The 114409-nt window shown below is 62.6% G+C and carries 100 protein-coding genes (1 of these 100 cut by a window edge); 66 read left to right on the forward strand and 34 right to left on the reverse strand.

Annotated elements, in window-relative coordinates:
- Window positions 1-298: 298 nt before the first annotated feature.
- The gene (locus AC1RBA_RS19350) at window positions 299-871 is read right to left on the reverse strand and encodes an acyloxyacyl hydrolase (protein ID WP_227742064.1); all 573 of its coding nucleotides are present in this window, start codon (window positions 869-871) and stop codon (window positions 299-301) included.
- A gap of 88 nt (window positions 872-959) precedes the next feature.
- On the opposite strand from AC1RBA_RS19350, the gene AC1RBA_RS19355 reads away from it, so the two are divergent.
- Window positions 960-1862 (forward strand): NAD(P)-dependent oxidoreductase, encoded by a 903-nt coding sequence (locus AC1RBA_RS19355; RefSeq protein ID WP_492419752.1) that lies wholly within the window; start codon window positions 960-962, stop codon window positions 1860-1862.
- Between the two features lies 1 nt (window position 1863).
- Here the strand turns inward: AC1RBA_RS19355 and AC1RBA_RS19360 are convergent, their stop codons facing one another.
- Window positions 1864-3057: a M20 aminoacylase family protein gene (locus AC1RBA_RS19360; RefSeq protein WP_492419615.1), complete on the reverse strand. Its 1194-nt coding sequence runs from the start codon at window positions 3055-3057 to the stop codon at window positions 1864-1866.
- A gap of 206 nt (window positions 3058-3263) precedes the next feature.
- Between AC1RBA_RS19360 and AC1RBA_RS19365 the strand changes: the two genes are divergently transcribed.
- The 4 genes from AC1RBA_RS19365 (at window position 3264) to AC1RBA_RS19380 (ending at window position 10086) form a co-directional block, all read left to right on the forward strand.
- The gene (locus AC1RBA_RS19365; protein WP_230506879.1) at window positions 3264-5339 is read left to right on the forward strand and encodes a molybdopterin-containing oxidoreductase family protein; all 2076 of its coding nucleotides are present in this window, start codon (window positions 3264-3266) and stop codon (window positions 5337-5339) included.
- Window position 5340: 1 nt separating this feature from the next.
- A complete protein-coding gene (locus AC1RBA_RS19370) occupies window positions 5341-6390 on the forward strand; it encodes an aminopeptidase (protein WP_492419616.1) in 1050 nt (349 codons plus the stop codon).
- A 276-nt stretch (window positions 6391-6666) separates the two neighbouring features.
- Complete coding sequence (locus AC1RBA_RS19375; RefSeq protein ID WP_070220716.1) at window positions 6667-8349, forward strand: long-chain fatty acid--CoA ligase; 1683 nt, start codon at window positions 6667-6669, stop codon at window positions 8347-8349.
- Window positions 8350-8403: 54 nt separating this feature from the next.
- Window positions 8404-10086, forward strand: coding sequence for a long-chain fatty acid--CoA ligase (locus AC1RBA_RS19380; RefSeq protein WP_121670647.1), 1683 nt, complete (start codon window positions 8404-8406; stop codon window positions 10084-10086).
- On the opposite strand, the gene AC1RBA_RS19385 is transcribed toward AC1RBA_RS19380, so the two are convergent.
- Window positions 10083-11255: an acyltransferase family protein gene (locus tag AC1RBA_RS19385; protein WP_492419617.1), complete on the reverse strand. Its 1173-nt coding sequence runs from the start codon at window positions 11253-11255 to the stop codon at window positions 10083-10085. The genes AC1RBA_RS19380 and AC1RBA_RS19385 overlap by 4 nt on opposite strands.
- A 155-nt stretch (window positions 11256-11410) precedes the next feature.
- Here AC1RBA_RS19385 and AC1RBA_RS19390 point away from each other — a divergent pair, with 155 nt between their 5' ends.
- The gene (locus AC1RBA_RS19390) at window positions 11411-12277 is read left to right on the forward strand and encodes a LytTR family DNA-binding domain-containing protein (RefSeq protein WP_492419618.1); all 867 of its coding nucleotides are present in this window, start codon (window positions 11411-11413) and stop codon (window positions 12275-12277) included.
- Here AC1RBA_RS19390 and AC1RBA_RS19395 read toward each other — a convergent pair.
- On the reverse strand, window positions 12274-13866 hold the full coding sequence (locus AC1RBA_RS19395; protein ID WP_492419619.1) for an alkaline phosphatase D family protein: 1593 nt from the start codon (window positions 13864-13866) through the stop codon (window positions 12274-12276). The genes AC1RBA_RS19390 and AC1RBA_RS19395 overlap by 4 nt on opposite strands.
- Before the next feature lie 21 nt (window positions 13867-13887).
- Entirely contained in the window at window positions 13888-14253 is a 366-nt protein-coding gene (locus tag AC1RBA_RS19400) for an acyl-CoA thioesterase (protein ID WP_226939493.1), read from the reverse strand.
- 136 nt (window positions 14254-14389) lie between these two features.
- Between AC1RBA_RS19400 and AC1RBA_RS19405 the strand changes: the two genes are divergently transcribed.
- The 12 genes from AC1RBA_RS19405 (at window position 14390) to AC1RBA_RS19460 (ending at window position 26266) form a co-directional block, all read left to right on the forward strand.
- Window positions 14390-16240, forward strand: a complete 1851-nt coding sequence (locus AC1RBA_RS19405) for an ABCB family ABC transporter ATP-binding protein/permease (RefSeq protein WP_230501655.1) — start codon at window positions 14390-14392, stop codon at window positions 16238-16240.
- Between the two features lie 195 nt (window positions 16241-16435).
- Entirely contained in the window at window positions 16436-17392 is a 957-nt protein-coding gene (locus AC1RBA_RS19410; RefSeq protein ID WP_070220709.1) for an amino acid ABC transporter substrate-binding protein, read from the forward strand.
- 98 nt (window positions 17393-17490) lie between these two features.
- Window positions 17491-18240, forward strand: a complete 750-nt coding sequence (locus tag AC1RBA_RS19415; protein WP_070220783.1) for an amino acid ABC transporter permease — start codon at window positions 17491-17493, stop codon at window positions 18238-18240.
- Between the two features lies 1 nt (window position 18241).
- Window positions 18242-18934, forward strand: a complete 693-nt coding sequence (locus tag AC1RBA_RS19420) for an amino acid ABC transporter permease (RefSeq protein WP_070220707.1) — start codon at window positions 18242-18244, stop codon at window positions 18932-18934.
- A gap of 19 nt (window positions 18935-18953) precedes the next feature.
- Complete coding sequence (locus AC1RBA_RS19425; protein WP_070220705.1) at window positions 18954-19679, forward strand: amino acid ABC transporter ATP-binding protein; 726 nt, start codon at window positions 18954-18956, stop codon at window positions 19677-19679.
- A gap of 28 nt (window positions 19680-19707) precedes the next feature.
- Window positions 19708-21165 (forward strand): amidohydrolase family protein, encoded by a 1458-nt coding sequence (locus AC1RBA_RS19430; RefSeq protein ID WP_070220703.1) that lies wholly within the window; start codon window positions 19708-19710, stop codon window positions 21163-21165.
- 149 nt (window positions 21166-21314) lie between these two features.
- Complete coding sequence (gene pyrC, locus AC1RBA_RS19435) at window positions 21315-22367, forward strand: dihydroorotase (protein WP_070290804.1); 1053 nt, start codon at window positions 21315-21317, stop codon at window positions 22365-22367.
- Between the two features lie 6 nt (window positions 22368-22373).
- The gene (locus AC1RBA_RS19440; RefSeq protein ID WP_492419620.1) at window positions 22374-23189 is read left to right on the forward strand and encodes a DUF3025 domain-containing protein; all 816 of its coding nucleotides are present in this window, start codon (window positions 22374-22376) and stop codon (window positions 23187-23189) included.
- A gap of 3 nt (window positions 23190-23192) precedes the next feature.
- Window positions 23193-24197, forward strand: a complete 1005-nt coding sequence (locus tag AC1RBA_RS19445) for a Gfo/Idh/MocA family protein (RefSeq protein ID WP_492419621.1) — start codon at window positions 23193-23195, stop codon at window positions 24195-24197.
- Window positions 24194-25408 (forward strand): MFS transporter, encoded by a 1215-nt coding sequence (locus AC1RBA_RS19450; protein ID WP_070220695.1) that lies wholly within the window; start codon window positions 24194-24196, stop codon window positions 25406-25408. The genes AC1RBA_RS19445 and AC1RBA_RS19450 overlap by 4 nt, the downstream gene beginning before the upstream one ends.
- Entirely contained in the window at window positions 25408-25533 is a 126-nt protein-coding gene (locus AC1RBA_RS19455; protein ID WP_255206293.1) for a hypothetical protein, read from the forward strand. Before AC1RBA_RS19450 ends, AC1RBA_RS19455 begins: the two co-directional genes overlap by 1 nt.
- A 241-nt stretch (window positions 25534-25774) precedes the next feature.
- Entirely contained in the window at window positions 25775-26266 is a 492-nt protein-coding gene (locus AC1RBA_RS19460; protein ID WP_121671238.1) for an REP-associated tyrosine transposase, read from the forward strand.
- A 109-nt stretch (window positions 26267-26375) separates the two neighbouring features.
- Here AC1RBA_RS19460 and recG read toward each other — a convergent pair whose 3' ends face one another.
- The gene (recG, locus tag AC1RBA_RS19465) at window positions 26376-28478 is read right to left on the reverse strand and encodes an ATP-dependent DNA helicase RecG (protein ID WP_492419622.1); all 2103 of its coding nucleotides are present in this window, start codon (window positions 28476-28478) and stop codon (window positions 26376-26378) included.
- A gap of 177 nt (window positions 28479-28655) precedes the next feature.
- On the opposite strand from recG, the gene queA reads away from it, so the two are divergent.
- The 9 genes from queA (at window position 28656) to AC1RBA_RS19510 (ending at window position 37040) form a co-directional block, all read left to right on the forward strand.
- Window positions 28656-29711: a tRNA preQ1(34) S-adenosylmethionine ribosyltransferase-isomerase QueA gene (queA, locus tag AC1RBA_RS19470; RefSeq protein WP_070220691.1), complete on the forward strand. Its 1056-nt coding sequence runs from the start codon at window positions 28656-28658 to the stop codon at window positions 29709-29711.
- A gap of 2 nt (window positions 29712-29713) precedes the next feature.
- Window positions 29714-30853, forward strand: a complete 1140-nt coding sequence (gene tgt, locus AC1RBA_RS19475; protein ID WP_034745502.1) for a tRNA guanosine(34) transglycosylase Tgt — start codon at window positions 29714-29716, stop codon at window positions 30851-30853.
- A 196-nt stretch (window positions 30854-31049) separates the two neighbouring features.
- Complete coding sequence (yajC, locus tag AC1RBA_RS19480) at window positions 31050-31382, forward strand: preprotein translocase subunit YajC (protein ID WP_034745505.1); 333 nt, start codon at window positions 31050-31052, stop codon at window positions 31380-31382.
- Window positions 31383-31478: 96 nt separating this feature from the next.
- Window positions 31479-33344, forward strand: a complete 1866-nt coding sequence (gene secD / locus AC1RBA_RS19485) for a protein translocase subunit SecD (RefSeq protein WP_070220688.1) — start codon at window positions 31479-31481, stop codon at window positions 33342-33344.
- Window positions 33345-33434: 90 nt separating this feature from the next.
- Complete coding sequence (gene secF, locus AC1RBA_RS19490; protein WP_070220687.1) at window positions 33435-34457, forward strand: protein translocase subunit SecF; 1023 nt, start codon at window positions 33435-33437, stop codon at window positions 34455-34457.
- 73 nt (window positions 34458-34530) lie between these two features.
- Complete coding sequence (locus AC1RBA_RS19495; RefSeq protein WP_492419623.1) at window positions 34531-35280, forward strand: hypothetical protein; 750 nt, start codon at window positions 34531-34533, stop codon at window positions 35278-35280.
- On the forward strand, window positions 35277-35987 hold the full coding sequence (locus AC1RBA_RS19500; protein WP_070220685.1) for a helix-turn-helix transcriptional regulator: 711 nt from the start codon (window positions 35277-35279) through the stop codon (window positions 35985-35987). Before AC1RBA_RS19495 ends, AC1RBA_RS19500 begins: the two co-directional genes overlap by 4 nt.
- A gap of 74 nt (window positions 35988-36061) precedes the next feature.
- Window positions 36062-36688: a glutathione S-transferase family protein gene (locus AC1RBA_RS19505; RefSeq protein ID WP_070220683.1), complete on the forward strand. Its 627-nt coding sequence runs from the start codon at window positions 36062-36064 to the stop codon at window positions 36686-36688.
- A 187-nt stretch (window positions 36689-36875) separates the two neighbouring features.
- Complete coding sequence (locus AC1RBA_RS19510) at window positions 36876-37040, forward strand: hypothetical protein (protein WP_176741184.1); 165 nt, start codon at window positions 36876-36878, stop codon at window positions 37038-37040.
- Here the strand turns inward: AC1RBA_RS19510 and AC1RBA_RS19515 are convergent.
- From AC1RBA_RS19515 to AC1RBA_RS19525, 3 genes are all read right to left on the reverse strand, one after another.
- On the reverse strand, window positions 37037-37885 hold the full coding sequence (locus AC1RBA_RS19515) for an HDOD domain-containing protein (protein WP_070311523.1): 849 nt from the start codon (window positions 37883-37885) through the stop codon (window positions 37037-37039). The genes AC1RBA_RS19510 and AC1RBA_RS19515 overlap by 4 nt on opposite strands.
- Before the next feature lie 285 nt (window positions 37886-38170).
- Window positions 38171-38455, reverse strand: coding sequence for a hypothetical protein (locus AC1RBA_RS19520; protein ID WP_070290811.1), 285 nt, complete (start codon window positions 38453-38455; stop codon window positions 38171-38173).
- Window positions 38456-38500: 45 nt separating this feature from the next.
- Window positions 38501-38935 carry a MarR family winged helix-turn-helix transcriptional regulator gene (locus AC1RBA_RS19525; RefSeq protein WP_070311522.1) on the reverse strand — a complete coding sequence of 145 codons (435 nt, stop codon included), beginning with the start codon at window positions 38933-38935 and terminating at the stop codon, window positions 38501-38503.
- A 129-nt stretch (window positions 38936-39064) separates the two neighbouring features.
- On the opposite strand from AC1RBA_RS19525, the gene AC1RBA_RS19530 reads away from it, so the two are divergent.
- From AC1RBA_RS19530 to AC1RBA_RS19575, 10 genes are all read left to right on the forward strand, one after another.
- The gene (locus AC1RBA_RS19530; RefSeq protein WP_070311521.1) at window positions 39065-40009 is read left to right on the forward strand and encodes a GlxA family transcriptional regulator; all 945 of its coding nucleotides are present in this window, start codon (window positions 39065-39067) and stop codon (window positions 40007-40009) included.
- A 140-nt stretch (window positions 40010-40149) separates the two neighbouring features.
- Window positions 40150-41391, forward strand: a complete 1242-nt coding sequence (gene astC, locus AC1RBA_RS19535) for an acetylornithine/succinylornithine family transaminase (RefSeq protein ID WP_070220673.1) — start codon at window positions 40150-40152, stop codon at window positions 41389-41391.
- 95 nt (window positions 41392-41486) lie between these two features.
- The gene (locus AC1RBA_RS19540) at window positions 41487-42518 is read left to right on the forward strand and encodes an arginine N-succinyltransferase (protein WP_070290813.1); all 1032 of its coding nucleotides are present in this window, start codon (window positions 41487-41489) and stop codon (window positions 42516-42518) included.
- Between the two features lie 13 nt (window positions 42519-42531).
- Window positions 42532-43584 carry an arginine N-succinyltransferase gene (astA, locus tag AC1RBA_RS19545; RefSeq protein WP_230501678.1) on the forward strand — a complete coding sequence of 351 codons (1053 nt, stop codon included), beginning with the start codon at window positions 42532-42534 and terminating at the stop codon, window positions 43582-43584.
- The gene (gene astD / locus AC1RBA_RS19550) at window positions 43577-45058 is read left to right on the forward strand and encodes a succinylglutamate-semialdehyde dehydrogenase (RefSeq protein ID WP_492419624.1); all 1482 of its coding nucleotides are present in this window, start codon (window positions 43577-43579) and stop codon (window positions 45056-45058) included. The genes astA and astD overlap by 8 nt, the downstream gene beginning before the upstream one ends.
- 9 nt (window positions 45059-45067) lie before the next feature.
- Window positions 45068-46408, forward strand: a complete 1341-nt coding sequence (astB, locus tag AC1RBA_RS19555) for an N-succinylarginine dihydrolase (protein ID WP_492419625.1) — start codon at window positions 45068-45070, stop codon at window positions 46406-46408.
- Window positions 46409-46562: 154 nt separating this feature from the next.
- Window positions 46563-51290 (forward strand): NAD-glutamate dehydrogenase domain-containing protein, encoded by a 4728-nt coding sequence (locus AC1RBA_RS19560; protein WP_492419626.1) that lies wholly within the window; start codon window positions 46563-46565, stop codon window positions 51288-51290.
- Window positions 51290-52309, forward strand: coding sequence for a succinylglutamate desuccinylase (locus AC1RBA_RS19565; protein ID WP_492419627.1), 1020 nt, complete (start codon window positions 51290-51292; stop codon window positions 52307-52309). Before AC1RBA_RS19560 ends, AC1RBA_RS19565 begins: the two co-directional genes overlap by 1 nt.
- Before the next feature lie 145 nt (window positions 52310-52454).
- Window positions 52455-53429 (forward strand): DUF2167 domain-containing protein, encoded by a 975-nt coding sequence (locus AC1RBA_RS19570; protein ID WP_492419628.1) that lies wholly within the window; start codon window positions 52455-52457, stop codon window positions 53427-53429.
- Between the two features lie 109 nt (window positions 53430-53538).
- Window positions 53539-54048: a DUF1993 domain-containing protein gene (locus AC1RBA_RS19575; protein WP_046684523.1), complete on the forward strand. Its 510-nt coding sequence runs from the start codon at window positions 53539-53541 to the stop codon at window positions 54046-54048.
- A gap of 6 nt (window positions 54049-54054) precedes the next feature.
- Here the strand turns inward: AC1RBA_RS19575 and AC1RBA_RS19580 are convergent, their stop codons facing one another.
- Window positions 54055-54588 carry a glycine zipper 2TM domain-containing protein gene (locus AC1RBA_RS19580; RefSeq protein WP_070290819.1) on the reverse strand — a complete coding sequence of 178 codons (534 nt, stop codon included), beginning with the start codon at window positions 54586-54588 and terminating at the stop codon, window positions 54055-54057.
- Window positions 54589-54750: 162 nt separating this feature from the next.
- On the opposite strand from AC1RBA_RS19580, the gene AC1RBA_RS19585 reads away from it, so the two are divergent.
- The 6 genes from AC1RBA_RS19585 to AC1RBA_RS19610 all read left to right on the forward strand — a co-directional run bounded on the left by AC1RBA_RS19585 (window position 54751) and on the right by AC1RBA_RS19610 (window position 63652).
- Window positions 54751-55863, forward strand: a complete 1113-nt coding sequence (locus tag AC1RBA_RS19585) for an NADH:flavin oxidoreductase/NADH oxidase (RefSeq protein WP_070290820.1) — start codon at window positions 54751-54753, stop codon at window positions 55861-55863.
- Window positions 55864-56016: 153 nt separating this feature from the next.
- Window positions 56017-57600 (forward strand): ATP-binding cassette domain-containing protein, encoded by a 1584-nt coding sequence (locus AC1RBA_RS19590; RefSeq protein WP_492419629.1) that lies wholly within the window; start codon window positions 56017-56019, stop codon window positions 57598-57600.
- Window positions 57601-57854: 254 nt separating this feature from the next.
- Window positions 57855-58313: a RidA family protein gene (locus AC1RBA_RS19595; RefSeq protein WP_230539212.1), complete on the forward strand. Its 459-nt coding sequence runs from the start codon at window positions 57855-57857 to the stop codon at window positions 58311-58313.
- 129 nt (window positions 58314-58442) lie between these two features.
- The gene (locus AC1RBA_RS19600; RefSeq protein ID WP_070220650.1) at window positions 58443-59873 is read left to right on the forward strand and encodes an amino acid permease; all 1431 of its coding nucleotides are present in this window, start codon (window positions 58443-58445) and stop codon (window positions 59871-59873) included.
- Between the two features lie 289 nt (window positions 59874-60162).
- Entirely contained in the window at window positions 60163-61635 is a 1473-nt protein-coding gene (locus AC1RBA_RS19605) for an amino acid permease (RefSeq protein ID WP_083287796.1), read from the forward strand.
- A 67-nt stretch (window positions 61636-61702) separates the two neighbouring features.
- Entirely contained in the window at window positions 61703-63652 is a 1950-nt protein-coding gene (locus tag AC1RBA_RS19610; protein ID WP_492419630.1) for a S9 family peptidase, read from the forward strand.
- A gap of 11 nt (window positions 63653-63663) precedes the next feature.
- On the opposite strand, the gene AC1RBA_RS19615 is transcribed toward AC1RBA_RS19610, so the two are convergent.
- Complete coding sequence (locus tag AC1RBA_RS19615; protein ID WP_121670630.1) at window positions 63664-65814, reverse strand: FUSC family protein; 2151 nt, start codon at window positions 65812-65814, stop codon at window positions 63664-63666.
- Window positions 65815-65904: 90 nt separating this feature from the next.
- Complete coding sequence (locus tag AC1RBA_RS19620; RefSeq protein ID WP_070290824.1) at window positions 65905-67593, reverse strand: M14 family zinc carboxypeptidase; 1689 nt, start codon at window positions 67591-67593, stop codon at window positions 65905-65907.
- 149 nt (window positions 67594-67742) lie between these two features.
- Between AC1RBA_RS19620 and AC1RBA_RS19625 the strand changes: the two genes are divergently transcribed.
- Window positions 67743-68312, forward strand: coding sequence for a hypothetical protein (locus tag AC1RBA_RS19625; RefSeq protein WP_070290825.1), 570 nt, complete (start codon window positions 67743-67745; stop codon window positions 68310-68312).
- 83 nt (window positions 68313-68395) lie between these two features.
- Here the strand turns inward: AC1RBA_RS19625 and AC1RBA_RS19630 are convergent, their stop codons facing one another.
- The 6 genes from AC1RBA_RS19630 to purB form a co-directional block, all read right to left on the reverse strand.
- Entirely contained in the window at window positions 68396-70549 is a 2154-nt protein-coding gene (locus AC1RBA_RS19630) for a S46 family peptidase (protein WP_070220636.1), read from the reverse strand.
- Window positions 70550-70854: 305 nt separating this feature from the next.
- The gene (locus AC1RBA_RS19635; protein ID WP_034778894.1) at window positions 70855-71124 is read right to left on the reverse strand and encodes a GlsB/YeaQ/YmgE family stress response membrane protein; all 270 of its coding nucleotides are present in this window, start codon (window positions 71122-71124) and stop codon (window positions 70855-70857) included.
- Between the two features lie 164 nt (window positions 71125-71288).
- Window positions 71289-71864 carry a YceI family protein gene (locus tag AC1RBA_RS19640; RefSeq protein WP_070220635.1) on the reverse strand — a complete coding sequence of 192 codons (576 nt, stop codon included), beginning with the start codon at window positions 71862-71864 and terminating at the stop codon, window positions 71289-71291.
- Between the two features lie 139 nt (window positions 71865-72003).
- A complete protein-coding gene (locus AC1RBA_RS19645; protein WP_070290826.1) occupies window positions 72004-72558 on the reverse strand; it encodes a YceI family protein in 555 nt (184 codons plus the stop codon).
- A 44-nt stretch (window positions 72559-72602) separates the two neighbouring features.
- Complete coding sequence (locus AC1RBA_RS19650; protein ID WP_070290827.1) at window positions 72603-73127, reverse strand: cytochrome b; 525 nt, start codon at window positions 73125-73127, stop codon at window positions 72603-72605.
- 185 nt (window positions 73128-73312) lie between these two features.
- Window positions 73313-74692: an adenylosuccinate lyase gene (gene purB / locus AC1RBA_RS19655; protein WP_070220631.1), complete on the reverse strand. Its 1380-nt coding sequence runs from the start codon at window positions 74690-74692 to the stop codon at window positions 73313-73315.
- 277 nt (window positions 74693-74969) lie between these two features.
- On the opposite strand from purB, the gene AC1RBA_RS19660 reads away from it, so the two are divergent.
- Window positions 74970-75584 carry a glutathione S-transferase N-terminal domain-containing protein gene (locus AC1RBA_RS19660; protein ID WP_070290828.1) on the forward strand — a complete coding sequence of 205 codons (615 nt, stop codon included), beginning with the start codon at window positions 74970-74972 and terminating at the stop codon, window positions 75582-75584.
- A 56-nt stretch (window positions 75585-75640) separates the two neighbouring features.
- Here the strand turns inward: AC1RBA_RS19660 and bfr are convergent, their stop codons facing one another.
- Window positions 75641-76117, reverse strand: coding sequence for a bacterioferritin (bfr, locus tag AC1RBA_RS19665; RefSeq protein WP_070290829.1), 477 nt, complete (start codon window positions 76115-76117; stop codon window positions 75641-75643).
- A 423-nt stretch (window positions 76118-76540) separates the two neighbouring features.
- Here bfr and AC1RBA_RS19670 point away from each other — a divergent pair, with 423 nt between their 5' ends.
- Window positions 76541-77221 (forward strand): Fe2+-dependent dioxygenase, encoded by a 681-nt coding sequence (locus AC1RBA_RS19670; protein ID WP_035822772.1) that lies wholly within the window; start codon window positions 76541-76543, stop codon window positions 77219-77221.
- Between the two features lie 216 nt (window positions 77222-77437).
- On the opposite strand, the gene AC1RBA_RS19675 is transcribed toward AC1RBA_RS19670, so the two are convergent.
- Window positions 77438-78139 carry an energy transducer TonB gene (locus tag AC1RBA_RS19675; protein WP_070220769.1) on the reverse strand — a complete coding sequence of 234 codons (702 nt, stop codon included), beginning with the start codon at window positions 78137-78139 and terminating at the stop codon, window positions 77438-77440.
- 17 nt (window positions 78140-78156) lie between these two features.
- On the reverse strand, window positions 78157-78372 hold the full coding sequence (locus tag AC1RBA_RS19680; RefSeq protein WP_034745611.1) for a (2Fe-2S)-binding protein: 216 nt from the start codon (window positions 78370-78372) through the stop codon (window positions 78157-78159).
- A gap of 405 nt (window positions 78373-78777) precedes the next feature.
- Between AC1RBA_RS19680 and AC1RBA_RS19685 the strand changes: the two genes are divergently transcribed.
- From AC1RBA_RS19685 to AC1RBA_RS19695, 3 genes are read left to right on the forward strand one after another with little or no spacing between them, the layout of a single operon-like run.
- Complete coding sequence (locus tag AC1RBA_RS19685) at window positions 78778-79062, forward strand: FeoA family protein (RefSeq protein ID WP_070220616.1); 285 nt, start codon at window positions 78778-78780, stop codon at window positions 79060-79062.
- A 2-nt stretch (window positions 79063-79064) separates the two neighbouring features.
- The gene (gene feoB / locus AC1RBA_RS19690) at window positions 79065-80966 is read left to right on the forward strand and encodes a ferrous iron transporter B (protein WP_492419631.1); all 1902 of its coding nucleotides are present in this window, start codon (window positions 79065-79067) and stop codon (window positions 80964-80966) included.
- Between the two features lie 8 nt (window positions 80967-80974).
- A complete protein-coding gene (locus AC1RBA_RS19695; protein ID WP_070220612.1) occupies window positions 80975-81256 on the forward strand; it encodes a hypothetical protein in 282 nt (93 codons plus the stop codon).
- A gap of 119 nt (window positions 81257-81375) precedes the next feature.
- Here the strand turns inward: AC1RBA_RS19695 and nagZ are convergent, their stop codons facing one another.
- The 4 genes from nagZ to AC1RBA_RS19715 all read right to left on the reverse strand — a co-directional run bounded on the left by nagZ (window position 81376) and on the right by AC1RBA_RS19715 (window position 86881).
- Window positions 81376-82917 carry a beta-N-acetylhexosaminidase gene (gene nagZ / locus AC1RBA_RS19700; RefSeq protein ID WP_492419632.1) on the reverse strand — a complete coding sequence of 514 codons (1542 nt, stop codon included), beginning with the start codon at window positions 82915-82917 and terminating at the stop codon, window positions 81376-81378.
- 181 nt (window positions 82918-83098) lie between these two features.
- On the reverse strand, window positions 83099-84709 hold the full coding sequence (locus AC1RBA_RS19705; protein WP_492419633.1) for an FMN-binding glutamate synthase family protein: 1611 nt from the start codon (window positions 84707-84709) through the stop codon (window positions 83099-83101).
- A gap of 104 nt (window positions 84710-84813) precedes the next feature.
- Window positions 84814-85827, reverse strand: coding sequence for a M48 family metallopeptidase (locus AC1RBA_RS19710; protein ID WP_492419634.1), 1014 nt, complete (start codon window positions 85825-85827; stop codon window positions 84814-84816).
- Between the two features lies 1 nt (window position 85828).
- Complete coding sequence (locus AC1RBA_RS19715; RefSeq protein WP_070311500.1) at window positions 85829-86881, reverse strand: YjgN family protein; 1053 nt, start codon at window positions 86879-86881, stop codon at window positions 85829-85831.
- A 166-nt stretch (window positions 86882-87047) separates the two neighbouring features.
- On the opposite strand from AC1RBA_RS19715, the gene AC1RBA_RS19720 reads away from it, so the two are divergent.
- The 3 genes from AC1RBA_RS19720 (at window position 87048) to AC1RBA_RS19730 (ending at window position 89121) form a co-directional block, all read left to right on the forward strand.
- Window positions 87048-87719, forward strand: a complete 672-nt coding sequence (locus AC1RBA_RS19720) for a glutathione S-transferase (protein WP_492419635.1) — start codon at window positions 87048-87050, stop codon at window positions 87717-87719.
- A gap of 71 nt (window positions 87720-87790) precedes the next feature.
- Window positions 87791-88564, forward strand: coding sequence for a 5'-3' exonuclease (locus AC1RBA_RS19725; protein WP_070220600.1), 774 nt, complete (start codon window positions 87791-87793; stop codon window positions 88562-88564).
- A gap of 146 nt (window positions 88565-88710) precedes the next feature.
- Window positions 88711-89121 carry a response regulator gene (locus AC1RBA_RS19730; protein WP_070220767.1) on the forward strand — a complete coding sequence of 137 codons (411 nt, stop codon included), beginning with the start codon at window positions 88711-88713 and terminating at the stop codon, window positions 89119-89121.
- Here AC1RBA_RS19730 and mnmA read toward each other — a convergent pair.
- Together mnmA and AC1RBA_RS19740 are read right to left on the reverse strand one after the other, a co-directional pair.
- Window positions 89118-90239 carry a tRNA 2-thiouridine(34) synthase MnmA gene (gene mnmA, locus AC1RBA_RS19735; RefSeq protein WP_492419636.1) on the reverse strand — a complete coding sequence of 374 codons (1122 nt, stop codon included), beginning with the start codon at window positions 90237-90239 and terminating at the stop codon, window positions 89118-89120. The two genes, AC1RBA_RS19730 and mnmA, sit on opposite strands and share 4 nt — an antisense overlap.
- A 42-nt stretch (window positions 90240-90281) precedes the next feature.
- The gene (locus AC1RBA_RS19740; RefSeq protein ID WP_010401817.1) at window positions 90282-90761 is read right to left on the reverse strand and encodes an NUDIX hydrolase; all 480 of its coding nucleotides are present in this window, start codon (window positions 90759-90761) and stop codon (window positions 90282-90284) included.
- A 411-nt stretch (window positions 90762-91172) separates the two neighbouring features.
- Here AC1RBA_RS19740 and AC1RBA_RS19745 point away from each other — a divergent pair, with 411 nt between their 5' ends.
- The 3 genes from AC1RBA_RS19745 to AC1RBA_RS19755 are packed head-to-tail and all read left to right on the forward strand — an operon-like array spanning window position 91173 to window position 94087.
- A complete protein-coding gene (locus AC1RBA_RS19745; RefSeq protein ID WP_492419637.1) occupies window positions 91173-92285 on the forward strand; it encodes a Re/Si-specific NAD(P)(+) transhydrogenase subunit alpha in 1113 nt (370 codons plus the stop codon).
- A gap of 24 nt (window positions 92286-92309) precedes the next feature.
- A complete protein-coding gene (locus AC1RBA_RS19750; RefSeq protein WP_034745644.1) occupies window positions 92310-92624 on the forward strand; it encodes an NAD(P) transhydrogenase subunit alpha part 2 in 315 nt (104 codons plus the stop codon).
- A gap of 8 nt (window positions 92625-92632) precedes the next feature.
- On the forward strand, window positions 92633-94087 hold the full coding sequence (locus tag AC1RBA_RS19755) for an NAD(P)(+) transhydrogenase (Re/Si-specific) subunit beta (RefSeq protein ID WP_492419753.1): 1455 nt from the start codon (window positions 92633-92635) through the stop codon (window positions 94085-94087).
- Between the two features lie 131 nt (window positions 94088-94218).
- On the opposite strand, the gene AC1RBA_RS19760 is transcribed toward AC1RBA_RS19755, so the two are convergent.
- The 5 genes from AC1RBA_RS19760 to AC1RBA_RS19780 all read right to left on the reverse strand — a co-directional run bounded on the left by AC1RBA_RS19760 (window position 94219) and on the right by AC1RBA_RS19780 (window position 99599).
- Window positions 94219-95160: a GGDEF domain-containing protein gene (locus AC1RBA_RS19760; protein WP_071650188.1), complete on the reverse strand. Its 942-nt coding sequence runs from the start codon at window positions 95158-95160 to the stop codon at window positions 94219-94221.
- Window positions 95161-95275: 115 nt separating this feature from the next.
- A complete protein-coding gene (locus AC1RBA_RS19765) occupies window positions 95276-96418 on the reverse strand; it encodes a UbiH/UbiF/VisC/COQ6 family ubiquinone biosynthesis hydroxylase (RefSeq protein WP_492419638.1) in 1143 nt (380 codons plus the stop codon).
- Between the two features lie 9 nt (window positions 96419-96427).
- Complete coding sequence (locus AC1RBA_RS19770; RefSeq protein WP_492419754.1) at window positions 96428-97750, reverse strand: aminopeptidase P N-terminal domain-containing protein; 1323 nt, start codon at window positions 97748-97750, stop codon at window positions 96428-96430.
- On the reverse strand, window positions 97750-98469 hold the full coding sequence (gene murU / locus AC1RBA_RS19775) for an N-acetylmuramate alpha-1-phosphate uridylyltransferase MurU (protein WP_492419639.1): 720 nt from the start codon (window positions 98467-98469) through the stop codon (window positions 97750-97752). The genes AC1RBA_RS19770 and murU overlap by 1 nt, the downstream gene beginning before the upstream one ends.
- Window positions 98470-98531: 62 nt before the next feature.
- Complete coding sequence (locus AC1RBA_RS19780; protein ID WP_492419640.1) at window positions 98532-99599, reverse strand: aminoglycoside phosphotransferase family protein; 1068 nt, start codon at window positions 99597-99599, stop codon at window positions 98532-98534.
- A 99-nt stretch (window positions 99600-99698) separates the two neighbouring features.
- On the opposite strand from AC1RBA_RS19780, the gene AC1RBA_RS19785 reads away from it, so the two are divergent.
- The 4 genes from AC1RBA_RS19785 to rsmA all read left to right on the forward strand — a co-directional run bounded on the left by AC1RBA_RS19785 (window position 99699) and on the right by rsmA (window position 105380).
- Window positions 99699-101936 (forward strand): LPS-assembly protein LptD, encoded by a 2238-nt coding sequence (locus AC1RBA_RS19785; RefSeq protein ID WP_070290837.1) that lies wholly within the window; start codon window positions 99699-99701, stop codon window positions 101934-101936.
- Window positions 101937-102039: 103 nt separating this feature from the next.
- Window positions 102040-103434 (forward strand): peptidylprolyl isomerase, encoded by a 1395-nt coding sequence (locus tag AC1RBA_RS19790; RefSeq protein WP_227742060.1) that lies wholly within the window; start codon window positions 102040-102042, stop codon window positions 103432-103434.
- A gap of 19 nt (window positions 103435-103453) precedes the next feature.
- The gene (gene pdxA, locus AC1RBA_RS19795) at window positions 103454-104509 is read left to right on the forward strand and encodes a 4-hydroxythreonine-4-phosphate dehydrogenase PdxA (protein ID WP_121670618.1); all 1056 of its coding nucleotides are present in this window, start codon (window positions 103454-103456) and stop codon (window positions 104507-104509) included.
- 91 nt (window positions 104510-104600) lie between these two features.
- Complete coding sequence (gene rsmA / locus AC1RBA_RS19800; RefSeq protein WP_070220568.1) at window positions 104601-105380, forward strand: 16S rRNA (adenine(1518)-N(6)/adenine(1519)-N(6))-dimethyltransferase RsmA; 780 nt, start codon at window positions 104601-104603, stop codon at window positions 105378-105380.
- Between the two features lie 8 nt (window positions 105381-105388).
- Here the strand turns inward: rsmA and AC1RBA_RS19805 are convergent, their stop codons facing one another.
- The gene (locus AC1RBA_RS19805; RefSeq protein WP_070220566.1) at window positions 105389-106306 is read right to left on the reverse strand and encodes a LysR family transcriptional regulator; all 918 of its coding nucleotides are present in this window, start codon (window positions 106304-106306) and stop codon (window positions 105389-105391) included.
- A gap of 227 nt (window positions 106307-106533) precedes the next feature.
- Between AC1RBA_RS19805 and AC1RBA_RS19810 the strand changes: the two genes are divergently transcribed.
- From AC1RBA_RS19810 to AC1RBA_RS19840, 7 genes are read left to right on the forward strand one after another with little or no spacing between them, the layout of a single operon-like run.
- Complete coding sequence (locus tag AC1RBA_RS19810; RefSeq protein ID WP_227742059.1) at window positions 106534-107649, forward strand: porin; 1116 nt, start codon at window positions 106534-106536, stop codon at window positions 107647-107649.
- A 57-nt stretch (window positions 107650-107706) separates the two neighbouring features.
- Window positions 107707-108729: an ABC transporter substrate-binding protein gene (locus tag AC1RBA_RS19815; protein WP_230501729.1), complete on the forward strand. Its 1023-nt coding sequence runs from the start codon at window positions 107707-107709 to the stop codon at window positions 108727-108729.
- Between the two features lie 21 nt (window positions 108730-108750).
- A complete protein-coding gene (locus AC1RBA_RS19820) occupies window positions 108751-109590 on the forward strand; it encodes an ABC transporter permease (RefSeq protein ID WP_230501731.1) in 840 nt (279 codons plus the stop codon).
- Window positions 109587-110366, forward strand: coding sequence for an ABC transporter permease (locus tag AC1RBA_RS19825; protein ID WP_070290842.1), 780 nt, complete (start codon window positions 109587-109589; stop codon window positions 110364-110366). Before AC1RBA_RS19820 ends, AC1RBA_RS19825 begins: the two co-directional genes overlap by 4 nt.
- Before the next feature lie 13 nt (window positions 110367-110379).
- A complete protein-coding gene (locus AC1RBA_RS19830; protein ID WP_492419641.1) occupies window positions 110380-111411 on the forward strand; it encodes an ABC transporter ATP-binding protein in 1032 nt (343 codons plus the stop codon).
- A gap of 19 nt (window positions 111412-111430) precedes the next feature.
- Complete coding sequence (locus AC1RBA_RS19835; protein WP_492419642.1) at window positions 111431-112375, forward strand: nucleoside hydrolase; 945 nt, start codon at window positions 111431-111433, stop codon at window positions 112373-112375.
- 25 nt (window positions 112376-112400) lie between these two features.
- The gene (locus AC1RBA_RS19840) at window positions 112401-113456 is read left to right on the forward strand and encodes an adenosine deaminase family protein (RefSeq protein ID WP_492419643.1); all 1056 of its coding nucleotides are present in this window, start codon (window positions 112401-112403) and stop codon (window positions 113454-113456) included.
- Window position 113457: 1 nt separating this feature from the next.
- On the opposite strand, the gene AC1RBA_RS19845 is transcribed toward AC1RBA_RS19840, so the two are convergent.
- Window positions 113458-114409: the 3' portion of a short-chain fatty acyl-CoA regulator family protein gene (locus AC1RBA_RS19845; protein WP_070220554.1), read on the reverse strand. 431 nt of this gene lie beyond the right edge of the window; only the last 952 of its 1383 coding nucleotides appear in the window; the start codon falls outside the window, past its right edge; its stop codon occupies window positions 113458-113460.

Genomic DNA, 114409 nt, shown 5'->3' on the forward strand with positions numbered 1-114409 from the left:
GGACCGTGAAACAACTTTGCGCCGATGATAGTGCTGCAACCAGTGTGAAAGTAGGTTATCGTCAGGCTTGTTATTCGCAGTAAGAGAAAAACCCCGCCGGATTCCGGTGGGGTTTTTTTTCGTCTGGTGGTTTTAGCGTTAGCCCCAAGCGAAGGCTGGGGTCAGACCCCCATCGGCGATAGTACAAGCCCCTGAGTTTGCGGCATGGAGGGTCTGACCCCGGCTGTTCATCAGCTGCCAATGCAACAGACGAAAAAAAGGCAGCGCTGCGCGCTGCCTTTGTCATTTATCAAACCAATTAAAAGTGATAAGCGACTTTGACGTTCATGTAATTGACGCCGCTGTTCGGTTTCTTGTAGCCGCCGTTCGAGAAATGCTGGATTTTCGCAGCGACTTCCCATTTGTTATTGAAGACATACCCGATGCCGATATGGTCGCCGAACTGGAAGTGGGTCGACAGGCGGTTATCGTCGTTATCGTACAGCTTGGACAGCATGTGCACGCCAATGCCGCCTTCCGCGTAGAAGCCCAGCTTATTCGTGTTTTCAAAGCGGAAGACAGGGGTAAAGCCCAGGTCCCACAGTTTTTGATGCTGGCCAGGGACGTTGCGATAGCTCTTGCCATCCCAGCCGCCGATGCTGGCATCCCAGTAACCGCTCAGCTGCGTGCCATTCGATACAAACCAGGCTTTATCCCAGTTCGAGGTCACACCAGCACGCAACATCTGCACTTTGACGCCCTTGGCATATTCGCCGTAGACGGAGTCGATCAGTTTGTCGTCGGCGGCAAAGCCGGCGTTGGCCGCCATCAGCGCGGTAACGGCGGCGATGGATTTGAGGAGATTCTTCTTGAAGAACATAGAGGCTTTCATCGTAAAATTGGCCGTTAGGCTTGTCTTGTTTGTACAGGCACCTTGCTTTGCATGCCGCTCTCGCCACTTGTTGATCTCAGGGGTTCAATTGACATTCTCTACAAAAATCGCATTTCTTGGTATCGGTCTGATGGGGGATCCGATGGTCCGGTGCCTGCTACGCGCTGGATATTCTGTCACAATTTGGAATCGCACGCACAGCAAGGCCGAAGTCCTGCGTGCGGCAGGGGCGCAGCCGGCCGTTTCCGTGGCTGAGGCGGTCAATGGTGCGGACGTGGTCATCTCGATGCTGGAAGCCGGCCCCATCGTGGCGCAGGTGTTGCAAGAAGCGCTGCCGGCCCTGGCAACTGGCGCGATCTGGATCGACATGAGCTCCACCAGACAATCAGAAGCCCAGCAATTTCATGCCACTCTGCACGCCGCTGGCCATGGCTTTATCGATGCGCCCGTGTCGGGCGGCGTCGGCGGAGCGCAGGCGGGTACCCTGGCCATCATGGCCGGCGCCAGCACCGGCGATTACGCCCGTGTGGAAACTATCCTGGCGGCCATGGGGCGCCCGACTCTGGTGGGCCCGGCCGGCAGCGGCCAGGTTGCCAAGCTGTGCAATCAGCTGATCGTCGGCGCGACATTGACTATCGTGGCGGAAGCCTTGCTGCTGGCCCAGGCGGCCGGCGCCGATGCGAGCGCCGTACGCGCCGCTATTCGCGGCGGTTTTGCCGAGAGCAAGATTTTGGAGGTGCATGGCCAGCGCATGCTGGAGCGCAACTTTGTTGCCGGTGGCCAGGTGAAGAGCCAGATCAAGGATATGCACAACATCCTCGCGGCGGCCGAGGCGGCCCACGTCACCTTGCCGGTGACGCAACTGGTGACGCAGCGCTATGAAACCCTCGCCACCAGCCACCCGACGGCCGACCATGCGGCGGCCTTGCTGGCCCTGGAAGCGTTGAATCCGGGCCAGCGCCTGGGCGGCGGCCCGGATAAGCTGAGTTGAATCAAACGATGGGCAGGCTCGCTTCGGCCAGCTTGACCCAGAAACTGGCGCCGATCGGCAGCAGATTGTCGTTGAAGTCGTAGCTGCCGTTGTGCAAGACGCACGGACCCAGGCCGTGGCCGCCATCGCGGTGCTCGCCATCGCCATTGCCGATGAAGATGTAGCAGCCAGCCTTTTCCTGCAGGAAAAAGGCGAAATCTTCCGCGCCCATCGTTGGTTCGACATTCGCGTTGACCTTGTCCGCGCCCACCACGCTTTTCATCACGTCGACGGCAAACGCCGTTTCCTTCGCATGGTTGACCAGCGGCGGATAGTTGCGCTTGAAGTGGAAATCGACTTCCGCGCCAAATGCGGCGGCCGTGTGCACGGCGATGTCGCGCATGCGCTCTTCGATCAGGTCCAGCACGGGCGTGGTGAAGGTGCGCACGGTGCCGACCAGGCTCGCGTCATCGGGAATCACGTTGGTGGCGCTGCCCGCATGGATTTGCGTGATCGACAGCACGGCCGTGTCTAGCGGACTCTTGTTGCGCGTGATGACGGTTTGCCAGCTTTGCGCGATCTGCACGGCCACCATGACGGGGTCGATGCCCTTGTGGGGCTGGGCCGCATGCGCGCCCTTGCCTTTGACGGTGACGTGGAATTCATTGCTCGACGCCATCATCGGGCCTTCCACCACGCTCAGGGTGCCCGTTTCCGCGCCTGGCCAGTTGTGCATGCCGTAGATGGCATCCATGGGAAAGCGGGTAAACAAGCCGTCTGCTATCATTTCGCGCGCGCCGGCACCGCCTTCTTCCGCCGGCTGGAAGACGAGGTAGACGGTGCCGTCGAAGTTGCGGTGTTGCGCCAGGTAATGGGCCGCCCCCAGCAGCATGGCCGTGTGGCCGTCGTGGCCGCAGGCGTGCATCTTGCCCGGGTGGCGCGAGGCATGCTCGAAGGTATTCATTTCCTGCATGGGCAAGGCATCCATATCGGCGCGCAGGCCGATGGCGCGTGTCGAGGTACCATTTTTGATGATGCCGACCACGCCAGTGCGGCCCAGGCCGCGCACCACGGGAATGCCCCATTCCGTCAGTTTGGCGGCGACCACGTCCGAGGTGCGCTGTTCTTCGTAGCACAGCTCGGGGTGCGCATGCAGGTCGCGGCGGATACCTTGCAGTTCGGATTGAAACGCCAAGATCGGATCAACTAGTTTCATGGGACTCTCCTGTGGATGCTGGCACGCAGCAATGTATGGCGCGCCGGACCGCGCTTGTTTGATCAAAAACAGACGCGGCTAATAGTGCATTGTAGCCCTTGTTTGCGGGGTAAATCCAGCGCACGGACCAGCTTGCCCTGACGCCAACAGCAAGCGCGCGGAATGGTTTACAGTATCGCCTTCCCCCAACGTTTTTGGATTACCCGATGACCACCACCCAAGTGCGCGCCGCCTGCCCGCTCGATTGCCCCGATACCTGCGCCTTGCTGGTCACCGTGACCGATGGGGTGGCCACCGCCGTCAAGGGCGATCCCGACCACCCGACCACGGCTGGCGTGCTGTGCACCAAGGTATCGCGCTTCACGGAACGCACCTACCATGCGGACCGGCTGCTGCATCCGCTGCGCCGCGTGGGCAAGAAGGGGGAAGGCAAGTTCGAGCGCATCAGCTGGGAAGAGGCACTGCAGACCATCGCCGCCCGATTGAAACCGATCGCCGCGCGCGATCCGCAGGCGATCTTGCCGTACAGCTACTGCGGCACCATGGGCCTGGTGCAGGGCGAATCGATGTCTTCGCGCTTCTTCAACCAGCTCGGCGCTTCCCTGCTGGACCGCACCATCTGCGCGTCGGCCGGCGCCACGGGCTACCGCTACACGGTGGGCGCCAGCATCGGCACGGACCTGGAGCAGTTCCAGAACGCCAAATTGATCATCATCTGGGGCGGCAATCCCATCGCCTCGAACCTGCACTTCTGGATGCGCGCGCAAGAGGCCAAGCGCAACGGCGCCACCCTGATCGCCATCGACCCTTACCGTTCGCTGACGGCAGAAAAATGCCATCAGCATATCGCTTTGCTGCCGGGCACCGATGCGGCCCTGGCGCTAGGTTTGATGCATGTCTTGATCACCGAAGATCTGGTCGACCATGACTACATCGAACGCTACACGCTCGGCTACGATGCCTTGAAACAGCGCGCTTTGGCGTGGCCGCCCGAGCGCGCGGCCGAGGTGTGCGGCATCACGGCCACGGAAGTGGTGGAACTGGCGCGCCTGTATGGCCAGGCTTGCCGTTCCGGCGAGGGCGCCGCCATCCGTGCCAACTATGGCGTGCAGCGCGTGCATGGTGGCGGCATGGCCGTGCGCAATATCGCCTGCCTGCCGGCCCTGACGGGTGCCTGGCGCCATCCGGCCGGCGGCATGCAGCTGTCGAGCTCGGGTTCCTTCCCCGTCAACCGCAAGGCCTTGCAGCGCCCCGACTTATTGAAAGGCACGCCGCGCACCATCAACATGAGCACTATCGGCGACGATTTATTGAAAGAAAGTTCCGCCGAGTTCGGCCCGCAAGTCGAGGCCGTGATCGTCTACAACTCGAATCCGCTGGCCGTGGCGCCCGATTCGTCGAAAGTGGCGCAGGGTTTTGCCCGCGAAGATTTGTTTACGGTCGTGCTCGAGCACTTCCAGACCGATACCGTCGATTACGCCGACATCGTGCTGCCCGCCACCACGCAGCTGGAACATGTCGATGCGCATTCCACCTACGGCCATTTGTACATGATGGCGAACAATGCGGCCGTGGCGCCGCTGGGCGAAGCGAAGGCGAATACGGAAATCTTCCGCCTGCTGGCCCAATACATGGGCTTTGATGACCCGTGCTTCCAGGAAAGCGACGATGCGCTGGCGGCCAAGGCCTTCGATGCGACGGATGCCCGTGCCGTGCATTTCGACTGGGAATCGCTGAAACGCACGGGCTGGCAAAAGCTGGCCATGCCCGAGGCGCCCTTTGCCGAAGGTGGTTTCCCCACGCCATCGGGCAAGTGCGAGTTGTATTCCAGCGCCATGGCGCAGGCGGGACTCGATCCCTTGCCGACCTATATCGCGCCGCATGAATCGCCAGCGAGCAATCCCGCGCTGGCGGCCCGCTTCCCGCTGGCCATGATTTCGCCGCCGGCGCGCAACTTCCTCAATTCCACTTTTGTGAACGTGAAAAGCCTGCGCGCGGCCGAGGGCGAGCCGCACCTCGATATCCACCCGGACGATTGTGCCGCGCGCGGCATCGCGGCCGGCGACATGGTGCGCATCTTCAATGACCGCGGCAGCTTTGTCGCCAAGGCCAGGGTCACGGACAAGGCGAGACGTGGCCTGGTGGTGGGCCTGTCCGTGTGGTGGAAAAAGCTCGCCAGCGATGGCAAGAACGCCAATGAAGTGACGAGCCAGCGCCTGACGGACATGGGCCGCGCGCCCACCTTTTATGACACGCTGGTCGAAGTGGAAAAGGTTGCCTGACATGGCGCGCTGGCCGGCCCGGCTGCTTGTCGGCATGCTGTGCCTGCCGCTGGGCGGCTGCACGCAGCTGCGCTACTACACGCAGGCGGCGCAGGGGCAATATGCGCTGTGGTCCGGTGCGCGCCCCATCGGTGACTGGCTCGATGATCCGGCCACCGAACCGCGCCTGAAAGTGCGCCTGGCCAAGGCGCAGCAGATCCGCCGCTTTGCCGTCAGCGAACTGGATTTGCCGGACAATGGCAGCTACAAGAATTACGCGGCCCTGCGGCGCCCGTTCGTGCTGTGGAACGTGGTGGCCACGCCGGAACTGTCGCTGCAGCCGCTGCAATGGTGTTTTCCCATCGCCGGGTGCGTCAGTTACCGCGGCTATTACAGCAAGGATGAGGCGCTCGCGTATGCCGACGAGCTGCGCGCCCAGCATTACGACGTGCAGGTGGGCGGCGTGCCAGCGTATTCCACCCTGGGCTGGTTCGACGACCCGCTGCTGTCGACCTTTATCAACTACAACGATGCGGAACTGGCGCGCCTGATTTTCCATGAGCTGGCGCACCAGGTGGTGTATGTGCCCGGCGATTCGGCCTTCAACGAATCGTTTGCCAGCGCCGTGGAAGAGGCGGGCGTGCAGCGCTGGCTGGCGCGCGAGGGCAATGACGCGATGCGCGCGTCGTACGCCCAGTATGCGGCGCGGCGCCAGGATTTTCTGGCCCTGCTGCTGAAGTATCGGGGGGAACTGGACGCCGTGTATGCGAGCGACGCCAGCGATGCGGACAAGCGCGCGCGCAAGGCGCAGGTGTTTGCAGCATTGAAAGACGCGTATCAGGTGCTCAAGCAAAACTGGGGCGGTTTTGCCGGTTACGACCGCTGGTTCGAGCAGCCATTGAGCAATGCGCACCTGGCTTCCGTGTCTACCTACAATGAATTTTTGCCTGCCTTCAAAAAATTGCTGGAAGAAAAAAAGAACTTTCGTGCTTTTTATGCTGCAGTGCACACAATGGCCCAGCTCAAGAAGCCCGAGCGCAGGCATGCGCTGGAACAATTGTCCAGCCCCTGACCCGTAAAGATTGTCCAGTACGCCGAGGCAAGCGATTCGGTAACAGCGTATTTATCGTGCTGCAATGCAGCATAAAAAGGCCTTAGAGTTGCTGCTCGAATACTGTTGAAAGCGCTTGCATGGAAGCGCGGCGCCCGATAGCATCGCATTAGTAGCATAGAGCAATTGCTCGTCAGAATGCTCAAACTGACTGCAGGACGACAGAATCCGCAGCGATGATCCGCGTCGGCAAGATGCGCCGGCTCCCCCACGATTATTCGAGACAAGAGGCACAGGATGGAAAAAATTTGGCTGAAGTCGTATCCTCCCGGCGTCCCCGCCGACATCGATCCTGATCAATATCGTTCGCTGGTGCATTTGCTGGAAGAAGCGTTTCAAAAATATGCGGATCGCAATGCCTATGTCTGCATGGACAAATTTCTCACCTATGCCGAACTCGATACCTATTCCCGCCAGCTGGGGGCCTTTCTGCAAAGCCGTGGGCTGAAGAAGGGGGCCAGGGTGGCCCTGATGATGCCGAACGTGCTCCAGTATCCGGTCGCGATCGCGGCCGTGCTGCGCGCCGGCTACACGGTAGTCAACGTCAACCCTTTATATACGCCGCGCGAACTTGAGCACCAGCTCAACGATTCGGGCAGCGAAGCGATCATCGTGCTGGAAAATTTTGCCCATACGGTCGAGCAAGTATTGAGCAAGACGGCCGTCAAGCACATCGTCGTCGCCAGCATGGGCGAAATGCTCGGTGGCTTGAAGGGCATGATCGTCAATTTTGTCGTGCGCAACGTCAAGAAAATGGTGCCCGCGTATTCCTTGCCGAACGCCATGCGTTTCAAGCAAGCGCTGGCGCTGGGCAGCCGCATGAAGCTCACGCCCGTCGAGCTGAGCATCAACGATCCCGCTTTTCTGCAATATACGGGCGGCACGACGGGCGTGTCGAAAGGCGCGACCTTGAGCCACCGCAATGTGATCGCCAATGTGCTGCAAAGCGAAGCGTGGTCGGGCGCGGCGCTCGACCAGAACAGCAAGGAACAGATGATCGTCGTCTGCGCCTTGCCGCTGTACCACATCTTTGCCCTGACGGCCTGCGCCATGTGGGGCACGCGCGTGGGCGCCCTGAATATCCTGATCCCGAATCCGCGCGATATCCCGGGCCTGATCAAGGAACTGGGCAAGTACAAGTTCAACCTGCTGCCTGCGGTCAATACGCTGTATAACGCGCTGGTCAATCACCCCGATTTCGCCAAGCTCGATTTCTCGGGCTTGAAGATCGCCAATGGCGGCGGCATGGCGGTGCAGCAAGCCGTCAACGACAAGTGGCTGCAGGTGACGGGCGTGTCCATCATCGAAGGCTATGGCTTGTCGGAAACGTCGCCCGTCGCCACCTGTAACCGTGCCGACAGCACGGCGTTTTCCGGCACCATCGGCTTGCCCGTGCCATCGACCGATATCGCCATCCTCGACGATGACGGAAAGGAAGTGCCGCTGGGCCAGACGGGCGAGATCGCCATCCGTGGCCCGCAAGTGATGAGCGGCTACTGGAACCGTCCCGATGAGACGGCCAAGGTCATGACACCGGACGGCTATTTTAAATCGGGCGACGTGGGCATCATGGACGAGCGCGGCTACGTGAAGATCGTGGACCGTAAGAAAGATATGATTCTCGTCTCCGGCTTCAATGTGTATCCGAATGAAGTCGAAGCCGTCATCGCGGCCCATCCGGGCGTGCTCGAATGCGCGTGCGTGGGCGTGCCCGATGAACACTCGGGCGAAGCCGTGAAAGTATTTGTCGTGCGCAAGGACCCGAACCTGACCCAGGCCGTGCTGGCCGCGTATTGCAAGGAGCAGTTCACGGGCTACAAGCGGCCGAAATACATCGAATTCCGCGATGAACTGCCGAAGACCAACGTCGGCAAGATTTTGCGTCGCGCCTTGCGCGATGAAACGAAGATAGCAGCATAAACAGTGTGGATGCGCCAGGAGGCGCATCCCTTTTACAGATAAAGATGAGGCGAGATGGACAAGATTTGGTTGAAGTCGTACCCGGACAGCGTGCCCGCAGAGATTGATTGCACGCAATACCGTTCCGTCACGCATTTGCTGGAAGAGTCGTTCCAGAAATATGCAGACCGCAATGCTTTCGTGTGCATGGATAAATTCCTGACCTACCGCGAGCTCGACCAGTTGTCGCTGCAGATGGGCGCCTGGCTGCAAAGCAAGGGGCTGCAACGGGGCGCGCGCGTGGCGATCATGTTGCCGAACGTGCTGCAATATCCGGTGGCCATGGCGGCGATCCTGCGCGCCGGCTACACGGTGGTGAACGTCAATCCGCTGTACACGCCGCGCGAACTGCAGCACCAGCTGGTCGATTCGGGCAGCGAAGCGATCATCGTGCTGGAAAACTTTGCCACGACGGTCGAACAGGTGTTGCCGCATACCCAAGTCAAGCATGTGATCGTCGCCACCATGGGCGACTTGCTGGGCGGCTTGAAGGGCACCATCGTCAACTTCGTCGTGCGCAAGATCAAGAAAATGGTGCCTGCGTTCTCCCTGCCGAACGCCATCAGTTTCAACAAGATGCTGGCCGAGGGTGCACGCTTGAGCCTGACGCCGGTGCAGCAGGGGCATGACGATATCGTCTTCCTGCAATACACGGGCGGCACGACGGGCGTTTCAAAAGGCGCGATGCTGTTGCACCGTAATGTGATTGCCAACGTATTGCAAAACGAGGCGTGGATGGCGCCCGTGATGACCAAGGAAATGCGCGCCACCTCGATGGGATTCATGTGCGCCTTGCCCCTGTATCACATCTATTCGCTGACGGTCAGCGCTTTGATGGGCATGCGCGTGGGCGGCTTGAACGTGCTGATTCCCAACCCGCGCGACATCCCTGGTTTCGTCAAGGAATTGAGCAAGCACAAGATCGTCGTCTTCCCGGCCGTCAATACCTTGTACAACGCGCTGCTGAACAATGCGGACTTCGCCAAGCTCGATTTCTCCAGCTACAAAGTGTGCAATGGCGGCGGCATGGCCCTGCAACGCAACGTGGCCGAACGCTGGCTGAAACTGACGGGCTGCCCGCTGATCGAAGGCTATGGCATGTCGGAAACATCACCCGTGGTGACGGGCAACCGCGTCGATATCACGGAATTCACGGGCACCATCGGCTTGCCTTTCCCGTCGACGGAAGTGGCGATTCTGAATGATGACGGCGTGGAAGTGCCGCTGGGCGAGCCGGGCGAAATCGCCGTGCGCGGCCCGCAAGTGATGGCGGGATATTGGCAGCGTCCGGACGAGACGGCCAAGTCGATGACGGCCGACGGCTACTTCAAGACGGGCGACGTGGGCGTCATGGACGAGCGTGGCTATGTGAAGATTGTCGACCGCAAGAAAGACATGATCATCGTCTCTGGCTTCAATGTGTATCCGAACGAGGTGGAAGACGTGGTCGCGTCCTGCCCTGGTGTGCTCGAATGCGCCTGCATCGGCGTGCCGGACGCCAACGCGGGCGAAGCCGTGAAAGTGTTTGTTGTGCGCAAGGACCCGAACCTGACGGTGGAGCAGATCCGCGAGCATTGCAAACATGAATTGACGGCTTACAAGAAACCGAAATACATCGAGTTCCGCGATGAATTGCCGAAGACGAATGTCGGCAAGATATTGCGCCGTCAATTGCGCGACGAAAAGAAAGTAGCTTAATTCGCCGCCAAGGCCGTGTCCGCCGCCAGGTTTCGTCCTGGCTTGGCGGGCAGGCCGAAACAGGGGCGCAGCCAGTGCACCTTGCTGATCAGCAGCGACGTCCCCAGCCAGCAAGTCGCCACCGTGCCAGACAGTATCAGCAGCGGTTCCAGCACGGGACCCAGCTTCAGCGGCACCAGCCAGTAAGCCAGCAGGATAATCGCGCTCTGGTGCAGTAGGTACCAGGGAAACACGGCCTGGCGCGCCCATGGCAGCCAGGCAAAAGGTTGATTCAGCAAGGTGTGCGACCAGCCCAGGATGGCGCAGATGGCCAGCCACATGTATAGATTGCGCATGGGCCAGGAGCCGAACGCGGCCCAGGTCAGCAGGTTCTCCGAATATATCTGGTCGAAAAACATATACACGGCAAACGCGCCCAGGCCCAGCCACAGCGTATGCCAGCGCAAGCGCGCCAGTTCCGCCCACAATCCCTTGTCATTGCCCAGCCACCAGCCATACAGGAACAGCGTGAAATACATGGCGTGCGCATACCAGTCGCGCACCAGCGCATGGGTTTCCGGATAGCGCATTTTGAGGAAGACCATGGCCGCCAAGGGTGGCAGGGCAGGCAGGACGAGCAGATGCCAGCCGCGCAAGCGCTGGAACCGGGGGCGCAGCGCCGTCAGCAGCGGTTGCAGCGCCACCAGTACGATGATGTACAGCAGCAAGTACACGAGATACCACAGGTGGTTCCAGGTAAAGCCATATTGCCAGCCATCGAAGGCGCCTGCCGGCCAGGCATGGCCGCCAAAGTAATGCAGCAGGAACTGCCCATATCCAGGCTCGACCAGGCCCTTGCTGACCCCTTCGCAATACGGCTGGATGGGAATGATGACGGCCATGCCGAACAGCAGCGGCGGCAGCAGCCGCTTGGTCCTGCGCCATAGGAAGGCGCCGCGCGAAGCCTGCGTCATCATGGCGCACGAGACGCCGGAGATGAGGAAGACGATTTCCATGCGCCAGCGGTTGAGGAAGATCAGCGGCATGTTCAAGGCATCGGTGGCGTAGCTGCTGTGCATGTGAAAGTGCCATCCATCCATGTACAGCAGGGCAGTGTGATAGACAATCAGCAGGCTGAAGACGAGAAAGCGCAAGGCGTCGATATCGTGACGGCGGGAGGCTATGGTCATGATCGTGGGCGAGTGGTGAAGGAAACCACAGCATAGGCAGCGACGGGGCAGCGTGCCAGCGAAATGGGACCAGCGGACGGCTGGCTGGGACGAATGGATCGCCTGGGACGGGTGTGGGACCTTACAATCATGTAACTCATTCAAGCCCCCAAACCATGCACATCGCTTCCACTGACCTGTTGCAACGTTATCAACGCTGGCGCCGCGTGGCCGAGCCGGGATTCTGGATCGTGCTGTATCCGCTGCAGGCCAGCGTCAACAGCTGGCTGGTCTGGCTGGACCTGCAGCGCGCTGGCGTCAATACGCCATTCTGGGAAGTGGCCGTGTGGGAGTGGAGCAGCAATCTGGTGCTGCTGGCGCTGGTGCCCGTGGTCGTGCTGGCGGGACAGTACCGGCCGCTGCACCTGGTGTTCCAGCGCCAGAACCTGCGCTGGCACCTGGCCGCGTCGGTCGCCTACAGCCTGGCGCACGTGGCGGCCATGGTGGCCTTGCGCAAGCTGGCGTACTGGAGCGCCGGCAGCGCTTACGATTTCGGTCATTGGTGGCGCGAGTTGCCGTATGAATACCTGAAAGATGTGCGTGCTTACTTCCTCGTCCTGCTGGCGGTGGGCTTTTACCAGTTGCTGCTGATGCGCTGGCAAGGCGAGGCGACCTTGCTGGGCGAGCCCGATGAAGGACCCGCCGTGGAACCGGTGCAGCAGCCGGAACGTTTCCTGGTGCGCAAGCTGGGCAAGGATTTTCTGTTGCCTGCTCTTGAGATCGAATGGATACAAGCTTGGGGCAACTATGTGAACCTGCATGTGCGCGGGCACGATTATCCGCTGCGTTCGACCATGGCCGCCATCGAGCGCCGCCTCGACGGCAAGCGCTTTGTGCGCGTGCACCGCAGCTATATCGTCAACCTCGATTTCGTGCAGGCCATCATGCCGCTGGAATCGGGCGACGCGCGCGCCGTGCTGTCCACGGGCGGCGAAGTGCCCGTCAGCCGGCGTTACCGCGACGCCTTGAAAAGCGTAGCTTAGCTGCGTTGCAGGCCCGCCTTGCCGTCCTGCACGGTGAAGCTGGCCAGTGTCGCGATGCCGGATGTGCTGTCGCGTACATTTTCCAGGCCCTGGAACAGAGCCGTGCTTTTTTCTGGCGTGATCTCCAGCAACATATAGCCGCGCTTGTCGCTGCGTCCGTAGCGGATGTGCGGGTTCATCGCCACGTACTGGTCGGTGCGCGCCTGCGGGCGGGAACTCGACGTGATCGAAGTGCCGCAAAACTCGGTCGCCAGCACGGGATTATCCTTGCCGGCGGGCCGCATGGCGTTGCGGCTCAGTTCCGTCGCATAAAAAGTGTGCACGTCGCCCGACAACACCAGCGGGTTGCTGGCCTTGCTGCTGCGCAAGGCGTCGAGCAGATGCTGGCGCGCCATGGGATAGCCGTCCCAGCCATCAGTCCAGACGCGCTCGTCGCCGGGCCGCACGATGGGTACCTGACTCGATTGCGCCATCAGGGTTTGCTGGGCGAGGATATTCCAGCGCGCCGGGGAATCATCGAGACCGGCTTGCAGCCAGCGCTGCTGTTCCTCGCCTAGCATCGTGCGGTCGGGCTTGAGCAAGTCGGGACAGTTGCGCGTGGTGACGGAATTGGAGCCGCCACGGCCCGGTCTGGCGCAGGCGTGGTAGGCGCGGTATTGCCGGTCATCGAGCACGTGGAAGCGCGCCAACCGGCCCCAGTCGTAGCGCTGGTAGATGCGCATGTCGACAAAGCCGCGCCGCCCCAGCGGCAGCAGGCGCAGCGGCATGTGCTCATAAAACGCCTGGTAGGCGGCCGCGCGGCGCTGCAGGAAGGTGGGCGTGAGCAACTCGTCGCGGTCGTTGCCGTAGTCGTTGGCCACTTCATGGTCGTCCCAGGTGACGATCCACGGCGCGGCCAGGTGCGCGCCCTGCAAGTCGCGGTCGCTCTTGTATTGCGCGTAGCGGGCGCGGTACTCGTCCAAGGTAAAACTTTCATGCGTGCGCACGGCCCGGTCCGGGTGCTGCAGCTGGTACGGCCCCCACTCATAAATGTAATCGCCGAGGAAGGCCACGAGGTCGGGCGCCGCCGCCGCGATGTGCCGGTGCGCCCCATACGCGCCGAATTCCCAGTGCTGGCACGAGGCGACGGCCAGTTTCAGCGAGGCAGGCATGGAGGCGGGTTCGGGCGCCGTGCGCGTGCGGCCCACGGGGCTGACGGCGTCGCCCAGCATGAAGCGGTACCAGTACCAGCGTCCGGGCGCCAGGCCGCCCGCGTCGACGTGCACGCTGTGCGCGAGGGCGGGCATGGCCGTCGCTTGCCCCTTGGCGGCGATGCGCCGGAAAGCCTCGTCTTCGGCCACTTCCCAGCGCACGTTCAGGGCGATGGCGGGCGTGGCGGCTGCGTGCAGCGGGTCGTAGCAGATGCGCGTCCACAGCACGACGGCGTCGGGCAAGGGCGAGCCGGAAGCGACGCCGAGCGCAAACGGATAAGCCGTGCCGTTCAGGCGCGTGGCGGCGCCGGCGCTGGAACCGGACAGCACAGTGCCGGCCGCGGCCAGCGCCGTGATGCGCGCAGCGCTCAGCAAGAAGATGCGGCGCTGGTTATCCATGGTGTGGAATGATTACGACAATCAAGACGCCAATAAGGTCTCGATCGGCGGCACCTTGCGCGGCTTGCGGTCGGAGTCCGTCGCCACGTAGATCAGGGTCGCCTCCGTGACTTTTACGATGCAGGCCTGCAGGCGGTTACGCTCGGCATACACCTCGACATTGACGGTGATCGACGTATTGCCCACCTTGACGATGTCGGCGTAGAAGGACAGAAGATCGCCGACGAAGACGGGATTTTTGAAGACGAAGGAATTGACGGCGATGGTGGCGACACGGCCGTTGGCGCGCCGCGTGGCCGGCAGGGAGCCGGCGATATCGACTTGCGCCATGATCCAGCCGCCGAAGACGTCGCCGTACACATTGGCGTCGGACGGCGCGGGCATCATGCGCAGTTCGGGCATTTTTCCGGCGGGCAGGCCGGAGGCGAGGCAGTTGTCGGGACGGTCTGGGGAGGTGCTCATCTTTTATTCTCATGAAAGGCTACAATTGCTGCGATTGAACCATAAAAAGCCGACCTTCGCCATGCGCCGTTCCCAGACTCCCCCTCCGCCCCGCTCGCCAGCTTCCGCCAGCCACAGCGATTTCGCCACCATCAAGACCTTGCTGCCCTACCTGTGGGTTTACAAATGGCGAGTATTGCTGGCGCTGCTATGCCTGGTCGGCGCCAAGCTCGCCAACGTGGGCGTGCCCCTGATCCTGAAAAAACTCGTCGACGCCATGACGATCACGGCCGCGCATCCGCAAGCGCTGCTGGTGCTGCCCGTGGGCTTGCTGGTGGCGTACGGCTTGCTGCGCCTGTCGACGACCTTGTTTACGGAATTGCGCGAATTCCTGTTCGCCCGCGTCACGCAGCGCGCCGTGCGCACCATCGCCCTGCAAGTGTTCCGCCACCTGCATGCGCTGTCCCTGCGGTTCCATTTGAACCGCCAGACGGGCGGCATGACGCGCGATATCGAACGGGGTACGCGCAGCGTCGGCTCGCTCATTTCCTACACCCTGTTCAACATCCTGCCGACCCTGGTGGAAATCACCCTCGTGCTCGGCTATCTGGTCTTGCATTACGACATCTGGTTCACCGTGATCACGGCGGTGGCGCTCGTGTCGTACATCGCGTTTACCGTGCTGGTGACGAACTGGCGCACGCATTTCCGCCGCACCATGAACGACCTCGACTCGAAGGCGAATACCAAGGCCATCGATTCGCTGATCAACTATGAAACCGTAAAATATTTCGGCAACGAGGATTACGAAGCGAAGCGCTACGACGAAGGCTTGCAGCGCTACGAATCGGCCGCCGTGAAATCGCAGACCTCGCTATCCCTGCTCAATACGGGCCAGTCCTTGATCATCGCCACGGCCGTCACCTTGATTTTGTGGCGCGCCACCGTGGGCGTGATTGCCGGCACGATGACCCTGGGTGACCTGGTGCTGGTCAACGCCTTCATGATCCAGCTGTATATCCCCCTCAATTTCCTCGGCGTCATTTACCGCGAAATCAAGCAAAGCCTGGCCGACATGGAGCGATTGTTTTCCCTGCTGAACGAGAACCGCGAAATCGCCGATACGCCGGACGCCAAGCCGCTCGTCACGCGGGGTGCGGCCGTGCGTTTCGAGCACGTGAATTTCAGCTATGAAGCCAAGCGGCAAATCCTGTTCGACGTGGATTTCCAGATCCCCGCCGGCACGACGACAGCCGTGGTGGGCCACAGCGGCTCGGGCAAGTCGACCTTGTCGCGTTTGCTGTTCCGCTTCTATGAAGTCGATGGCGGCGGCATCACCATCGATGGCCAGGACCTGCGCAATATCACGCAGGATTCCCTGCGCGCGGCCATCGGCATCGTGCCGCAGGATACGGTGCTGTTCAACGACACCATCGAATACAACATCGCCTACGGCAAGCCGGGCGCCAGCAAGGAAGCCATCGTGGCGGCAGCCAAAGCCGCATCGATCCATGATTTTATTGAAAGCTTGCCAGATGGTTACAGTTCCATGGTGGGCGAACGGGGTTTAAAACTGTCGGGCGGCGAAAAGCAGCGCGTGGCGATTGCCCGCACCTTGCTGAAAGACCCGGCCATCCTGATCTTCGATGAAGCCACTTCGGCACTCGACTCCAAGGCCGAACAGGCGATCCAGTCGCAGCTGAAGGAGATTGCCAAAAACCGCACCACTTTGGTCATTGCGCACCGTCTGTCGACGGTGGCCGACGCCCAGCAAATCCTCGTGCTCGACCATGGCCGCATCGTCGAGCGGGGCACGCATCCGCAATTGCTGGCGGCGGATGGCCTGTATGCGCAGATGTGGCAACGCCAGCAGGCGAATAGGGACGATGAGGCGGAAGAGGACGAGTTGGCGGGGTTGGCGCCGGCAAAATAAATCAGGAATGGGAAATCAGTAGGAAAAATGCTACAGCCGCGCCGATTCAGGCGCGCGTATAGCGCCTATTTGAGGGCAATCGCAGAAAACGGCTGGTCCGGCGCTGAAAATGAAATAAAATTAATTCCATTGGTGGCGTCTGCACCACAGTTGTTTCGTTCGGAATCGATTCCGTTTGTCCGCCCAGGAGAATTTATGAAATTGACCAAAATCATCGCCACGCTGCTCAGCGTCGGTGTCATCAGCAGCATGTCGCCAGTCCAGGCTCAGGAATTGACCGGCACCTTGGCCAAGATCAAGAAAGCCGGTTCCGTCACCCTCGGCGTGCGCGACGGCTCCGTGCCCTTCTCCTATCTCGATGACAAGCAGCAATACCAGGGTTATTCGATCGACCTGTGCATGAAAGTCGTCACGGCCCTGCAGAAACACCTGGGCATGAGCGAACTGAAAGTGGTGATGAGCCCCGTCACTTCGGCCAACCGCATCCCGCTGATGGCCAACGGCACCATCGACCTCGAATGCGGCTCGACGACGAACAATCTGGAGCGCCAGCAGCAGGTGGCGTTCGCCCCGACCATGTTCGTCATCGGCAACCGCGTGCTGTCGAAAAAATCCTCGAACATCAAGACCCTGGAAGACTTGCGCGGCAAGACCCTGGTCGCCACGGCCGGCACGTCGACCATCAAGCAGATGACGATTTTGAACAAGGAAAAGAACCTGGGCATGACGATTGCCGTCGGCAAGGATCATCCCGAGTCGTTCCTGATGCTGGAAACGGGTCGCGCGGTGGCCGAAGCCAACGACGACATCTTGCTGGCGTCGCAGGTGGCCAACTCGAAGAACCCGAACGACTACGAAATCACCAAGGAAGCGCTGTCTGTCGAACCGTACGGCATCATGCTGCGCAAGGGCGATCCGGCCTTCAAGAAAGTGGTCGACGATGCGCTGATCCGCCTGTACAAGAGCGACGACATCAACCGCATTTATGCGAAATGGTTTACCTCGCCGATCCCGCCGAAAAACATCAACCTGAAATTCCCGATGCCGCCGCAACTGAAGGCCGTGTTTGCCAATCCGACCGACTCCGGTGACCCGGCCGCATATGCGGCCGTACCGGAAGCGCAGAAGACTTCGGACAAACGGAAAAAGTAAAGATTGCGTAACAAACCGGGAGGCGCAAGCCTCCCGATTTATTTGCGGGACGGGTGGCCGGCTGGCCGCTGTCCTCGGGCTGCATGCGAAGGATGATCATGAATTACAACTGGAATTGGCGCATCTTCTGGGAGATTTCTCCCGATGGCGTGGGCACGTATATGGACACCTTGTGGTCCGGCCTGGTCTGGACCCTGGCCACGGCCGGTGCGGCATGGATCATGGCATTGATATTGGGCCTGGTGGTCGGCACCATCCGCACCCTGCCGAATAAATGGCTGGTGGGCATAGCCAATGCCTACGTTGAATTGTTCCGCAACGTGCCGCTGCTGGTGCAAATGTTCCTCTGGTATTTCGTCATGCCGGAATTGCTGCCGCCGGACCTGGGCGCCTGGGTCAAGTCGCTGCCGAATGCACCATTCGTCACGGCCGTGCTGTGCCTGGGATTCTTTACCTCCTCGCGCGTGGCCGTGCAGGTGACGACGGGCATCGAGGCGCTGCCGCGCGGGCAGAAACTGGCCGGCACGGCGCTGGGCCTGACCCTGCCGCAAACCTACCGTTTCATTTTGCTGCCGATGGCCGCGCGCGTCATCCTGCCGCCGCTGACCAGCGAATTTTTGAACATCATCAAGAACAGTTCCGTGGCGCTGACCATCGGCCTGATCGAGCTGACGGCCAGCGCGCGCGCCATCCAGGAGTTTTCCTTCCAGGTGTTCGAGGCGTTTTCGGCCGCCACCATCATCTACGTCGTCGTCAACCTGCTGGTCGTGGTGCTGATGCACCTGATCGAGAAAAAGGTCGCCATCCCCGGCTTCATCGTCGCCGGCGCCAAGACGGGAGGACACTGATATGTTCGGCAATTTCGACTTCGATGTCATTTCCCGCTCGTGGGTCTATCTGTTCCAGACCGGCATGGTGTTTACCCTGAAACTGACGGCGCTGGCCATGGTGGGCGGCATCGTGCTGGGCACCTTGCTGGCGCTGATGCGCTTGTCCAGCAACCGCATCATCTCCGGCGTGGCGTCGAGCTACGTCAACCTGATACGCTCGATCCCGCTGGTGCTGGTGATCTTCTGGTTCTACTTCCTGGTGCCGTATATCGCCGCCTGGATCATCGGCGCCAACGAGCCCGTGAAAGTGGGCGCGTTTTCTTCCGCGCTGATCACCTTCATCATGTTCGAGGCAGCCTACTATTGCGAGATCATGCGCAGCGGCATACAGTCGATTCCCCGCGGCCAGGTGTGGGCGGGACAGGCGCTGGGCATGAACTACCGGCAAACCATGGGCAGCATCGTGCTGCCGCAAGCGTTCCGCAACATGATCCCCGTGCTGCTGACGCAAACCATCGTGCTGTTCCAGGACGTGTCGCTCGTGTACGTGCTGTCGATTCCCGATTTCGTCGGCGCCGCCTCGAAAATCGCGCAGCGCGACGGCCGCCTGGTGGAGATGTACGTGTTTGTCGCCGTCGTGTATTTCGTGCTGTGCTATGCCTTGTCGTTCCTGGTAAAACGCCTGCAGAAACGCGTCGCCATCATTCGCTAACCGTAAAAGAAAGAACAAGATGATTGAACTCAATAACGTCAGCAAATGGTATGGCCAGTTCCAGGTACTGACCGACTGCACCACCAACGTCGCCAAGGGTGACGTGATGGTCATTTGCGGCCCGTCCGGCTCCGGCAAGTCGACCCTGATCAAGACCGTCAACGGCCTGGAACCGATCCAGCAGGGGCGGATCATCGTCGACGGCATCACCGTCAACGATCCGAAAACGAATCTGTCGAAACTGCGCGCGCGCATCGGCATGGTGTTTCAGAATTTCGAGCTGTTCCCGCATCTGTCGATCCGCGAAAACCTCACCATCGGCCAGATCAAGGTGCTGGGCCGCAGCGCCGACGAAGCCAATGCCAAGGGCTTGAAATACCTGGACCGCGTGGGCCTGCTGTCGCAGCAGGACAAGTTCCCCGGCCAGCTGTCGGGCGGCCAGCAGCAGCGCGTGGCCATCGCCCGCGCACTGTCGATGGACCCGATCGCCATGCTGTTTGACGAGCCGACATCGGCGCTCGATCCGGAGATGATCAACGAAGTGCTCGACGTGATGGTGGGCCTGGCGCAGGAAGGCATGACGATGATGGTCGTCACGCACGAAATGGGTTTTGCCCGGCGCGTGGCGAACCGCATCGTCTTCATGGACCAGGGCAAGATCATCGAGGATTGCAGCAAGGATGACTTCTTCAACACGACGCGCTCGGACCGCGCGCGCGATTTCCTCGCCAAGATCATCCATTAATTTTCCATCACCTTGAAGTTGAGTACGCATGCCTGACATGAAACACATCGCCGGCGCCATGCTGGCGCTGGGCTTGCTGGCCCATGCCCACGCGGCCGACAAGATCGCCGTCGACATCGCCCTGCGCGACGCCACCCTGATCGACGTTGCCGCCGGTAGCAGCGTCAACGGCAAGACCGTGCTGCTCAAGGGCGACCGCATCGTCGCCGTCGTCGATGACGCGCAGCTGCGCAGCTACGCGCCGAAGCGGACCATCCGCCTGCCCGGCAAATATCTGATGCCGGGTCTGTGGGACACGCACGTGCATTTCGGCGGCGGCCCGGAACTGATCGACGAGAACAAGCAGCTGCTGCCTTTGTACCTGGCACACGGCATCACCACGGTGCGCGACTGTTCGGGCGACTTGCCCGACACGGTGCTGGCATGGCGCCGGCAGATCAACGCGGGCCAGCTGGAAGGTCCGACGATCTTTACCTCTGGCGCCAAGCTCGAAGGCCTCAAGCCGCTGTGGAAGGGCACCATTGAAGTGGGCACGCCGCAGGAAGTGACGCGCGCGCTGGACGGCCTGCAGGCGCAGCAAGTGGACTTCGTGAAGATCACGGAAAACACCCTGAAGCCGGAGCTGTACCTGGAAGCGCTGCGCCAGGCGCGCGAACGGGGCATGCGCACTTCGGGTCATATCCCCGTGCAGCTCACGTTGGAGCAGATGGCCGATGCGGGCCTGGGCACGATCGAACATCAATCCTACCTGCTGCGTGCCACCACGCCGCGCGAACAGGAGCTGACGGACAAGGTGGCCGCCGGCGCGATGACGGGCAAGGAAGCCATGCGCGAAAGCCTGCAAAGCTACGACGAGCCGACGGCGCGCAAGGCCTTCAGCTACCTGGCCGCGCGCGGCACGGCCATCGTGCCGACCCTGTGGGGTTCGCGCGTAACGGCGTATCTGGACCGCGAAGACCACACGCACGATCCTGCCCTGCAGTACATCGGCAAGGGCTTGCGCGCCACCTACGACTGGCGCGTGCAGCGCGCCGCCAAGGATGGCCCGGATGCGATCGCCCAGCGCCACGCGCAGTTCGAGCAATCGGCCAAGCTGCTGCCCATTTTGCAGCAGCAGGGCGTGAGCATCATCGCCGGCACCGATGCGGGCTTCTTGAATTCCTTCGACTATCCGGGCCAGGCCCTGCACGATGAAATCGGCCTGTATGTGCAGTACGGCCTGACGCCGCAGCAAGCCTTGCAGTCGGCCGTCATCAACGGTCCCCGCTTCCTGGGCAAGCTGGAGCGCTACGGCAGCGTGGCGGCAGGCAAGGCGGCCGACCTGCTGGTGCTCGACGCGAACCCGCTGCAGGACATCGGCGCCACGCGCCGGATTCGCCTGGTGGTCAGCCGTGGCCAGGTATACGACCGCGCCAAGCTGGACCAGATGCTGGCCGAGATCCGCGCCTGGGGGGCGAAGCAGGAGACTGCGCCGGCCAAGTCCTGATGCTCTTCATTCTTTTAGTTAAAACGGCCGGGTGATACCGGCCGTTCTGCCGTTTCCCCGCCAGCATGCGCGGGCTCTCCCGGCCGGCGGGACGGTCCTGCGGCTGGTAAAATGGCGCTATCCGCAATGACCGCCTGAGAGCAGCCGCCATGTCCACACTCGATCACACCCCAGATTCCATCACTATCACCCGTCCAGACGACTGGCATTTGCACCTGCGCGACGGCGCCGTCATGGCCAGCGTGCTGCCGCACAGCGCGCGCCAGTTCGGCCGCGCCATCGTCATGCCGAACCTCAAACCCCCGGTCACCACCACGGCCGATGCCAGCGCCTACCGCGAGCGCATCCTGGCCGCCGTGCCGGAAGGCGTGAACTTCGATCCGCTGATGGTGCTGTACCTGACGAACAACACCTCGCCCGACGAAATCCGCCGCGCGCAGGACAGCGGCATCGTGCAGGCCGTGAAACTGTATCCGGCCGGCGCCACCACGAATTCCGACCTGGGCGTGACGGATTTGAAGAATTGCTACAAGGTGCTCGAAGTGATGCAGGAAGTGGGCATGCCCTTTCTCGTGCACGGCGAAGTGACGGATCCGGAAATCGACATTTTCGACCGCGAAGCCGTCTTCATCGAGCGCGTGATGCGCCCGCTGCGCAGCGCCTTCCCGGCACTGTCCGTCGTGTTCGAACACATCACCACCAAGGATGCGGCGCAGTACGTGGCCGAAGCGGAAGGCCCGATCGCCGCCACCATCACCGCGCACCATCTGCTGTACAACCGCAACGAGATTTTCAAGGGCGGCATCCGCCCCCATTACTACTGCCTGCCCATCCTCAAGCGCGAAGAGCACCGCCTGGCGCTGATGACGGCGGCCGCCAGCGGCGACGAGCGCTTCTTCCTCGGCACAGATTCGGCGCCGCACGCGCAAGGCGCCAAGGAAATGGCTTGCGGCTGCGCCGGTTGCTACACGGCCCTGCACGCGATGGAAATGTATGCCGAAGCGTTCGAACGGGCCGGCGCGCTCGACAAGCTGGAAGCGTTCGCCAGCTTCCACGGCCCGGCCTTCTACGGCGTGCCGCGCAACACGGACACCATCACCCTGCGTCGCGAAAGCTGGACCTTGCCGGCCTCGCTGCCGCTGGGCGACAGCCATGTGATTCCGCTCAACGCGGGCGAACAGATCAACTGGAAAATGGTCTAAGCGTTCATGCTGCCATCGATAGACTGGACCCGCCCCTGGTTTGCCACGGTGCTGCCGGCGCGACGGCAGCTGGACCTGCAGCGCGACACGGTGATCGCGGCGCTGAACGGACGGGCGCGGGCGCTGGACTTGCGCAATCCCACCGGCTTGCCGCTGGCCTTCGTGCCGCAAGCGGACCTGCCCGAAGGCGTGGCCTACGAGGAGTTCATCGGCGCCACGGGCGGCGTGCCCACGCGTGACAATCTGCACGACTTTTTCAATGCGCTCGTGTGGCTCACTTTCCCGCGCATCAAGCGGCAGTTGAATGCGCTGCAGGCGGCGCAGATCGCCCTGTCCGGCGTGGGAAAATCGCGCGGTCCCGCGCGCGACGGCGCGACGATTTTCGATGAAAATTCCGCCTTGCTGGTGCTGCGCGACAGCGATGCGGGGCGCGCGCTCGAAACGGCACTGCGCGGACATGACTGGCGCAGCGCATTTATCGCGCAGCGCGCGAAGTTTGGCGCGGGCGGCGACGCCGAAGTCTGGCTGTTCGGCCACGCGCTGATGGAAAAACTGGTGGCGCCGCGCAAGGCCATTACGGCGCACACGCGCGTGATCTTTGCCGGCGACGCCTATTTCACGCTGGACGATGTCGCACGCCGCGCCTGGCTCGACGAGCGGGTGGCGCAAGACCTGGCGCAGCAAGGCCTCACGACGGCCGACTTCACGCCGCTGCCGGTGCTTGGTTTGCCCGGCTGGTGCGAAGGCCAGGACGACGATTTTTACAATGACGCGGCGGTGTTCCGCCCGAAGCGCAAGGCAGCAGGCGCAGAAAGAGAGTAGAGCATGGAGCATACCGTCCGCTGGGGCATCCTCGGCACCGGCAAGATCGCCCGCGCGATGGCCAATGGCTTGCGCGACGCGCCTGGTGCGCAGCTGGTGGCGGTCGCCTCGCGCAGCGGCGCCGGCGCGCAAGCATTCGGCGCCGAATTCGGCATCGAGCGCTGCCACGGCTCCTACCAGGCGCTGGCGGACGATCCTGGCGTGGACGTGATCTACATCGCTACGCCGCACACCCTGCATGCGGAAAACGCCCTGATGTGCCTGGCCGCCGGCAAGCACGTCGTGTGCGAAAAGCCATTCACGATGAACGCGCGCGAAGCGCAGGCCGTGGTCGATATGGCGCGCGAGAAAAAGCTGTTTTTGATGGAAGCCATGTGGAGCCGCTTTCTGCCCGCCGTGCAGGAAGCGCAGCGCATCATCGCCAGCGGCGAAATCGGCGTGCTGCGGCAAGTGCAGGCCGATATCGGCTTCCTCGCCCATTTCCCGCCCGAGCACCGCATGTTCAATCCCGAACTCGGTGGCGGCGCGCTGCTCGACGTGGGCATCTATCCGCTGTCGATGGCGGCCTTCTTCCTCGGCCCGGTATCGCAGCTGCAGGCGCTGGCCGAGATGGGCGCCACCGGCGTTGACGAACAGGTGGTGTTCTCGCTGCTGCACGCGGGCGGCGGCACCTCGTCCTGCGCCTGCAGCCTGCGCGCGCAGACGCCGACGGAAATGACCATTTCCGGCAGCCTGGGCCGCATCCGCCTGCCCAGCCGTTTTTACAAGCCCGATCAGCTGATCGTCGAAGCGATGGATGGCGCATGCCGCGTCGTCGCCGCGCCGCATCTGGGAAACGGCTACGCGCACGAGGCGATCGAAGCGATGCGCTGCATCCGCGCCGGCCTGCTGGAAAGCCCCGTCATGCCGCACGCCGACAGCGTGGCGCTGATGCACAACCTTGACACCATGCGCGGCCAGATCGGCCTCGTCTACCAAGCCGACCAGGCGAGAACAGGAACCCCATGACATCGCACGCATCGCGTCCCAGCCTGAAAACCGTCCTCATCGCCAGCGGCGTCGTGCTGACCCTGGCGATGGGCGTGCGCCACGGCCTGGGCTTCTGGATGCAGCCGATCTCGCAAGCGAACGGCTGGACGCGCGAAACGTATTCGCTGGCGCTGGCCATGCAAAACCTGATGTGGGGCGTCTTCGGCCCGTTCGCCGGCATGGCGGCCGACCGTTTCGGCACCATGCGCGTCGTCATCGTCGGCGCCATCAGCTACATGGCGGGCCTCGTGTGGATGGCGCTCGTGACGCAGCCCACGCTGTTCATCGTCGGTTCCGGCATCTTCATCGGTCTGGCGCTGGCCTGCACGGCCTTTGGCGCCATCAGCGGCATCATCGGCCGCAGCGCGCCGCCCGAGCAGCGCTCGTGGGCCTTCGGCATTTCGTCGGCGGCCGGCTCGTTCGGCCAGTTCCTGATGATGCCGGTGGAGCAGCAGCTGATCTCCGCCGTGGGCTGGCAGAACGCCTTTTATGTGCTCGCCGCGCTGGTGCTGCTGGCCATGATCCCGATGGCCTTCTACCTGCGCGAGCCGCCCGTCTCGCACGCCAGCGGCCCGCAGCAAAGCATCGGTGCCGCCTTCAGCGAAGCCATCGCCAGCCGTTCGTTCTGGCTGCTGCTGGCCGGCTATTTTGTGTGCGGTTTCCAGCTGGTCTTCATCGGCGTGCACTTGCCGGCCTACCTGAAGGACCAGGGCCTGATGAACCCGAACATCGCCGTCACGGCGCTGGCCCTGATCGGCCTGTTCAACATCGTCGGCTCCTACTATGCGGGCAAACTCGGTGGCAAGATCGCCAAGCGCTACCTGCTGTCTGCCATCTACGTGACGCGCGCCGTGGTCATCACCGTGTTCCTGCTGGCGCCATTGTCGGCATGGTCCGTGTACCTGTTCGCCGCCGGCATGGGCGTGCTGTGGCTGTCGACCGTGCCGCTGACGAACGGCATCATCGCCGGCATCTTCGGCGTCAAGCATTTGTCGATGCTGGCCGGGATGGTGTTCTTCTCGCACCAGGTGGGCAGTTTCCTCGGCGCGTGGCTGGGCGGCTACCTGTACGAGCACCAGGGCAGTTACCACGTCGTGTGGATGATCACCATTGGCCTTGGTCTGCTGGCCGCGCTGATCAACCTGCCCATCGACGAGCGCGCCGTCAAGCGCGTGGCGGTGGCCGCGTAATGGCCAGCTGGCGCACGTGGCTATGGCGCCTTGCCGGTGCCGCGCTGCTGGCTCTCGTCTTCCTGGCCTATCTGCGCCCCGACTTCATGCTCGACCTGGCAAACCGCTTCTGGATGTGCATGTAGGCTGCGCGGGCGCAATGTAGTTTGCGAAAAGTCGGATTACGCTACGCTAATCCGACCTACCCGGCCTGCCGCCGCGCATATCGCGTAGGTCGGATTAGGCCGAAGGCCGTAATCCGACAACACCCGAAAATAAACAATACCAACGGCGCTTAGGCCGAAGGCCGTAATCCGACAACACCCCGAAATAAGCAATACCGATGACGTTCAGGCCGCAGGCCGTAATCCGGCAACACCCGAAACCATGCGATATCGACGCGCATTCCAGCCTGGCGGCAGCTTTTTCTTCACAGTGGTGACGGCACACCGCCGGCCCGTCTTTACTTCGGAAATTGCCGTGGCTTTGCTCAGGGACGCTTTCCGCGCCGTGCGCCAGAAGCGGCCATTCGCTATCGACGCCATCGTCATCTTGCCCGATCACCTGCACTGCATCTGGACCCTGCCTGAAGGCGATGCCGATTTCATGACGCGCTGGCGCTTGATCAAGACGAGGTTCAGCAAGCGCTGCGATCTTGAAAATGTCTGGCAGCAGCGGTATTGGGAGCATGTCTTGCGCGATGAGCGCGACTTCGCCAAGCATGTCGATTACATCCATTACAACCCCGTCAAGCATGGTCTTGTGAGCAAAGCCATCGATTGGCCGTATTCCAGTTTTCACCGGTATGTAAAGCAGGGATGGTGTGCTGCGGATTGGGGCGGCGATGGTGTGGATGTGGCGGGTGTTGGGCGGGAGTAGGCGGGGTCAACAATGTTGTCGGATTACGCTACGCTAATCCGACCTACCGTTTGCGTCATGAGTAGGTCGGATTAGCGCAAAGCGCGTAATCCGACATGCAATGTAAGACCTACACCTTCAAAAATTCCTCTTTCCCACCCAGCCAGCGCGCCAGGTGCGCTTCCACGGTGGCTGCGGCGGCCGCCGTGGTGGCGTGCAGCAGGTCGTGCGCCACGTCGCGGGCCTGGTCGACCAACCATTGGTCCGTTTCCAGGTCGGCGAAGCGCAGCATGGCCTGGCCGGACTGGCGCGCGCCGAGGAATTCCCCGGGACCGCGGATTTCCAGGTCGCGCCGGGCGATTTCAAAACCGTCCGTCGTCTCGCGCATGGTCATCAAGCGCTGGCGCGCCACGCCGCCCAGCGGTCCCTGGTACAGCAGCAGGCAGACGCTGGCTGCCGAGCCGCGGCCCACGCGGCCGCGCAGCTGGTGCAGCTGCGACAGGCCGAAGCGCTCGGCGTGCTCGATCACCATCAGCGAAGCGTTCGGCACGTCGACACCCACCTCGATGACGGTGGTGGCCACCAGCACGTGGATATGGCCGGCGATGAAAGCGTCCATCACTTCCTGCTTTTCCGCCGGCTTCAGGCGGCCGTGCACGAGGCCCACCTGCAGCGCGGGCAGGGCTTCGGCCAGCATCATGTAGGTATCGGTGGCCGTCTGCAGCTGCAGCGCTTCCGATTCCTCGATCAGCGGGCAGACCCAGTACACCTGCCGGCCTTCCAGCGCGGCCGCGTAGACGCGGGCGATGACTTCGTCGCGCCGGTTCTGGTCGATGGCGCGCGTGACGATGGGGCTGCGGCCGGGCGGCAGCTCGTCGATCACCGACACTTCCAGGTCGGCGTAATACGTCATGGCCAGGGTGCGCGGGATGGGCGTGGCCGACATCATCAGCTGGTGCGGCACGGCCGCGCTGTCGCCCTTGTTGCGCAGGGTCAGGCGCTGGCCCACGCCGAAGCGGTGCTGCTCGTCGACGATCACCAGGCCCAGTTTGGCAAACAGCACGTTATCCTGGATCAGCGCATGCGTGCCGATCACCAGCTGCGCTTCGCCCGATTCGATCAGGGCCAGCGCCGCCGTTTTTTCCTTTTTCTTCAGGCTGCCCGTCAGCCACGCCACCTTCACGCCCAGCGGCTCCATCCAGGCGGCGATCTTGCGGAAGTGCTGCTCGGCCAGAATCTCCGTGGGCGCCATCAGCGCGGCCTGGTAGCCGCTGTCGATCGCCTGCGTGGCGGACAGGGCCGCCACGACCGTCTTGCCGCTGCCGACGTCGCCCTGCAACAAGCGCTGCATCGGATACGGCTGGCGCAGGTCGGCGCGGATTTCCTCGAGCACGCGCGCCTGCGCGCCCGTCAGCTTGAAGGGCAGGGCGGCGCCGAAGGCTTCCGACAAGGTGCCGACGATGGGCAAGGACGCCGCGCCTTTCGAGCGGCGCGCGCGCTGGGCGCGTTTGAGCGACAGTTGCTGCGCCAGCAGTTCATCGAACTTCATGCGCACCCAGGCCGGGTGCGAGCGGTCCATCAGCGCGCTTTCATCGATATCCTGCGGCGGATAGTGCAGCAGGTGCACGGCGGCGCGGAATGGCGACAGCTGCATCTGGCGCAACAAATCGTCCGGTAAGGTGTCCTGCCAGTCGATGCGGCGCATGGCGTCCGCGATTTCGCGGCGCAGCACGTGCTGCGACAGGCCTTCGCCGGACGGATACACGGGCGTGAGCGCCGTGGGCAGCGGTGCGCCTTCGTTGACCACCTTGTACGTCGGGTGCACCATCTCGGCGCCGAAAAAGCCGTGCTTGAGTTCGGCGCGCGCGCGCACCCGCGTGCCTTCGGTCAACTGTTTGACCTGGCTGCCGTAGAAATTCATGAAGCGCAGCAGCAAATTGCCCGTTTCGTCGGCGATTGTCACCAGCAATTGCTTGCGCGGCTTGAAATTGACTTCGCACTTGGTGACGATGCCTTCCACTTGCCACGACTCGCCGCCGCGCAGGCAGGCGTCGCGTATCGTGTAGACCTTGGTTTCGTCCTCGTAGCGCATCGGCAGGTGCAGCACCAGGTCCATATCCGTGCGCAAGCCCAGTTTGGCCAGCCGGCTTTCCGTGCTGACCACTTTTTTGGCGGCTTTCGGCTTCGCGGCCGGCTTGGCTGAGGGCGGAAGATCGGGCTTGGGTTCGGACATATCGGAGATTTTTGTGCCGCTAGCGTAAAATAGAGGGTTGTCCGGCACACCCTGTGCGTACCGCAGTCGTAGTTGTTGCGGCGGATTATTGTAATGCCTGTATAGGCGCACAGTATAGTGCCAGATGTTCCATTGCGCACTCCTAATCATTTTTGACGTACTTTTGAAGCAAAACGCATGTATTCGCTTTCCGATTTCGATTTTAATTTGCCGCAAGAAAACATTGCGCAAACTCCGTTGGCCGAGCGCAGCGCCTCGCGCCTGTTGCATCTGGACGGCGAGACCGTGGTCGACCGCCAGTTCGCCGACATCGTAGGACAGCTAGCCGCGGGCGACCTGCTGGTGATGAACGATACGCGCGTGCTCAAGGCGCGCTTTTTTGGCGTCAAGGAAAGCGGCGGCAAGATCGAGGCGCTGGTCGAGCGCGTGCTCGACGACCGCACCGTACTGGCCCAGGTGCGCGCGTCGAAGTCGCCGCCGCCCGGTTGCCGCATCCGCCTGGCCGACGCCTTCGACGTGACGGTCGGCCAGCGCGCCGGCGAATTCTTTACCTTGCACTTCGAGGCCGACGTGTTCGAGCTGATCGAGGCGCATGGCCGCTTGCCGCTGCCGCCCTACATCGAGCACGATGCGGACGAATTCGACGAAACGCGCTACCAGACGGTCTTCAACAAGGTGCCGGGCGCTGTCGCCGCGCCGACGGCGGGCCTGCATTTCGACCAGGCCCTGCTCGACCAGTTGAAGGCCAAGGGCGTCAACTTTGCCTATGTGACCCTGCACGTGGGCGCCGGCACCTTCCAGCCCGTGCGCACGGAAGTGCTGGCCGAACACAAGATGCATACCGAGTGGTACACCATGCCGCAGGAAACCGTCGACGCCGTGCGCGCCGCGCAGCAGGCCGGGCGCGACGTGGTCGCCGTCGGCACGACTAGCCTGCGCGCGCTGGAATCGGCCTCGCAAAGCGGCCAGCTGGTGGCGGGCAGCGCCGATACGGCCCTGTTCATCACGCCCGGCTATGCCTTTAAAACGGTGACGCGCCTGATTACCAACTTCCATTTGCCGAAGTCGACCCTGCTGATGCTGGTGTCGGCCTTTGCCGGCTATGAGCCGATCCGCAACGCCTACGCGCATGCGATCGCGCAGAACTACCGTTTCTTCAGCTATGGCGATGCGATGCTGCTCACCACGCAATCGCGCGCCGCACTGAACCTTGATACTCCCGTGAAAGACTGACCATGCTGGAATTTACATTACTCAAGACCGACACGAGCGGCCTGACCAAGGCACGCCGCGGCACCTTGAAACTCAACCATGGTGTCGTGCAGACGCCGATCTTCATGCCAGTGGGCACTTACGGCTCGGTGAAAGCCATGTCGCCGCTGGAACTCAACGAGATCGACGCGCAGATTATCCTGGGCAACACTTTTCACCTGTGGTTGCGTCCAGGCAACACCGTCATGGAAAAATTCGGCGGCTTGCACGGTTTCATGGGCTGGAACAAGCCGATCCTGACGGATTCGGGCGGCTTCCAGGTGTTTTCGCTGGGCGCCATGCGCAAGATCACGGAAGAGGGCGTGCATTTCAATTCGCCCATCAACGGCGATAAGCTGTTCCTCTCGCCGGAAGTGTCGATGCAGGTGCAGCGCGTCTTGAATTCCGATATCGTCATGCAGTTCGACGAATGCACGCCGTACGAAATTCAGGGCCGCCCGGCCACGATCGAGGAAGCGGCCAAGTCCATGCGCATGTCCTTGCGCTGGGCGCAGCGCTCGAAGGATGAGTTCCACCGCGGCGAAAACCCGAATGCGCTGTTCGGCATCGTGCAGGGCGGCATGTTCGAAATGCTGCGCGACGAGTCGCTGGCCAAGCTCGAAGAGATCGACTTCCCCGGCATCGCCATCGGCGGCCTGTCCGTCGGCGAGCCGAAGGAAGACATGATGCGCATGCTGGCCCACGTGGGCCCGCGCCTGCCGGCCAACAAGCCCCATTACCTGATGGGCGTGGGCACGCCGGAAGACCTGGTGGCGGGCGTGTCGAACGGCATCGACATGTTCGACTGCGTCATGCCGACGCGTAACGCCCGCAATGGCTGGCTGTTCACCCGTTTTGGCGACATCAAGATCAAGAATGCCAAGTACAAGGAAGACCAGGCGCCGCTGGACGAAACCTGCAGCTGCTACGCCTGCCGCAACTTCTCGCGCGCCTACCTGCACCACCTGCACCGCTCCAAGGAAATCCTCGGCGCGCGCCTCAATACCATCCACAACCTGCATTACTACCTGGACCTGATGCGCCAGATGCGCGAAGCGCTGGACGAAGACCGTTTCCACGCGTTTACGCTGCAATTCCATGCGGAACGCGCACGCGGAACTTAAGAAAACCTTAGCTTGCGCTCTGGCGGCAGCATGGCCGGAAGTTTTGTGTATTGGTGCTTGGACGGGGGCGAGAAAGCATTGCATAATGCCTTTTTAGCCCCATTTGAAGCTGCCATGCCTGCAATTGGGGGCTTGGCGGATTGCCAATGCTAGAATACAGCGCTATTTTTTCAAACTGATTAGAACTGGAGTCACCGTGTTTTTCATTTCCAACGCTTATGCGCAAGCCCCAACCGACGCCCTGGGCCTCGGCGGCAACCTGACCAGCTTCCTGCCGCTGGTATTGATGTTCGTGGTCATGTATTTCCTGATGATCCGTCCACAGCAAAAACGCGCCAAAGAACAACGGGCGATGATGGACGCGCTGGCCAAGGGTGACGAAGTCGTCACCGCCGGCGGTATGCTGGGCCGTGTTGTCAAGGTAGTGGACGCTTACGTCACCATCGAAGTGGCGACCGGCACCGAAATCACGGTGCAAAAGAGCTCCATCACCACCTTGCTGCCTAAAGGCACCCTGAAGGCGCTGTAATTCCTCGCTGTCATTGCCAAAGCAATGATTGAACGGGGCGGCTACCCGCCGCCCCTCGCGACGCCTCCGACGCTCAACACTGAACGCTGAATCAATATGAATCGCTATCCTGCCTGGAAATACATCATCATCGTCGTCGCCTTATTGCTGGGCGCACTTTATACGGCACCCAATTATTTCGGTGAGTCACCGGCGCTGCAAGTAACCAGCGGCAAGTCGACCGTCAAGGTGACGGGCGAGCTGATGACGCAAGTCGAGCAAATATTGACGAAAGAGAACGTCAAGTCGGAAGGTGTCACCATGGATGGCGCCGGCAACCTCGCCTCCGTGCGCGTGCGTTTCGCCGATCCCGATACCCAGTTCAAGGCGAAACTGGTGCTGGAAAAGGACCTCAATCCCGATGCCAGCGATCCCGCGTACATCGTGACGGTCAACCTGCAAGCCAATACCCCGATGTGGATGCAAAAATTGCATGCCTTGCCCATGTTCCTGGGCCTGGACTTGCGCGGCGGCGTGCACTTCCTGATGCAGGTCGATGCAAAAGCAGTATTGAACAAGAAAGTCCAGGGCGTCCAGTCCGCCGCGCGTAGCGTGTTGCGCGACAAAAATATCCGCCATGCGGGCATCGAGCGCGTGGGCGACAGCGTGCAGATCAACTTCCGCGACGCGGAAACGCGCCTGAAGGCCAAGAATGTGCTGTCCGACCAGATGTCGGAACTGGCTTTCGCCGATGCGGGCGAAGGCAGCGATTTGAAATTGAACATCACCCTGAAGCCGGCCGCCCTGAAGGCGACCATCGACGAAGGCGTGAAACAGAATATCTCCACCCTGTCCAAGCGCGTCAACGAGCTGGGCGTGGCCGAGCCGCTGATCCAGCAGCAAGGTCCCGACCGCATCGTGGTGCAACTGCCTGGCGTGCAGGACGTGGCCCGCGCGAAAGCCATCATCGGCCGCACGGCGACGCTGGAAGTGCGCCTGGTCGATGAAACCATCGTGCCTGGCACCGAACTGTCGAGCGCCATCCCGTTCAACTCGGAACTGTTCACCGTCGGCAAGGGCGTCCCTGTCGTGCTGGCGAAAGACGTGATCCTGACGGGCGACTATATCTCCAGCGCCACGGCCAGCTTCGACCAGAACCAGCAAGCGGCCGTGTCGATCGACCTGAACGGCGACGGCGGACGCAAGATGCGCGAAGCGACGCGCGAACGCGTGGGCAAGCGCATGGCCATCGTGCTGTTTGAAAAGGGCAAGCCGGAAGTGCTGTCGGTGGCGACCATCCAGCAGGAACTCGGTTCGCGCTTCCAGATCACGGGCATGGGCGGCGCGGAAAACGCGAATGAACTGGCGCTGCTGCTGCGCTCGGGAGCCCTGTCCGCACCGATGACCGTCATCGAAGAACGCACGATCGGACCGCAGCTGGGCGCGGAAAACATCGCCAAGGGCTTCCACTCGACCTTGTACGGCTTCATCGCCATCGCCATCTTCATGATCGCCTACTACATGCTGTTCGGCGCCTTCAGCGTGCTGGCCCTGGCCACCAACCTGCTGTTGCTGGTCGGCTTGCTGTCGATGATCCAGGTGACCTTGACACTGCCAGGTATCGCCGCTATCGCGCTGGCGCTGGGCATGGCGATTGACGCCAACGTGCTGATCAATGAACGTATCCGTGAAGAGCTGCGCGCCGGCAATACGCCGCAAGCGGCGATCGCCGCCGGCTTCGACCGTGCCTGGGCCACGATTCTGGACTCGAACGTGACCACCCTGATCGTCGGCCTGGCACTGCTGGCCTTCGGCAGCGGTCCCGTGCGTGGCTTCGCTGTCGTGCATTGCCTGGGCATCCTGACCTCGATGTTCTCCTCCGTGTTCGTGTCGCGCGGCGTGGTCAACCTCTGGTATGGCCGCAAGAAAAAGCTGACGACCTTGTCGATCGGCACGGTGTGGGTGCCGGGCACCAGCAAATAAGCGACGGCCCCGACTCACCCAATAGCGTCAACAGCGATCGCGTCCGGTGGCCCAGCCGCCGGACGCACAGAATAGAACTCAGAGGATTTCATGGAATTTTTCCGGATTAAAAAAGATATTCCCTTCATGCGCCATGCGTTGATTTTCAACGTGATTTCGGCCGTGACCTTCCTTGCCGCCGTCTTCTTCCTGGTGCACAAGGGCTTGCACCTGTCCGTCGAATTCAAGGGCGGCACGCTGATGGAGGTGAAATACCCGAAGGCGGCCAATCTTGAAGGCATACGCGGCACCCTGATCGCCATGGGCTATGAAGAGCCGGGCGTGACCAGCTTCGATACGGCGCGCGACGTGATGATCCGCCTGCCGGTGGAAAATGGCGTCAGCGCCGCGAACACCTCGCAGCGCGTGTTCGAATCGCTGTGCAAGGCCGAGCAGGGCACGACCAAGGCCATCGACACCGTCACCGCCAAGGGCGAACATGTGCTCAAGAGCGCGTGCATGGACACCGCCGGCAATGAAGCGGTGGTACTGCAGAAGGTTGAATTCGTCGGCCCGCAAGTGGGCGAGGAACTGGCGCAGAACGGCTTGAACGCGCTGGTGGTGGTGATTATCGGCGTGATGATCTACCTGGCCATCCGCTTCGAATGGAAATACGCTGTCTCGGCCATTATCGCCAACTTGCATGACGTGGTGATCATCCTGGGCTTCTTCGCCTTCTTCGAATGGGAATTCTCGCTGACGGTGCTGGCGGCGATCCTGGCGGTGCTCGGCTATTCCGTCAACGAATCGGTGGTGATCTTTGACCGTATCCGCGAAAACTTCCGCAAGCAGCGCAAGGCTTCCGTGCATGAAGTGATCGACAACGCGATCACCAGCACCATTTCACGTACCATCATCACCCACGGCTCGACCCAGATGATGGTGCTGTCGATGCTGGTCTTCGGCGGCCAGACCCTGCACCACTTTGCACTGGCGCTGACCATCGGTATCTGCTTCGGTATTTATTCGTCCGTGTTCGTCGCTGCCTCGATCGCCATGTGGCTGGGCGTCAAGCGCGAAGACTTGATCAAGCCGATCAAGGAAAAAGACGAAACCGACGGCGCCGTGGTGTAAGCACAGGTTTTTTGCAGGTCGAATGAGGAACGATCACCGTTTGCGGTGGTCGTTTTTTTTATGGTGGATGACAATGAAGCGTTTGATAGTGATGGGCATCATGGCAGGCATCGGCACCTTGGCCAGTGCCGCGCAATTGAGCCGCGCGGATAGCGGCGCCATCGCCCTGCGCGGCCCGATTGCCGAGGGCGACGTGGACAAGCTGCGGCTGCTGGCCGTGCCGGGGACGACGCTGTTGCGCGTCAATAGCGACGCAGGCGAGCCGCGGTCGGCCATGTTGCTGGGACGCCTGGTGCGCCAGCTACGGCTCGATATTGCCATCGACACGGTGTGCGCGGGCAGCTGCGCCCTGTATGTTTTCCCGGCAGCTTACCGCAAGCACATTCCCGCAGACGCCGTGCTGGCGCTGCAGGAATCGGCATTCCAGCGTGCGCAGGCGAGCCCGGCACAGATGCGCCGCACCCTGGCCGAGGCGGGCGTGGCGGCTGAGGACATCGGCAGTGAAACGGCGGCACTGGCGGCCCGATTGGCCGACACGGCGGCGCAGGAAGCGGCGTTTGCCGCCGAGCTGGAGATTGCCCCCGCCTTTTACCGCGATTTTCCGCAAGTGGCGGCGCAGGCCGAGAGCGTGCGCCGGCGCTTTCCCGACCAGGAGGCCGCCGTCCACTGGTGGCCGGCCGCCGCCCGCCTGCAGCGCTGCTACGGCATCGCCGGCGTGGACGAGGGGCCGCGCGCGGTTCGCCTGGCGCCCGACGGTTATCTGTACGTGCCGGCCCTGTCGGCCCTCGTCATGGGCGACCAGGCCTTGCAGGACTGTCCATGAGCCGCAGCGGCCGCTTGTTCCTGCTGATGGACGCCATGCGCGCCAGGCGCGTGCCCGTCACGGCGGCCCAGCTGGCGCAGCAGCTCGGTGTTTCCGAGCGCACGATTTACCGCGATATCCAGACCCTGGCCGAACTGGGCGCGCCCCTGCAGGGCGAGGCGGGCATCGGCTACGTGCTGCGCCGCGGCGCCTTCTTGCCGCCGCTGATGTTCGGCGCCGATGAACTGGAAGCACTGGTGCTGGGCGCGCGCTGGGTGCGCCGGCAGGGCGATGCGGGCCTGGCGCAGGCGGCCAGCAATGCCCTCGCGAAGATCGCGGCCGCCTCGCCGCGCGATTTGCGCGACAGCATGGCCGAGACCAGCCTGTGGGTGCCGCTGGGCCGTCCCGCCGATGGCACGCAGCCGGCCGACCCGGCCGACCGGTATGTGCAGCCGGTGCGCGAGGCGATCCGCTACGAACAGAAACTCACGCTCGCCTATCAGGATGAGTATGGCAGCGCCACCTCGCGCACGGTGTGGCCGTTTGCCCTGGCCTTTTTCGAAGGCAAGCGTCTGCTGGCCGCCTGGTGCGAGCTGCGCGGCGATTACCGGCATTTCCGCATCGACCGCATCGCCAGCGTGCAGCAGCATGAGGAGCGCTATCCCACGCGCCGCCATGCCTTGCTCGATACCTGGCGCAAGGCCCACGATATCGATCCCGAATCCTGATATTCGCTCCTGACAAAAACTGTCAGTGACGGCGACTACGATGGTGGCTTCTTCACTCACCGGAGCCATCCATCATGCGCCTGTACCACCACCCCATGTCCTCGAATGCCCGCCGTGCCCTGATGACGGCGATCCACCTCGGCCTGTCTCTGGAGCTGGCCGAAGTCGACCTGATGAATGCGGACGACCGCCGCCGCCTGGCCGAACTGAACCCGAACGGCAAGGTGCCCGTGCTGGCCGACGGCGCTTTCCTGCTGTGGGAATCGTGCGCCATCATGCAATACCTGGCCGAGCAGGTGCCGGGCCAGACGCTTTATCCGCAGGCGCCGCAAGCGCGCGCCGACGTCAACCGCTGGCTGTTCTGGGCCGCGCAGCACTTCGCGCCCGCCATCAGCGTGCTGGCCTGGGAGCGCGCCTGGAAAGGCATGACGGGCAATGGTCCGGCGGATCCGCTGGAAGAGGCGCGCGGCGAGCGCGACCTGCATGAGTGCGCCGTCGTGCTGGACGCGCATCTGGCGGCGCGCAATTGGCTCAGCGGAGACGACGTGACCCTGGCCGATTTCGCCGTGGCCGCGCCCCTGATGTACAGCGAGGCGGTGCGGCTGCCGCTGGCGCAGTACCGGCATATCGGGGCGTGGTTCGCCCGCGTGCGGCAGCTGCGCGCCTGGCAGGAAACGGAGGTGGAACTGGTGCCGGGATAATGTGCGCGCTAAGTGTGTCAACGCACGGAGCCGGCGCGGCGTACCGCATAAGATAGGGCTGTCTCTTTCAGGACATCCCTAGCTTTGGACTTTACCCGCTTTCGAGCGGGTTTTTTTTTGAATAGCGGCTTGATAAATTGATAATCGCTGCACAGATGGGACACATCCCACTTCCAGCAGGTATACCATGTTCATGCCACGCCATCCGAAACCCCTGTTGAGTACGAAGGCGGTTGCCACGCAGGTCGTCCAGCAGAAGCTGGGGACGCAGCCCATGGACAAGCATGTGCTGATCGTCGAGACGGTCAAGCCGGCGGCACCGCCGCCAGCGGGCAAGAAGCCTGCAGGCTAGTGCACGAGCACCTTCAGCAGCGACTGCACTTCATCGTCCGATTCTTCCATGATGCTCGACAAGGTCGTATCGTCGCCGATCAGGCAATCGATGCTGCGCGCGGCGCGCGCTGCCCGTACGGCAATGGCGGCCGGGCTTTCGTTGAGGGGCGACGAGACGGGCGCCAGATCATTTGCCAGCAGCAGGGTGTCGCCCAATGATTCGGGCGGGATGGCGCGCAAGCCCTCCCACAGCGCATCGATGGCGCCCCGCACCGCTTCCGGCACCTTCAGTTTGGCCAGGACGCCGTGGCCGATGGCCTGTTCGCCATGTTCGACCCAGTCCTCGGGTTCGCCATCGAGGATGCCGGGGAATTCGGCCGCGCGCGACAGCAGATAAAACCCGCCCACTTCATGCATGATGCCGGCAAACAGGGCCGTATCGGGATCGACCCTGGTGACGCGGCGGGCCAGCACCTGCGACAGGGCCGCCACATGGGCCGTATGTTCCCATAGCTGGTTGGCCTTCGCCTGCAGCGCGGGATCGGTGATGGTGCTGCCCAGCTGGCGCACGATCAGCGATGCCACCACCGATTGCAAGGTACGCACGCCGAGCCGCTGCACGGCGTTGCGCACGCTGGTGATTTCATTGCCGGAACGGTTGAACGCCGCCGAATTGGCAATGGCCACCGTGCGCGCGGCCAGCAGCGGGTCTGCCTGCACCAGCTTGGCGGCGGCCTCGATATGGCAGTCGGGATCGGACAGCGCCTCTTGCAGCTTGAGCGAAGCGTCCACATTGGCAGGAAAGGTCAGCTCGCCACGAGCGGCTTGTGCGGCGATGCTTTTAAAGGCGTCGAGTCTGTTCATTGAAAAAATTATACTCGCAATATTTCCGTACGGAACTTTTTAACCATGATCTTTTCGCAAACAGCTTAGCAAAAGGCAAGCAAAGCCCCGTAAACGCAAAATGGGCACGCGTACAGTCGACGCGTGCCCATTTTGAACGACGAAATTCCGAACGCTTAACAAAACCATTGCGAGCGGATGGGATTTGTGGCTAAGAAGCGCAACCGTACTTTAGTACGGGGGCGCCGAGCCGGTGAGCATCGCAGGCCGCAAAGCGCACCGCGCAGCAGGTTTTGTTACGCGTTGTTAGAGAGATTCGCTGAAGATCGCGTCGCAGCCTTCCACCAGCTCGTCGCTGTCTTCCAGTTCATCGGTCAAGCCCAGGTCGAACAGTTCTTCGACGGCATTCATGAAGCTGTTGTGCTTGGTGGCGCCGATCAGGCGGTAGATTTCGCCGTCTTCGTTGCGCACGCCGATGATCAGTTTTTCCTGGCGCACCAGTTCCGGCGTGCTGGCGTTGAGCAGCAGGTTGCCGATGATGTGTTTATCGAAATGTGCGGGCTTTTTGCCTTCGAGCAGTGTGGTTTTCAACTTGGTTTCCTTTGTCTTGTTTGAATGTCTGTGCTTGGTGAATGGTCAGCCGTGGCCGTTGGCGATGGCGTGCTTCAAGCCCGCCAGGGTAGTTTCCAACCGCATGAAATCGTCTTCGGTATAGCCGTCGAATAGCTGTTGGCCCTGCTTGGTCAGCTTGGGGAACACGTCATGGAACACCTGTTCGCCCTCGCAGCTCAGGCGCACATAATAGGAACGCTTGTCGCGTGGACAACGTTCGCGTATCACCAGCCCCTTTTGTTCCAGCCGGTCCACCACGCCCGTCAAAGTCCCCTTGGTAATCAGGGTTTTCTGGCCCAGTTCCTTGTAGGACATGCCGCAGGTGTTGCCGAGCGTGGCAATGATGTCGAATTGCGCATGCGTCAAGCCGTACTGGCGCACGAAGTCGCTAGAAAACCGCTCGAAGCCTTGCATGCATTCGGCCAGCAGCCGGATACTTTTTAAATATCGTTCACCCATGGCAGTGATTATATCCTTCCGCTCCGCTTTTTTCCGCCGCGCCAGGATCGCCCTTGCATGAGGGGCTCGATGGGGCGGAAGTCCGGTATCATGTGGGCAACTCAGCCCTTGCCCCGATCCCGCCCGCCGATGTCCTTCGCTAATCTTTCCCGTATCGGCCTCGACAAACCGTTGCGTTTGCTGCTGGTGCATGCCGGCGATGCCGAGTCGATCACGTGGGCCGGCCTGGTGCAGCCGCTGCGCCTGTGCGCGCGGGCGCTGGGGCCGCAGGCGTTCCAGCTGGACGTGCGCACGCCGGAACAGGTGGCGGCGCAGGGCGGCCACTGGCATATCGCGCTGCTGGTGGCCGATGAAACGCAGGCGCCGCTGCGCAACGAGCTGTGCCGGGCCGTGATCGAGCGCTGCCGCTCGGCGCCGTTCTGGGGCGGCGTGGGGGCGGCCGTGCTGTGGCTGGCCGACGCGGGCGTCATGGATGGCGTGCGCATCGCCTTGCCGTGGGCCTTGTATGCCGATGCGGAAGCGAAGGCGGAACGGGCCATCCTGACGCCGCATTTGTTCGACATCGACGGCCCGCACCTCACCTGCTGCGGCGGCGCGGCCAGCATCGACTTTTCGCTGACCCTGATCGAAACCATCTTTGGCGCCGACGTGCAGGCGCTCGTCAAGGAAGCCTTGTGCGTGGACAAGGTGCGCGGCAAGGAGGAACGCCAGCGCGTGGCCCTGCAGGCGCGCTTCGGCGTGTTGCAGCCGAAACTGTCCGAAGCGGTGACCTTGATGGAAGCCAATATCGAGGAGCCGCTGTCGACGGACGACATCGCCAGCCTGGTGGGCCTGTCGCGGCGCCAGCTGGAGCGGCTGTTCAAGCAATACCTGGGCAGCCTGCCGTCGCGCTACTACCTGGAACTGCGCCTGCAGCGCTCACGGCAACTGTTGCTTGATACACATTATTCCATCGTGCAAGTAGGCCTGATGTGCGGCTTTTCCTCCGGCTCGCACTTTTCCACGGCGTTCGGCACCCTGTTTGGCAATACACCGCGCGAAGAGCGGCAAAGAAAGCTCATGCCCCCGGTTTGATTAAGGCAAGCCCGGCTGTGATGAATTGTGAAAATCCTTGTCGCAGATTCAAAAGAGTTTTAGCATCCCGCTTTTTATAATGCAGTACACACGTAGCTGTCGTAGCTGCGGAGTACCTAACATATTGATGGGGAAATGCTATGAATGCCAAGCTTGATTCGACCGTAACCGCTCGTCCAGTCACCCGGGAAACCTTTGACCAGGTCCTCGTTCCTACCTACGCTCCTGCAGCCATGGTGCCCGTGCGCGGTTCCGGACTGGATCTGTGGGACCAGTCAGGCAAGCATTACCTCGATTTCACCTCCGGCATCGCCGTCAACAGCCTGGGCCACTGCCATCCGGCCCTGGTCGACGTGCTGACCAAGCAAATCAATAATTTGTGGCATTTGGGCAACGGCTATACGAACGAGCCTGTGCTGCGCCTGGCGCTGGCCCTGACGGAAGCGACCTTCGCCGACCGCGCCTTCTTCTGCAACTCGGGCGCGGAAGCCAACGAAGCGGCCCTGAAGCTGGCGCGCAAGTACGCGCACACCAAGTTCGGCGCGCACAAGTCGCGCATCATCTCGTGCTTCAGCTCTTTCCACGGCCGCACCCTGTTTACGGTGTCCGTCGGCGGCCAGGCCAAGTACACGGAAGGCTTCGAGCCGCTGCCGCCGTCGATCGACCACATCGCCTACAACGACATCGAAGCGGCGCGCGCCGCCATCGGCGATGACGTGTGCGCCGTGATCGTCGAGCCGGTACAAGGCGAAGGCGGCGTGGTGCCTGGCAATCCGGAATTCCTCAAGGAGCTGCGCGCCCTGTGCGACAAGACCGGCGCCCTCTTGATTTTCGACGAAGTCCAGAGCGGCATGGGCCGCACTGGCGCGTTGTTCGCCTACATGGGCTACGGCGTCACGCCGGACATCCTGACTGCCGCCAAGGCGCTGGGCAACGGCTACCCGATCGGTGCCATGCTGACCACGAATGAACTGGCGCAAACGCTGGCCGTCGGCACCCACGGCACCACCTATGGCGGCAATCCGCTGGCCGCCACCGTGGCCCTGACCGTGCTCGACACGATCAACACGCCAGCGTTCCTGGCGCGCGTGAAAGAAGCGAGCGTCAACACCATCGCCATGCTGCAAGGCTTGATTACGGATTACCCGCAAGTGTTCTCCATCGTGCGCGGCAGCGGTTTGCTGCTGGGCCTGGTAGTCAGCGATGCCTTCAAGGGCCGCGCGAAAGACATCCAGAAAGCGGCCGAAGCGCAAGGCTTGATGGTGCTGATCGCCGGCATGGACGTGGTGCGCCTGGCACCGGCCCTGATCGTCTCGGACGAGCAGATTGCCGAAGCGGGCCGCTTGCTGCGCGCCGCCATCGACGGCATGCTGAAAGCCTGAGGCTAGCCTCGCTCCCTGTTTGATCACCGGCCCGCCGCTTTGCTGCGGGCCGGCTTGGTTCTGCCCCCAGCATCGTCAGCATTGAAGGAGTACCCATGTATGTTGTCCGTCCGGTAGAAATTGCGGATATTGCAGCCCTCGAAGCGCTGGCCGCGGTAACCATGCCGGGTGTCCATACCCTGCCGAAGACGCGCGAGAAAATCGCCGCCTCCGTCGAGCGCTCCATTGCCTCGTTTGCCGCCCATGTCGACATCCCCAGCGAAGAGTCTTACCTCTTCGTGCTTGAATCCCTGCTCGACAAGAGCATTGCCGGCACGGCCGCCATCTTCGCCTCGGCCGGCTCGAACGGCACCTATTTTTCCTTTCGCAACGACGTCATCCAGCAAGTCTCGCGCGACCTGAACATCAGCCACAGCGTGCATGCGCTGACCCTGTGCTCGGAGTTGACGGCGTACTCGCAGCTGTCCGGCTTCTTTGTGCGCAATATGGAGCAGGCGGGCCTGGAAGCGGCCCTGCTGTCGCGCGCGCGGCTGCTGTTCGCCGTGCTGGCGCCGCACCGCTTCGGCGACCGCTTCTTCGTGCCGCTGGCCGGCATCACCGACGCCAACGGCCAGTCGCCGTTCTGGGATGCGCTGGGCCGCAAGTTCTTCCAGATGGATTTCCTCGATGCCGAAAAAGTCATCGGCGGTGCGCGCAACCGCACCCTGATCGTCGAACTGATGCCGCACTACCCCGTGTACGTGCCGCTGCTGCCCGGCGACGCGCAGGCGGCCATGGGCCAGATCCACCCGAGCGGCGAATTGGCGTTCAATCTGCTGACGGAAGAAGGCTTTGAAGCCGACGATTACATCGACATCTTCGATGGCGGCCCGATCCTGCAAGCGCACAAGCATGCGCTGCGCTCGTTTACGGGCTCGCTCACGCGCCGCGTCGTCGCAGGCGTCACGCCCAGCCGCACGGGCCTGAAAGTCAATTACGCGGTCGCCTCCGGCGCCGAGCGCAATTTCCGCGCCGTGACCTTTGCCTGCGATGCGCTCGAAGCGCAGGACAGCATTGGCTTGCCGGCCGAGCTGCTCGAGGCGCTGGCCGTGGCCGAAGGCGACAGCGTCATTTGCGTGCGTATCTAAGGGAGTTAATTTTATGCTAGTAGTACGCGCCATCAACGCCAATGACCTCGATGCCCTGTATGGCCTGGCCAGCCAGGTCGGCACGGGCATGACCACCCTCAAGCCGGACATGAAAATGCTGGGCGACCGTCTGGCGATTGCCTGCGCCTCGTTCGCCGAAACCATCGCGCCCGAAAAGCGCGACTACATGTTTGTCATGGAGGATACGGACACGGGCCGCCTGGCCGGCGTATGCGCCATCAAGGGCGCCGTGGGCCTGGACGAACCGTTCTATAACTACCGCATCGGCACCCTGGTCCATTCCAGCCGCGAACTCGATGTGTTTACGCGCATGGAAACCTTGTACCTGTCGAACGACCTGACGGGCAGCACGGAACTGTGCTCGCTGTTCCTGCACCCCGATTACCGCAGCGGCAACAACGGCAAGCTGCTGTCGAAAAGCCGGTTTCTGTTCATCGCCCAGTTCCCGCACCTGTTTACGGAAAAGCTGATCGCCGAAATGCGCGGCTACCAGGCGCCGGACGGCAGCTCGCCGTTCTACGAAGGCCTGGGCCGCCACTTCTTCAAGATGGATTTCCACCACGTCGACGATCTGACGAGCCTCGGTAAAAAATCGTTCATCGCCGAACTGATGCCGCGCCAGCCCATGTACGTGGCCTACCTGCCCGACGAGGCGCAGGAAGTCATCGGCAAGGTGCATCTGAGCACGGCGCCCGCGCGCCGCCTGCTGGAACAGGAAGGCCTGCACTTCGAGGGCTATGTCGACATCTTCGACGCCGGTCCCGTGCTGCAGGCGCGCGTGTCCGAACTGCGCGCCATGCGCGACAGCATGCCGGCCGTGCTCGACGCCGGGGCTGCGCCGGAAGCGTGCGGCGACGCCGCCCAGGCCGAGCCTTACCTGGTGTCGAACACCGACCTGAAAGATTTCCGCATGATCGTCACCAGCGCCAACCCGCACAGCGGCAAGATCGCGCTCGATGACGCTGAACTGCATCTGCTGCGCTGCCGCAACGGCGACACCGTGCGCACCTTGTCACTCAACCCGAGGAAGCATCCCCATGTCTAATGTGAATACCACGCAATCGAACTTCATCAACGGCGCCTGGCTGCCGGGCACGGGCCGCGAACTCGTCACCATCGATCCGTCGAACGGCAAGCAGACCTGGGCCAGCCTGGAAGCGACGCCAACACAGGTCGAAGAGGCTTGCCAGGCCGCCCGCGCCGCCTTCGAAGCATGGGCCGATACGCCCGTCGACGAGCGCATTGCCATCTGCGTGCGCTTCCGCGAGCTGCTGAAAGTTCATGCGGAAGCGCTGGCGCTCTTGATCTCGGAAGAAGTGGGCAAACCGTTGTGGGAGTCGCGCACGGAAGTGGCCACCATGGCCAACAAGATCGATATCTCGGTGCAGTCGTACCACGCGCGCACGGGCATCACGCAAAGCAGGATCGCCGACGGCGACGCCGTGCTGCGCCACCGTCCGCATGGCGTCTTCGGCGTCTTCGGTCCGTATAACTTCCCGGGCCACCTGCCGAACGGCCACATCGTGCCGGCCCTGATCGCCGGGAACACCATCGTCTTCAAGCCCAGCGAATATGCGCCGCGCACGGCCATCAAAACCGTGCAGCTATGGCAGCAGGCAGGCTTGCCGGACGGCGTCGTCAACCTCGTCAATGGCGGACGCGATACGGGCGTGGCGCTGGGCGCGAATGCCCACCTCGACGGCGTGCTGTTTACAGGTTCCTGCCAGACGGGCATCAGCCTGCACCGCCAGTTCGGCGGCCAGCCGGGCAAGATGCTGGCGCTGGAAATGGGCGGCAACAACGCCCTCGTCGTATGGGACGTGAAGGACGTGGACGCCGCCGTGCACCACGCGATCTTCTCCGCCTTTGTCTCCGCCGGCCAGCGCTGCACCTGCGCGCGCCGCCTGGTGGTACAAGATAACGCCGCCGGCGCCGCCTTCGTCGCGCGCCTGGTGGAAGTGGCGGCGAAACTGGGCATCGGCGCCTCCGACGCCCAGCCGCAGCCATTCATGGGCCCTGTCGTATCGAGTGCCGTGGCCGCGCGCCTGGTGCAGGCGCAGGCCGACATGGTGGCCAAGGGCGGCACGGCCCTGCTGCAGATGCGCCAGTTGAATCCCGAGGCGGGTTTTGTCTCGGCCGGCATTGTCGACGTTACCGCTGCCGTCGGCATCCCCGACGAGGAATGGTTCGGCCCGCTGCTGCAGGTGATCCGCGTGGCCGATTTCGATGCGGCCCTGAAGGTTGCCAACGCCACCGAATTCGGCCTGGCCGCGGCGCTCCTGTCCGACGATGCGGCCCTGTGGCAAACGTTCCAGACGCGCGCGCGCGCCGGCATCATCAACTGGAACCGTCCCACCACGGGCGCGGCCAGCACGGCGCCGTTCGGCGGCATCGGCAAGTCGGGCAACCACCGTCCGAGCGCCTATTACGCGGCCGATTACTGCGCCTATCCGGTCGCGTCGATCGAGAACAGCGTATTGGAACTGCCGGCCAAGCTGTCGCCCGGCCTGAATTTTTAAGGACATCCCATGCACAGCACGCGCGAATACAATTTTGACGGCCTGGTCGGGCCATCGCATAACTATGCCGGACTCTCGTTCGGCAACGTGGCCTCGTTCAGCAATGTGAAAAGCGCCTCGAATCCGAAGCAGGCCGCCTTGCAGGGCCTGGCCAAGATGCGTGCGCTGGCCGCGCGCGGCTTTGCGCAAGCCCTGCTGCCGCCGCAGGACCGGCCCAATTTCCGCCTGCTGCGCGCTATCGGTTTCACGGGGACGGACGCCGAGGTGCTGGCGCGCGCCTACCAGGAGTCGCCCGTCATCCTGGCCTGCGCGTACTCCGCCTCGCCCATGTGGACGGCGAACGCCGCCACGGTCAGCCCGTCGGCGGACACGCACGATGGCCGCGTGCATTTCACGGCCGCCAACCTGAATAACAAGCTGCACCGCGCCTTCGAGCACGCGCAGTCGGCGCGCAGCCTGCGCGCCATTTTCAGCGACGAGCAGCACTTCGCCGTGCACGACGCGCTGCCGTCGACGCCCGCCTTCGGCGACGAGGGCGCGGCCAACCACACGCGTTTGGGCGCGAACCACGGCGCGCCGTCCGTTGAATTGTTCGTGTATGGTCGCGTGGAGTTCGATCCTTCCGCGCCGTCGCCGAAGCGCTATCCGGCACGCCAGACCCTGGAAGCGTCGCAGGCCGTGGCGCGATTGCACGGCCTCGACGCGAAGCGCACCGTGTACGTGCAGCAGAATCCGGAAGTGATCGACCAGGGCGTGTTCCATAACGATGTCATCGCCGTCGGCAATGGCAACGTGCTGTTCTATCACGAACAGGCGTTTGCCGATGAAGAGGAAAGCCTGTCGCAGCTGCGCCGCGCCGTCGCCAGCACCGGGGCGGAACTGCAAGCCTTGCGGGTGGACACGGGCCAGGTGCCGATCGCGGACGCCGTCAGCAGCTATCTGTTCAACAGCCAGCTGCTGACGAAAGAGGGCGGCAAGATGGCGCTGGTGATCCCGCAGGAATGCCAGGAAAACCGCGCCGTGTCGCGCTACCTGGAAGGCCTGGTGGCGAGCGGTGGACCGATCGATGAACTGATCCATTTCGACCTGCGCCAGAGCATGCGCAACGGCGGCGGGCCCGCCTGCCTGCGTTTGCGCGTGGCCCTGACGCAAACCGAGGCGCGCGCCATGCACCAGGGCGTGATCATGACGGAAACGCTGTACCATCGGCTGGTGCAGTGGGTAGAAAAGCACTACCGCGACCATCTGGAGCCGGGCGACCTGGCCGACCCGCAGCTGGCGCTGGAAGTGCATGCGGCGCTTGAAGAATTGACGATCATCCTCAACTTACCTGGATTGTACGACTTGTAGGCGATAGAAAAACACACAGAAAAAATCCGAGACAGACTATCCGTAGCACAGACAGAATTGGACGGGCGACCCCCGTCTCTTGACACCGCTGCCGCCCAGCCACAAGCCCGAACGACAGCGTTGGACATTCACATTACCGTAATGGAGATGCAAGATGAATCACACGCCACAAGATTTGCGTACACAAACGCTGGAGCTGATTAACGCGGCTGGCAATGCGGGCAAGGCGGCAGCGCCTGTCGTGCAGCTGGTGCAGGCATGGCTCGACTCGCTCGACGCCGAAGACCTGGCCGACATCGCGCCCGGCAGCCTGGCGCCCGTGCTGGTCGACGGCTTCACGCAAGCGGCCAAGCGCACCGGCAGCGGCTGTCAAATCGCCACCCTGCGTTACGCGGATGGCCGTGGCGGCATGGCGAGCGCCTTGCTGATCCTGAACGAAGACATGCCTTACCTGGTCGACTCCATCGTCATGGCCATGCGCCGCCAGCACCTGGCCGTGCGCGGCGTGATGAACACCGTGCTGCCCGTGCGCCGCGCTCTTGATGGCAGCGTCGAAGCGGTGCGCCAGCCGGGCGATCCGCTCGAATCGTATGTGCTGGTGCTGCTCGACGAAGAGCTGGCGCCGGAAGCCCTGGCCGCGCTGGTCGCCGCCCTGGAGACGGTCGCGCGTGACGCTGCCGTCGTGCGCCGCGATGCCGCCGCCATGAGCGAGCGCCTGGCCGCCGTCGCCACAGCCGCATCGCAGCATGGCGAAGAGGGCGCGGAAGTGGCCGCCTTCCTGGAATGGGCGCGCAGCGGCGGCTTTGAAGTGTTCGGCTACGCCTATTACCGCGTCAAGCCGGGCGTGCGCGAACTGGAACGCGACATCCCGAGCCGTGTCGGCGTGCTGCAGGATACGGCGCACCCGGTCTACGGCACCTGCCTGGCGAATATCCCGGGCGACTTCGACACCCTGGCCAAGCGCGACTCGGCGCTGTCCATCGTCAAGGCCGACGTGGCGGGCACTTTGCACCGCGACCAGCAGCTCGACTTCATCGGCGTGCGCGACATGGATGCGCAAGGCGCGATCCTGGGCGAGCATTGCTTCGTCGGCCTGTTCACCCGCGCCGGCAATTCCACCCCGCTGGCGGCGCTGCCATTTGCGCGCGGCCGCGTGGCCAAGGTACTGAGCCTGGCCGGCGTGCGCCAGCAAGGCTTCCGTGCCGAGAAATTCCGCGAAATCCTCGAATCCCTGCCGCGCACGGAAGCGCTGGAAGCGGACCTCGACTGGCTGGCGCAAGTGTGCGGTTCCGTCGTTTCGCTGTACAAGCAGCCGCGCACCAAGGTCTTCGCGCGCCGCGACGTGTACGCGCGCCACCTGAACGTGCTGGTCTACCTGCCGCGCGAGCGCTACAGCGCCAGCGTCGCATCGAGCCTGGCAAAAGCCCTGCAAGCCAGTTCCGGCGCCACGCACGTGAGCACGCAGACCCTGGTGGCCGACGGCCCGCTGGCGCGCGTCTACCTGATCGCCCACGCCGCGCGCTACCCGCTGGACCTGGAAACGGATATCGAACAGCCGCTCCTGGGCGTGCTCGATGGCTGGCATAACGGCTTTGCCGCCGTGGCCGACGCCGTGCCCGACGTGGCCCTGCGCACCAGCCTGCGCAAACTCTGCGCCACATTACCGCTCGATTACGTGGCCGCCACCGCGCCGGCCATCGCTTTCCGCGACCTCGACACCATCCTGCGCAATACCGATCCGGCGCACGTGGCCGTGCGCATCGAGACGGGCTTTGTGACCACGATTCGCCTGTACTCGGCCAACAAGGTGCCGCCGCTGTCGACCATTTTGCCGGCCCTGCACAACGCGGGCGTGGCCATCGACCGCGAACAGGCGTATTCGGTTTCGCTGTCCGACGGCACGCGCTATTTCATCACCAGCCTGACGGTCGATGCCGCCAGCGCGGCGAAACTGGCGCAGCCATCCGTCGTCGCCGTGGCGCAGGAATTGTTTGCCGCCCTGTTCAACGACACGGCCGAAGATGGCCGCCTGAATGGCCTCGTCATCGAAGGCGGCTTGTCGACGCGCGAAGTGCAGCTGGTGCGCGCCTACACCAGCTACTGGCGCCAGACGGGCAGCCGCTTCTCGGTGCGCTACATCGCCGAGAGCCTGCGCAAACAGCCGGCCCAGGTCAAAGCCCTGGTCGAAGCCTTCCTGCAGCGCTTCGACCCAGCGCTGTCCGATGCGCAGCACGCGGCCGCCCTGGAGGCAATCGCCGCCATCAAGGCGGGCCTGCCATCCGTGAACCATGCCGATACCGAGGAAATCCTCGGCGCGCTGGCCGACCTGATGGCAGCCACCCTGCGCACCAGCTACTTCCAGAACAACCAACAAGGCGACAAGATCATCTTCAAGTTCGACACCAGCAGCCTGGCGCTGGTGCCGGAACCGCGTCCTTACCGCGAGATCTTTGTGTTCTCGCGCCGCTTCGAAGGCGTGCACCTTCGCGGCGGCCCTGTCGCCCGCGGCGGCTTGCGCTGGTCCGACCGCATGGAAGACTACCGCACCGAAGTGCTGGGCCTCGTCAAGGCGCAGATGGTCAAGAACGCCGTCATCGTGCCGGCCGGCGCGAAGGGCGGCTTTGTCTGCAAGATGATGCCGAAGGACGCCGTGCGCGAAACCATCGCGGCCGAAGGCGAAGCCGTCTACCGCCTGTTCATTTCCAGCCTGCTGGAAGTGACGGACAACCGTTCGCTGGGCAATATCGTCCCGCCAGTCGATACCGTCTGCTTCGACGACGCCGACCCGTACCTGGTGGTCGCTGCCGACAAGGGCACGGCCACGTTCTCGGACATCGCCAACGGCATCGCCGTGCAGCGCGGTTTCTGGCTCGGCGACGCGTTCGCCTCGGGCGGCTCGAACGGCTACGACCACAAGAAACTGGGCATCACGGCCAAGGGCGCATTCGAAGCCGTGAAGCGCCACTTCTATGAAATGGACCACGACCTGAACACCACCCCGATCACCATGGTCGGCGTGGGCGACATGTCGGGCGACGTGTTCGGCAACGGCGTATTGTTGTCGCGCCAGCTGAAACTGGTGGCCGCATTCGACCACCGTCATATCTTCCTCGACCCGACACCGGACGTCGCCGTCTCGTTCGAGGAACGTGCGCGCCTGTTCGCCTTGCCGCGCTCCTCGTGGGATGACTACAACAAGGATTTGATATCAAATGGCGGCGGCGTGTATCCGCGCTCCGCCCGCACGATCGAACTGTCGCCGCAGATCCGCGCCGCGCTCGATATCGCCGAGACCTCGCTGGCGCCGGAAGAACTGATGCACCGCATCCTGAAGTCGCCCGTAGACCTGTTCTACAACGGCGGCATCGGCACCTACATCAAGGCCTCGACCGAGACGCACGCACAGGTGAAGGACCGCGCGAATGACCATATCCGCGTCAATGGCAATGAGCTGCGCGTCAAGGTCGTGGCCGAAGGCGGCAACCTCGGTGCGACGCAAGCGGGCCGCATCGAGTTCGCGCTGGCGGGCGGACGCATCTTCACCGATGCGATCGACAATTCGGCCGGCGTCGATTGCTCGGACCATGAAGTGAACGTGAAAATCTGGCTGGACGTGGAAGTCAATGCGGGCAAGCTGACGGAAGCGGAACGCAACCGCGAGCTGTATGCGATGACGGACGACGTCGAGCGCCTGGTCTTGCGCGACAACACGCAGCAGACGCATTTGCTGGTGCGCGAGCTGCAGGCGCAAGGCGAGAGCGCCGTGCAGGATGGCTATGCCGCCCTGATCGCCAGCCTGGAAGAAGAAGGCGCCCTGTCGCGCGAACTGGAGCAATTGCCATCGGTGGCCGAACTGGCGCGTCGCAAGGCAGATGACCGGGGCCTGACCACGCCGGAACTGGCGGTGGTGATCGCCAACGTGAAGAACCGTTTCAAGCGCATCCTGTCCGCCCTGCCGCTGACGGACGAAACGTGGGCCGAGCCGGTGCTCAAACCCTACTTCCCATCGTTGCTGGTGGCAACCCGTTCGGCGCTCGACCACCCGCTGGCCAACGCCATCCTGGCGACCGTGCTGGCCAATGAAGTGATCAACCGCTGCGGCCCGCTGATGATCCGCAACCTGGCGGCGGAACACGGCGTGGACGAGTCGGCCGTGATCCTGGCCTGGGGCCAGGCATGGGTGGCGCTGAACCTGGCGCCCGTGTTCGACGCGCTCGACGCGGACGCCTTGACGGTGCCGCGCGACGTGTCGATCAAGGTCGACGCGCAAACGCGCGTGCTGCAGCAAACGATGATCGCCGGCGTGCTGTCCGTGCCGGCCGAGCAATTGCGCGGCGCGGGACTGGCTGAACTGACGCGTTTATTCGGCGCGGAATCGAAGCGCGAGCTGCTCAAAGCCGTCGGCATCAAGTCGGAAGCGGCGCTGGTGCCGGGCTTGACGCCGGCCTTCGTGCAAGCGTGGGATGCGGTCGATGCGCTGGAAGTCGTTGCCGGCTTCCTGTTCCCGGCCCTGTCCGTGCCGCGCCCTGCCTCGATGGACCTGGCGGCCTTCCTGCAGGTGGGCCTTGCTCTGCGCAGCCAGGCGGGCATCGACACCCTGGAGCGTGGCCTGAAGCTGGCCGCGCAAGGCAAGTCGCAGGAACAGTTGCGCAACTATGCGCAGCAAGCCCTGCGCCGCACGCAACAGCGTCTGCTGACGCAGGTGCTGGCGCGCGCCGAGCAAGGCAATGCAGGCCAGGCCGTCGATGCGGTGACGGGCGCGCTGGGCCTGTCGGCCTATGTGGCGGCGACGGAACTGGAGCAAGCCATGCTGGACGTGTGGACCTTGTCGGAAGCCGTGAATAAAATCACGGCGAAAAGCCCAGCGGAAGCGGCGGTGTAATGACGCAAGATGCAACACAGCTAGTAGAGGGCGCTGGCGGCTTGCCGCCAGCCGTGCAGGCGCTGGCGCAGGCCGATTTCAGCGGTGTGGCGCAGCTGTTCGCCAACGCCGGTTTCACGGTGGCCTTGCCGGCGCCCGGCATGCTGCAAGTGGTCAAGCCGCAAGCCGATAAGGGCCGCGCCAGCGTGGCCGTTTCTGTCGGCGTGCATGGCGACGAGACGGGACCGATCGAAGTGCTCGCGCATCTGCTCGACGCCCTGTCGCGCGATGCGTCGCAGCTGGCCGTCGATTTGCTCGTCTGCGTGGGCAATGTCGACGCGATCCGGGTCGGCAAGCGTTTCATCGACGCCGACCTCAATCGCATGTTTCGCCCCGTGCGGGGCAGCCTGGCGCAAGCGGCGGAAAGCGCGCGCGCCGATGAAATGATCGCCGCGACCAAAGCGTTCTTTGACGCGGCCGGTCCCGCGCGCTGGCACCTGGATTTGCACACGGCCATCCGGCCTTCCGTGTACCCCACGTTTGCCATCGTGCCGGACCTGGTGGCCGAAGACGCCAAGGCGCAGCTGATCGATTGGCTGGGCCAGGCGGCCATCGGCGCCATCATCATGAACCCGCAGTCGGCCGGCACCTACAGTTATTATTCGGCCGAGCATTGCGGCGCGGCCGCCAGCACGGTGGAACTGGGCCGCGTGGGCACCCTGGGGCAGAACGATTTATCGCTGTTTGACGACGTGTCGCGGGCGCTGGACGGCCTGTTGCGCGGCCTGCCTGCGCAGCCCGTCAAGGCGCAACCGCACGTGTTCAAGGTGGCGCAGGAAATCATCAAGCACAGCGAGGAGTTCCGCATGGCCTTCGATCGCGGCACGCAGAATTTCACCTCCCTGCCGCAGCACGCCGTGATCGCCAGCGATGGCGACCACGTCTACACGGTGCGGCACGCGGAAGAGCTGGTGGTGTTCCCGAACCCCGATGTGCGCGTGGGCTTGCGCGCCGGATTGATGGTGGTGCGCATGGCGTGATCGCCCAGTCCTCACACAGCATTTGGCGCCAGCCGGGGAAACCCGCCTGGCGCTTTTTTCATAAAAAATGCCGCACAGAAATAATTATCCATTAAGCAATTGATTGGTTTAAAATATTTACCCTTTGCAATTTTTTGGACCAATCATGTTGAAACGCCTGCTGACAGCCTTGCTGTGCCTGACCCTCTCCGGCCTCACGGCTGCCGCCCCTGCCGATGAGAAGGCGGCCGCACCGGAAATGACGGCCGAGCAATTCCTCGCCCAGCTGCACCTGCAGCGCGGCAAGATCACCTTGCCGGGCGGCATCGCCACCCTGGATTTGCCCGCCAACTTCCGTTACCTGTCGCCGACGGACGCCGAGCGCGTGCTGGTCGATGCCTGGGGCAATCCACCGGGCATGGAATCGCTGGGCATGATCGTGCCTGCCAAGACCAGCGTGCTCGAGCGCGATAGCTGGGGCGTCATCGTCACGTATGAAAAGGAAGGGCACATCAAGGATGACGATGCGGACAGCATCAAATACGACGAATTGCTCAAGGATATGCAGGCATCCGTGCTGGAAAACAATGCGGATCGCAAGAAGCAGGGTTATCCGGGCATCCATTTGATGGGCTGGGCGGAAAAACCCAGCTATGCCAAGGATACGCACAAGCTGTACTGGGCCAAGGATTTGATGGCCGATGGCGGCGAACACTCGCTGAACTACAACGTGCGCGTGCTGGGGCGCGAAGGCGTACTGAACCTGAATGCGATTGCCAGCATGCAGCAGATCGAAGCGATCAAGAAAGAGATGCAGCAAGTGACGGCGTTCACGGAATTTACCGACGGTAACCGCTACACGGATTTCGACAGCAAGACGGACAAGGTGGCCGAATACGGCCTGGCGGCGCTGGTGGCCGGTGGCGTGGCCAGCAAGCTGGGCCTGTTCGGCAAACTGCTGGCGCTGCTGCTGGCCTTCAAGAAAGTGCTGATCCTGGCCGTGGTCGGTGCCGGTGCGGCCATCGTCAAGTTCTTCGGCGGCAAGCGCAAGGACACGCCGCAGCCGCAGCCAGAACTGCAGCCGGAACCAGCGGAACAGCCCGCTCATGCGCCGGACGGCAAGGTGAATCTGGAAAAGTAGGATGAACTGAGCCGCTCGGTGCGCTGACGCACAGGAGTGGCATTGTGCGCGCTGCCGGAAGACAGCGCCTCGGGTACACTGACTCATCGTTCACTATCAGGAGTTCCCCATGTCCGTGTCCATGTATCAGGCAACCATCCCCGTCTTCATCCGCGGCTTGCGGGTCGTCTCGGCCCTGCTGGAAAAAGCGCAAGCACATGTCGAGGAAGACGGCATCGTGCCCGAGATTTTGCTGGGTGCGCAGCTGGCGCCCGACATGCTGGACTTGACGGCGCAGGTGCAGCGCGCCAGCGATACGTCGAAGATGTCGGTCGAGCGCCTGAGCGGCGTGCCGGCGCCGAAGTTCGAGGATAATGAAGCGTCGTTCGAGCAGTTACAGGAACGCATCGCCAACACCATCGCTTATATCGACAGCGTCAATGCGGGCCAGATGGCGGGCAGCGCGCAGAAGGAAGTCGTGCTGAACTGGACAGACGAGGGGACAAAATTCTCGGGCGACGATTACCTGCTCAGCTTTGCCTTGCCGAATTTCTATTTCCACGTCTCCATGGTCCACGCCATCCTGCGCAACAATGGCGTGGCCGTGGGCAAGCTCGATTATCTTGGCCCGTACGACTGAGACTGATTATTGCTGCGGTTGCTGCTGAACCTGGTTTTGCACCGCATTGCCCAGCATGCCGCCGCCGATCACGCCGGCCACCGTCGCCAGCGCCTTGCCGCGGCCGCCACCGACCTGATTGCCGATCAAGCCGCCGATGACGGCGCCCGTGCCGATGCCCACGTAGTTCGGTTGTGCCGGCGCCGGCGCAGGCTGCTGCTGGCGGACCGGTTCGCGGTAGGCCGTCTCGCGGTAGCCATCGTTGTTGTCACGGTAGGCAGGACGGGCCTGGGCCACTTGCGTATGGTGCACGACGCGCTTGTGCACGACGGGTGCCGGAGCAGCTTGCGCCACCACGGGGGCGGCCACGGGCGCTGCCAGCGCAGCGGCGTTGGCCGGCGTCATGGCTGCCACGTCGGCAGGCACGGCTGGCACGTTCGCCCGCGAATTGGGCAGGATGCCGGCGATGGACGCCGCGCCCACCAGGCACAGGACCGTCACGGAAATGGCGGCGCCGGCCATCAAGGGGTGGATGCGGCTGGCGGTGGTCGTCGTGTTCATGTGTTCTCCTGGGTGTGGTATTGCGGGTGTTGTTGATGTGTCCAGATTAGCGGCCCCGCCTGCCCAAGGCTAGCCCTTGCGCTGTATCAAACGTAAGCAGGTGTAAGCCGCACTTTCCAAAGCACAGTAGAATCGGTGCTTCCCCTTTTCCGAAAGTCCGCCATGAGCCAGCTATTCACGCCGTTTGCATTGGGGCCGCTGCACGTGGCCAACCGCATTGCCATTGCGCCCATGTGCCAGTACTCGGCCGACAACGGCAACGCCACCGACTGGCACATGATCCACCTGGGCCATTTGGCCCTGTCCGGCGCGGGGCTGCTGATGACGGAAGCGACGGCTGTCTCGCCCGAGGGACGCATCTCGGCCGACGACCTGGGCCTGTGGTCGGACGCGAATCAAGCCGCGCTGGCCAAGGTGGTGCAAGCGATCCGCCGCCACTCCCCAATCCCGCTGGTGGTGCAGCTGGGCCATGCGGGACGCAAGGCATCGAGCCGTGCGCCGTGGCAGGGCGGCACCTGCGTGCATCTGGCCGACGGCGGCTGGCAAACGGTGGCGCCGTCGGCCATCGCCCACGCGCCGGGTGAAACGGTGCCGCTCGCCCTAGACGAGATGGGCTTGCTGCAAATTAAGGGAGCGTTTGTGGCCGCGGCCCAGCGCGTGCATGCGCTCGGCATCGAGGGCATCGAATTGCATGCGGCGCACGGCTATTTGCTGCACCAATTCCTGTCGCCCCTGTCCAACCAGCGCAGCGATGCGTATGGCGGCAGCCTGGACAATCGCATGCGCTTTCCGCTGGAAGTCTATGAAGCCGTGCGCGCCGCCGTGCCGGCCAGCATGGCCGTGGGCGTGCGCCTTTCCGCCACCGACTGGGTCGAGGGCGGATGGGAAATCGAACAAAGCGTGCGTTTCGCGCAGGAACTCAAGCAGTTGGGCGCCGATTTCATCCATGTCTCCAGCGGCGGCATTTCGCCGCAGCAGCAGATTCCCGTGGGACCCGGCTACCAGGTGGCGTTTGCCGAACGCATCAAGCGCGACAGCGGCTTGCCGACAATCAGCGTGGGTTTGATTACGGAAGCGCAGCAGGCCGAAGACATCATCGCCAATGGCCAGTCCGATATGGTGGCGCTGGCGCGCGCCATCCTGTTCGACCCCCGCTGGCCGTGGCACGCTGCGGCCCAGCTGGGCGCGCAAGTGTCGGCGCCGCCGCAGTACTGGCGTTCGCAGCCGCGTGAGTTCAAGAACCTGTTCGGCGACACGACTCTGGGCCAGCGCTAACGTGTCTCGTCTGCTACACTGACGCTTCTTTCCCATTTCTCCAGGACGCTTCGACATGCGCCATTGATACTGCCGTGCTGTGCACGGCCTCGCCCATCCCGCCAGCGCGCCATTGTGCCGCGCGGGTTCGCCAGCCTTGCTCAAGGAGTATCCATGCCCGCATTACTGCAACTCGACCGTCTTTCCTTTGTGCTGCCCGATGGCCGCGCCCTGTTTTCCGATCTGCAATTTTCTTTTGCCCCGCAACGTATCGGCCTCGTCGGCGATAACGGCGTGGGCAAGAGCGTGCTCGCGCGCCTGCTGGCAGGCCGGGCGCAGCCGTCTTCTGGCGCCGTGCGTTGTGACGGCAGCGTGCATTACGTGGCGCAGGAGCTCGATCCGCAGCGCTATCCCACGGTGGCGGCGCTGGCCGGCATGGACGACTTGCTGGCCGCGCTGGCGCGCATCGCCGCCGGCAGCGTCGACGAAGCCGATTACGCACTGGTGGGCGAACGCTGGGATGCCCAGGCCCGATTGCGCCAGGCGCTCGATGCGCTCGATTTGCGCCATGTCGATGCCGATACATCAACGGCCAGCCTGAGCGGCGGCGAACGCCAGCGCATCGCGCTGCAGGGCGCCTGGCTGTCGCAGGCGGACTGGCTGGTGCTCGATGAACCGAGCAACCACCTTGACACGCGGCAGCGCGCCCGCCTGGTGGCGCAGATGGCGCGCTGGCCGGGCGGCTTGCTGCTGATCAGCCATGACCGCGGCTTGCTCGAGCACGTCGATGCAATCGCCGAGCTGTCGCCGCAGGGCTTGCGCAGCTATGGCGGCAATTACGCGCTATATGCGCAGCAGCGCGCGCTGGAACAGGCCGGTTTTGCTGCGGCCCTGCAGGCGGAAAAGGCTGGTGCCCGACGCGAGCAGCGTGAAGCGCAGCAGCACGCCGAGCGCCAGCAGCGCCGAGTCGGACGCGGCGAGAAGGAAGGGCGCGAAGGCAACCAGAGCAAGCTGCTGCTCGACGCGAAAAAGGAGAAAAGCCAGGATAGCCAGGGCAAGCTGCGCGTGCGAGCGCAAGAGGCGCAGCAGGCGCGCCAGCAGCGCGTGATGGATGCCAGCGCCCGCTGTGCGCCCGAGGCCGAACGGCTGCTGCTGGCGCCCGAGAGCGCCGTGCCGAACGGCAAGTTGATCCTGGAGCTGCGCGAGCTGGTCTTGCCGCATGGCCAGGCGCGCGCGATCAACCTGGTGCTGGCCGGGCCGCGCCGCCTGGCCGTGACGGGCGACAATGGCAGCGGCAAGTCGACTCTGCTGCGCGTGATCGCCGGACAACTGGCGCCCGCCAGCGGCGAGCCGCGCTGCCATGCGCAGGTGGCCTGGCTGGACCAGCATGCGGGATTGCAAGACGGCGAGTGCAGCGCCGTGCAACGCTTGCAGGCACGCAACAGCATCTTGCCGGAAGGCGAGCTGCGCACGCGGCTGGCGCTGCTGGGCATTGCCGGCGCGCGCGCCACCATGCCCAGCCGTTTGCTCAGCGGCGGCGAGCGCATGAAGGTGGCGCTGGCGGCCGAACTGTATGCGCAGGCGCCGCCGCAACTGCTGCTGCTCGACGAACCGGACAATCATCTGGACCTGGCCAGCCTGCAGGCGCTGGAGCAGACGCTGCTGCAATACCAGGGGGCGTTACTTGTGGTTTCGCACGACCAGGCATTTTTGGAGGCGATAAATCTTGACCCCGAGGGCTTGACATTGCACAAGTGACAATTTAATGAAAAAAGTCACGCTCGATGCCTGTAGAGCATGCTTCATGAACCGATGCTGAATTTTGTTTGATTGTCGGTATAATCCACTGAATAACCGGGCCTATTTGTGAACTAAAACTGCTGGTTCACCAATATGATGACGTTTAATCTGGCACTGTTGTCGGTCACTACCGCGCTGCCAGGGCGTCATCCTCCGTGCCCTGCCGTGCATGAATTTTGGTTTCGCTTATATTGTTTTCTTGGAGAAATAGCATGTCGTTTTACGAAAAACTCAAAGCCCTCAACATTGAACTGCCAGTCGTTGCCGCGCCAGCTGCCGCCTACGTGATGCATGCCCGCACGGGCAACACTGTCTTCCTGTCCGGCCACCTGGCCAAGAAGGATGGCAAGGTCTGGGTTGGCCAACTGGGCAAGGACGTCACCACGGAAGAAGGCAAGATCGCAGCGCGCGGCATCGCCATCGAACTGATCGCCACCCTGCAAGATGCCTGCGGCGGCGACTTGAGCAAGGTCAAGCGCATCGTCAAGGTCATGAGCCTGGTCAATTCCACCTCCGACTTCACGGAACAGCACCTGGTGACCAATGGCGCCTCGGAACTGTTCGTCGAAGTCTTCGGCGACAGCGGCAAGCACGCCCGCTCCGCCTTTGGCGTGGCGCAAATCCCGCTGGGTGCTTGCGTCGAGATCGAGCTGATCGCCGAACTGGCCTGACGCAGCAGCCTGAGCACATGAGCATGCCGGCGATTGCCGCCGGCTAGCCCTTTCCTCCTTTCCAGCAAGAGCGGAACCGCCATTGGGGTGGAGGGATCGGTGTATTCAAGAAAAAAACGGAGACACGTAATGAAAACGAGTGAACAAGGCTTGCACCGCGGCCTGGGCGAGCGGCAAATCCGCCTGATGGCGCTGGGCGCCGCGATTGGCGTGGGCCTGTTTTTGGGTTCCGGCAACGCCATCAAGATGGCCGGTCCCGGCATCATGCTGTCGTACATCATCGGTGGCGCGGTCATCTTCATGATCATGCGCGCGCTGGGCGAAATGGCCGTGCACAACCCGGTTGCCGGTTCCTTCAGCCGCTATGCCCAGGATTATCTGGGCCCCCTGCAAGGCTATCTGACGGGCTGGAACTACTGGTTCCTGTGGCTGGTCACGTGTGTCGCGGAAATTACCGCCGTCGCCATCTACATGGGCATCTGGTTCCCCGACGTGCCGCGCTGGATCTGGGCCCTGGCGGCCCTCGGTTCCATGGGGGCGATCAACCTGCTGGCCGTGAAAGCCTACGGCGAGTTCGAATTCTGGTTCGCCCTGATCAAGGTCGTCACCATCATCCTGATGATTGTCGGCGGCACGGGCATGATCGTCTTCGGTCTCGGCAACGGCGGTGTGGCCATCGGCATCTCGAACCTGTGGACGCATGGCGGCTTCTTCCCGAACGGCGCGCAGGGCGTGCTGATGTCCTTGCAGATGGTGATGTTTGCCTATCTGGGCGTGGAAATGATCGGCCTGACGGCCGGCGAAGCGGCGAACCCGAAGAAATCGATTCCCGACGCCATCAATTCCGTGTTCTGGCGCATCCTGATTTTCTATGTCGGCGCGCTGTTCGTCATCCTGTCGATCTACCCATGGAATGAAATCGGCACCACCGGCAGTCCCTTCGTCATGACGTTCGAACGCCTGGGCATCAAGACGGCCGCCGGCATCATCAACTTCGTCGTGCTGACGGCAGCCTTGTCGTCGTGCAATGGCGGTATCTTCAGCACGGGCCGCATGCTGTACAACCTGGCGCTGCAAGGCCAGGCCCCGAAGGCGTTTGCGGAAACGACGGCCAGCGGCGTGCCGCGCCGCGCCATCCTCGTGTCCGTCGTGGCGCTGTTGCTGGGCGTGCTGTTGAACTACATGGTGCCGGAAAAAGTGTTTATCTGGGTCACCTCGATCTCGACCTTCGGCGCCGTCTGGACCTGGGGCGTGATCCTGGTCACGCAGATCCAGTTCCGCAAGACCTTGACGCCGCTGGAAATCAAGAACCTGGCCTTCCGCATGCCGTTCGCGCCGTATGGTTCCTGGATTTCGCTCGCGTTCCTGGCGCTGGTGATCGGCCTGATGGCGTATTTCCCCGATACGCGCATCGCCCTGATGGTGGGACCGGCCTGGCTGATCCTGCTGACGGTGCTGTACTACGCGCTGGGCCTGGCGCCCAAGGACAAGCGCGATGACGTGCCGCAAGGCTACGAAGCGGGTTGGCCAGCGGCCGATGCGCCACACATCAAGAAGTAAGCCAGCGTCGTTGAGCTGAGCCAGAAGCGCGCCCCTGCACCCGCAGCGGCGCGCTTTTTATTTCATATTGACAATCCCAGGCCCCGCTAGCGTCCATGCGCGTTTCGCGGCGCACGCCTGGCGTTGTTTCCTTACATCAAAGTTCTGTTTAGCTGAGCCGGTGAAAGCCCTATAATCGCTTAGTTTTGAAAATGGACGCGATCTTTCCGGTTTTTTGCCAGGTAGGGCCGGAGCGCTATTTGTTTTTACCCGTCGTACGAAAATACGTATGCCTCATAAAGGAAGTCTAGTGAGCCAAACCCTGGTCCAGAAACTCTGCCGCACCAAGCCGATCGATACCACGGTCGAATATGGTGAAGGCCTCAGCAGCAGCGGCTTGAGCCGCTCCATCGGCCTGTTTTCCCTCACCATGATCGGCGTCGGCGCCACCATCGGCACGGGCATCTTCTTTACCATGGTCGAAGCCGTGCCCAAGGCGGGCCCCTCGGTCGTCCTGTCCTTCCTGATCGCCGCCATCACGGCTGGCTTGACGGCCTTGTGCTATGCGGAATTGTCGTTCCGCATCCCCGCCTCCGGCTCCTCGTATTCGTTTGCCTACGCCACCGTGGGTGAGTTTCTTGCCTTCATCATGGCCGCCTGTCTGCTGCTCGAATACGGCTTGGCGGGCAGTGCCGTGGCCATCGGCTGGTCGTCCTACCTGAATAACTTCCTGGAAAACGCGTTTGGCTGGCATATTCCCGAGATGCTGCGCACGCCGATGATCGTTTCCGGCCCGCATGGCATGGAGTTCCACTCCGGCCACATCAACCTGCCGCCCATCTTTTTGATCTGCATGTGCGGCTTTTTGCTGCTGCGCGGCGCCAAGGAATCGGCCCTGATGAACGCCATCATGGTCATCATCAAGCTGTCCATCCTCGTGTTCTTCATTGCCATTGCCTTTTCCGGTTTTAATGCAGACAACTTCGTACCGTTCTTTAATACCGACAATAGCAAGGGCTTTGCCGGCATGACGGGCGTCACCGCTGCGGCCGGCACCGTCTTCTTCTCCTTCATCGGCCTCGATACGGTGGCGACGGCGGGCGATGAAGTGAAAGATCCCAAGCGCAATGTGCCACGCGGCATCCTGTATGGCTTGCTGATCGTTACCGTGTTTTATTTGCTGGTGGCCGTGGCCGCCCTCGGTGCGCAACAGGCGAAATTGTTCGAAGGCCAGGAAGCGGGCCTGGCGGTGATCCTGCAAAACGTCACGGGCAAGACCTGGCCCGCGCTGGTGCTGTCGGCCGGTGCCGTCATTTCCGTCTTCAGCGTGACCCTGGTGACGATCTACGGCCAGACGCGCATCCTGTTTGCCGTCAGCCGCGACGGCCTGATCCCGAAATCGTTCCAGAAGATCCATCCGCGCACCCTGGTACCGGTCAGCAATACCATCATCGTCTGCCTGGTGGTGGCTCTGGTGGCGGGTTCCGTCGATGCGACTTACCTGTGGGACATGGTCAGCATCGGCACCCTGACGGCCTTCATGGTGGTCTCGATCGCCGTGCCCGTGCTGCGCCACAAGCAGGGCGCCAACCGTATCGAAGGCTTCAGCGTGCCGTTCGGGCCGTACGTGATTCCTGGCCTGAGCATTATGGCTTGCCTGTACATCATGCGTGATTTGCCGCATACGACGTTTGTCGTGTTCAGCGTGTGGATGGCGGTCACGGTGGCCATTTACTTCTTGTACAGCATGCGGCATTCGCACCTGGGCAGGAAGACCCGCTAATGCAGTCTGTTCCATCCAAAACCGCCGCGCTTGCCGGCGGTTTTTTTTATTTCTAACCGGAATTTACATGATGAAAATAACTGATCTGGCCGCCTGCGGCTTGCTGGCAAGCAGCTTTCTGGGAACCATGGCGCAAGCCGCGCCTGCCAGCGGGCCGGCATTGCGCGATTACCGCGCCGTGGCCCTGTCGGCCAATGGCCAGCGCATCGCCGCCATCGAGTCGAGCAAGGTGGGTGAACAGCCGCAGCGCCCGCATGCGGCCATCGTCGTGCGCGACGCCGCCAACGGCGCCATCGTGCAGCAATTCGACCCGTGCGCCGTGTGTTCCTACGACAAGCCCAGCTGGTCGCCCGATGGCCGGCAACTGGCCTTTGTCGGCTACGATGCCAAGGCGGGCACGGCGCAGCTGTACCTGGCCACGATGACGCAGGCACAGGCGCGCGTGTTGACGAGTATCAAAGGTGTGGCCAGCACGGCGCGCTGGTCGCCGGACGGCAAGCAGCTGGCGCTGCTGGCCACGGTGGGCGCGCGCAAGCTGGCCGGCGCCGTGGAGGCAGGCGCGCGCCAGGTGGGCGAAGTGGGCAGCGAAGACGATGCCCAGCGCATCGCCGTGGTACCTGTCAGCGGCGGCGAACCGCGTCTGCTGTCGCCAAGCGACACCTACGTGTATGAATACAATTGGACGCCCGATGGCCGCGGCTTTGTCGCCACCAGCGCGCAGGGCAATGGCGACAGCAACTGGTGGGTCGCCAAGCTCAGCCATATCGATGCGGCCACGGGCGCCCTGCGCGTGATCGCGTCGCCGGCCATGCAGCTGAACCTGCCGTCCGTCTCGCCAGACGGCAAGACGGTGGCCTTCATCGGCGGCCTGATGAGCGATTTCGGCTCCATCGGCGGCGATATCTATACCGTGCCGCTGGCCGGCGGCACGCCGCGCAACATCACGCCCGATTACCGCGGCACCTTCAATGGCGTCGTCTGGCGCGGCGCCGGCTTGCTGGCGACGGCCCTGATCGATTCGCAGCTGGCGCTGGTGCCTGTCGATGCGCAAACGGGTCCCGCCCAGCCCGTGCTGCTCGGAGAGATCAGCAGCGGCGGCAGCGATGGCCGTCTGTCGTTCAGCGCCGATGGTTTGCAGGCAGCCGCCGCGCAGGAAGACTTTACGCACGCCGGCTACCTGGTGGCGGGGCCGGTGGGCCAGCTGAAAAAGATCACGCGCGACAATGACGGCTTTGCGCCGCAGTTGACGGTGCAGAACGTGGGCTGGAACAACGAGCAATACAAGGTGCAGGGCTGGCTGCTGGGGCCGTTGAAGACGGACGCAGGCAAGCGCTACCCGATGATCGTCAACGTGCATGGTGGCCCCGGCGCGGCCGCCTCGCCCCGTTACGTGGCGGCGAGCACCCTGATCCACGAATTGACGCAAAAAGGCTATTTCGTCTTCCTGCCCAATCCGCGCGGCAGCTTTGGCCAAGGCCAGGCTTTTACACGCGCCAACATGGCGGACTTTGGCGGCGGCGACTGGCGCGACATTCTCACCGGCATCGATGCCGCGCAAAAAGTGGCGCCCGTCGACGGCCAGCGCCTGGGCCTGATCGGCCATTCGTATGGCGGCTTCATGACCATGTGGGGCGTCACGCACAGCGACCGCTTCAAGGCGGCGGTGGCGGGGGCGGGCGTGTCGAACTGGATCAGTTACTACGGCCAGAATGGCATCAACCAGTGGATGATCCCGTTCTTCGGCGCTTCCGCGTATGACGATCCGGCCGTGTACCGCAAGGCTTCGCCCATCGAATCGATCAAGGCGGCGAAGACGCCAACCCTGATTTACGTGGGCGAGCGCGACGTGGAAACGCCGGCCGCCCAGTCGCTGGAATTCTGGCACGGCTTGCGCGCCATGGGCGTGCCGTCCAGCCTGTTCATCTACGACGGCGAAGGCCATTCCTTCCGCAAGCCCGAGCACCAGCGCGATTTGCAGAAACGTACTATCGGCTGGTTTGAACGTTATCTGAAATAAATCGCTGGGGTTTAGCGTGGTGATACGATATGCACGATCGCCGCGCTATGTACCACGATCTTGTCCGCATCCGCCTGCAACAGGCGAATACGGCGCTGCACCAGCGGCCAGCCGGACCAGGCCACGTCGCTGACGGGCGGCGAGGCGGGGGCGGCCAGCGGCGCGTTGATGGCGGCCTTGTCATCGAGTTGCTCCAGCGCGCGCGACAGGGTCAGGCACACTTGCGTGTGGCTATGGCCGAGTAGGGCGTTGACGGGCGTGACGGGCAGCTGGCTGGCGTGGCGCCCGAGGATCGAGCGCAGGGCCGCCACGTGGGCCACCAATAAGTAGTTTTGCACGATGAACAGGTTGATGTCTTCCACGGCCCGCTGCTTGCTGGCCGGTTCATCGAGCATGCGCACCAGCGCCGAGCTGAGCGCGGCCAGGCTGTCCATCAAGCGCTTGCGTTCGATGCGGTAGGCGAAATCATCGAAGCATTTTCCCTGCAGCAGCGCGAAGCTGGCTTGCATATAGCTGAGGTTCACATTCAGTACCTGGCGCACGAGGCGCGGCAGGCTCTGGTATTCCCAGTTGGCCAGCACAAAGCTGAACACGGTGGCCACCGCCGCGCCGATCAGGGTGTCGATCAGGCGCTCGCTGACGAGGTTCGGGTTGCTGGGCGCCACCAGGTGCATTTGCAGCAAGATCATCAGGCTCACGGCAATCGCCGTGTAGCGGTAACGCAGATAGATGAAGGTGGGCGTGGCCACGATGGAGAGGAATAAAATGGCCATCAGCACGATATTGCTGTGCACGAAGCGGATCACGATGGCCGTGATGATGCAGCCGATGATGGTGCCGATGATGCGGTCGGCGCGGCGCTGGCGCGTCATGCTGAAGGTGGGGCGCAGGATGATGACGATGGTCAGGACGATCCAGTAGCTGTGCGCCGCATACGGCAGCCAGTGGCCGATCAGTAATCCCACGGAGATGGCCATCGACACGCGCAGGGCGAAGCGGAACACGGGCGAATCCAGGCGCAGATTCGATAGCAGGGTCTTCAGTTCGTATTTCTGCTGCGACAAAAACGGCGCCATGTCCGCGCCGCTCCAGAACGGCACGTCGGCATAGACTTTTTGCGTGGCCAGATGCAGCTCGGCGATCATTTTCAAAATGGCGCGGATCTTGTTGCGCTGCGCGCGCAGGGTGGCCAGCGCTTCCTGCGCGCCGTCGCCTTTTGCGTGCAGGCGGGCGATTTCCGCTTCGATCTCGGCCCATTCCCTGTCATAGCTGATCTGCGCATACGAGGCGCGCTTGCGCGTGACGGCATACGCCACGGCTTCGATGTCGCGCGCCGCCTTGTAGGCCAGGTCGTGCAAGGATTTCAAGACGTCGGAGTCGGCCAGGTGCTGGCGCAGCAGCGCGTAATCTGTGTGCGTGGAGAGGATCAGTTCATACAAATCGAGCATGCACACGTGCACCTGTACGACGATGGCGTCCTTGCTGTTCTTGTGGCTGCGCAGAATCAGGTCGCGCGACGCCTGCTGGCGGTCGGCCAGAATGCTTTGATGGCGCACCAGCTTGTTGAACTGTTCCGTCAAATTGAAACGCGTGTCGTAGAAATCGGCCTTGATGTCGATGTAGGCGGCTAACTCGAACAGGGCTTCGGCCAGTACTTGCTGCTTGATGCGGTGGCGCAAGACCCAGGCGATGGCCATGGCATAGGCCAGATAGATCAAGCCGCCCAGCATGAACAGGCCCGCATGGTGAAACGATTGCTGCCACGTCATCTGGTGCTCCATCGACATGGTCATGATGAACAGGGCGGCCAGCTGCAAGGGCATGGATTTCTTGCCGTACACCACCATCATGCTGGCAAGAAAGCTGACCAGCACGAGCACCGTCATCAGCAGCCACTGCACGGGACCGCACAGGCTGATCAACAAGGTGACGGCGCTGCACAGCAGAACCGAGGCCAGCATCTCGTTGAACTTGTGGCGCAGGGGGCTGGGCATGTCCATCAGGGTCGTGCACAGGGCGCCGATGCACACTGTCATGGCGGTGGCGCTGTCGCTGATTTCCAGGGTCAGCAAGGTCAGGCCGACCAGGCCGATGGCCACGCGCAAGCCCAGGTAAAAATAATGGCTGTAGATAAAGGTGCGCAGGTTCAGTGCGTAGTGCATGGGATTACCTTGTGGGCAGGGCACAGAAAGAGGCGCCGCACCGGGGTCTCCGATGCGGCGCCAGGATGTTGCATTCGCTACAGCCTTGATTTACATCAGGGCAATGACGGGATAGCGCCGCCATTCAGGCTCGGCAAAGCGCTGGCAGTGTTCAAAAATGAAGTCGAGCACGGCTTCCTGATTGCTCAGCAAGGCCGGATTCGCTGCCTTCCACTCGGCAAATTTAGCGGCCAGCGCCGGCTCATCGCGCAGCAGTTCCGACGCCATGTCTTCAAAGACGTAATCGGAAAACGCTTCTTTCTTCTCCAGCACGCTGTTGAAGAAGCCCCAGCGGAAGAAGCTGTCGTGTGCCTGCGGTTCCAGCGTTTCCACGGCGTAGCGGGCGTTGTCCTGGTCCAGGCTGATCACATAGTCGCCCGCCTGCACGGTGAACTGGCCCGTGCGCGCTTCCAGTTCCACCGTGTCGTGGAACATGTGGCCTTCGTAGGCCGTGGCCCGCGTGCCGACGTCGGTGATGTGGTAGTAGCGCGCCGTTACTGTCTGTTCGGTGGTGATTCGGCTCATTTCGACGCCGTTCCAGCGCAGCCGTTCGATGACTTCGCGCCACGCTTGCGGCACGATATAGGCTTTTGGCGCGGCCACGGTGACGTCCGCATCGAAGCGGTTGTAGTAGGCGATGTCGCGTTCCCACGGCTGCGAGCGGTCGTACGACAGGCGCTGGTAGTCGCCCAGCACGCTAGCCGTGTATTTGGCCGCGTAGCCCTTGAAAGGGAAGGTCGACGGTTGTTCCTCGTTCATGCTCCAGTGGATCGGCCACTCGGCTTGCGTGCGTCCCGCTGCCTTGGCTTGCGCGCGCAATTGGCGGATTCTCTCGCCATGCTTCACCGTAAACGCCATGGTGATGTCGAGCAGGACGCGCATGGACGCGTAGCGGTCGGCAAAGGGCTTGAGCATGTGCGTTTCCGGCATGAAACCGATGACGTGATGCAAGGCCGCAAAACCGGTCGAGAAACGGGGCACTTCGAGGAATTCGGCGATGCCGTGGTCCGGGCTATCCTTGACGGGGTTCACGTACGGGCAGGTGGGCCAGCCGGCTTGTTCCATGTGCGCAAAGATGTGCGGCAGCATGGTGTCTTGCAGGAAGGGACCGAGGCCATTGCCCAGCTTATCCGTCTGCGTGTGGATCAGGGTCATCGTGTACGGGTAGTCGGCGCCGTTCGACGTGTGCGTGTCGACCATCACGTCCGGGTCCCAGCTGGCCAGCAGGCGGTTGAACACTTGCGCGTTCAGGCTGTCGCACTTGATGAAATCGCGGTTCAAGTCCAGGTGGCGGCTATTGCCGCGGAAACCGAATTGCTCCGGGCCATCCTGGTTTACGCGCGACGTGTTGGCGCGGTTCAGACTGCCATCGACGTTGTAGATCGGAATGAACAGCAGCACGGTGCTGCCCAGCGCCGCCAGGCGTTCCGGCTGCGTGCACAGGTCGCGCACGATGGCCATGCAGGCGTCGATGCCTTCCGGTTCGCCCGGGTGGATGCCGTTGTTGTTGAAGAACACGGTGCGGCCCGCGCGCTTGATCTGTTCGCGGTCGAATACGCCGTCCGCGCTGATGACGCCAGCATGGATGGGCACGCCCGAATCGGACAGGCCGATCTGTTCGAAGTGCAGCACTTGCGGGTAGCGTGCGGCGAGATCTTGATAGAAGGTGATGCATTCCAGCCAGGTCGTGGTCTGGTTGTGGTTACCGAGTTCGTAGGTCGTGCGCAAGTCTGGTGGCATAGCGGTCTGAGTCTGGGAGGGGGAAGGCGCGCTGGGTAAGTACGCCCGCTAGGGGCCAATTGTAGCACCGGCGTCGGCGCCTTGAGGCGCGGCAGATGGGCCGGGCCGCACTTGTGTTATGAATACGTTTCACGCGCAAGGGAGGCGGCATGGGCAAGGCAGTGTTGGCAGCGCTGGTGTGGTGGGCTTGCCTGGCGGCACAGGCGGCGCCGTTGCGCTTGCCTGCGAGCAAGGAACCGGTGGCGCAGGGCGGCTCCGTGACCGCCGCCGCACAGGGCGCGCTGATACGCTACCGGGGCTGGCTGCTGGCCGTCGATGGCGCCGTATCGGAGGAGCGGCCCGACGTCTTGCTGACGTCGGCGGAGGCGGGGCAGGCGCCGCAGTTGCGGGTCGGCGCGACGCAGCGTGTCTTGCCCGTATGGTCGGCTTTCGAGCTCGTCAAGGGCAGCACGCGCCTGCGCATCACGGCGCTGCCGGGGCCGGATGAGGTGGCCGCGCTGCTGCTGGACTTTGGCGACGGCGATTACCGCATCGTGATTCCCGCCGCGCGCATCGCCCGGCAAGCCTATCCGCTGCTGGCGCAGCGCTTTCCCGGCGCCGACCTGGCCTTGCTGCTGCAGGAGGGCCGGAGGGTCATGCTGCCGCTGGGAAGCGGCAGCGCGCAAGTATTTGGCGAGGAGCAAGCCGTGCCTTACCGCTTTAGCAAAGTAAAACGTTAGGCAAAAAAAAAAGCCACTCCCGCAGGAGTGGCTCAGGGAACAACCGCCCGTTGCCGGGCTTATTAGTTGTTGTTATCCGCGAATTACTCGGCGCCCATTTCTTTCAGCAGGTTGTCTGCGTGGTCGATGTGTTTCATGTTCCACAGCATGTAGCGCAGGTCGACCTGGATCGAACGGGTGTTGGCCTTGTTGTAGTCCCAGTCGGAAATGATCGAGTCCAAGGTGCCGTCGAATGCCAGGCCGATGAATTCGCCTTTTGCGTTCAGGGCAGCCGAACCGGAGTTGCCGCCGGTGATGTCCAGGGTGGCCAGGTAGTCGACCGGCACGGTTTTCAGCTTCGGATCGACGAATTTGCCGAAGTCCTTGGCCTTGATCGCGGCCAGTTGTTTCGCCGGCGCATTGAACTCGCCTTCGCCCGTGGCTTTGGCGGCGACGCCATTGACGGTGGTGAAAGCGGTCCAGGTGGTGCCGTCGGCGCCATGGTCACGGCCGGCAACACGGCCGAACGTCACGCGCAGGGTGCTGTTGGCGTCAGGATAGACGGCTTGGCCCTTGCTCTTCATGAAGGCGATTTTTGCTTTCATGTAGTTGGCGTAGGCTTGCTGGATCTTGCCGGCCAGTTCTTCGTCTTCCGCTTCGTTTTTCAGCGAATCCGGGTACATGGCGACGGCGGCCTGGATGAAGCTGTCCTTGCTGGCCTGGAATTCGGCTGGCGTGCGTTTCAACCATGCCGCGCGTTCTTCCTTGTCGGCCAGCTTGCTGCCCGCATACAGTTTGTCCAGGGCGGCGGCCAGGTCGGCTTGCGACATGCCATCCTTGATGCCGATGGCGGCGTCGAAGCTGGCACGGCGTTGTGCGGCTGGTTGCGCGGCGTACTTGGTCAGGCTGTTCAATACCAGCGCCTTGTCGACTTTTTCATCGTAGGTGCGCTCGACCGACGTGATGCTCGACGACAAACGTGGCAAATCGCGCGTCTGGTAGCCGGACTTGCGTTCCGTATCGGCCTTGGTGCCTTCGTTCGACAAACGGTACAGGCTGCGTGCCGTGCTCAGCAGGCGTGGCTGCGCATAGCTGAGGAAGAAATCGCGCTTGGTGTCGGCATCGCGCTCGGCGATCAGCTTTTCCACTTGCTCGATGTCGCCGGCAAATTCCGCCTTGCGGGCAGGATTGGCGTTGACCCAGGTTTTCAGGGCTTCGTGTTCCGTCGTCTTGCGCGCCAGGAAGTCGCTGCCCGCGTACGAGTCCAGCATGCCTTGGCGGTTCTTGTAGTAATTGTTCACGCCGGCAACCTGGCCCGCGTATTTCAGGGCAACGTCCTTGTTATCCTTGGTTTCGCGCGCGATGATGGCCAGGGTTTCGCCCGACGCTTTCACGAAGGCCGGGTAGTTCCAGTCAAACGTGAACGCCACTTCCGATGGCAGGCGGTGACGGTTGGTGCGGCCCGGGTAGCCCAGCGCCATGACGAAATCGCCTTCTTTCAAGCCATCCTTGGCCAGTTTCAGCACGTGTTTTGGCTGGTACGGCACGTTGTCCTTGCTGAAGTCGGCAGCTTTGCCGTCTTTGCTGACGTAGGCGCGGTAGAAACCGTAGTCGCCCGTGTGGCGTGGCCACATCCAGTTGTCGGTGTCGCCGCCGAATTTACCCACGCCCGCTGGTGGCGCGTGCACCAGGCGCACGTCGCGGATTTCCAGTTGCTTGATCAGGTAAAACTCGAGGCCGCCGTAGTAGCTCGACACGGTGCAGCGGAAACCCGCTTCTTTTTCGCATTCTGCAACCAGTTTCTTCTGGTTTTTCTCGATCGCGTCGATGCGTGCCTTGCCTTGCAGCTTGGCCACGTCGGCGCTGATGATCTTGTCGCTGACATTGGTCACGGCCGAGGTGACGAAGATGCGGCTGCCCGGGGCGGCCGGCAATTCTTCAGCGAAGGTCTTGGCCAGGAAACCGTTGGCCAGCAAATCGCGCTCCTTGGTCGAATTGACCGCCACGCTGTTGTAGACGCAATGGTGGTTGGTGGCAACCAGGCCTTGCGGCGAGACGAACGACGCCGAGCAGCCGCCCAGGCTGACGATGGCGCCCATCGGGAATTCGGTCAGTTTGGTCAGGGTGGTCGGATCGAGTTTCAGTCCGGCGGCTTTCAGTTCCTTGGCTACTTGTGGCAGCTGTTGGGGCATCCACATGCCTTCGTCGGCGTGTGCGAAGTTGCTCAGGATGGCGAGCGCGATGAGAGATTTTTTCATTCGAGTTCTGTTCTTTTACATTGTAGGGAAGTCGGAATCAGCGGAGTACCCGCTGATTGTGCAGCGGGCGACATAGAGTATCCGTATCGAACCCGCACTAGTCAATCACATTTTCCGGAGGGTATGTTCATACGTGGTTGCTTGAATGACATGATTTTAGGTGGCGCAGGGGCAGGAACCGGCCGCCAACGCGCATTTTTCCGTGCGGCCGCTGTGGTATTGTCCATACGTGTCCTAGCGGCAATGAAAAGTGGCCGGGCGCTTGCGCGGCCCGGCCATTTGCTGATGCGCAGCTGTTTGCCTGCTTAGCGTATTTTGCCGCGGCGTAAAAGATTGACGATGCCCAGCAGGATGACGGCGCCGAGGAATGAGACCAGCAGCGAAGCCAGACTGAAATTGTCGCTATTGATGGTGCCCGTGCCGAACAGGGGCGCCAGCAGCCAGCCGCCCAGGAAGGCGCCAACGATGCCGACGACGATATTGAGGAAGATGCCCTGTTGTGCATTGGTTTTCATGACCATGCTGGCCAGCCAGCCGATGACGCCGCCAATAACGATCCAGATAATGAAATTCATGTGGTCCTCCGCGGTGGATAAGTGGGTGTGTCATGTCAGAACAACATCATGCCAATCGATAGTGATGCCGCACGATAGAAAAGTCCAGCGGATTCTCGTCGTGCATGCAAAAGCCCGCCTGGCTGCGGGCAACGAGGCGGGCTTGTCCTGCGGAAAGGCGGTGTTTAATCGGCCTTGATCGCTTCGACCTGGATGGCCAGCTTGACTTCCGGCGAGAACGCCGGCATGCCGTAGTTCAAGCCAAAGTCGCTGCGCTTGAATTCCGCCGTGGCGTCGGCGCCGCACACTTCGCGCTTGTAGCGCGGGTGCATGATGCACTTGAACTTGCTCACATTCAGCTTGACGGGCTTGGTCACGCCCAGCAAGGTCAGTTCGCCATCGACTTCCACCAGCTGCTCGCCGTTGAACTTGAGCGAGGTACTTTTGTAGGTGATTTGCGGAAATTTCTCGACGTTGAACATGTCCGCTTTTTTCGCGTGCGTGTTCATGGCATCGAGGCCGAAATCGATCGAATCGGCATCGATGACCAGGTCCAGGCTGCCCGTCTTGGCGGCGCGGTCCAGGGCGACCGTCCCCTTGGTCTTGTTGAACTTGCCGCGCCACACCGACATGCCCATGTGATCGGCTTCAAAGCTGGGGAAGGTGTGCGTCGGGTCGAGGTTGTAGGTGTCGGTAGCGGCCATGGCCGAACCCGCGCCAGCAGCTGCCAGCACGGCGATCATCAAGTGCGAAAGTTTCATGCAGATCCTAAAGTTGAACAGGTTGTGGAGTTGTTTTTGGTAACGCCTGAAAAACGTTCAGGACAAGGCGCCTTGCCCAAGGCAGTACGAATAGTACGACGAGGCAAGAGCAACGCAGCCATGGACGTTTTCTCAGGTGTTACTGAGCAGCGACGTGGAATTTGATCGTGACCTCGTCGGCAACCATGCTCGTGTCTTTCCACTCGCCTTCGCCGATGTTGTAGGTCAGGCGCTTGATCGGCAGGGCGCCGTCAAACGCGTATTTGCCGCCGTCGGCTTTTACCGCCAGGGGGAAGGTCACGTCGGTGGTCTTGCCTTTGATGCTCAGCTTGCCGGTGACCGTCAGCTTGCCCGCGCCGGCGGCCTTGATGCTGCTCGAGACAAAGGTGGCTTTCGGGAACTGGGCCGAGTTGAACCATTCTTTCTTCGCCACTTCCTTGTTGTACTCGGGGTCGCCGATATCGATGCTGGCGGTCTCGATTTCCACCGACGCTTTCGAGGCATCCGGCGTGGCCGGGTTGTAATCGATGGCGATATTGAATTTCTTGAACTTCGCTTCCACGGGCACGTTCATTTGCTTGAACACGGCCGACACGCTGGTCTTGGCGGGGTCGACTTTCAGCAGGGTGGCGGCGGTGGCGGCCACGGACAGGCCCAGCAGGGAAGCGAGGACGATGCGTTGGGTGGTTTTCATCTTGTTTTTTTCCTGTAGTTTCAGTGAGCAAGGGGACGTCGATGTCAGGGCAGCATGCGCTTGAGGACGCCATCACGGTCGATGAACTGGTGCTTCAGCGCCGCCAGCACATGGGCGGCCACGGCGGCTGCCATCGTCATGTTCAGAACATAATGAATCTCTTTTAAAAGCGGCTTAAGTTCCGGGTTTGGCGCCATGATGACGGGCAGCTGGAACAGGCCCAGGTAGACCACCGGCACGCCGGCGGCCAGGGTGTACAGGTAGCCGGAGATGGGCACGGCGAAGATCAGGATGTACAGCAGCACATGCATGGCGTCGGCCGCCTTCTTTTGCCAGGCAACCATGCTGGCCGGGTGCGGCGGCGGCACGTTGGCCTTGCGCCACAGCAGGCGGATGGCGGCGATGGCCAGCACGGTCACGCCCAGCCATTTGTGCCAGGAGAAATATTTGAGCTTGGTGGGCGTCAGGCCGGGAATATCCGTCATGATCAGGCCCATGACGAAGGCGCTGATGATCAGCAGGGCGGTCAGCCAGTGCAGGATGATGGCGGTGGTGGTGTAGCGTTGCATCGATGGCTTTCTTGAATGTAGTACGTATTAGGACTAATTCGGCCTAATATACCAAAGAAAATCAAATTGCGCTGCGTGCTGGAGATTCTACAAGAAAGATTGCCGGAAAAACCGCGGGGCGGGCAGCATTTGTGTGCTGGCCGCCCCGCGGGAGTGGGACCGGACGATCCCCATGTGAAAACTGCTTAGATGGCTTTGGCCAATTGCGCCGCGATACCGATGTAGTTGCCCGGCGTCATGGTCAGCAGCACGTCCTTGGCATCCTGCGGAATGGCCAGGCCATTGACGAAGGTTTGCAGCGCTTCCTTCGAGATGCCCTTGCCGCGCGTCAGCTCTTTCAGCTGCTCGTACGGGTTTTCGATGCCGTAGCGGCGCATCACGGTTTGTACGGGTTCGGCCAGCACTTCCCAGGTTGCGTCCAGGTCTTGCGCCAGGCGCGCGTGGTTCACTTCCAGCTTGTTCAGGCCGCGCAGGCAGCTGTCATACGCCAGCAAGGTGTAGCCCAGGCCCACGCCAATGTTGCGCAGCACGGTCGAATCCGTCAAATCGCGCTGCATGCGCGAGACGGGCAGTTTTTCCGACAGGTGCTTGAGCACGGCGTTGGCCAGGCCCAGGTTGCCTTCCGAGTTTTCGAAGTCGATGGGGTTGACCTTGTGCGGCATCGTCGACGAACCGATTTCGCCCGCTTTCAGCTTTTGCTTGAAGTAGCCCAGCGAGACGTACGTCCAGATGTCGCGGTTCAGGTCCAGCAGGATCGTGTTGGCGCGCGCGAAGGCGTCGAACAGTTCGGCCATGTAGTCGTGCGGTTCGATCTGGATCGTGTATGGGTTGAAGACCAGGCCCAGGCGCTGTTCGATGACGGCCTGCGAGAATGCGGGCCAGTCGAAGCCGGGATAGGCCGACAGGTGGGCGTTGTAGTTGCCGACGGCGCCATTCATCTTGCCGAGGATTTCCACTTGCGCGATGCGTTTCACGGCGCGCTGCAGGCGGGCCACGACGTTGGCGAATTCCTTGCCCAGGGTGGTCGGGCTGGCCGTCTGGCCGTGCGTGCGCGACAGCATCGGCACGTCGGCGTTGTCGTGCGCGATCTGCGTCAGCTTGGCCACCAGGCCGTTCAATGCCGGCAGCATCACGCCGTCGCGCGCGGCCTTGAGCATCATGCCGTGCGAGGTGTTGTTGATGTCTTCCGAGGTGCAGGCGAAATGGATGAATTCCGACGCCGCCACCAGTTCCGGCACGTCCGCCACTTGTTCCTTCAGCCAGTACTCGACGGCCTTGACGTCATGGTTGGTGACCGCTTCGATGGCCTTGATGCGAGCCGCGTCGGCTTCCGAGAAGTCGGCCGCCATCTTGTCGAGCAGGGCGCTCGCTTCGGCCGAGAACGGCTTGATTTCGGCGAAACCGGCTTGCGACAGCGCCTGCAGCCAGGAGATTTCCACTTTCACGCGGTGGTGCATGAAACCGGCTTCGGACAGGATCGGGCGCAGCAGATCGGTCTTGCTGGCGTAGCGGCCATCGAGCGGAGACAGGGCCGACAGCGTGGAATACGGAGTAGTAGAAGTCATGAGAGCGGACGCAAGTTAAAGAAACGGTTGGCGTGTGGCGCGCGGGGAGGGCAGGGCTATTGCAATACAGCAATACTGACGGCGCCACAGTAAAGGACGATTTTACCACCGCTGGCCGCTGGCCAGCCGTCCATCGGGCGCCGGCGCACCGCAATTTGGCTGAATCCGGCCCCGATGCGGCATGCCTGCCACACCATGGAGACGGCTGGGCGCGTGCCGCCAAACACCGCTGCCGCCGATGCTATACTGCTTGCTGATCCTTTACCTTAAAGTAGCTATGAAACTGATCGGTTCCCTCGCCAGCCCGTATGTCCGCAAAGCCCGTATCGTGCTGGCGGAAAAAAAGCTCGACTATGTCTTCGAGCTGGAAAACGTGTGGGTGCCGGAAACCCGCATCGCCCAGGCCAATCCCCTGGGCAAGGTGCCCTGCCTGGTGATGGAAGATGGCAGCACCTTGATCGACTCGAAAGTCATCGTCGAATACCTCGACACGCTCACGCCCGTCTGTAAACTGCTGCCGGCCGGCGGCAATGGCCGCGAACGGGCCGATATCAAGAACTGGGAAGCGCTGGCCGACGGCATCCTCGACGCGGGCGTGCTGGTGCGCCTGGAGCGCACGCAGCGCCCGCCCGAGCAGCAAAGCGCGGCCTGGATCGCGCGCCAGCTGGACAAAGTCACGCTGGGCCTGGCGGCGCTCGAGGCGCGCCTGGGCGAGAGCGCGTATTGCGCCGGCAAGAACTACACCCTGGCCGACGTGGCCGTGGGCTGTACCCTGGGCTGGCTCAGCTTCCGCTTCCCGGAAATCGACTGGCGCGCGGATCACCCGGCGCTGGCGCGCCTGTTCGACAAACTGTCCGAACGGCAATCTTTCAAGGATACCGTGCCGCAATAAGGCGCGGACGAAAAAAAACCGGCTCTGCCGGTTTTTTTATCTGCCTCGAAGAGCAATTACTCATCAATCGCCATCTGACTTTGCAGGTAATTCTGAATGCCGACCTTGGCGATCAGGTCGATCTGCGTTTCGAGCCAGTCGATATGCTCTTCCGTGTCTTCCAGGATCATCAGGAACAGGTCGCGCGAGACGTAGTCGCCCGCTTTTTCGCTGATGGCGATGCCTTCCTTGACGGTGGCGTGCGCGGCGCGTTCCAGCTTCAGGTCGCATTCCAGCATTTCCGGCGTGTTCTCGCCGATCAGCAGCTTGTGCAGCGCTTGCAGGTTCGGCAGGCCGTCGAGCATCAGGATGCGGTCGATCAGCTTGTCGGCGTGTTTCATTTCGCCGATCGATTCTTCGTATTCCTTCTTGCCCAGCTTTTCCAGGCCCCAGTGCTTGTACATGCGCGCATGCAGGAAGTACTGGTTGATGGCCGACAGTTCGTTGGTGAGCTGTGCATTGAGCATGCGGATGACTTCTTTATCGCCCTTCATGGCATTTCCTTTGTTCTGTGTCGCGTTCGATGATGAAACCGCAGGCTGCTGGCGTTCACGGCCGGGTGGCGCAGGGCTGCCTGGTGGCGCGCAGGTTGCCGGTTTCGCTATGCCCGCATGATAGCGCAAAATATGGGCGGTTTTCGGTGCTAAACGGCATTTTTCCGTCTTTTTAACGTAAATATCGTGCGAATAAAACCCATTCTCAAGTGGATTGCCCACTTGCGCCGTTTTTTATTTGTTAAGGAAAATGAAGGCCATTCTCATTCGCGTTTCTGGCCCGCTTTTGGCGCTGCCGGATCGCGTGCCTGACCGCGCTGAACAGGCGGGAAATGTTGGGCCATTCTTGCTTTTGTGGCTTCTTGGCCGCTGCCGGCGATGCGATAATCAGGCAGCGATATTTACTGAAAAAAGGATAGCAAGATGATGCTGCATATACCCGGCGTGCTGACGCCGGAACAGGTGACGCAGTTTCGCCAGCGCCTGGCGCAGACGGACTGGGTCGACGGGCGCGCCAGCGTCGGGGCGCAAGGCGCGCAAGTCAAGCGCAACCGCCAGCTGGCCGAAGGGTCGCCGCTGGCGCTGGAACTGGGCGAGATCGTCAGCCGCGCGCTGATGGCCAATCCGCTGTTCTTTGCCGCCGTGCTGCCGCTGCGCATCCTGCCGCCCTTCTTCAACAGCTATGCGGGCGGCGAGCACTATGGCCTGCATATCGACGGCGCCATCCGCACGCCGAAAAACGGCATGCAGTCGATGCGCGCCGACGTCTCGTCGACCGTGTTCCTGAGCGAGCCGGACGAGTACGAGGGCGGCGAGCTGGTGGTGGTCGATGCGTATGGCACGCATGAAGTGAAACTGCCGGCCGGCGACGTGATCGTGTATCCGTCGAGCAGCGTGCATCAGGTGCTGCCCGTCACCAGCGGCGAGCGCATCTGCTCTTTCCTGTGGACGCAAAGCATGGTGCGCGAGGACTGGAAGCGCAGCATGCTGTTCGAGCTCGATCAGAACATCCAGAGCGTGCGCGCAGAACACGGCGATTCGCCGGCCACCGTGGGACTGACGGGGCATTATCACAATCTGCTGCGCATGTGGGCGGAGATGTAATCGTGGTGATGTCGGATTACGCGCGGCCTTTGGCCTCGCTAATCCGACCTACGATACTGCGTGATGCACCGGCAAAAAAAAAGTCTGCCTGGCCCGGGGATGTAGGCTGGCAGACTGAAACAAGCAAATCGCTTGACTAAAAAGGGCGCAAAAAAGCAAGCAGGGCACAGGGTGCGATGCTTGCGGGCTGGCAGCGGCCCTATGGCCGCAGGAAGGCTAGCTCAACTGGAAGGTCAGGGGGACAAGCACGTACACGGGGACGGGTTTGCCGTTTTCGATCATCGGCTTGAACAGCGCGCGCTGCGCGGCCTGGCGGCCCGCTTCATCGAGGTTCGTGTAGCCGGTCGATTTCTGGATCAGGATTTGCTCGGGCAAGCCCTTTTCATTGATCAGGATGCGCAGCACCACGGTGCCGCTTTCGCCCAGGCGGCGCGACAGATTCGGATAGATCAGCTGCGGCGCCTTGATGTATTCGACGCTGCTGACGGTGCGCGGCGTCGCTGGTGCCGGTGGCGTCGGCGACGGTGCGGCTGGCGCCGTCGGCGCGGCGGTGGCGACGGGCGCCGCTTCGGCGCGCGTCGGCTGCGGCGGCGTGATCGTCGGTTCGCTCGGCGCCACGGCGATCAGCGGCAGCGGCGGGATCACGGCGCGCGGCACGGGCGCGCTCAGTTCCACGGTTTTCGGTACGGACGGCGCCGGCGGTTTCGGTGGCGCCGGCGGGGCGATGATGCTGATGGTGGTGATGGTCGGCATGGCCGCCGTGACGACGCGGCTCAGCAGGCCGCTCTGGATGGCGTAAAAGCCGGCGATATGCAGGACGACGATGGCCATCAGCGGCGCGAATTTGTTGCGCTTCTTGTCGAAGTCGGCAAATTGCTGCACGGCCTGCACCGTTACGGGCGGGGGCATCATCGTCATGGCGTTCATCGCTTTCTTTAGTTTGTCAGTACAGCTCGCATCAATACGGTTTCTTGCAGCGCCACGGTGGCGTTCAGGTGATCGTTCAGCACTTCCCGCGCGCAGGTGTGGCATTTGCCGCAGCAGGTGGCCACGCCCAGGTCGCGGCGCAGTTCGGCCATGCTGGACAGGCCAAGATCGACGGCTTGACGGATTTCACGATCAGATATGTTGTTGCAGACACATACAATCATTGATACACCTTCTGGCTGGTGGATGAACAGACACTAGTGCTTGAAAGCATTGTTGCTAGTGTTTTAATGAGAATCATTATCATTACGTTTCATTGTCGCGCAAAGTGCAGGACAATGCAAGCGATTTTGATCAAGTGTGCGGCAGTTGGCGGCCTGGCGCGGCAGCTTGATCTGCGCTTTGCGCGCATGGCGCAGCCCTTGGCAGGGGCGGCTCTCCGGGCTAAATAAAAACAATTCGCATTCATGTTTATAATGCTGGTATTGTCTCGGACGGTCGCCGTCTGGACACATTGAAAGGCCGCTTGTCGGTAATGCGCAACAGTTGCGTTTTACCTCACAACATCAGGGCATGCGCCAGGCGCAGCAGTCTGTCCCCGGTGTTCTTAATTTGAACGGAATTTGCTCATGACTCTAGTTCCACCCCTGATGACGCTCGACGCGCTGGCAGTCGGCCAGAGCGGCACGGTGTTGCATATCACGCCCAACGCGGCAGGACAGACGGAAGACGGCGTCGACCTCGTCCGCCGGTTGATGGAGCTGGGATTCGTTCCCGGCGAACGAATCCGCATGCTCAAGCGCGGTATTCCCGGCGGCGATCCGCTGGCCATCAAGGTCGGCAATGCCACGTTCGCACTGCGCCGCTTCGAAGCGGCGCTGATCACGATTCAACCGCTGCTTCAACCGGAATAAATATGGGTGCCGTAGAAACTATCGTGGAAGCGGGCGCGCACAAGCCGCCGCACCAGCCACAAATCGCCTTGCTGGGCAATCCGAACTGCGGCAAGACGGCCCTGTTCAACCGTTTGACGGGCGCGCGCCAGAAAGTGGCGAACTACGCCGGCGTGACCATCGAGCGCAAGGAAGGCCATTTCACGTCGCCAAGCGGCAAGCCCGTGCGCGTGCTCGATTTGCCGGGCGCCTACAGCCTGTCGGCCACCACGCCCGATGAAGCCATCACGCGCGACGTGGTGGGCGGGCTGCGCCGCGGCGACCCGCGTCCGGACGCCATCATCTGCGTCGTCGATGCCACCAATTTGCGCCTGAATTTGCGCCTGGTGCTGGAAGTCAAGCGCCTGGGCCTGCCCATGCTGCTGGCGCTGAACATGACGGACGTGGCGCGCAAGCGCGGCATGCTCATCGACACGGCCAGGCTGTCGCAGGAACTGGGCATGCCCGTGGTGGAAACCGTCGCGGTGCAGCACGATGGCGAAAAAGCCTTGTTGGATGCCATCGACGCCATGCTGCCGCTGCCGGTGGTGGAAGCGAAACCGCTGGCGGCCATCGACGCCGTCAGCGTCGAAGAAACGCAGCGCGAAGTGCGCCGCATCCTGGCCGCCGTCAGCAACGACACGCGCGACAGCGGCAACCTGACGGAAAAGATCGACGACGTGGTGCTGCATCCTGTCTTCGGCCCCATCATCCTGGCCGTGCTGATGTTCCTGATCTTCCAGGCCGTGTTTGCCTGGGCTGCCACGCCGATGGAAATGATCACGGACGGCGTGGGCCACCTGGGCGCCCTGCTGACGGCGAACATGCCCGACGGCCACCTGAAAAGCCTGCTGGTCGAAGGCATCATCGGCGGCGTCGGCAGCGTGCTGGTGTTCCTGCCGCAAATCCTGATCCTGTTCTTCTTTATCCTGAGCCTGGAAGACTGCGGCTACCTGCCGCGCGCGGCCTTCCTGCTGGACCGCCTGATGGGCGGCGTGGGCCTGTCGGGCCGCGCCTTCATCCCGCTGCTGTCGAGCTTTGCCTGCGCCATCCCCGGCGTGATGGCGGCGCGCACCATCCAGAATCCGCGCGACCGCCTCGTTACCATCATGATCGCGCCGCTGATGACGTGCTCGGCGCGCCTGCCCGTGTATGCGCTGATCATCGCCGCCTTCATTCCCCAGCGCCAGGTGTGGGGCTATCTGAGCCTGCAAGGCCTGGTGCTGTTCGTGCTGTACTTCGCCGGCATCATCTCGGCCATGGCCGTGGCCTGGGTCATGAAGCGCAGCATGGGCGTGCGCGGCAACCAGCCGCTGCTGCTGGAATTGCCGGCCTACCACTGGCCGCATCTGCGCAACCTGGCCGTCAGCCTGTGGGAGCGCGCGAAGATCTTCCTCACGCGCGTCGGTACCATCATCCTGAGCCTGATGATCATCCTGTGGTTCCTCAGCACCTTCCCCGGCGCGCCGGACAACGCGATCCACCCCCCCATTTATTACAGCCTGGCCGGCATCCTGGGCCGCGGCCTGGAAGTGATCTTCGCGCCCATCGGTTTTAATTGGCAGATATGCATCGCGCTGGTGCCGGGTATGGCGGCGCGCGAAGTGGCCGTCGGCGCCCTGGGCACCGTGTATGCGCTGTCGCAAACGGGCGACGCGCTGGCCTCTACCCTGGAACCGCTGATCGCCCATTCGTGGTCGATGGCCACTGCATTGTCATTGCTGGCCTGGTACGTGTTCGCGCCGCAGTGCCTGTCGACCCTCTCCGTGGTGAAACGCGAAACGGGCGGCTGGCGCTATCCGCTGCTGATGGCCGGCTATATGTTCGCCCTCGCGTATGCCGCCTCGTTCATCACGTACCGCGTCGCCCTGTTGCTGGGCGCTTAGGAGAAACCATGTGGCAAACCCTCATCGTCGCCCTGATCGTCGCAGCCGCGCTGCTGCATTTTTCGACCAAGTACCTGCCGGCGGGCGTGCGCCGCGCCATCGTGCGCGGCCTGGTGCGCTGCGGCCTCGATGAGGCGAAGATGTCGACCTTCTTCAAGGTGGCGCCGGGCTGCGGCAGCGGCTGCGGTTCCTGCGGCTCCTGCGACAGTCCGCCGCCACCGTCCGCCACGCCGCCGGCCGACGGCAGCAGCAAGCGCGTGATCCTGATGCAGGTGCAGCGCCAGGATTGATGCATCGGCTTGTTCCTCGGGCCCTTTGCCTGGCCACCCGTGCCGACTATTCCGACTATGTCGCGGCCCTGAACGTAAAAAAAACCGCTGCTGCGGGTTTTTTTACGCCGGTACTGCGCCTACGCCTTGCCGGCCAGCTTGTCGACGACGGGCACCAGCGCGGCCGGGCGGCAGCCGAAGGCGGCCAGGCGGCCTTGCGCGTCGGGCGCCAGGTCCAGGTCGTAGGGCAGGCGGCCTGCCACCAGCCACAGTTTATCGTGCGGCAGGGCTTCGACCAGGCGGCGCTGGCCGTCGACGAACATGGCGTTATACGTTTGCAGCACGATCTGCCGCGCGCCTTGCGCAAAGGCGATGGCTTCGTTGACCTCGTCGTCCAGCGCTTCGGCCGACAAGGCATATTCGCGCACGTCCAGGCCAGCTTCGAGCAGCGCCGGCAGCATCGAGCTGCGCGCTTCCTTGTTGCGGCCCAGCGCCACTTCGTCGATCTCGCTGCGCGAGCGCACTTCCACCGTCAGCAGGGTCACGGGCAGGCTGGCGTCGAGCGGGCGGTAGTCGCCCTGCACGCGCAGCGCCGCCTTTTGCAGCAGCTGCGACAGGGCCATGGCGGCCGGCTGCATCAGCGCCGGCGGGGCGACAGGACGTTCGCGCCAGTCGCGCACGGCGCGGTTGCGCTTGAGTTCCGCCACGCGCGCGCAAGCCGCCTCGATGCGGGAGATCGCAATGTCGCCGCGCTCCACGGCGGCGATGACGGCCTCGATGGCCGCCGTCTGCTGCGCTTCGCGGTGCGAGATGAGGACGATGTCGGCGCCCGCCTGCAAGGTGGCGATGGCGCCCTGGGGGATGCCGATGCCGTCGGCGATGGCCGCCATTTCCAGGCAATCGGTGATGACCACGCCCTTGTATTGCATTTCACCGCGCAGCAGGTCCGTCAGCACGCCCTTCGACAGGGTGGCGGGCACGCTGGTGTCGGCCTCGAAGGCGGGGAAGACCACGTGCGCCGTCATGATGGCGTCCACGCCGCCGGCAATGGCCGCGCGGAACGGCGCCAGTTCCACGGCGCGCAGGCGTTCCTTGTCGTGCGGGACCAGCGCCATGGCGTAATGCGTGTCGATGGCCGTGTCGCCGTGGCCGGGGAAGTGCTTGGCGGTGACGGCCACGCCGCTGGCGCGCTGGCCGCGCATGGCGGCCATGCCGTAGTCGATGACGGTGGCGGTATCCTCGCCATACGCGCGCACGCCGATGACGGGGTTGTTGCGGTTGTTGTTCACGTCCAGCACGGGCGCAAGCAGCATATTGATGCCCACCTGGCGCATTTCATCGCCGCTGATCTGGTTCATGCGTTCGCAGTCTTCGATGGAGCCGGCCGCCTGGAAGGCCATCGCCGCGGGAATCGGCGTGACGCCCTGCTCGATGCGCATCACCATGCCGCCTTCCTGATCGATGGAGATCAAGAGCGGGATGTCGGACACTTCCGCGTTGATCTCCTGCAGTTCGCGGCACAGGGCCGACACTTGCGCGGGCGTGTGCACGTTGCGGCGGAACAGGATCACGCCGCCTACCTTCTTTTCGCGTATCAAGGTCTTGATATGCTCGTCCGCCTGCAGGGCGTCGAAGCCCACCATGAACAACTGTCCTATTTTCTCGCGCAAACCCTGCTCCATGCTGCAACTCCTCCGGTATTGATTGTGACGACGGCATACGTATTCTGGCACCGTGGTGGCGCATCGTGGCGGTCACCGGAAAAGCTGCCTTGGTTTTGTACTTGTTTTGGTATTGTATTGGATTTGGGTTTTTGCGCAAGTGGTTATTAAGTGGTATTGCTCCACTTGCGCAAACACCGTATCAATCGAGGCGCTGGAACGAGGCCGATTGCGCCTTGGGCCAGTACAGGCCGAACACGGGCGGCAGCTGCGGCAGCTGGCTCGGGTCGAGTAACTGGCCCGCTTCCAGGAAGGGCAGCAGGGCCGACGCCAGTTTCACCTGGTTCGGCGAGATGCGCCGCACCAGGTGGTGCGGACGCAGTTCCTGCGGATGCGACAGGCCGGCGGCGGCGATCAGTTCGGCCAGCGCCTTCATGGTGTTCTGGTGGAAGTGCGCCACGCGGGCGATCTTGTCGGGCACCACCAGCGCGCGCTGGCGCTGCGGGTCTTGCGTGGCCACGCCCGTAGGGCAGCGGTCCGTGTGGCAGCTTTGCGACTGGATGCAGCCCAGCGCGAACATGAAGCCGCGCGCCGAATTGCACCAGTCGGCGCCCAGCGCCAGCAAGCGGGCGATGTCGAAGGCCGTGATGATCTTGCCCGAGCAGCCGATCTTGATCTTCGCGCGCAGGTTGGCGCCCACGAGGGTGTTATGCACGAGTACCAGCGCTTCCTGCAGCGGCGTGCCCACGTGGTCCGTGAATTCCAGGGGCGCCGCGCCCGTGCCCCCTTCGCTGCCGTCGACGACGATGAAGTCGGGCGTGATGCCCGTTTCCAGCATGGCTTTCACGATGGCGAAGAATTCCCACGGATGGCCGATGGCCAGCTTGAAGCCCGTCGGCTTGCCGCCCGAGAGCGTGCGCAGGCGGTCGATAAAGTGCAGCATTTCCAGTGGCGTGGAAAAGGCGCTGTGCGCCGCCGGCGAGACGCAATCCTCGCCCACCATCACGCCGCGCGTGGTGGCGATCTCGATGGTCACTTTCGGACCGGGCAGCACGCCGCCGTGGCCCGGCTTGGCGCCCTGCGACATTTTCAGCTCGATCATCTTGACCTGCTCCGAGCTGGCGTTGGCGATGAAGCGCTCTTCCGAAAACGTGCCGTCCTGGTTGCGGCAGCCGAAGTAGCCTGAGCCGATTTCCCACACCAGGTCGCCGCCGTTTTCGCGGTGGTAGGGGCTGATGCTGCCTTCGCCCGTGTCGTGCATGAAGCCGCCGCTGCGCGCGCCGCCGTTCAGGGCCAGGATGGCGTTGGCCGACAGGGCGCCAAAGCTCATCGCCGAAATATTGAAGACGCTGGCCGAATACGGCTTGGCGCACGGGCAGTCCGGATGGTTGCCGATCTCGATGCGGAAATCGTGGCCCGTGACCTTGGCGGGGGCGATGGAGTGGTTGATCCATTCGTAGCCTGCTTCATACACGTCGAGCTGGGTGCCGAACGGGCGCTTGTCCGTCTGCTCCTTGGCGCGCTGGTAGACGATGCTGCGCTGGCTGCGCGAAAACGGCGTCGCCTCGCTGTCGCTTTCCAGGAAATACTGGCGGATTTCGGGGCGGATGCTCTCAAAAAAGAAGCGGAAGTGCGCGAGGATGGGGTAGTTGCGGCGCAGGGCGCGCTTCGTTTGCAGCAGGTCGCTGATGCCGACCAGGGTCAGCGCACCGGCCAGCACGGGCAGCCAGTAATGGTCATAGTAAAACAGGGACAGGACAAAGATGGCTGCCGTCGCAATGAAGGTCAGGTAGCGAAATGGTACTAGGTGCATGGGCACTCCGGGAAAGTCAGACTGATATTGCTGAGTCTACCTTCGATTCACGGAACGTGCTGGTGGGAAAGAACGCGGCGCCCATAGGACGCCGCGCACGGTACTTAGCGTTGTGCGGCGCGGATGCGCTCGATGCGTTCGGCGCTAGCCGGATGGCTCGACAGGTAGGGCGTGCCATGGTCCAGCTTGCCCAGGGCGACAAATACCTGCGCCAGGTGTTCCAGGGGAATACCGTTCTGGCGCAGCATGGCAATCGCGTAGTCGTCCGCCTCGCGCTCGACATCGCGCGAATACTTCAAGTCCAGCAGCAGCGGCGGCAAGGTCGCCACCACGGTCGACACGTCGCCAAACAGCAGCGCCGCGCCGGCGCCCACGGCCGAGGTCTGGATCAGGCGGCGCGTCAGGTGGCGCTGCTGCAAATGGCCCAGTTCATGCGCCAGCACGCCCATGATGGCGTCGTCGTCCGGCATCAGTTCCACCATTTCATCGGTCAGCACGATGTCGCCCGACGGCAGGGCGAACGCGTTCGGACCGATCTTGCTCTTGCGGAAAACAATGCGGTGTTCGGGCGTGCTGTCGCCGGGCGTGGCCAGGCGCGCGAACCGGGCGCGCAAGGCTTGCTGGCGCTTGCCATCGAGCTTGCTTGCCTCAAACACGTGGCCGTCGAGGAAATCGAGCACGCCCTGGCCCAGCTGGCGCTCGACGGACTGGGGAATCGCATACGCGACGCCCTTCGCCACCACAGGCAGCAGGTACTGATAGCTGAGCCACAGGGCCAGTACGGTGGCGACCGTGGCCAGCAGGGCGCCGCGCCAGCTTTGCTGCAGCCGCACGACCCAGCCGTCGCGGTGGCCCGTCTCATGCAGCACGTCGTTGAAGGCCGCCTGGTCGGCGATCTCCAGGTAGGCGCCGTCGGGAAAGCTGACCTTGCGCACGGCGTGGCTGCTGCGTTCGGACACGTGCAGCTCGCCCAGCGGGCAGCTGCGCTCGATATCGCCGGCCAGCACGGCCATGCCATCGCGCACGCTGAGCGTGACGTGGTACAGGCGCGAGGTCTGGCCGTCGAAATAGCGCGCGGGCACGGGGACCGCGCCCGGCGCGTGGTGATCGAGCGTCATGCTACAGCGACAGGTCGAAGTCCAGCAGATCGACCATGCCTTCGCCCGTGGCAGAGACTTGCTCGCCGGTGGCGGCGACAAAGGCGTCCAGGCTGCCGTGCACCAGCATCGATGTCGCTTCCAGGCGGTACTTCAGCCAGCGCACCTGGGCGAATGGCGAAAACAGGCCCAGGGTGACGACGATACCGAGCAGGTTGGTCAGCATGACGAACGTGGTGCGGCCCCAGGTCAGCTGCGACTGGAACTGGTGCTGCTGCAGGCGCGTATGGTTCCAGATCAGGTTCTGGATCATGGTCAGGAACAGCGGCAGCACGATAAAGGCCCACGCATACAGGGCGGCCACGGCGCCGAAGATGCTGCCGGCCTTGGTGACATCGTTGGCATCGGTGGCAAAGGTGGCGAAGACGCTGGCGAAGACGACAAAGATCAGGACCAGGAAACCGGCTAGCAGCAGGGCGAAGAACAGCAGATAGGTCTTGTAGAAGCTGCCAACCGAGGCGTCAAAGCTGAAATTGCTGCTGCCGAAGCGGCTCTGCGTGTGCTGGAAGCGCTTCAGGCGCTGGTGCAGGAATGGCGTCATCAGGCCAGCCGTGAAGGTGTTCAGGATGGGCAGCCACAGGAAGTATTTGTAGGCTTCGCTGGCGCTGCCGTCGAAGCCGAAGCGGATGCCGCGGTAGCTGGTGTTGTAGAGCTTGAACTGCAGGCTTTTCCAGACCAGCCATGGCAGCACGGCCATCATCAGCACGAGCATGATCAGGCCGACGATGGGCGAGATCTGGAAGGCGATGTTGTAGCCGCCGATCAATACCACGGCCGCAATGCGGCCCTTCAGGATGGCGACGGCATTGCCGTGGTATTCGAAGCTGCTGCCAGCGAGGTGGGTGCTGGAATAGAAATAGCGGTTGCGGCGCACCTTGGCCCAGGCGGAATAAATGCCCAGGGTGACAATGCTCAGCAGCAGGTTGACGATCCAGATACGGAAGTATTCGCTGCCGGTGGCGCTGAAGGTAATGGCTTCACGCTTGGGCGTGGTGTTGTTGGTATCGAAATCCACGGGGGAGTTTCCTTACTTATTGGAAACAAAACAAGATAAGGGAAGATTGAAAAGTTATCAATTGAAAATAGTGTTTTTCGCAATTATTTTTGGTGTGCGGCCCCTGTCGCCGCGATTTTCCCGTCCCGGCTATACTGGGACTCAACCATTGCCAACGGAAATCGCCATGATCGTCGTCCACCATCTGAACAATTCGCGCTCGCAGCGCGTGCTCTGGCTGCTCGAGGAGCTGGGCCTCGACTACGAGGTCAAACGCTACCAGCGCGACCCGAAAACCATGCTGGCGCCCGCTTCGCTGAAGGCCGTGCATCCGCTGGGCAAGTCGCCCGTGCTCACGGACGGCGCCAATACCATCGCCGAATCGGGCGCCATCATCGATTACCTGGTCGAGCGCTACGGCAATGGCCGATTGATACCGGCGGCGGGCACGCCCGAGAAGCTGCGCTGGACCTACTGGCTGCATTTCGCGGAAGGTTCGGCCATGCCGCCGCTGCTGATGAAGCTGGTGTTCGACAAGGTCGAATCGTCGCCGATGCCGTTTTTCGTCAAACCGATCGCGCGCGGCATCGCCAGCAAGGTCAAGAGCAGCTTCATCACGCCCAATATCAACAGCCAGCTGGCCTACATGGAAGCGGAACTCGAGAAAAGCAAATGGTTTGCCGGCAATGAATTCACGGCGGCCGACATCCAGATGAGCTTTCCGCTGGAAGCGGCGGCCATGCGCGGCGGGCTCGACGAGCGCCTGCCGAAGCTGACGGCGTTCCTGCAGCGCATCCATGCGCGCCCGGCCTACCAGCGCGCCCTGGAACGGGGCGGGCCCTACGATTTCGCCAAATGAGGGCTATTCAAGCCCGATGTGCGGGGAACCATACGGTAAAATGATCGATTCAACCAGTATCCACTTACCGCATGGCCAGACTCCTCGCTATCGACGGCTTGAATATCGTACGCCGCGTCTACGAAGCCAGTCCTGAACCCGATTCCGACCTGAAGGCGGAGATCGCGCTGCGCCATGCGCTGTCGTCGTTTCGCACCCTCATCAACGACCATGAGCCGACGCACATCCTGCCGGCCTTCGACTTTGGCGGCCCGACCTGGCGCCACGCCCTGTATGCCGGCTATCGTGAAGGGCGCCAGCCCATGCCGCAAGTGCTGCGCGACGCCTTGCCCGGCTTTTACGCCACCCTGGCCAGCTTCGGCATGCACGTGGTCAGCATCCCCGAGGTCGAGGCCGACGACGTGATCGGCACGGCCGTCATGCGCTGGCTGCACGAGGGGCGCGGCGCGGCCGTCATCGCCACCACCGACAAGGATTTGCACGGTCTGATCGCCCACGGCGCGCTCGTGTGGGACCATTTCAAGGGCGTCTGGCACGACCACGCCTGGGTCGAGAAAAAGTTCGGCGTGCCGCCGGAACTGCTGCCCGACCTGCTGGCGCTGATGGGCGACGTCACCGACAGCATTCCCGGCGTGTCGAAGATCGGCCTGAAGACGGGCGCGAAACTGTTGCGCGCTTACGGCAATATCGACGCCGTGATGGCCGGCGCGGGCATTTTGCCCGGCGCGCTCGGTGAAAGCCTGCGAAAAGAGCGGGAAATACTGTATCTTTCAAGAAAGTTGGTCGAACTCAAGACCGACGTGACCTTAGGCGTGACCTGGAACAAGCTGGCGTGGGAAAAGTAGAGCGCCCAAAAAAAGCTCATGGCGTTGTTGCCTTGCCTCGTCGTACATTCGTACTGCCTTCGGCAACGCGCCTAGCCCTGAGCATTTTGATGGGCGCTCTCTGAGTGGAACTCGCAATACAAAATCAAGCAAGGGAAGTAATCATGATGTTAAAGACAGTCCTGATCGATAGCAGCGCCGTGGCGCGCGGCCTGCTGAACACGGTCCTGACCGATGGCGGCTACGATGTCTGCGGGCAGACGCATACGAGCGCGCTGGGCTTGGCGCTGCTGGTCAAGCACCACCCGCATTTCGTCTGCATCGCGCGCGAGCAGGTGGAAGATGGGACGAATATTGTGCAAACCATCCGCGCCCAGTATCCGAAGACGCTCATTTTCATGGTCTCGGGCGGCATCGACGCCGCCTCGCTGCAGGCGGCCCACGCGATGGGCGTGTCGGGCTTCATCGTGAAACCGTTCATGGCCGACACGGTCCTGAAAACCGTGCGCAATACCGTCATTGCGATGGTGCGCAAGCAGCAGGCCTTGGCCGCCGCTGCGCAAGGCAACAACTCCTAAACGCCGGCCAGGCCCGTCGCGCTGGCGATGATGCCGCCACCGAGGCACACATCGCCGTCGTACAGCACGGCCGATTGGCCCGGCGTGACGGCCCATTGCGCCTGGTCGAAGGCCAGGCCGAAGTGTTCATTCCCCTCCGGCAGCAGCTGGCAGGCCACGTCGGCCTGGCGGTAGCGCGTCTTGGCGGACAGGGCGCCTGCCTGCGGCGCCGTGCCGGCGACCCAGCTGGCCTGATCGGCCGTCAACGATGGCGACAGCAGCCACGGGTGGTCGTGGCCCTGCACCACCCACAGGGTGTTGTTGACGATATCCTTGCGCGCCACATACCAGGCGTCGCTGCTGCCGTCCGCGTTCTGGTACGACTTCACGCCGCCGATGCCGATGCCCTTGCGCTGGCCCAGGGTATAGAAACTCAGTCCCACGTGTTCGCCCACGGTCTTGCCGTCGGCCGTCTTCATCGGGCCCGGCTTGTACGACAGGTAGCGGTTCAAGAATTCGCGGAACGGGCGTTCGCCAATGAAGCAGATACCCGTGGAATCCTTCTTCTGCGCGTTCGGCAGGGCCAATTTTTCGGCGATCTGGCGCACTTGCGTCTTCGGGATTTCACCGAGCGGAAACAAGGTCTTGGACAGCTGCGCCTGGTTCAAACGGTGCAGGAAATAGCTTTGATCCTTGCTGGCGTCGACGGCCTTGAGCAGTTCATAACGGCCCGCATCGGTCGGCGCCTGGCGCACGCGCGCATAGTGGCCGGTGGCGATCAGGTCGGCGCCCAGGGTCATGGCGTGGTCAAGGAAGGCCTTGAACTTGATTTCGGCGTTGCACAGCACGTCCGGGTTCGGCGTGCGGCCGGCCTGGTATTCGCGCAAGAAATCGGCGAACACGCGGTCCTTGTATTCGGAAGCGAAATTGACGGCTTCGATATCGACGCCGATGACGTCGGCCACGCTGGCCGCGTCGATCCAGTCCTGGCGCGTGGAGCAGTATTCCGAATCGTCGTCATCTTCCCAGTTTTTCATGAACAGGCCGATGACTTCATAGCCTTGTTCCTTCAGCATCCATGCCGCGACCGAGGAATCGACCCCGCCCGACATGCCGATCACGACTTTCTTCTTGCTCATCTTGCTTTCCAGTGTACTTTAATAATATGGCAATGCGTATTGCTATGCGCTATTGAAAACGGACGCATGCGTGTGCAGCAGGGCCAGCGGCGCGCGCCGGCCAGCCAGGTATTCGTCCACGCACTGCAGCACCAGCGGACTGCGGTGGCGCTCCTGGCACGCCGCCAGTTCGTCGCGCGTCATCCACAGGGTGCGGATGATGCCTTCGTCCAGCGGGCGATCGTGTTCGGCGCCGGCCGTGCCGCAAAAGGTGAAGCGCAGATAGGTCACGTCCTCGCCCGTGCGCAGTGACTGGTAGCGCGACATGTACATGCCGACCAGTGCCGTGGGAATGAAATCGTAGGCCGCTTCTTCCAGCGTTTCGCGGATCACCGCCTGTTCCAGCGACTCGAACGGGTCGAGGTGGCCGGCTGGCTGGTTGAGCTTGATGCCTTCGCTGGTCTCTTCTTCAATCAGTAAAAACAGGCCATCGCGCTCGACGATGGCGGCCACGGTGACAGAGGGTTTCCAGATTCTCGGCATGATTCCATCCTTGAAAGAGCCGACATTTTATCTTGTTCTGCGCGCGCGGTTTGAAGCCGGCCTTTTGTTGCGCGGACATATTGATAAATGACAACGTTTTAGCAAATAGCGGTGGGAGGTACTTACGTCTTTCCCGGGGAGCGCACTAGCATGGGGGCTTAGTTGGCAAGATGGCAGGAAGCGCCCGCTAATATAGGCTTTCCCTGTGGTCAAAACAAGCGCGCACGCTTGCTCGACTGTGGTGAGATTGACACACCTTTCCCACAATATGGGCGCCGCGCCGCATGGTGAAACAAATCATGGATGCGGATGAAATTAGTGTCGTACGACTAAAAGTTGCTGCTTCACAAACGTTTAACGCGCTGCTTTCCGTGTTAGATTCTAGTCAGTTTATCAATTAGCGGAGGCATCATGAGGATAGGCATACCGGCCGAAACACGGCCTGGTGAAACCCGGGTGGCAGCCACGCCCGAGACAGTCAAGAAGCTGGCAGCCAAGCATCAAGTCGTCGTGCAGTCGGGGGCGGGCCTGCAAGCCTCGATTCCCGACGAGGCGTATGCTGCCGCCGGCGCGCAGATCGGTACCGCCCAGGAAGCCTATGGCTGCGCCATCGTGCTCAAGGTGCGCGCACCGGACGCCGGCGAACGGGCCCTGATGGCCAGCGGCACGGTGCTGATCGGCATGTTGAACCCGTTTGACGCCGACAATATCGCCGCCATGGCGACGGCCGGCCTGTCCGCCTTCGCCCTGGAAGCCGTGCCGCGCATCACGCGCGCGCAGTCGATGGACGTGCTGTCGTCGCAGGCGAACATCGCCGGCTACAAGGCCGTGCTGGTGGCGGCGAATACCTACCAGCGCTTCATGCCCATGCTGATGACGGCGGCCGGCACCGTCAAGGCGGCCCGCGTGCTGATCATGGGCGTGGGCGTGGCCGGCTTGCAGGCGATCGCCACGGCCAAGCGCCTCGGTGCCGTCATCGAGGCGTCCGACGTGCGCCCGCCCGTCAAGGAACAAGTTGAATCGCTGGGCGCCAAGTTCCTCGACGTGCCTTTCCTTACGGATGAAGAAAAAGAGATTGCCAAGGGTTCGGGCGGCTATGCGCGCGCCATGCCGGCCGACTGGATGCGCCGCCAGGCGGAACTCGTGCACGAACGGGCGAAACTGGCCGATATCATCATCACTACCGCGCTGATCCCCGGCCGCGCCGCGCCCGTGCTCATTTCCGAGGAGACGGTGAAGGCCATGAAACCGGGCTCCGTCATCGTCGACCTGGCCGTCGAGCAGGGCGGCAACTGTCCGCTGTCGGAACTGGGCAAGACGGTCGTCAAGCACGGCGTCTACATCGTGGGCGAGCCGAATCTGGCGACCTTGGTGGCGGCCGACGCCTCGGCCCTGTATGCGCGCAACGTGCTGGACTTCTTAAAGCTCATCATCGACAAGGACGATCAATTGCTGATCGACCGCGAGGATGAAATCATCAAGGCCAGCCTGGTTTGCGCGGGCAATGACATCCTCAGAAAATAACGCGGCGCCGGAGAGAACAACATCATGGAAATCAGTCACACCATCACCAACCTGATCATCTTCGTGCTGGCCATTTATGTCGGCTACCACGTCGTCTGGACCGTCACGCCGGCGCTGCATACGCCGCTGATGGCCGTCACCAATGCCATTTCCGCCATCATCATCGTCGGCGCCATGCTGGCGGCCGGCCTGACCGATGGTCCGCTGGCGCAAGTGGCCGGTACCCTGGCCGTGGCGCTGGCCGCCGTCAATGTGTTCGGCGGCTTCCTCGTCACGCAGCGCATGCTCGAGATGTTCCGTAAAAAAGAACCGAAGGCCAAGCAAGGAGCAAAAGAATGAGTCACGCCATGAGCTTCGTCACCATGAACCTGGTGACGATGATGTACCTGATCGCCTCGGTGTGCTTCATCCAGGCCCTGAAAGGCCTGTCGTCGCCATCGACGGCGCGCCGCGGCAATGCCTTCGGCATGAGCGGCATGGCCATTGCCGCCGTCACCACCGTGGCGCTGATCCTGAAACTGAAGGAACAGCAGACGGGCGGCATGGGCCTGACCCTCGTCATCATCGGCATCGTCACGGGCGGCGCCATCGGCGCCTACCTGGCGAAGACCGTGGAAATGACGAAGATGCCGGAACTGGTGGCGGCCATGCACTCGCTGATCGGCCTGGCGGCCGTCTGCATCGCCGTGGCGGCCGTGTCGGAACCGTGGGCCTTCAATATCGCGAAACACGGCGAGGCGCTGCCCATCGGTAACCGCTTCGAACTGTTCATCGGCACCTTTGTCGGCGCCATCACGTTCTCCGGTTCGGTGATCGCCTTCGGCAAGCTGTCGGGCAAATACAAGTTCCGCCTGTTCCAGGGCGCGCCCGTCAGTTTCAAGGGCCAGCACATGCTCAATCTGGTGCTGGCGCTGGTGATGGTGGGCCTGGGCCTGGCGTTCTGCTTCGCCGACGGGGTGGCGCCGGCCTGGACGCCGTTCGTCATCATGACCCTCATCGCCTTCGCGCTGGGCGTGCTGATCATCATCCCCATCGGCGGCGCCGACATGCCGGTGGTGGTGTCGATGCTCAACAGTTACTCGGGCTGGGCCGCGGCCGGTATCGGTTTTTCGCTGAATAACTCGATGCTGATCATCGCCGGCTCTTTGGTCGGTTCGTCCGGCGCGATCCTGTCGTACATCATGTGCAAGGCCATGAACCGCTCGTTCTTCAACGTCATCCTGGGCGGTTTCGGCGGCGATGCGCCGGCCGCAGGCGCAGCCGGCGCGCAGGAACAGCGCCCGGTCAAATCGGGTTCGGCCGACGACGCCGCCTTCATCATGAGCAATGCTGAAACCGTCATCATCGTGCCCGGCTACGGCCTGGCCGTGGCGCGCGCGCAGCACTCGCTGAAAGAACTGGTGGAAAAGCTCACGCACAAGGGCGTCACCGTCAAGTACGCGATCCACCCCGTGGCGGGGCGCATGCCGGGCCATATGAACGTGCTGCTGGCCGAGGCGGAAGTGCCGTACGACCAGGTCTTCGAGATGGAAGACATCAACGGCGAATTCGGCCAGACGGACGTGGTGCTGGTGCTGGGTGCGAACGACGTCGTCAACCCGGCGGCGAAGGACCCCAAATCGCCGATTGCCGGCATGCCGATCCTCGAAGCCTATAGGGCCAAGAGCATCATCGTCAACAAGCGCTCGATGGCGTCCGGCTATGCGGGCCTGGACAACGACCTGTTCTACCAGCCGAACACGATGATGGTGTTTGGCGACGCCAAGAAGGTGATCGAGGATATGCTCAAGGCAGTCGAATAAGCGGTATTTTTTGCCGTAGGTCGGATTAGCGGGGCAAAGCCCCGCGTAATCCGACGTATTGGGGCCAACAATGTTGTCGGATTACGGCCTTCGGCCTCGGCGGCCCCGCCTAATCCGACCTACGCTTGTCTTCAGGCTGCGACGACTTTATTGCGTCCCTGGTGCTTGGCCGCGTACAGGGCCTTGTCGGCATCCGACATGGCCGCGTCCAGGCTGGCGCCGGCCGTCAGGGAGGCCACGCCGATGCTGATGGTCACCTGCAGTTCGCCGCCATCGGGCAAAGGCGTGATGGCGGCGGCCACGGCGGCGCGGATGCGTTCGGCCACCTTGTGCGCCTGCCGCAGGCTGGCGTCGGGGAACAGCAGGCCGAACTCCTCGCCGCCGAGGCGCGCCGCCACGTCGGTGATGCGTCCCGTGTCGCGCAGCGCCTGCGCCACCGTGCGCAGCACGGCGTCGCCCACGGCATGGCCGTAGCGGTCGTTGATCTTCTTGAAATGGTCGAGGTCGGCCACGCCCACGGTCAGGGCGGCGCCGCTGCGTGCCGCGCGCGCCATCGCCTGCTCGGCTTGCGCTTCATAGGCGCGCCGGTTGGGCAGCGACGTCAGCGCATCGTGCAGCGCCTGCTGTTCCAGCTGCGCCAGCAGGCTGGCGTTCTTTGCCGCCAGTTCGCGCCGTTCGCGCACGTCGAGCAAGAAGGCGCCGAAATAGCGGATGCCGTCCACCACGCCCAGGTCCAGCGCCTTCATTTCGATGGGAATCATTTGCGCATCGCGGTGGCGGATGGCGAATTCGCGTATCTTGCCCAGCACGCTGGAGGTGCGCGAGCTGCGGATGTAATTGATCACGTGGTTGTCGTGCTGCGCGCCGACGGCGTCGGGCAGCAGGCCGTTCAGGGTCTGGCCCAGCAATTCCCCGCTGGCATAGCCCGACAGCGCCTGCATGGCGCCATTGATATAGCGGATGCGGCAATGTTCATCGATGATGATGACGGCGTCGAGGGCGTCTTCCAGCAGGCGGGAAAAGAGCACTTCGGGAAGAGCGGCAGGCGGTGCTGCGGGCAATGCATCTGTCATGGAACGGTCGCCAAAAACCAGGTGACAGCCATTGTCGCATCCGCAGGCCGTTTACTCCATGCCGGAGATGTTCCCTGTTTCTTTTTCGCCCGTGCCCTTTACTTATTGTTAAGGTTCAGCGGCGGCCGTACATCATCAGGGTGGCCAGGCTTTTGCGCGCGGGGCTGAAAACGTCCAGCAAGCCCAGCGACAGGCCCAGCAAGCCTTGCGTGGGGGCGCTGCCCGTGAAGATGCGCGCCATGGTGTCGGTGACGCGCACGGTCAGGCCCCGGTCGGCCTGGCGCAGGCTGGCGTAGCGTTCCAGCCCGGCCGGGCTGCTGTCCTGCGCCAGCACGCGGGCCAGCACGGCGGCGTCGCGCAGGCCCAGGTTCAAGCCCTGTCCCGCCACCGGATGCAGGGTTTGCGCCGCATTGCCGATGGCGACCGTGCGCGCCGTGCCGTTCGCCTGCGCGTTCAGGCCCAGCGGATAGGCCAGGCGCGCCGTCGTGTGGCTAAAGCGTCCCAGGCGGCTGCCGAAGGCGGCGCCCAGGCGCGCCAGGAAGGCAGCGTCGTCCAGGGCCAGCAATTGTTCGGCGCGCGTGGGCGGCACGCACCACACCAGCGCGTAGCCGTCGTCCTGCGGCAGCAGCGCCAGCGGACCTTCGTCGGTGAAGCGTTCATACGCGCGGTGGGCGATGGGGGCGCTTGTACGCACATGGGCGATGATGGCGCTTTGGCCATAATTGCGGCTGACGGCGCGTTCCGGCTGCTGGCCGAACAGGCCGCCCTCGGCCTGCACCAGCAGGCCGGCGCGCAAGGTCGATGCGGCGCCCGCCTGGTCGATCTGCACGGACACGCCATCGGCATCCTCCGCGCTGCCCGTGACCTGGGCGGGGCGCAGGCTGGCCACGCCCAAGCGCTCGCACACGTCGGCCAGCGCGCTGACGACGGCGCCGTAACGGGCCACGTAGCCGAGCGCCTCGACGCCATGCTCGCTGCGGTCCATCAGGCTGCGCCCGAACTGGCCGCGGCGCGACACGTGGATCTGGTGGATAGGCGTCGCCTCGACGGGCCAGGCGCCCGCTTCCTCGAGTATCTGGCGGCTGCCGTGCGACAGGGCGATGGTGCGCGGGTCGCGCCGGGCCTGCTCGATGGATTTGGCGTCGAGCAGGGCGATGCCGGCGGCGCGGCTGCCGCGCTGTACCAGCAGGGCGGCCAGCGCCATGCCGACGGGGCCGGCGCCGCAGATGGCGAGATCGAAAGTGGACGGTGTATGCATGCGGCGGGGTTAATCCTGTGACATCAGTTGTTCGATTTCAGCGACGCTCCTGGGCGCCGAGCTGAAGACTTCATGGCCTTGCGGCGTGACCAGCACATCGTCTTCGATGCGGATGCCGGTATGCCAGAACTGCTCCGGCACGCCCGTACCCGGACGCACGTAGATGCCCGGTTCGACCGTCAGCACCATGCCCGCTTCGAGCGCGCGCCACGGCTTGCCGGGCGCATCCGTGTCGCGGTAGGCGCCCACGTCGTGCACGTCCATGCCCAGCCAGTGGCTGGTGCCGTGCATGTAGAAGGGCATATAGGCCTTGTTGGCGATGACGTCCTGCACGCCGCCGCTTTTTTGCCGGTCCAGCAAACCCAGGTCGAGCATGCCTTGCGCCAGCACCTGCACGGCCGCTTCGTGGATGGCGCTGTGCGGCAAGCCGGGGCGCACCATGTCCAGCGCCGCCTGCTGGGCCGCCAGCACCAGTTCGTACAGCGCCCGCTGCGGGCCGCTGAAACGGCCGTTGACGGGCCAGGTGCGCGTGATGTCCGAGGCATAGCCATCGAGTTCGCAGCCGGCGTCGATCAAGACCAGCTCGCCGTCTTTTAATACCGCGTTATTGGCGCTGTAGTGCAGGATGCAGGCGTTGCCGCCGCCCGCGACGATGGAGGAATAGGCGGGAAACTGCGCGCCGCTGCGCCGGAATTCGTACAGCATCTCCGCTTCCAGCGCATATTCGTGCATGCCGGGCCGCGTGGCGCGCATGGCGCGTACGTGCGCGGCGCTGGAAATGGCGGCGGCGCGGCGCATCAGCTGCTGTTCCTGCGTGTCTTTCAGCAGGCGCATGGCGTCGAGCATGCCATTGATGTCATGCGCGATGGCGGGCGCCGTGACGCCGCTGCGGGCCTTTTGCCGCACGTTGTGCCGCCAGAGCTTCACCTGCGCATCAAGGCTGCCGCCCAGCGCATAGTAGATGGCGGGGACGTCGGCCAGCAGGCGCGTCATTTCGACGTCGAGTTCCTCGATGGGGAAGGCGCTGTCAAAGCCGAAAGTGGCGCGCGCCGCCTCGGGCCCGTGGCGGAAACCGTCCCAGATTTCGCGCTCCGTATTCTTGGCGCGGCAAAACAGGATGGCGCGCGCCGGGGCTGTGGCGCTGGCGGCCACGAGGGCCACGGCGCTGTCGGGTTCCGTAAAGCCGCTCAGGTAATAGAAATAGCTGTCGTGGCGGTACGGATAATCGCAATCGCTGTTGCGCGGCACTTCGGGCGCCGTGGCGAGGATGGCCACGCTGCCCGGCAGCATCTGCGCCAGCAGCGCCGCGCGCCGTGCCGCGTAATTGGCCATCATGCCGCTGGCGCCTTCGCTGCCACACCGTTGAGTACGTCGAGCTGCGCCGGCGTACCCACATTCGTCCACTCTCCGGTATAGACTTCGCCGCCCACGCGGCCCTGGTCCGCGTACTGGCGCAGCAAATCGCCCAGTCTGGCGTGGCTGCCGGGCTCGATGCCGTCGAACATTTCAGGACGGTACACGCCGATATTGGCGAAGGTCCACTTGGTTTCGTCCGTATTGTTGATCGCGAACAAGGTCAGGCCGAAGTCGCCCTTGGGATGGAAGTCGGGATTGGGCACCAGATAGGTCCAGGCGATGTCGCGCTGGTCGGCCGGATACGGCGTGCCCAGCACATCCTTGTCGGCCAGCACGTCGAGCACTTGCTTGAAGTCGAAATACGGGCAATAGATGTCGCCGGAAATGGCGAGAAATGGTTCCTCGCCCAGCAAGTGGCGCGCCTGGGCGATGCCGCCCGCCGTTTCCAGCGGCGTGGTCTCGGGCGAGTACGCGATGCGCGCGCCATACGCGCTGCCGTCGCCCAGGGTTTCCTCGATCAAATGGCCCAGGTGGGAATGGTTGATGACGATGTCCGTGATGCCGGCGCGCACCAGATTCAGCACATGCCAGACGATCAGCGGACGGCCGCGCACTTTCAGCAGCGGTTTGGGACAGGTATCGGTTAGCGGACGCATCCGTTCACCGCGGCCTGCGGCAAAGATCATGGCTTTCATGGGTATTCGTTTTCAGTATCGGTAAGTCGGCTGCGCGGACAGGCCGCGCAGCAGGAAAGTGCCTAGAATGTGTAGCCGACCTGGGGCGTTTTGTTCTCCAGTGCATCGAGCAAACGCACCAGCGGCTTGAGTTCCGTGTAGCGGTTGGCCGTCTTGCGCACGTAGTCGAGCACGGTCGGCAGGTCGCCCATGTACAGATCCTTGCCGTCGCGGTAGTTCAGGCGCGCGAACAGGCCGAGGATTTTCAGGTGGCGCTGCAGGGCCGTGAATTCGAAATCGCGGTAGAAGGCATCGATGTCGGGATTCACCGGCAAGCCCAGCTGCTTGGCGCGCTGCCAGTAGCGGATCACCCAGTCGAGCACCAGTTCCTCGTCCCACTGGATATACGCGTCGCGCAGCAGCGAGGCGATGTCGTAGGTGACGGGACCGAAGACGGCGTCCTGGAAGTCGAGGATGCCGGGATTGGGGATCGAACCATCGTTGATGTGCATCAAATTGCGCGAATGGTAGTCGCGGTGCATGAATACTTGCTGCTGCGACAAGATATTCGCCGTGATGGCTTCGAAGACCTTGTCCAGCTGGGTTTGTTGCACATCCGTCAAGGTGGCGCCCAGGTGCTTGCCGATAAACCATTCCGGGAACAGATTCATTTCGCGCAGGATGAAGGCGCGGTCGAATTCGGGCAGCACGTCGGGGGCGCTGGCCAGCTGGATTTTCATCAAGGATTCCAGCGCTTCGGCGTACAGCACGCTGGCGTTGTCGTGGTTCAGGGCGTCCAGATACGTGGTCGTGCCCAGGTCGGACAGCAGCAGGAAGCCCTGTTCCAGGTCTTGCGCGATGATTTCGGGCACGGACACGCCGGCGCCTTTCAGCAAGCCGGCCACCTTGACAAAGGCGGGCACGTTTTCGCGCTCAGGCGGCGCATCCATGGCGATCAGTGTCTTTCCTGGCAATGTTGTGTTGCTTGGCAGCACATCGAGACGGTAGTAGCGGCGGAAGCTGGCATCGCTGGAAGCGGGACGGGCGGATTCGGGCGCGACGAGGTTAAGCGAGGTCAACCAGGCTTTCAACAGGGTCAGGCGAGCGTCGGCGGAGACCGGCGCGGTGGAGGAATTGGGGGAGAATAACATTAAGCGGCCTGTGGAATCGGGTTGATGGTGCAGATTCCCATATAATAAGGGATTCAAATCAAAAAATCGCCTGTCAATGGTGCTTGCCCCTTCCAATTCATGAGCTGGTTTTCGGCCTCCCCCCCTTCGCAGCGCTGGGCTTTCGCCATCAGCGCGCTCGTCGCCGCCACGACGGTGCCTGTCCACGCCCAGAAAGCACCGCGTCCGGTTCATGTGGAAGATCCCGACGCGCCCACCGTCATGACGGCGAACAGCATGAACGGTCGACCGGAAAGAGAGATCAATCTCGACCAGAATGTCGTGATTGAGCGCGGAAAAACCACAAAAATGACGGCCGATACAGCTTGTTACAAACAAGTTGAAGATCAGTTCGACGCCGAGGGCCATATCAAGATGTGGCGTTTCGGCGATTACTACACGGGTGACGTCCTGAAGCTGAACATGGAGACCGGCAAGGGTTTCCTGCTCAACCCGACTTACCGCTTCGCAGTGGGCGGCGGCCAGGGCAAGGCCGAGCGCGTCGACTTCATCAATCCAGACGAAGCCAATGTTATCGAAGGCACCTACAGTACCTGCGAAGGGCCGAATCCGGACTGGTACCTGAAATCGAGCACCTTGAACCTCGATACGGGCCGCGACGTGGGCACGGGCAGCAAGACCATCATCTATTTCAAGGACGTGCCGATCCTGGGCACGCCGGGCATGTCGTTTTCGCTGTCGGGTGCGCGCCGCTCGGGCTGGCTGGCGCCCACGCCGGGCTTTGCCTCGAAGAACGGTTTCGAGCTGCTGATGCCGTATTACGTGAACATCGCGCCGAACCGCGACCTGACTCTGTATCCGCGCTACATCCAGCGGCGCGGCATCCAGCTCGGTGCGACGGGCCGCTACATGGGCGAGACGGATGCCGGCTTGTACAGCGGTGAAACGTCGTTTGAGTTTTTGCCGAACGACAAGCAGACCAAGACCAACCGCTACATGATCAAGTCCAAGCATGAGCAGGCGCTGGCCAAGGGCTGGACTTACAGCTGGGATCTGCGCGAGGCGTCGGACGATAATTACCCGAACGATTTTTCGAAAACCGTCGCCACCGCCACCGAGCGCCAGTTGCTGCGCGAATTGCGCACCGATTACCGTACCGAGGACTGGAGCCTGACGGCGCGCGTGCAGAATTACCAGGTGCTGCAGGATCCCAATCCCAACGTGGTCGTGCCACGCCCGTATGACCGTTTGCCGGCGGTGAACTTCCATGCTGGCAAATACGATGTCTGGGGCGGTTTCGACTGGACCTTTGACGCGGAAGCGACGCGCTTCGCGCATCCGACACAGGTGCAAGGCTCGCGTCTCGTGGCCGTGCCGCAGGTGAGTTTTCCCATCATGCGCCCTGGCTACTTCATCACGCCCAAGCTGATGCTCAATGCCAGCGCGTATCAGCTCGACAATGACGCCCGGACCAAGGCGCTGTTTAAAACTACCTCGTTTACGCGCGCCGTGCCGACCTTCTCGGTCGACAGCGGCCTGGTGTTTGAACGCGACACGAATCTGTTTGGCACCAAGGGCGGCACGCAAACCCTGGAGCCGCGCCTGTTCTACGTCTACACGCCGTACCGCGACCAGTCGCAGTTTCCGAACTTCGATACGGCCGATGGGACGTTCAACCTGACGCAAATCTTCACGGAAAACCGTTTTGTCGGCAGCGACCGCATCGGCGACGCCAACCAGGTCACGGCCGCCGTCGTATCGCGTTTCCTGCAATCGGACGGCACGGAGCGCATGCGCCTGACCTTTGGTCAGCGTTTCTATTTTGCCGACCAGCGCGTGCAGCTCAATTCGACGACGCCCGTCAACCAGTCGCGTTCCGATATCCTGCTGGCCGCAACGGGCCGCGTGTCCGAGACTTGGACCGTCGACAGTCTGGTGCAGTACAATCCCAGCGATCGCCAGTTGATGAGCTACAACTACACCTTGCAATATCAGCCTGGTGCCAAGAAAGTATTGAATTTCAGTAACCGTTTTCAACGTGGCGTACTGCGTAATGCGGAAGTGTCGACGCAGTGGCCGTTGACGGACCGCCTGTATGGCGTGGGCCGCATCAGTTACTCCATCAAGGATCGCAGCATGCTGGAAAGCCTGGTCGGCCTCGAATACAAGGGCGACTGCTGGGTGTTCCGCATGGGGGCGCAGCGTTTCGTGACGACGACCAAGACTGTCTCGACGCCGATCTTCTTCCAGCTGGAATTGACGGGCTTGTCGAGTGGCCTGGGCCTGGGTGCGAATGGCCTGGAAACTTTTACAAAAACTATCCCTGGTTACCAGACATTGAGCCAGCCACTCCGTTAAGATAGTCACCGTTGCCGCCGCCGGTGTCCCCGGCGCTGGCACAAACCGGTTTTTTTATTCACCTGAACTCATGAGCGCTCTACACATTATGCGTAATGCCAGTATGCACCAACTCAAAATTGCAACGGTTTTGTTGTGCGCCATTTCCGGCGCCACGACCAGTAGTGTCTGGGCGCAACAGGCTGCGCCAGCGCCTGCGGCCAAGCCCGCTGCCGCTGCCCCAGCGCCAGTCAAGGGCTTCACGCCCCCTGCGTCGAGCAGTGGCCAGACCATCGACTCCATCGCCGTTGTCGTCAATGACGATGTGATCACGCGCAATGAAGTGGCGGCCCGCATCAAGAGCGTGGAGCAGCGCATGAAGGCGCAGAATATCCCGCTTCCCGACCCTGCCGACCTGCGCCGCCAGTTGCTCGAACGCATGATTGTCGAGCGCGCGCAAATGCAGCTGGCCAAGGAAATGGGTGTGCGCGTGGATGACCTGACCCTGGACCGCGCGATAGGCCGTATTGCTGAACAGCAAAAGATGACGGTGCAAGAGCTGCGCAACCAGATGGAAAAGGAAGGCACGCCGTTTGCGACCTTCCGCGAAGAAATCCGCGATGAAATCATCATGCAGCGCCTGCGCGAGCACGAAGTCGACGCCAAGATCCAGATTTCCGATTCCGAAGTGGATAACTTCCTGGAAGCGGAAAAAGCGGCAGCCAGCGAACAGGTGGAGCTGAACCTGGCGCAAATTCTCGTGCGCATTCCGGAAAATTCCAGCCCCGAACAAATCGCCGCGCGCCGCGCGCGCGCCGAAGAAGTCAGCCGCCAGCTGCGCACGGGCGCCGATTTCGCCAAGATGGCCGCCACCTATTCCGACGCCAGCGATGCGCTGAGCGGCGGCGATATCGGCTGGCGCCAGAGCGACCGCCTGCCGCCCCTGTTCACGGAACAGTTGCTGAAATTGAAGCCTGGCCAGATCACGCCTATCATCAAGAGCAACACGGGCTTCCATATCCTGAAACTGGTGGACCGCCGCAGCGCTGCCGAGGCACAAGCCGTCGCCGCCGTGCAGCAGACGCATGCCCGCCATATCCTGCTGAAAGTGACGCCAACCCTGTCGGCGGCCGAAGCCAAGCGCAAACTGCTGGAATTGAAAGAACGTCTCGACAACAAGGCCGCCAAGTTCGAAGACCTGGCCCGTTTGTTCTCGAACGACGGTTCCGCGGCCAAAGGCGGCGACCTGGGCTGGCTGTATCCGGGCGACACCGTGCCGGAATTTGAAACGGCGATGAATGCGCTGAAACCGGGCGAAGTGAGCCAGCCGATCGAATCGAGCTTTGGCTTCCATCTGATCGAAGTGCTGGAACGTAAGAGCGACGACGTCTCGAAAGAGAAGAAACGCGCTGCCGCACGCAATGCCTTGCGCGAACGCAAGCTGGAAGAAGCGACGGAAAACTGGGCGCGCGAAGTGCGCGACCGTGCTTACGTCGAATTCCGCGCGGACGACCAGTAATGCTGCTGACTGATTGCGCATGAGTAACTTGCCTGTTGCACGCCGTCCGGCCATCGCCATTACCTGTGGCGAACCGGCCGGTGTCGGTCCGGAAATCTCGATACGCGCCGCCTGGGCCATGCGCAATGAAGTCAACTGCATCCTGCTGGGCGACGCCGCCTTCCTGGCGCTGACGGCCAGCCTGATCGATCCGGAGATCCGCCTGGCGGCGCTGTCGCTGCAAGCCGTGCGCAACAGCGGCTTGCCCCAGTTCGGTCCCGGCCGCTTGGCCGTGATCGATATTCCCACTGTGAACAATGTCATTCCTGGCGTGCTGGACAAGGAAAACGGGCGTTCCGTGCTCGCTACCCTGGACGCGGCCGTGGAGGGTGTCCAGGCGGGCTGGTTTGGCGCCATGGTCACGGCCCCCTTGCAGAAGAGCACGATCAACGACGCGGGCGTGGCCTTTTCCGGGCATACGGAATACCTGGCAGAAAAAACCGGCACGCCGCAAGTGGTGATGATGCTGGCCGGCGAACCGGGCCACGGCGAGCCGACCCTGCGCGTGGCGCTGGCCACCACGCATTTGCCATTGAAGGACGTGTCCGCTGCCATCACGATGGACAGCCTGGCCGTCACGCTGGATATCATTCAGCTTGATTTGCAACAGAAATTCGGCATCGCCGCGCCGCGCATCCTCGTCACCGGCCTGAACCCGCACGCGGGCGAGGGCGGGTATCTGGGACGCGAGGAAATCGATGTCATCACCCCGGCGATTGCCGCGGCGCAAGCGCGCGGCATCGATGCGCGCGGACCGTACCCGGCCGACACCTTGTTCCAGCAAAAATATCTGGCGGACGCCGACTGCGTACTGGCCATGTACCACGACCAGGGTTTGCCGGTGCTGAAATACGCGACCTTCGGGCGCGGCATCAATATCACCCTGGGCTTGCCGCTGATCCGCACTTCGGTCGACCATGGCACGGCGCTGGACCTGGCCGCGCAAGGACTGGGCCTGGCCGATTGCCACAGCATGGAGCAAGCCCTGCAAACGGCGCTCGACATGCTGCGCGCCAGCACCCCGACCAGAGCGTAGGTCGGGTTAGCCGCAAGGCGTAACCCGACGCTGCCTGCTCAACGATCCCGCCGGCCTGTGCCGGCTTTACCGCATTGATAGAAAACACATTATGAAACACGTTGCCCGCAAACGCTTTGGCCAGAACTTCCTGCATGACCGCTTCGTCCTCGATGACATCACGGCCGCCATCGCGCCGCAGCCGGACGATGCCATGGTCGAGATCGGCCCCGGCCTGGGCGCCATGACGGAGCAGCTGCTGCGCCATTTGAAACAGATGCATGTGGTGGAACTGGACCGCGACCTAATCGTGCGCCTGGAAAAGACCTTCAATCCGGCCAAGCTGACGATCCACTCGGGCGACGCGCTGAAATTCGATTTCGCGCAAATCCCCGTGCCGGCCGGCCAGAAGCTGCGCATCGTGGGCAACTTGCCATATAACATTTCCAGCCCGCTGCTGTTCCACCTGGCGGACTTCGCGCCGCTGGTGCAGGACCAGCATTTCATGCTGCAAAAGGAAGTGGTCGAGCGCATGGTGGCCGAACCGGGCAGCAAGGCGTATGGCCGCCTGTCCGTGATGCTGCAATGGCGCTACAAGATGTCGCTGCTGTTCATCGTGCCGCCGACGGCCTTCGATCCGCCGCCGAAAGTGGAGTCGGCCATCGTGCGCATGATTCCCGTGGCCGAGCGCCTCGCGTGCGACCAGGCCACGCTGGAAGCCGTGGTCATGAAGGCGTTTTCGCAACGCCGCAAGGTGATCCGCAATTGCCTGGCCGGGATGTTTACGGAAGAGCAGATCAAGGCGGCCGGCATCGACCCGACCCTGCGTCCGGAAACCGTGGGGCTGGAGCAGTATGTTGCCTTGGCGAATCTGCTGAAGGCGCCTGCTTGAGTTTTAACTTAAAACCACTGGTCGACCTGCTGCAAATCCTGGCGCAACGCTGAAAAACAGTCGTCCACATGGTGGTTGCGGCTGATTTCATTGCGCCGCATCAGGGCGATCTTGCGCTTGCACGTGGGCTGGCGCAGCGGTGCCACATGCAGGTCCTCGTCGTTGAGGAAGGTCGTGTACAGGCTGGGCATGATGCCCACGGCGATGCCCGCGCGCACCACGCCATACAGCGATTCGCTGTGGATCATCTGGTACAGGCTCGACGGGCTCAGGCCATGCTGGCGCAGGGCGCTCGAGGCGAACTCCCAGATGCTGCCCTTGGTAAACACGACGATTTCCTGGCCCGCCAGCTGCTCCCAGCGCACTTCCTTCAGCGGCGCCAGCGCATGGCGTCCCGCCGTCACCAAGACCAGCTCGTCTTCGAACAGGCCCACGCTTTCCAGCGACACGGAACCGGGCACCTCGATGCCCACGCAAAAGTCCAGCTGGCCCGAATGCAGCGCATGCAGCAAGCCGTCGTTGGGCATGTCCGACAGGACGATTTCCACTTCATCTCCATGCTGCTCGCAGTAGCGCGCCACCACCACGGCCGTCATCGCCATGGCCGAGGGGATGGCGCCGATGCGGATGCGATGCCGGCCGCTGCCGATGGCGCGCTGGATATCGGCAAAGGTGTTGCTGGCCGTATTCAATAAATGCGTGGCGTATTCGAGCGCCAGCTTGCCTTCGCGCGTCAATTCCAGCTGGTGGGTTGTGCGGTTAAACAACTTTTTTCCCAATTGATTTTCCAGCAGCTTGATCGACGCGCTGAGGGCCGGCTGGGTCACGCACAATTCCTGTGCAGCCTTGCTGAAGCTGTTTACCCGGGCTAGGGTGGAAAACGCTTGTAAATGTCGTAAGGAAATTTTCTTGCTCAGTTCATGCATGGGCGTTGCTTATTAGAAAAAGTAATGGATTTATAAAAATAAACAAATTTTCTTATCCCGCAATTTACCATATTCTGGACTGGTCCTTACTTGTCTTGAAAGCAACAATATTCGGGAGAAGCGCCTGGAATGCGGTGCCGGCACGTGCGGCGGCGCGCCATGCAAGGGATGCATCAATAAAATAATTCCAAAAAAACTCAGGGTTTATTCTTTTTAGGGTGGCGGCGATGAACAAATGGATGACGGGAACGATGGTAGTGGGTGGCTTGCTGGCGGCGCAGGGTGCGGCGCAGGCGCAAAGCAGCGTGCAAGTGTATGGACTGCTGTCGGCCGGTATCGGGTATGTGTCGGATGAGGGCAAAGGCAGCCGCACGCATGCGCTGAGCGGCACGAATCAGAATCCCCGCATCGGTTTCCGCGGCCAGGAAGACCTGGGCGACGGCACCAAGGCGATCTTCGTGCTGGAAAACGGTTTTAACGTGATGACGGGCACGGCTTCGCAAAGCGGCCGTCTGTTCGGCCGCCAGTCGTATGTGGGTTTGTCCAGCAACGACAAGGGCACCTTGACCCTGGGCCGCCAGTACGAAGCCGTCAAGGATCTGCTGGGTCCCGTGGTCATCGCCAGTAACGGCGTGCACATCGGCGACAACGACAATGGCTACAACAACCTGCGCGTGCAAAACGCCGTCAAGTATGTCAGCCCGAATATCAGCAACCTGTCGTTCACGGGCTTGTATGGTTTCAGCGAGAACCCGGAAGATTCGAACCGCAACCGCGTCTACAGCATGGGCGCCGGCTACAAGGTCGATGCCTTCAGCTGGGCCGTCGCCTACACCAAGATGGATCGCCCGAACAGCCCCGATGCGCCGAATGGCGCCATCGGCAATGACTATGCCAGTTCCCTGTTGATCTTCAACAAGAGCGCCGTCAAGGGCGCCGGCGTGGACAGCCAGGCCATCGCCGGCACGGGAGGCTTTTATAATGTGGGCAAGACCAAGTTTGGCGCCTTGTACACCAATGTGCGCTACCACTACCTGGATCAAAGCAATCTGACCCTGCAGAACGTGGACTTGAACGTGAACCACAAGCTGACGGAAGCGTTGAACCTGGGCGCGTCGTATTTCTATACGACTGGTAAATATGACGTGATCAACAAGACGCCGAAATGGCATCAGGTTAACTTCCAGGCCGATTACTTCCTGTCCAAGCGCACCGATGTCGCCATCACCTGGAGCTACCAGAAAGCGGCCGGCGATGCGACGTTCGCCCGCGTGTTCGGCTTCGGCGCCTCGGGCGGCAAGACGCAAAGCGTGCTGATCGTTGGCATGCGACATTATTTCTGACACTGATCCATCTTTACAGGCGCTGTCCCGCAGCGCCGTCCCCTGAAAGGAAGCATCTTGAAAAAGCACCTCATGTTGGCGTTGAGCCTAGGCTTGCTGGCCAACGCCGCCCACGCGGAAAAACGCGAGCTGGTCATTTCGGCCTATCCGATTGCCCAGCCCTTGTTCATGAAGTATGTGTACGAGCCGTTCAAGGCCAAATGCGGTTGCGATATCAAGGTGGAAACGGGGAATAATGCGGATCGCATCGCCAAGCTGGTGGTGCACGCCAAGAACCCGGTGATCGACCTGGTGCTGCTGTCCGATTCCGGCATGCTGGAAGCGGCGCAAAAGGGCGTGATCCAGCCCATGGATTATTCCAAGCTGAGCAATTACAAAGCCCTGTACGACGTGGCGAAAAACCCTATCGGCGGCAACTTTGCCGTCGGCTACACCCTGTATTCGGTCGGCCTGGTGTACCGCAGCGACAAGGTTGCCCCGCTGACGTCCTGGAAGGACCTGTGGCGCCCCGAACTGAAGGGCCGCGTGGCCTTCCCCGACGTGAGCACCACGCAGGGCCCCTTGATGCTGCGCATGGCCGACGCGGCCTGGGGCGGCAAGACGGACGACTATGCCACGGGCTTTGCGAAGATCGTCGGCATGAAGGGCAACGTCGTCACGTTCTCGAAAAACAGCGCGCAGCTGGCCGCCCTGTTTGCGCAGGATGAAATCTGGGCCGCGCCCGTGGCGCGCTTTACCTGGTCGCAAATGCTCAAGACGGGCCTGCCCCTGAAATGGAGCATCCCGGCCGAAGGCCAGGCGGCCGGCATGAACGTGATGGGCATCGTTGCCGGGTCAAAGAATGCGGACCTGGCCTACCAGCTGATGGATTTCTGGCTGTCCAAGGAAGTGCAGACGCAGCTGGCGACCAATCTGGTCGACTCGCCCGTCAACAAGGACGTGCGCCTGTCGGTGGCGGCCGCGCAATTCAATACCTATGGCGCCGATCAAATCAGCTCGCTGAAGTTCGTCAAGCCGGAAACCATCATCAAACAGCGCAGCAACTGGATGACGCAGTGGAACAAGGCCATGAGCAAATAGTGGTGACGAGGAGAAAACACCATGTTTGCTGATCCAAAAAAGCGCCTGGGACTGCTGCTGGTCCTGCCGGCGCTGATCTTTATCGTCGTCTGCTTCCTGCTGCCCGTGCTGGCCTTGCTGGTCGACGCCTTCCGCGTCGGCGACGGCATGCAGTGGGGTGTTGAGCGCTTCGTTGCATTCTTCTCGCAGGAATTCAACCGCACCATCTTCTGGCGCACCCTGCGCATCGCCGCGCTGGTGACCCTGGCGTCCATCATCCTCGGCTATCCGGCCGCGCAAGCCGTGGCGCGCGTGTCGCCGAAGTGGCGCGGGCTGGTGGTCGGCATGATGATTCTGCCGCTGATGGTCTCGCCGATCGCGCGTACCTATGCGTGGATCGTGCTGCTGGGCCGTAATGGCGCCCTCAACGCGGCGCTCGTCAACATGGGTTTCACGGACGAGCCGCTGCGTTTGCTGTTCAGCGAGTTCGCCGTCTTTGTCGGCCTGCTGCAATTGCTGCTGCCCTTGATGCTGATGTCGCTGGCGGGCGCGCTGGAAAACCTGCCGCGCGACGTGGAACCTGCCGCAGCGACTTTGGGCGCGAATCCATGGCAAGTATTCTGCAAGGTCACCCTGCCGCTGACGCAGGAAGGCCTGGTGGTCGGCGGCACGCTGGTGTTTACGGGCTGCGTGACGGCCTACGTGACGCCGGCCCTCTTGGGCGGCACCAAGGTGCTGATGCTGGAAACGCTGCTGTACCAGAAGGTCAGCGTGGAGAGCGATTTCGGCGCCGCGAATGTGATCGCCGTCATCCTCGTCTGCATGACCCTGCTGGTGAATGCCGGCCTTAAACGTATTTCCTCGAGCCGGAGTTCCGTATGAAAGAAAGCCTGTTTTCACGTGCCGTTTTATGGCTGGTGTTTTTGTTCCTGCTGGGACCCTTCGCCATCGTCGTGCTGGCCGGCTTTTCCGGCGGCGAAACCTTGGCCTTCCCGCCCGAATCGTATTCGCTGCGCTGGATCCTCGAAGTGTGGGCTGCGCCCGAGTTCCGCCGCGCCTTCCAGACCAGCCTGGAAATCGGCCTGATCGCCACCGTCATCGCGCTGTTGCTGGGCATCCCCGTCGCGTATGCGTTTTCGCGCATGCCGCCGCCCGGTATCGGCGCCATCCGGCAAATCCTGACATCGCCGCTGATCATTCCCGCCATCCTCGTCGGTTTGGGCTTGCTGCACCACCTGGTGCTGACGATCAATGCGCCCGTGTACGTGGGCCTCTTGATCGGCCATATCGCGCTGCTGATTCCGTACTCGGTGCGTGTCGTGTATGCCAGCCTGGTCAACCTGCGCGTGGATATCGAGGATGCGGCCATCACGCTGGGCGCGTCGCGCCTGCGCGCGTTTTTCATGATCGTGCTGCCGAATATCCGCAACGCCGTGATCGCCGCCTTCTTCCTCGCCTTCGTCACCTCGTTCAACCAGGTGCCCGTCTCGCTGTTCCTCACGGGTCCCGGCATCAGCACCTTGCCCATCGAGATGCTGGGCCATATGGAAAACAGTTTCGATCCGTCGATCGCTGCCCTGTCGACCTTGCTGGTCTTGTTCACCATGGCCTTCGTGATGGTGACCGAAAAGGTGCTGGGCATTTCTAAATACATGTAAGAGGCAACACACGATGAGTTATCTGGAACTGCACAAGCTGAACCTCGGCTACGCCAAGAACACGACGTCCGTGAAAGACTTGGACTTGCACGTCGAGCAGGGCGAGCTGATTTCCCTGCTGGGCCCCAGCGGCTGCGGCAAGACCACCACCATGCGCGCCATTGCCGGCCTGATGCCGCTGCAGTCGGGCCGCATCGTGCTCGACGGCCGCGAAATCGGCAAGCTGGCGCCGAACAAGCGCAATATCGGCATGGTCTTCCAGTCGTACGCGCTGTTCCCGCACCTGAACGTGTACGACAACATCGCCTTCGGCCTGCGCCTGCGCAAGGTGGCGCCGGCGCTGCTGAAAACGAAAGTGGAAGCCGTGATCGCCGCCGTCGGGCTGACGGGGTTTGAAACGCGCCTGCCGGCGCAGATGTCCGGCGGCCAGCAGCAGCGCGTGGCGCTGGCGCGCGCCATCGTCGTCGAACCGGCCCTGCTGCTGCTCGATGAACCGCTGTCGAACCTGGACGCCAAGCTGCGCGTGCAGATGCGCGCCGAGCTGCGCCGCATCCAGCGCGACCTGGGCATCACCATGCTGTACGTGACGCATGACCAGGAAGAAGCGCTGGCCCTGTCCGACCGCATCGTCGTCATGAACGGCGGGCGCATCGAGCAGCTGGCCGCGCCGGAAGCCGTGTTCAATACGCCGTCGACGCGCTTCGTCGCCAACTTCATGGGTTTCGAAAACCTGTTCGACTACCGCGACGGCGCGCTGCACCACGCCGGCGCCAGCCTGCCGTACACGTCCCCCGTCGCTGCCGGCACCACGGTGCTGGGCTGGCGTCCGGACAAGGTGCGCGTCTGCGCCGCCGACGACGCGGCAGGTCAGTACCCTGGCACCGTGCTGGCGCGCGGCTTCCTGGGCGACACCGTCGAATATCTGCTGCAAACGCCGCTGGGCCAGGTCAAGGGTATTTGCGCGGCCGGCGGCGCCGCATGGCGCGAAGGCACGGCCGTCTCCTTCGTACTGCCCTCCGACAGCGCCCTGTGGCTGGCTGCCTGATTTTTAACCTGAGACCATCATGACCCAAGCCTTGAAAAAGATCTGGCTCGACACCGATCCCGGTTTCGACGACTGGCTGACGATGCTGCTCTTGGGCAGCAATCCCGACATCGAGTGGCTGGGCGTGAGCGTGGTGGCGGGCAATGCACCCGTCGCCATCACTTACGATAACGCCTTGCGCATCAAGGCCCATGACGGCTTGACGGTGCCGATCTACCGCGGCTGCGAAGAACCGCTGGCCGGCGTCATCGAGACGGCGCAGCGCATCCTGGGCGACAGCGGCATGCCGACCACGGGCGACATCCTGCCGCCCGGTGCGGCCAGTGATGCTGCCGGCCACGCCGTCGACGCGCTGATCGCCGCCGTGCGCAAGCATCCCGGCCAGATCACCATCATGGCGATCGCACCGATGACCAATATCGCAACCGCGCTGGCCAAGGCGCCCGATATCGCGGGCAAGATCGTCGAGATCATCCTGATGGGCGGCTCGACCGACCAGGGCAACCATACGGCGGCGGCCGAATTCAATATTTATGCGGACCCGGAAGCGGCCGCCCAGGTGTTCAAATCCGGCATTCCGCTGCGCATGTTCGGTCTGAACCTGTGCCGCCAGCTCTTGGTGACGAATGCGGAAGTGGAACGCCTGCGCGCCCTCGGCACGCCGCGCGCACTACGTCTGGCCGGCTACCTGGAAGCGTATGTGCGCATCCGGAGCAGCGACGGTTCCGTTCCCATGCCCATGTACGACCCGGTGGTGGCCCTGTATCTGGAAGCGCCCCAGCTGTTCCAGTTCCAGCCGGCTCACGTGGCCATCGAATTGACGGGCGAACTGACGCGCGGCATGACGGTGTGCGAATTCCGCGTGCCGCGCCGCGCCGTCATCAACACGCAGGTGGCGATGCTGGCCGATGGCCCGGCCGCCATCGAGCGCCTGATGCGCCGCCTGGCCGCCATTCTCGTCTGACCTACTTCACTACGAAACGAGCTTCATGTCTAATTCACCCCTGAGCATCGAACAGTTTTTACGCGCCATGCCGAAGGTGGAGCTGCATTGCCACCTGTTCGGCACGGTGCGGCAAGCCACTTTCCGCGCGCTGGCCGCCAAGACGGGCAATGTCGTCACCCCCGAGGAAATCGACGCGTTTTATACACGCGGCGACAAGCCCGTCGGCGTGCTGCGCGTGCTGCGCGCGCTCGATGCGCACCTGATCGTCTCGCCGACGGACCTGTATTGCCTCGCCTACGAATATCTGGAAGACGTGCATGGCCACGGGGTGCGCTATGCGGAATTCTTCTGGAACCCGACCGGCACCGTGCGCGTGTCGGGCATCCGCTACGAGTCGGCGCAAGACGCCATCGTGGCCGCCATCCGCGATGCGCAAAGGGATTTTGGCGTGATCGGCCGCTTGATCCCCAGCATCGACCGTGAAGCGGCTCCCGCCGAAGCCGTGCAGATGGTGGAGTGGATGAAGGCCTACCGCGCGCCGGAAGTGATCGGCATCGGCATCGACTACCGCGAAAACGACCGTCCGCCGGAACTGTTCATCGAAGCCTACCGCGCCGCGCGCGCCGCCGGCTTCAAGTGCACGGCGCATGCGGGCGAATTCGGCATGCCGTGGATGAATGTGGCGACGGCGATAGACGAATTGCAGGTGGACCGGGTCGACCACGGCTACACGATCGTCGACAACCCGGAGCTGGCGCAGCGCTGCGTGGAACGGGGCCTGGTGTTCACCGTCGTGCCCACCAATTCGTATTATCTGCGCACACTGGCGCCCGAGCGCTGGGCGCTCGATCACCCGATCCGCGCCATGGCCAAGCTGGGCCTGAAACTGCATCCGAACACGGACGATCCGACCCTGCACCACGTGACGCCGACGGGCGCCTGGATGATGATGCGCGAATTCGGCTTCGGTCTCGACGACATGCGCGGCTTCATGTTGAATGGCCTGGACGCGGCCTGGATAGACGAGTCCACGCGGCGCGACTGGCGCGCGGAATTTGCGCGCGAATTCGACGCGTTGCGGGCAAGCGTCGTCGAGTAAATCAGGCCGATGCCGGTGGCGGGGCCAGCAGCGACGGAAACGCCCGCTGCGGGCAGCTTTGGCGCTCGCACACCTTGCAGCCCGTGCCGATCGGCGTGGCGCTGGAAGGGTCGTGCAAATCGAGTCCCTTCGAATAAATCAAGCGATGTGCCTGCGAGATGTCGCAGCCCAGCGCCACGGCAAACGTCTTGCCGGGCGCACGGAAGCCTGGCGAGGCCGTGCTGACCTGGCGCGCGATCCATAAATACGTGCAGCCGTCGGGCATGCTGGCCACTTGCGTCAGCACCTGGCCCGGATGGCTGAAGGCGTCGTAGACGATCCACAACGGACACGTGCCGCCCACCCGTGAAAAGTGAAAATCCGTGGCCGACTGGCGCTTCGAGACATTGCCCGCGCGGTCGACGCGCACGAAGAAAAACGGCAGCCCCGCCGCCTCGGGGCGCTGCATGGTGCTCAAACGGTGGCACACGGCCTCGAAGCCCACGCCGAACTGGTGCGCCAGGCGCTCGATATCGTAGGCGCGCGTTTCCGCCGCCTGTAAAAAACGCTGGTACGGCATCAAGAGGGCGCCGGCGAAATAATTGGAAAACGCCAGGCGCGCGCCCGTCTGCGCGGCCGCGCCCGAGAGCCCCGCCGCCAGCACGAGCGCGTCGATCAGGTCGCTGTGCTCGAGCAGGCTGATTTGCGCCGCCATCTGGAAGGCGCGCTGGCCGCCCGTCAGGGTGTCGGGCAAAAACAGGATGTGTTGTTGCGCATCGTAGCGGTGCTTGCGCACCATGCCCGCGTCGCCATCGGACAAGCGCACCTGGATGCCGTGGCGCTCCAGCAGCCGGCCTTGCAGCGCGTCGAGCGTGCGCAGGGAGGGATCGAGTTCGCCTGCCACCCGTTCGGCCGCCCGGTCCAGCTCATCGATATAGTTTTGCCGCCGGTTCAGGTATTCGCGCACTTCCTCG

This window comes from Janthinobacterium sp. GW823-FHT03B06 (genome assembly GCF_058796955.1).

Excerpts from the sequence above, each read along its gene's own strand:
- AC1RBA_RS19840 (WP_492419643.1), top strand. The coding sequence starts at position 112,401 with ATGTCTAATTCACCCCTGAGCATCGAACAGTTTTTACGCGCCATGCCG.
- AC1RBA_RS19710 (WP_492419634.1), bottom strand. The coding sequence starts at position 85,827 with ATGACGCTCGATCACCACGCGCCGGGCGCGGTCCCCGTGCCCGCGCGC.
- bfr (WP_070290829.1), bottom strand. The coding sequence starts at position 76,117 with ATGAAGGGCGATAAAGAAGTCATCCGCATGCTCAATGCACAGCTCACC.
- feoB (WP_492419631.1), top strand. The coding sequence starts at position 79,065 with ATGGGTGCCGTAGAAACTATCGTGGAAGCGGGCGCGCACAAGCCGCCG.
- AC1RBA_RS19660 (WP_070290828.1), top strand. The coding sequence starts at position 74,970 with ATGAAACTGATCGGTTCCCTCGCCAGCCCGTATGTCCGCAAAGCCCGT.
- AC1RBA_RS19615 (WP_121670630.1), bottom strand. The coding sequence starts at position 65,814 with ATGCACTACGCACTGAACCTGCGCACCTTTATCTACAGCCATTATTTT.
- AC1RBA_RS19505 (WP_070220683.1), top strand. The coding sequence starts at position 36,062 with ATGCGCCTGTACCACCACCCCATGTCCTCGAATGCCCGCCGTGCCCTG.
- AC1RBA_RS19365 (WP_230506879.1), top strand. The coding sequence starts at position 3,264 with ATGACCACCACCCAAGTGCGCGCCGCCTGCCCGCTCGATTGCCCCGAT.
- AC1RBA_RS19500 (WP_070220685.1), top strand. The coding sequence starts at position 35,277 with ATGAGCCGCAGCGGCCGCTTGTTCCTGCTGATGGACGCCATGCGCGCC.
- AC1RBA_RS19595 (WP_230539212.1), top strand. The coding sequence starts at position 57,855 with ATGTCGTTTTACGAAAAACTCAAAGCCCTCAACATTGAACTGCCAGTC.
- AC1RBA_RS19350 (WP_227742064.1), bottom strand. The coding sequence starts at position 871 with ATGAAAGCCTCTATGTTCTTCAAGAAGAATCTCCTCAAATCCATCGCC.
- recG (WP_492419622.1), bottom strand. The coding sequence starts at position 28,478 with ATGTCCGAACCCAAGCCCGATCTTCCGCCCTCAGCCAAGCCGGCCGCG.
- AC1RBA_RS19525 (WP_070311522.1), bottom strand. The coding sequence starts at position 38,935 with ATGGGTGAACGATATTTAAAAAGTATCCGGCTGCTGGCCGAATGCATG.
- AC1RBA_RS19610 (WP_492419630.1), top strand. The coding sequence starts at position 61,703 with ATGATGAAAATAACTGATCTGGCCGCCTGCGGCTTGCTGGCAAGCAGC.
- AC1RBA_RS19420 (WP_070220707.1), top strand. The coding sequence starts at position 18,242 with ATGTTCGGCAATTTCGACTTCGATGTCATTTCCCGCTCGTGGGTCTAT.
- AC1RBA_RS19730 (WP_070220767.1), top strand. The coding sequence starts at position 88,711 with ATGTTAAAGACAGTCCTGATCGATAGCAGCGCCGTGGCGCGCGGCCTG.
- astD (WP_492419624.1), top strand. The coding sequence starts at position 43,577 with ATGTCTAATGTGAATACCACGCAATCGAACTTCATCAACGGCGCCTGG.
- AC1RBA_RS19675 (WP_070220769.1), bottom strand. The coding sequence starts at position 78,139 with ATGACGATGATGCCCCCGCCCGTAACGGTGCAGGCCGTGCAGCAATTT.
- AC1RBA_RS19530 (WP_070311521.1), top strand. The coding sequence starts at position 39,065 with ATGTCCTTCGCTAATCTTTCCCGTATCGGCCTCGACAAACCGTTGCGT.
- AC1RBA_RS19825 (WP_070290842.1), top strand. The coding sequence starts at position 109,587 with ATGAAAGAAAGCCTGTTTTCACGTGCCGTTTTATGGCTGGTGTTTTTG.
- AC1RBA_RS19585 (WP_070290820.1), top strand. The coding sequence starts at position 54,751 with ATGAGCCAGCTATTCACGCCGTTTGCATTGGGGCCGCTGCACGTGGCC.
- AC1RBA_RS19640 (WP_070220635.1), bottom strand. The coding sequence starts at position 71,864 with ATGAAACTTTCGCACTTGATGATCGCCGTGCTGGCAGCTGCTGGCGCG.
- astB (WP_492419625.1), top strand. The coding sequence starts at position 45,068 with ATGCACAGCACGCGCGAATACAATTTTGACGGCCTGGTCGGGCCATCG.
- AC1RBA_RS19370 (WP_492419616.1), top strand. The coding sequence starts at position 5,341 with ATGGCGCGCTGGCCGGCCCGGCTGCTTGTCGGCATGCTGTGCCTGCCG.
- AC1RBA_RS19755 (WP_492419753.1), top strand. The coding sequence starts at position 92,633 with ATGAGCTTCGTCACCATGAACCTGGTGACGATGATGTACCTGATCGCC.
- AC1RBA_RS19415 (WP_070220783.1), top strand. The coding sequence starts at position 17,491 with ATGAATTACAACTGGAATTGGCGCATCTTCTGGGAGATTTCTCCCGAT.
- AC1RBA_RS19565 (WP_492419627.1), top strand. The coding sequence starts at position 51,290 with ATGACGCAAGATGCAACACAGCTAGTAGAGGGCGCTGGCGGCTTGCCG.
- queA (WP_070220691.1), top strand. The coding sequence starts at position 28,656 with ATGTATTCGCTTTCCGATTTCGATTTTAATTTGCCGCAAGAAAACATT.
- AC1RBA_RS19820 (WP_230501731.1), top strand. The coding sequence starts at position 108,751 with ATGTTTGCTGATCCAAAAAAGCGCCTGGGACTGCTGCTGGTCCTGCCG.
- AC1RBA_RS19780 (WP_492419640.1), bottom strand. The coding sequence starts at position 99,599 with ATGTTATTCTCCCCCAATTCCTCCACCGCGCCGGTCTCCGCCGACGCT.
- AC1RBA_RS19670 (WP_035822772.1), top strand. The coding sequence starts at position 76,541 with ATGATGCTGCATATACCCGGCGTGCTGACGCCGGAACAGGTGACGCAG.
- AC1RBA_RS19805 (WP_070220566.1), bottom strand. The coding sequence starts at position 106,306 with ATGCATGAACTGAGCAAGAAAATTTCCTTACGACATTTACAAGCGTTT.
- pyrC (WP_070290804.1), top strand. The coding sequence starts at position 21,315 with ATGTCCACACTCGATCACACCCCAGATTCCATCACTATCACCCGTCCA.
- AC1RBA_RS19720 (WP_492419635.1), top strand. The coding sequence starts at position 87,048 with ATGATCGTCGTCCACCATCTGAACAATTCGCGCTCGCAGCGCGTGCTC.
- AC1RBA_RS19395 (WP_492419619.1), bottom strand. The coding sequence starts at position 13,866 with ATGGATAACCAGCGCCGCATCTTCTTGCTGAGCGCTGCGCGCATCACG.
- secF (WP_070220687.1), top strand. The coding sequence starts at position 33,435 with ATGGAATTTTTCCGGATTAAAAAAGATATTCCCTTCATGCGCCATGCG.
- AC1RBA_RS19810 (WP_227742059.1), top strand. The coding sequence starts at position 106,534 with ATGAACAAATGGATGACGGGAACGATGGTAGTGGGTGGCTTGCTGGCG.
- mnmA (WP_492419636.1), bottom strand. The coding sequence starts at position 90,239 with ATGAGCAAGAAGAAAGTCGTGATCGGCATGTCGGGCGGGGTCGATTCC.
- AC1RBA_RS19645 (WP_070290826.1), bottom strand. The coding sequence starts at position 72,558 with ATGAAAACCACCCAACGCATCGTCCTCGCTTCCCTGCTGGGCCTGTCC.
- AC1RBA_RS19685 (WP_070220616.1), top strand. The coding sequence starts at position 78,778 with ATGACTCTAGTTCCACCCCTGATGACGCTCGACGCGCTGGCAGTCGGC.
- AC1RBA_RS19570 (WP_492419628.1), top strand. The coding sequence starts at position 52,455 with ATGTTGAAACGCCTGCTGACAGCCTTGCTGTGCCTGACCCTCTCCGGC.
- AC1RBA_RS19620 (WP_070290824.1), bottom strand. The coding sequence starts at position 67,593 with ATGCCACCAGACTTGCGCACGACCTACGAACTCGGTAACCACAACCAG.
- AC1RBA_RS19740 (WP_010401817.1), bottom strand. The coding sequence starts at position 90,761 with ATGCCGAGAATCTGGAAACCCTCTGTCACCGTGGCCGCCATCGTCGAG.
- AC1RBA_RS19705 (WP_492419633.1), bottom strand. The coding sequence starts at position 84,709 with ATGCACCTAGTACCATTTCGCTACCTGACCTTCATTGCGACGGCAGCC.
- AC1RBA_RS19695 (WP_070220612.1), top strand. The coding sequence starts at position 80,975 with ATGTGGCAAACCCTCATCGTCGCCCTGATCGTCGCAGCCGCGCTGCTG.
- AC1RBA_RS19630 (WP_070220636.1), bottom strand. The coding sequence starts at position 70,549 with ATGAAAAAATCTCTCATCGCGCTCGCCATCCTGAGCAACTTCGCACAC.
- AC1RBA_RS19390 (WP_492419618.1), top strand. The coding sequence starts at position 11,411 with ATGCACATCGCTTCCACTGACCTGTTGCAACGTTATCAACGCTGGCGC.
- AC1RBA_RS19410 (WP_070220709.1), top strand. The coding sequence starts at position 16,436 with ATGAAATTGACCAAAATCATCGCCACGCTGCTCAGCGTCGGTGTCATC.
- astC (WP_070220673.1), top strand. The coding sequence starts at position 40,150 with ATGAATGCCAAGCTTGATTCGACCGTAACCGCTCGTCCAGTCACCCGG.
- AC1RBA_RS19510 (WP_176741184.1), top strand. The coding sequence starts at position 36,876 with ATGTTCATGCCACGCCATCCGAAACCCCTGTTGAGTACGAAGGCGGTT.
- AC1RBA_RS19575 (WP_046684523.1), top strand. The coding sequence starts at position 53,539 with ATGTCCGTGTCCATGTATCAGGCAACCATCCCCGTCTTCATCCGCGGC.
- pdxA (WP_121670618.1), top strand. The coding sequence starts at position 103,454 with ATGAGTAACTTGCCTGTTGCACGCCGTCCGGCCATCGCCATTACCTGT.
- AC1RBA_RS19540 (WP_070290813.1), top strand. The coding sequence starts at position 41,487 with ATGTATGTTGTCCGTCCGGTAGAAATTGCGGATATTGCAGCCCTCGAA.
- AC1RBA_RS19515 (WP_070311523.1), bottom strand. The coding sequence starts at position 37,885 with ATGAACAGACTCGACGCCTTTAAAAGCATCGCCGCACAAGCCGCTCGT.
- AC1RBA_RS19650 (WP_070290827.1), bottom strand. The coding sequence starts at position 73,127 with ATGCAACGCTACACCACCACCGCCATCATCCTGCACTGGCTGACCGCC.
- AC1RBA_RS19560 (WP_492419626.1), top strand. The coding sequence starts at position 46,563 with ATGAATCACACGCCACAAGATTTGCGTACACAAACGCTGGAGCTGATT.
- AC1RBA_RS19680 (WP_034745611.1), bottom strand. The coding sequence starts at position 78,372 with ATGATTGTATGTGTCTGCAACAACATATCTGATCGTGAAATCCGTCAA.
- nagZ (WP_492419632.1), bottom strand. The coding sequence starts at position 82,917 with ATGGAGCAGGGTTTGCGCGAGAAAATAGGACAGTTGTTCATGGTGGGC.
- astA (WP_230501678.1), top strand. The coding sequence starts at position 42,532 with ATGCTAGTAGTACGCGCCATCAACGCCAATGACCTCGATGCCCTGTAT.
- AC1RBA_RS19835 (WP_492419642.1), top strand. The coding sequence starts at position 111,431 with ATGACCCAAGCCTTGAAAAAGATCTGGCTCGACACCGATCCCGGTTTC.
- AC1RBA_RS19430 (WP_070220703.1), top strand. The coding sequence starts at position 19,708 with ATGCCTGACATGAAACACATCGCCGGCGCCATGCTGGCGCTGGGCTTG.
- AC1RBA_RS19455 (WP_255206293.1), top strand. The coding sequence starts at position 25,408 with ATGGCCAGCTGGCGCACGTGGCTATGGCGCCTTGCCGGTGCCGCGCTG.
- AC1RBA_RS19750 (WP_034745644.1), top strand. The coding sequence starts at position 92,310 with ATGGAAATCAGTCACACCATCACCAACCTGATCATCTTCGTGCTGGCC.
- AC1RBA_RS19445 (WP_492419621.1), top strand. The coding sequence starts at position 23,193 with ATGGAGCATACCGTCCGCTGGGGCATCCTCGGCACCGGCAAGATCGCC.
- AC1RBA_RS19770 (WP_492419754.1), bottom strand. The coding sequence starts at position 97,750 with ATGGCCAATTACGCGGCACGGCGCGCGGCGCTGCTGGCGCAGATGCTG.
- AC1RBA_RS19405 (WP_230501655.1), top strand. The coding sequence starts at position 14,390 with ATGCGCCGTTCCCAGACTCCCCCTCCGCCCCGCTCGCCAGCTTCCGCC.
- AC1RBA_RS19580 (WP_070290819.1), bottom strand. The coding sequence starts at position 54,588 with ATGAACACGACGACCACCGCCAGCCGCATCCACCCCTTGATGGCCGGC.
- AC1RBA_RS19725 (WP_070220600.1), top strand. The coding sequence starts at position 87,791 with ATGGCCAGACTCCTCGCTATCGACGGCTTGAATATCGTACGCCGCGTC.
- AC1RBA_RS19495 (WP_492419623.1), top strand. The coding sequence starts at position 34,531 with ATGAAGCGTTTGATAGTGATGGGCATCATGGCAGGCATCGGCACCTTG.
- AC1RBA_RS19625 (WP_070290825.1), top strand. The coding sequence starts at position 67,743 with ATGGGCAAGGCAGTGTTGGCAGCGCTGGTGTGGTGGGCTTGCCTGGCG.
- AC1RBA_RS19375 (WP_070220716.1), top strand. The coding sequence starts at position 6,667 with ATGGAAAAAATTTGGCTGAAGTCGTATCCTCCCGGCGTCCCCGCCGAC.
- AC1RBA_RS19400 (WP_226939493.1), bottom strand. The coding sequence starts at position 14,253 with ATGATGCCCGCGCCGTCCGACGCCAATGTGTACGGCGACGTCTTCGGC.
- AC1RBA_RS19790 (WP_227742060.1), top strand. The coding sequence starts at position 102,040 with ATGCACCAACTCAAAATTGCAACGGTTTTGTTGTGCGCCATTTCCGGC.
- AC1RBA_RS19380 (WP_121670647.1), top strand. The coding sequence starts at position 8,404 with ATGGACAAGATTTGGTTGAAGTCGTACCCGGACAGCGTGCCCGCAGAG.
- murU (WP_492419639.1), bottom strand. The coding sequence starts at position 98,469 with ATGAAAGCCATGATCTTTGCCGCAGGCCGCGGTGAACGGATGCGTCCG.
- AC1RBA_RS19785 (WP_070290837.1), top strand. The coding sequence starts at position 99,699 with ATGAGCTGGTTTTCGGCCTCCCCCCCTTCGCAGCGCTGGGCTTTCGCC.
- AC1RBA_RS19440 (WP_492419620.1), top strand. The coding sequence starts at position 22,374 with ATGCTGCCATCGATAGACTGGACCCGCCCCTGGTTTGCCACGGTGCTG.
- AC1RBA_RS19765 (WP_492419638.1), bottom strand. The coding sequence starts at position 96,418 with ATGCATACACCGTCCACTTTCGATCTCGCCATCTGCGGCGCCGGCCCC.
- secD (WP_070220688.1), top strand. The coding sequence starts at position 31,479 with ATGAATCGCTATCCTGCCTGGAAATACATCATCATCGTCGTCGCCTTA.
- AC1RBA_RS19830 (WP_492419641.1), top strand. The coding sequence starts at position 110,380 with ATGAGTTATCTGGAACTGCACAAGCTGAACCTCGGCTACGCCAAGAAC.
- AC1RBA_RS19635 (WP_034778894.1), bottom strand. The coding sequence starts at position 71,124 with ATGAATTTCATTATCTGGATCGTTATTGGCGGCGTCATCGGCTGGCTG.
- AC1RBA_RS19360 (WP_492419615.1), bottom strand. The coding sequence starts at position 3,057 with ATGAAACTAGTTGATCCGATCTTGGCGTTTCAATCCGAACTGCAAGGT.
- AC1RBA_RS19760 (WP_071650188.1), bottom strand. The coding sequence starts at position 95,160 with ATGACAGATGCATTGCCCGCAGCACCGCCTGCCGCTCTTCCCGAAGTG.
- AC1RBA_RS19460 (WP_121671238.1), top strand. The coding sequence starts at position 25,775 with ATGCGATATCGACGCGCATTCCAGCCTGGCGGCAGCTTTTTCTTCACA.
- AC1RBA_RS19385 (WP_492419617.1), bottom strand. The coding sequence starts at position 11,255 with ATGACCATAGCCTCCCGCCGTCACGATATCGACGCCTTGCGCTTTCTC.
- tgt (WP_034745502.1), top strand. The coding sequence starts at position 29,714 with ATGCTGGAATTTACATTACTCAAGACCGACACGAGCGGCCTGACCAAG.
- purB (WP_070220631.1), bottom strand. The coding sequence starts at position 74,692 with ATGACTTCTACTACTCCGTATTCCACGCTGTCGGCCCTGTCTCCGCTC.
- AC1RBA_RS19590 (WP_492419629.1), top strand. The coding sequence starts at position 56,017 with ATGCCCGCATTACTGCAACTCGACCGTCTTTCCTTTGTGCTGCCCGAT.
- AC1RBA_RS19745 (WP_492419637.1), top strand. The coding sequence starts at position 91,173 with ATGAGGATAGGCATACCGGCCGAAACACGGCCTGGTGAAACCCGGGTG.
- AC1RBA_RS19600 (WP_070220650.1), top strand. The coding sequence starts at position 58,443 with ATGAAAACGAGTGAACAAGGCTTGCACCGCGGCCTGGGCGAGCGGCAA.
- AC1RBA_RS19425 (WP_070220705.1), top strand. The coding sequence starts at position 18,954 with ATGATTGAACTCAATAACGTCAGCAAATGGTATGGCCAGTTCCAGGTA.
- rsmA (WP_070220568.1), top strand. The coding sequence starts at position 104,601 with ATGAAACACGTTGCCCGCAAACGCTTTGGCCAGAACTTCCTGCATGAC.
- AC1RBA_RS19450 (WP_070220695.1), top strand. The coding sequence starts at position 24,194 with ATGACATCGCACGCATCGCGTCCCAGCCTGAAAACCGTCCTCATCGCC.